Raw genomic sequence first — 115,343 nt, forward strand, 5'->3', positions numbered from 1 at the left:
GTCGCAGAGAGTAGGGTCGTCACGCCTAAACCTATTCTCTGGGCAAAGTTTTGAGGTGATATGAAAAAGGCAAGCAGAGATATTGTAGTTATAACCGCTATGGGTAAAACGCTTTTTATAAATGATGAAACTGCAGGTCGCTTTAATGAGATGCTAAAGACGAATCTAGAATATGTTTCGTCACCGTAAGAGTGTTCGGTTACAAACGTTTCAAAATTTCCAATCTCCCAGCCAGCCACATTTACGGTCTCATCGATGTTTGATGCTGGATCCTTCGAGAAGGATAGTAAGAAGCGTTGAGGTTTTTGTGTTCTAATTCTACGGTGAGTTCATGCGTTTCATATGGATATCGTGTAAAATCGAAAGTTTTTATGAAATCTCCTCTAACTCTATATTCTAAATACCCTTGCTCTTCATCTGCGTAGATTTCATATTTTGTGGGAAAACCGTTGGTGAACTCAAACTCCTTTACCTCATCTAATCCTATTTCAGAAGAATTGAACCTAAACCACAAGTAGAAATCCAGCTTATAGCTACTTGCAGCTAAATCCACCTTTTCTATATTTACAAGCCAAACTCTAATAGTAATTTCAAGGCTTCCATCGTGCCAATGAAACTTATGAATCCCGGCGAGCCGACTTCAAAACGGCTTGCCGTGTCAGAAAGTTTCAAGCTCCAAATGTCCCAGAAATCTATGGTTTCGAAAATTTCTTGCTTCACACTCGCCCAACCGACGAATGTTGGCTCAAATTTTTCGATAAGTTCCTCTTTAACGTAAAGGTAGCCTGTTCCGGGAGGGCTTAGAAGCCACTTGTAACATGCCGTAGCCAAAAAGTCCACATTGTCCCTTTTTACATCTATTGGCATGGTGCCAACTGATTGTATTGCGTCAACGATTAGGTAGGCTCCGTGTTCATGAGCTATTTCGCTTAAAGCCCGCAAGTCATGGCGAAAACCGTTAACGTATTCAACGTGGCTTACTGCAACTGCCACAGTCTTGTCGTCAACAGCTTTCTCCACATCTTCAAGCAAGATTTTGCCATTTACATTTTTCACGTAATCAACTTTCACGTCTAAACCCTTACGCAGCCAAGGATAAACCACTGACGGATATTCCAAGTCGGTCGTGACAATTTTTGAGCCACGTGGATGAGTGAGCACATTTGCGGCTATATTCAATCCCATGGAGGTGTTTTCGACAAGCGCGACTTCTTCTGGTTTGGCGCCGATTAGTTTCGCAAAAAAGGGTTTTCCGCCGTCGTTCCATTTAATCGAAGTGTCTCCGAAATTCGAGAATTCGTCAACGCATTTGCGAAGAGCATCAGCAACTGGTTTTGGAAGAGGCGACTGCGCGGCATGGTTCAAAAACACTTTGTTTTTGGTTATTGGAAATTGTTCGCGAATCTTCTTTATGTCTTCCATATAGAAAGCTCCTTACCGCATTAGTTAGTAACCCAAATTAATAGCGTTGACTATAAACCTCTTTAGGTTATACACATGAACGAAAAAGCTATTGTCGTGGTTACGACACCAGAATTGCCTGGGCATGGAATAGTTAAGGTTTTAGGCGTTGTGCATGGGTTAACAGTGAGAACTAGAGGAGTTGGCGGAAAATTCGTCGCTAGCGTTGAAGGAATTTTCGGTGGAGAAGTGACTTCTTACACTTCTGAATGCGAAAAGGCAAGAAGAGAATCATTGGAGAGACTTATTGAGAACGCTAGAGAAAAAGGTGCAAACGCAGTTATAGGCGTGGATTTTGAAACAAGCGACATACTCCAAGGCACAGCTACAATCTTCGCAGCCTACGGAACAGCAGTAATCGCAAAACCGTTAGAAAAAGGTCCATGATTTCCTTCAGTGATGAATAAGCCCGTTCAAAGCGTTAGGTGTTATCTGAACAAAGCCAAAATTACTGCTCTAATAATCAAAGAGACGCCAATCAATGCTATTATTGTCGCCCAAAACGAAAACCACATAGCATGAGTTGTCGTTGCGTTAAGAAAGTTATTTACTAAAAAGCCACCCACAAGCCAAAACACAATGTCTCCTGCGGTATCTGCTTTTTTATTCAGTGGTGAACGAGCAAAAAGGCGCAGTGCAAGCAAAACTGCAAGGAAGATGCCCCACGAGAAACAGAATAGAGCAGCAGCTGAGTAAACAGCCGAGTGGTTTGCTGGATTTACGGGTGCTGGAAGAGAAATATTAAGTGAAACGTTGGGCACTTGGACAATGTTGAAGTCTTGGAAAAAGGCTACGGTGTTGTCGATTAATCCTGATGTTCCAATAAAGAGCACACCTAAAAGAATAAAGAAGACGCCTGCTGAAAAGATGCTTAGAAATTGTTCCCTTGTCTTCTGTGAAAAATCGGCGCTCATTTTTGTTTTTTCTCCACGCATTACTTTCGCTTAGCATGCATATAACATTTCGCAAAATGTCTTAACATGCCTTAAATACTCAATGCGACAATAAGAAACTGAAATGTGTAAAAGGTGAAGTGGATGCCTGAATGCAAAAAATGCGGTTCCAAAGTTGAAGAAGACATGAGTTTCTGTCCAAAATGTGGAGCACCATTAAAAGTCGAGGCAATTTCTACTGGACAGCCTCCGACGGCTCAGCGTCCTAAAGACGAAAAAGAAGAGAAGCACGAGAAACATGAGAAACATGAAAAAGAGAAGGCGGAAAAGCACGAGAAGAAGGAATACGCCTTTTTAGGACCGCTTATCGGCGGCATAGTCTTGATTATTATAGGCTTAAGTTCTTATCTTGAAGTTACCGGTGCTCTTGATGTGCAAACAAGAAGAATGATGTGGGCTTTGTTCATAATCATAATTGGCGTACTCATAATATTTGGCGCGTTCTACTATACAATGACGGCAAGAAAGAAGTATCCTAAGCCCTAGATTACCCAGCCAAAAAACAGCCTAAACAAGTAATGTTCCAAACGCGTTAGAGTATTGTTTCGTCCGACCACGCGGAAATAATTTTTTCCAACAGCTTCTATCAAATCTCCTATGTCGTATCTTGGAAACATGCATGAAGATATTATCAGTTTACCCCATTCTCCACGTTTAAGTTCATGCAGCATTTTCACTTCATGGTTTGTTTGAACTTCGAAGAAGTATTTGTCATAGTTTGGAGAAATGTATGGCAAATCGTCAAGTTGCTGTCCAAAAACGCCTTCAGTGGCGCTGTAGATTTCGACAACTGGAACTTGTCCAAAATGCTCTCTTAATTTTGGAGCATATTTGAACTGGATTTTTCGCACGCTTGTACAGAAAAGAGCGTGGAACTTCCATAGTTCCTTCGGTTTTTTACCGTGTCTCTGTTTGACGTATCGGGCAAAGGCTAAAATGATAGGTGTTACTCCCATCGTGGCGACTACATTCTCATTCAATGCTTGCTGATAAGCCAGTTCAAACCGTCTTTCCCAGTCCTGCCTAGTGATACCCGCACCCAACGCGTCTATATCTTCTTGCCTGGGCGCAAGGCTAACTCTATCAAACATGGGGTTAAGCCTCGCGTAGGTGCCTGAACTGTAACCGTAAGTAACCTCACGACCATCCACAACCATCGTGTGAACGCTGGATGGAAAGTTCAAGTTGAGAATTTTTCCTGTAAAAATTTCAAAATCCTCTTTTCTCAACGCGTAATTTACGAGAGCCCTTGCTCCGCAAATGAAAATTTGCTCTATGTGCGTTTTTGTTGCGGGAAGCACTTTTGCGGCGCCTGTTGAACCGCGAGTCATGACCCAGCATAAGACGGGTTCAGGAAGAATCGCGTTGTAGTTGCCTTTCACAACTTCGCTGAAGTATGGGTTAAGCCCTTTATAGTTTATTACTGGAAAGTTTTTCCTAAAGTCTGCGGCGTCTTTGACTTCTGTGGCGTTGTGGTTTTGTCCATATCTTGTTTTGGCGTAAGCGCTAACCAAATCGTTGAGAACTTGCTCTTGATGTTTTTCTGGGGTCTTTAACGATTCGTACCATGAGCCGATTATTGGCTGAAGTATTCCAAGATTATCGTTTTCACGGAACATTGCGATACGAACTAAGAATTGTGCAAAATCAACTAATATACACATCGCCACTCAAAACGCGATTTTGATTTTTCGCGACGGAATAAAATAAAGTGTTATAGCCTCGAAGCTAAAATACTCCTTAGCTGAAAATTAGAAGGTTGCTTTATGCTGGTTGCAGGCGTTGACGATGCAGGACGCGGTTCCATAATCGGTCCACTGGTAATTGCTGGAGTGCTAATGCAAGAAGAGGACATACCCAGACTTGTGCAATTAGGCGTTAAAGACTCAAAACTGTTGTCTCCACACCGAAGAGAAATCCTCGCAGCAGAAATCAAACGCATCGCCAAAAATTATGCAGTAATGAAGTTGACACCGAGAGAAATTGACTATGTTGTTGAGACTGGCAGAAAACTTCACAAGCTCAACCGTCTGGAAGCGCAAACCATGGCGAAAGTGATAGAAACGCTAAAGCCGGACATCGCGTATGTGGATGCTTCGGATGTTCTGGAAGAACGATTTAAAGAGCACATTCTAGAGGAGTTATCATTCAAAATACCTATAATATCTGAACATAAAGCTGACAGAAAATATCCCATAGTCTCAGCAGCGTCAATAATAGCTAAAGTAGAACGTGACAAAGAAATTGCAGGGCTTGCACGCAGATATGGCGATTTAGGATGCGGCTATCCCACAGACCAGAAGACACTTGAGTTTCTCCAGCAATGTCTGAAAAAATTTGGCGAATACCCTGAGTTTGTTAGAAAATCTTGGAAGCCCGCCAAAAAAGCCAAGAAGGAAAATGATTCTCGTCAGGCTAAGCTAGTTTAAACCATGCAGATTATATCTTCTGGTTTTCTGATTTTAGAGAGGTCATCACGGTAAATGCATGGTATGTCCTTGTTTGGTGGTTTTTGTTTTTCTGTTATCAGTACTGGATGTGCTTTGATTATTCGGCTGACGCTTAAAATTTCCTCTACCCTACGGTTGAGTGTACGTTCTCGGTCGTTTGCCACTCCACCGATAATTTTCATTTCTTCTTCTGGAACTGTTATGACAAAATCGAAAGGTGCCCTTTTCACCATTGTGACATGGGAACGCGAAAATTTGCTGCAAATTTTGGCAAGAAGTCTATTTTTTGCTATAACATTTCCAGCCGTTCTCAGCAAGGTACATTTACGTTGATTTTTAGGTTTCTCGAAAACATTTACTGGCTTGGCAACGGGCGCTCCAAGAGCATAAATCAAATTATAAGCAGTCGCAACTGAAGCTTTAGCCATGCCACGTTCATAACCATAAAGAGTTCGCCGTGATATACCAATCATTTCCGCCGCTTCGCCTGCAGATAGACCTAGCTCTTGTCTTCTGCGCTTAATTGTTTCACCGTCAATCTCAACGTAATAGCCGCCTGGACCTGCTTGAATTAGTGGATAGATTTTGTGAAGCACGATGTTCTCGAAAGTTTTGGATGTGACTGCAAAAACATCATATCTTTTGTAAACTGTGTCATCTTCTAATGGTTTTTCACGTGTTCTTTCGCTTACAAGAAAATATGCTGCTGAGACGCACTTGGACACGAGTTTAAGCTCTTGTGAATCATCGAAGGAGAAACTGTCAATGTCCACTTGAAACTTTATGAAAACAACATTGTCGCCCTTTCGCGCTGCATAATCAAAACAACTGTGCCTAACACAACATTTCTCAGAAACGCTGAAACCCGCTTCTTTCAGCACAGTCTCTGGAGCTTTTTTCTCCTCCCTCTCCCTATAAACCATCGAGCGTCACAAAAAATATCATCACGCTGTCCGATATAAACTATACTTGTCCTCTAGAAGATAGATTCAGTAGAACTGGGCCACTATCATGGCATGCGCTTTATCGTAGGGTTCCAAATGGACGACTTCTTCGATGTCGAAACCACGGCTTTTCAACACTTTGGTTTCTTGTTTGTAGACTTCTGAGGGTTCTTTTGTTACGTCTATGCTTTGGGATTTTACGGCAAGCATTACCCATCCGTGTTTTTTAAGGAATAAGTCCGCGTTGTCTGCGAGAACTTTTGCTTGTTCCGGCTGGGCGATGTCGCAGTAAATGTCATCAACTTTTCCGCTGATAAACACGGCGTATTTCTCTGGAAACCGCGCGTCTTCAAGAATTGGCAACATGTTAAGTCTATAAGCGCAAACGTTGTTCACAAGTTCTCTTATGGCTCTGGATGCGAATTCCACACAGTAAACGCGTCCTTTTTCGCTGACAATGTCTGAAATGTGACTGGCAGTGGTTCCAGAGGCAGCGCCAAGATAAAGCACTATATGATTTGGCTTTATAGGGACAGTTTTCAAATTTTTGTTTATAGCTGCTGCGAGCTTACTGCGGAAAGCATCCCAGACGCGGTATTCAACGCCTTCACAGCGTATTAACCTCTCGCCATACACGTTTCTTCCAGGCGTAAGATTCCGCGTTGCCAGCCTTTGGGCTCCATCTTCTAATGTTACTTGGTAGATTGCTGGGAATTGCGGATGAGGCTTAACGTTTACGTGCACGTTTGTTCTTTCTCCACTTTTTCTCTTGTTGAGGTTTCTTTTCTGGAATTTGCGGTGGTTCAGTGTATTTTTCGCGGATTTCTTCAAGTCTCTTTTCCAAGTCAGCTTTCAAATCGTCGCCTATGTATCTGCCTCCGAAGGCATCTGACCTCGCGGCTATGGCTAGTTTTCCAGCTAAAGCCCGTGCGATTTTGCCTCTTTGCCATTTTTTGGCTTCATGCAAGTAGGTGTGCTGAAAGATTATTCCGTGTTTTGGCGGTCTTGCTCCAGACTTTAACGAGCGGAATAGGGCTTTTTCTGCTCCTAAAACTTGGATTGTGCTTGCTGGTCGTCTTGCTAGGTTTGTTAATCCGCCTGAGATGGCAATTAGGCGTGCGCCGAGTAATGCGCCGACTATGGCTTTCACGTTTGGCGCGACTTCTTCCATGGCTGTTTCTAAGTATTTTTCCATGTTCTCTCTGAGTTGGTATAGGTTAAGCACGTCTTTGCATAGGGTTTGAATTTGTTTGAGGTCTGCTTCAGCGAGGTCTGCGCCCATAGAAGCTTCGGCTGTTTTGGCTATTTGTCCAGCTTTTGATTTTGACATGTCATGTTTTTCAAGCGCTTCGACTGTGAAATTTTCTCGGTTGCCAAGCTCCAAAATTAAGCGTGCGTAGGTTTCGTGCTTGTCAATTAGGCGGTCAAGTTCTGGAAAGTGAATTCCGTACCATTCTCTCACGCGACTCATGAACAAGTTTATTGTCTTATCTAAATCATCAAGCGTTTGAATGGCTTGAGCAATGATTAGGTCTCTTTTCTCCACTGCGCCTTTGACTCGGAGCTTAGCGATTTCCATTGTGACGTTATGCGTCCACACATTAAATTCTTCTGCGTTCTTTACAAATCCTGTTTCAACCGCAAACCTTTCCATGTTAGAACGAACCAGTTCGCCAGCGCGTGAAGGCTTAGCAATTTCTGTCGTGATTCCCAGTTTTTCCGCTTCTTTGGCGAGACTTGCGTTTTCAAAAACAAACTTGTTATAGCCTTTTTTCTTTAATAACTCAATCAAACTGGCAACTTCGTCCACGATTTTTCCAGATTCAATTTTTGTAATGGTTTTAGCGGCGTTCTGAGGGTTTTTTGAAAATAAAACTTTCTCAACAAGCGCGTTTTCTTCGCTAAAAGCAAGTATCCCAAACGCGCATTCAATTATTGTTGCTTTCATCGTCTTACGCCTCAGTCCGAATACTATTGACAATTTATCTCCTAATAAATGATTACTGAATAAGCTATGCGTCATGCAGTCTTCAGATTATTTAAAGATGCCATTTTGTCATTTTTTGATGCGGCGGATTTCGAAGACCACCGGGTTTTCTGCGTCTGGACACGCATTGCATATCACGTTTTTGTCTTCTGCCCACGGAAACTCTACGCCATAACACATAGCGTAGACCTTCGGAAGAATCACCATTAACGCACTGTAGCAAATGTTGCCCTTCACGGATTTGCCGTCAAAAACTATCTTGTCGCCAACCTTATGCCCGAAAGCACATTTGCCTTTTTGGCTTTTCACGGTAACTTCAACAAGAGACATGCGAATTCCTCAACAAGCGTTTGTAAAGCGAAACATAAAATAAAGCTTATCTCAGGCTCGTCGTGGATGGCTTGTTTAACAGAACTTTTCTACATAAATCTTAAGTGTTCAAAAACCGAAGTATAACGCAATAATGGATGAGCTGACGCTTATGAGCAATTTTAAAAACATAATTGAGAAGATTAAATCCTTAGAAGCTGAACGCAAAAATCTTATGTTGGAAATTGAAGAGCTTAAGAAGATGGCGGATTCCAAAGCTAAAGCCTTAGAAAGCGAAATAAGCATGCTACGGGAAGAAGTGAAATCGTTGCGTGTGCTATTGGGTGCTGAAGAGCCCGAACCTCCCTTGGGACAAAAAAAGAAGAAATAGGCTTAAACATATTTTAGCAGCTCAGTCAAATGCCTTATCGAATCCAAATTTGCATGTCCTTTTCCATCTCTGTCAATCAATATAGGCTTTAATCCAGCTTTCCGCGCGCCTTCATAATCATACTCAACAGAGTCTCCAACAAAAATTACTTCTTCAGGCTTCATGTGAAGTTTTGTAAGTGCGTGGAGAAAAATTTCCTTGCGAGGTTTTGCCTTCTTGCAAGCGTCAACTCCAATAACGATGTCAAAATAGCCTGTTAAGTTAAGTCTTTGAAGGACTTGTTTGAAGTCTTTTTCTGTTCCGTTCGTTACTATGCCCATTTTTATTCCTTTATTTGATAATTCTGTGAGAGTTTCTTGCACGTCTGGATAAACGGTCAATTCGGCGTATTCCCACCATAACTCGTCGATTTTCCGTGCCAAAAATTCCCTGTTTTCCCTTATGCCAAGCCTTTCCAACATCCTCAAGTTCCATTTAATCCAATACTTCTGTCCAAGCCTAGCCATTTCTTCAACATCAAGCTCTCTCTGATTTACGCCATGAGCTTCTGCAATTCTGTCCAGCGGAACAATGATTCCATGAGCTTCCAATATTCTTCGGTGAATTTCATGAGCATGCGCAGTCTTAACCAGCGTCCCTCCAAGGTCAAACAGCACCGCTTTAATCTTCCTAGTTTCGGGCACAGTCCGCACCTAAAGAACTAAGTTTTATCTTGTCAAAGGGTATAATCTAACTTAAAAGTTTGCGGAGAAGGCACGTTTGAAAGATAATCGTTTAACAGTTAATCTGGCTGGTTTGAAACTTGCAAATCCTACAATTTTGGCTTCTGGAATCTTGGGCTATTCTGCGGAAACATTAGAAAGTATTGTTGCTGGCGGGGCTGGCGCGGTTGTCACAAAATCTGTTGGTTTAAAGCCGAGAGTTGGCTACGCAAATCCGACGGTTGTTCAGGTGGACTGCGGCTTGATTAATGCTATGGGTCTTCCAAACCCTGGAATTGGCGAGTTTGTTAAGGAGATTCGCCAAGCAAAAAAAGTTCTGAATGTTCCTCTAATCGTCAGCGTTTACGGCTTTTCTGAAGAAGAGTATGCGGCGGTGTCAAAGAAGGCAGCAGATGCTGGTGCAGATGCTTTAGAGCTTAACGTTTCATGTCCGCACGTGAAAGAGACTGGTTCAGAAATTGGACAAAAACCAGAAATTTTGTCGAAGGTTGTTAAGACGGTTAAGGATGCTGTAGATAAACCAGTTTTTGTTAAGTTGTCTCCAAACGTTACCAGCATAGCTGACATTGCCGAAGCAGCAGCAAAGACAGGCGCGGACGCTTTAACGGCTATAAACACCGTCAAAGCAATGGCAATCGACCCAGAAACAACCATGCCCATTCTAGGCAACAAGTTCGGCGGACTTTCCGGCTCGGCCATAAAGCCCATAGCGGTGCGATGCGTTTACGATATTTATGAACGGGTTAAAGTGCCGATAATTGGATGCGGTGGAATCGCAGACTGGCGTGACGCGGTGGAATTCTTCCTTGCCGGAGCATCAGCAGTTCAGATTGGAACTGCAATAGCGACTAAAGGCTCAAACGTGTTTAGAACGGTCACGCGTGGATTAAATGCATATTTGAAACGTAAAGGCTTCAAAAACGTTGGTGAGATTGTTGGGTTATCACATCGCTACTAACAAACTGAGAACTACGCAAATTCAGAGCATAAAAACTGAAACGCAAACAGTGAAAACCTTCGCCTTCAAAGATAAGCTATGCGCCAAAGCTAAGCCTGGGCAGTTTCTAATGCTTTGGATTCCTGGCGTGGACGAAATCCCGTTCAGCATATTAGATGCACGAGAAGATGGAAGTGTTGCCGTAGCTGTGAGAAAGGTTGGAGAAGCGACAAGCGCCTTGCATAACAAAAGGATTGGTGAAATTATTGGCATACGTGGTCCGTTTGGCAATGGCTTTACGGCGAAAAAAGGAAAAGTGCTTATGGTTGCTGGCGGAACTGGTGTTTTTCCACTTTTGTTTCTCTCCAGAAAAATCAAGCCAAAAGCGACAAGACTTGTCTTCATAATAGGAGCAAAAACAAGAGAAGAGCTCTTTTTCATAGACGAAATTGAAAGATTCTGCGGTAAAGAAAATGTTGTTGCGTCAACCGAGGACGGCAGTTATGGCGTAAAATGCTTAGCTTCAGAATCACTGGAACTGCTTTTGTGCAAAGAAAAGTTTGACATGATTTACACTTGTGGACCGGAGCTGATGATGCGGAAGGTTTTGGATTTGGCTGAAAAGCATGGAATAGCGTTGGAAGCAAGTTTGGAACGTTTAATGCGTTGTGCTATAGGCTTGTGTGGAAGCTGCGTCATAGGCAAATACCGTGTCTGCAGGGATGGTCCAATTTTCAGTGCCCAGCAATTAATTAAAGTTAAGACAGAGTTTGGAAAGTTTAAGCGTGATTTTGACGGAAGAAAAATATCCTTTTAACGCCATTTGTTAATGTGAGAACAGTGTCCGCAGAATGTGTTTGGCATTACTATCTTGTGAATTTCTATGGCGAGTGAAAATTCTTATGTATTTTCTTGTTAATTGCCTAACTTTGTCTTCATCATTAGAGTATTTTACGTGCAGCAATTCATGTATTAATGTTGCCCTTGCTCGAGCTTTGATGTAGCAGTACACGTTTTCTTTTTCAGTCTCTTGCATTAGTTTCTTACAGAATTCCAATCTTTTTGGATAGATTACAATTTTGCCTTTTTTGTTGAATTTTCCAGCGAGTCCATTCCCGTTCTGCTTTCTAAATGGAAATGCTCTTATCTGAATGGTGGTAATCATGTGCTCATTTATGTTTTCTTTTAATATTATCCAGTTTATGAAGCGTTGAAATAAAGGGTTAGTTAAAGTTTTGAAGGCAACAGCAGCGTATTTCCTATAAAACTTGATGTCCTTTTCAGGGCATCCCTCAAATTTTTGAGAAACCATGGTTACCTTTATTTTGTTTGATATTTCTTGCCTTTGCATTACTATTTCAGCCTAAATCCTAATTTATTTCCGAAGAGAAACAGAAAGAAACTGCCTACATCTTCAGATATATACAATAATAATTGCCAATAATGTATATTAACCTTGTCAGAAGCGTTAAAAAACACGTAGAAAAACTAAGAACTTAGAGACAAGGGTTAACTTACCAGCGATTTTTGTGACCCCTGTAATTTTCCTAATTGATGAAGAGAGTAAAAATGGGGGAATAGCGTTCGGGTTTTATAAGTTTGTTGAGCTTTTAGCTTCTTTTGTGCCTTGTGAAAATTACTGCTGCTGCCACTATCGCTATTGCTACAGCTACTGAAATGCAGATAGAAAGCAATTCTATTGACAGATTTGGCAGCATTAGCGGGTTTGATGATGCTTGCCAAATGTTTGTGCTTGTTGCCTTGAAAGTCGCTGATGTTGAGCCTTGGGTTAAAGTTGTTTCCACGAGAATTCCCGTCTGTTTATCCCAACTGCAATTAAACTGCATTTCGCCTTGCGAGAAGCTTGCGTATACTGCTGTTCTGCTTGCTCCTGCGTAGATTCCTGTTTTCTCGCCTGCAATCGTCACACTGCCATATCCAACTATTTGGATTGTGTCTCCAGTCTTTGAGTTTGCTGGTATAAATGCTTGAAAAGTGACGTTTCCATCGCCACTAGCAACATCCAACGTTCCAATTTCGTTTTGCTCTGCTCCACTGCTCATATGCATAGTCATTTTAAGAGTTACCATTGTTCCAGTAACAGACAAGCATTCCAGTTTGACCCATTGTGGTGTGTCCTCTGAAGGAGTGTTGCTTGCTGTAAGTTCACATTTTACCCAGTCACCAGGTTTGATTCCAACTTGTGCGTCTGTATAAGCCAAAGCTGCACTAAGCAAAAACAGCATTATGGCAGTTGTTCCAAGGGCAACAGCTTTCTTCATTTTGCTCCCTCTTCTTATTGTCTGCGTTTCACGATTATTACTGCCATTACGGCCGCTACAGCAACAATGGCGACAGACAGCATCAGCCACCAATAGCTCAATATGCTTGTTAAGTCTACGCCGCCAATGCCGCCACCACCGCCTTGCAAATGTGCCGTTAATTCATGAAAACTGTGGTGGTACTGCACATAGATTTGGGCATTTTTGCCTACTTGGCTTATTTGAAAGTCTATTGGCTGATTGTCCAATGTGACTTTGATATCTGAGAGCGAGTTCACTATTTCTATTGGAACTGTTATGTTAGCTATGCCTGTTGTGCCGTCTGGACCACCTACGGAAATGCTTAAAGCCATGCTTGTGGAGTTAAAGACTACTCCTAAAACAGAAGAGTTTGTTGAAACATACATGGTTTTGTTTGATCATTCAAGCGTCATACGAATCCACCCTTCTGGGAGAACCGTGATGAAAGCATTCAAGCCTGTAGCTGCAGCCTCAAGACCATCACTTACACCGTCGCCATCTGTATCTGCTTTTGTCGGGTCAGTCTTGAAGATTTTGACTTCGACACCGTCGCTGAGTCCATCATGGTCAAAATCTGTGCTTCCCAACCATGTTCCATAATTAATTTCTTCCAAGTTTGTTAATCCATCCTCATCATAATCCATGTCAACATCTGTTGGGTCTAATGGACAGAGGGAATTCTGAATTTCAGAGGAGTCAGATAAGCCATCTCCGTCGCTGTCCGGATTAGGTGTAATAGGCAATGCAAAATCTAGAAGGTATGGATAGCCTTCTGAAGCTCCATAGTATGGAACTTTAATGTATGCGGCAATTGAGTTGTTAACTGGCAACCATACAAGCCCATAGCCTCCGCTGAGAATGTTGTGTCTATTGTTTCCATCCAGATCTACGGCTGTCATATTACCCATCCATGAATCCCAACTTGTGGCGACCCCCCAGTCAGTTATGGTGCCATTAATTTCTGAGTAAGTTAGCATTGTTCCGTTAGATGTCCAGTCGACAAACGCTCCAATTTTCCCACTAGAAGCTGACGTGACATTGGTGGGCGGTTCTGCACCGTTTATGTCTACAATCCAAACTTCGTCGCCCACTGCGTAGGCTATTTTGTCGTTTGATGGAGAAGCCTTCAAACTTGTGATAAGTTTATCTATTCCTTCAAGTTGTAAAATCAGCGATTTTTCATTGGTGGTTAAGTTATATTTCCAGATGTAGCTTGTGTAGTTGTATTGACCGCTTGTAGCATTATACATAGTCTCGCAGGAAGCATAAATTAGAAATCCCTCATTGGTTACATCAATGAGGAAAGGTCTTCTCATCGAGTTCACTAATGTGCTGTTCATGTAGGTTACGAAAGTTGAATCAGTTCCGTCCAAATTTACAGAGAATATTTGTGGAAGCCACTCTGTATTCGGGACTGTCACGTAGAATATTTTTGTTTCGTCTGGCGAAAAGGCAAACTGAATAATGTTTTCCCATTCGAGTTGTCCTATGTTAATGGAGAAGTTATATGCTAATGCACCGCTTTCAACGTCTATAATTAACACTTCCATTCGTCCGTAGGTATGCCATAGAGTTGAGATTCATAAACACGTCCGTAAATCAGCAAGTATCTTCCAGTGGGCGACCAAGCAAGGCTTTTTGCATTAATCCACCCATGTCCAATGTTAATAAAATCTCCTTGACGCCACACTATTGTGGGTGTCCAATAGATAAGCCTTGGATTAGCCTCTGCAGTAGGTGCAAACGCACTTGAAGGAGGAATTTTGTAGAATCCAAGCATTGTTGTGGCAACTAAAATAGCTATTGTGGCGATGCAGGAAACTTTAGTTCTTGACATTTTGTTTTTACTCCATGAATTTATAGCATTTCTTACTAGAGCATACTCTAAAAGGCTTATGAAAAATAATTCCAGATAAAAAATCCTAAAAATTTATCATAATTCTAACTAAATTTTAAACCAAAATCCTAAAAATGCCATAAAACCCAACCAATCACACAACACTTGAAGACATCATGCTGTTCAGATAAATGAAATAGCAATGTTGCAACTAATTCCATACGCTTAACACTGATTCAAAAAGGTTATATGTGGCTGTGGCTATTTTGGTGTATTTGCGGGTGCAATGTGATGAAAGGTGACCGCCAAATTCAAAGTTGATTCTAACAAATGGCTCAGCATGGATTATCGCCCGCTTGAACTTGAAAAAGAAACACGTGAATTCTGGACCCAAAACCGCATAAAAAAGAAGTTAATGGATTTTCGTGAGAAAAACAATAAGGGCGTAACGGGCTGGGTTGAAGGGCCTCCAACGTTGAATGGCATACCACACGTTGGGCACGCAAGAGGACGCGTAATGAAAGATTTACGCTATCGCTGGAAGACAATGCAAGGCTACTTCATGCCTTTCTGGGCTGGCTGGGACACACAAGGCTTGCCGGTGGAGCTTGAGGTTGAGAAACTTTTAGGCGTCAAGAACAAGCGGGAACTTCTCGAACGCGTAGGCGAAGAACGCTTCATAGAAGAATGTAAAAAAGCTATTATGAAATATCACCGTGAATGGGTTAAAGCTGATGAATTGCTCGGAGTGTTCATAGACCAAGAAAAGGCTTACTGGACCTATCTGGATGATTACATAGAACGCGAATGGCAATATCTTAAGCGAGCATGGGAACAAGGCCTGCTGGAAGAAGGCTACTACGTCGTAGCCTACTGCCCAGGCTGTCAAACTAGCTTAAGTAGCGCGGAAGTTGGCTACGAAGATTCTTACAGAGAAGTTGAAGACCCATCATTATATTTCAAATTCAAAGTCGCAAACAGCCAAAACGAGTACTTCCTAGTGTGGACGACAATGCCCTTCACGCTTATAACGGACATGCTGTTGGCTGTGCATCCCGAGGCAGAGTATGTGAAAGTCAAAGTCGGCGACGAAACATGGATACTCGTCAAACAACGCGTCGAACCAGTCATGCAAGAATTAGGCATAAACAAATACACGCTAAAAGAAACAATGCTTGGCAAAGAGCTTGAAGGAACAAAATACGATTACCCATTCAAAGACTTAATACCCAAACAAGCCGAACTGGACAAGCATCCACTAGTGCATAGGGTTGTCTGCGAAGATTTTGTGGACATAAACACAGCCACGGGCGTAGTGCACCAGTCGCCGGGAAACGGTGAAGAAGACTTTTTCGCAGCACAAAAACGTGGCGTTCCAATATTCGCGCCTTTCGATGACGAAGCCAAATTCACAGAAGAAGCAGGAGTCTTCAGCGGCATATTTGCACGTGACACGGACAAAATGGTTGTTGAAGAACTACGCAAAAGAGGCTTACTCGTTGAAGTGAAAACTATAAAACATGAGTATCCAACATGCTGGCGTTCACATCACAAGCTCGTGTGGCTCGCCAGAAAAGAATACTTCCTCCGAACAGACAAAATAAACGACAAAATCGTCGAGGCTGCCGAAAGAGTTGAATACTTCTTTGAAAGCCCCAAAAACCGCTTCCTCTCCTTCTTAAAAGAAGGTAAACCATGGTGCATATCCAGAGAACGCGTCTGGGGCACTCCACTGCCAGTTTGGAAATGCGAAAAATGCGGAGCGAAAACGCTCATAGCAAGCAAGAAGGAATTGCTCGAAAAAGCTTTAGAAAAGTCAAATGGACATTTTGAGCTGCATAAGCCATGGGTTGACCGTATAAAAATAAAATGTGAAAAATGCGGAGGCACAATGCACAGAGAAGACTTTGTTCTAGACACGTGGCACAACAGCGGAGCTTCACCATACGCAAGATTCACCGACCAAGAATTCGCAAAGTACGTGCCAACTGATTTCCTAACAGAAGGAATAGACCAAACCCGAGGATGGGCAAACTCGCTTCTGCTAGAGCATGTCATATTAACCGGAAAGGCGGAAGCCCCATACAAGGCGTTTATGTTTCAAGGCTTAACGCAAGACGCTAAAGGAAGAAAAATGAGCAAAAGCCTAGGAAACGTTGTGGAAGCCAACAAGCTCCTAGAAAAGTATTCTGCAGACCTTTGCAGGTTCTACATGCTGCGGAAATGCGCGCCAGTGGACTTCATGAACTTTGATTTTCAAGAATTGACCAAACGCCCATACCAAGTGCTCTCAACACTATATCACTTGAACAGATTCTTTTTGCAAAACGCAGAATACGACAATTTCAACCCGCAAGAGCACACGCTGGAATGGGCAAAAAAAGAAAAACAACTCAAAAATCCAGACCTATGGCTGCTTTCAAAACTTCAGCAGCTTATAGAAGCTTATACTGCCAAACTCGAAACGTGCGAATTCAACTTCACCCTTGCAGCTTTAGAAGACTATGTAATCGAAACATTAAGCAGACTTTACGTGCCAATGGTTCGAAAAGAACTTTGGACAGACGACCCAGAAACACTCAACAGAAGACTAGCCATATACGCAACCCTGTGGCATGTTCTCAAAACCGTTACGTTGCTGTTCAATCCGGTTACGCCATACTTAAGCGAGGCACTATACCAGAACGTTTACAGAAAACTCAGCCCCACATTACCAGAATCGGTGAACTTTGAAAGCTGGCCAGAACCATCCGAGAAACTGCGAAATAAAACTTTAGAAGAAGAATTTGAAGTGCTGTTCAAGTGCGTCTCGCTTGTTTACTCCGCTAGGCAGTCGGCGAAGCTGAAGAGAAGATGGCCGCTTAACCGAATGATTGTCGTAGCTCCAGAAAAGGTTTGTAAAGCGCTCAAAAATGTTGAAGAACTATTCCTAGAACTTGCAAATGTTAAAACAGCAGAATACGCTCACGAGGCACCGAAGGATATGGCTCAAAAAGAGTGGGCTTCAGCTGCTGAAGAAGGCGTACAAGTCTTCTTAGATGTTCACCGCGACGAAAAACTACTCGGCGAAGGTTTAATGCGTGATTTAGCCCGCAGAATCCAATCTCTAAGGAAGGAGTTAGGCTACGTGCCAACTGACATCCTAGACGCTGCTAATATTGCTGAGCTTGACGACGAAAGCAAAAAATTGCTTAAGCCGCATTTGAAAGAAATGGAGGAACTTGTCCGCGTCAAAAATGTGCGCTTATACAATAAACGCGAAGAATTAGAAACGGAATGGCATGAGTACTCGCTTGACGATAAAAAAGTCTACATAGCCATTTCTTAACCATTTTAAGAAGCTCTAGTGTTGCTAAAGAGGTTTTATGAGAAGCGTGCTATCTTTCGTCTTGTTGGAAGAAATACTCGGTTTTTTCTTCCTCTTCTTCTATGTCCTGCGTTATCATGGAGCTTTCAAATTTTTTTCCTTGTTCCTTCAGTTTCCTTTCTAGCTCTGCAATTCTCGATTCAAGGTTTCCTACAGCTTCATGCTTAGCTTTCAAATGTTCCTCAAGCTCTTGGATTGTTATTTTTTCTTCGATTATTTTCACTTTTTCTTGTAGTGCTTTCTCTTTTTCTTCTAATGAGAGTAACTGGAATTCTAGTTCTGCTTTTTTCTTGTGTAAGTCTTCAAGTTCATGCCAGCTGCTCAAGCATGTTCACCTAGGTTTCTTCCATGGCGATAAAGAGATAATAATGTTATGAAGACAAAATCTATATTGGAAATCAAATTTGGAAATGAACAAATGTAGATTCTAGTACTACAATGCTAATGCTATTCCATAATAATACTTTGCAAATTTTTAGTTATCTTGCGAGCTGAAGGTTGTCTGAAATGAGAAGGTATCTGCGGCGCTATTTTCGATTGCTGTCAGATAAAACTTCAAATGGACTACTTCGCCGGGAGATAGGCGTATCTTGTCTGGGACTGTGGCGTTTTCTGGTTTAAGCCTCGTTTCGCCCGTTTCCACTTTTACCAAGTACAATATCCACGAAGAAGTTTCAAATTGAATTGCTGCTGCATTGTAGGATGTAAAGTTTGAGGCTTTCCATGTAACATTTATTTCAACATTGCCTTCATTTCTGAGGTAAAAATCCAAAATTTCTGTGTCGTCTCCAGAGGACACGTTAAACTCTCCCCAATCGTGACTGTTCAAAGGCTGCGTACATGAAGGGTCAAGTATGTTTGTATTTTACCATCACTTATTATGTTGCTTGGTGGTTGATGGTCTTTGTGAAGTATACTGTGGCTAGGGCTGTGGAAAGCAGTACTATTATGCAGAGCATGGCGAGAAGGCTCAGATGCACTTCTCTGTTGAATACAGTTACGTATTTTCTCATGTTTATTCCTTCAATTGCGATAAGAGTGTTTACCTAACCTAAGTGAGTCTGTGAGGGTGAGAATGTAGTGTTTTAGGTGTAGTTTCGTGAGACGTACACCAGCGAATTATCTTTTAGGAGAAGGAGCAAAGAGTGAAAGTGGTGGTGTGCCATAATTAGACGTGAAAATGCTAAACCCCGTCTGTGTTTTACTATTTTCTAACGTGAATTTTCTTTTATATTCATTCCTGAGCTCCTAATTTTTCATAACATAAAGATAGAAACGTTAACACAACCGTGTCAAATAAAATTTTATTCTAACAATTCAATAATAAAAATGGGGGAGAAAGGAGAAAAATAACGGCAAATAATCCTTTTTCCGCGTAACAAATAAACTAGTATTGAAAAATTGTTCAACAAGATATTTTTGATAAGTGAATCAGTGATGGTTCATCTCCAGTTTTCCAACAACCCTATACATAGTGTTATATGGAAGCTTAAGGTCTTAAGCTAACTCGCGAACGCTAACCTTAGACCGAACCATGAAAGCCATTTAGAACAAAAACTTCAAAGAAAACTTTGAATAGGCAAAAACCGTCTCAGTCCTATCGCTGAACTATGCTTGGCATGCGAAGATTTACATCAGCTGCATTCTAAAAGCAGAGGGTGACGTTGGAAGATATAGTCAACATCATTTAAGGGCTAACTTCGCCCTATAATTTTCCCAGAACATTTGGTTGCTCTTTTTTTGTTGATTGAGAAAATTAAAAAAGGTCTGGAATAATGCAAAAATCATCCCATCCAAAACATGCGTGATTTAGATATCATTACAAAAATAATTAGGATTCTCGGCTTAATTATTTCTAGCGGCTATAAAAATTGGATGAGCCAACATTAAAAAAGATAAGAAACAAAGGTACCTTTCTACGCAAAATTGATGTTAAGCAATATCGCACATTGAAAGGTTGCTTAAAAAAGCAAAATCCCTGGTGTCACAATACCATTGAAGTAAAAGATAAATTTAAGAGAAACCCATTTATTCATTGCTTAAATCAAATGAAAAATTGTGAGAAAGAATAGCAACCACAAGGCAACTATAGAGAGAGTTGGAGCGCATATAAACTCATGGATCTTAATTAATTCGATTAACGAAATAGGGTTTCTAAGATGCAGATTCCCGAGGAAATTGTCAAAGTTACTATCCAACTGATACAGAAAACATATAAAGTTCCTGATGATTTGATTGCACAAGTATTTGTTGCGGAAGCAAATAGAGATTCTGATTTTATAAGTTTTCTTAAAGAAAAGGAGGATTACTCAGAATTCCAAAGAGTTTCAGCTTACAGAAATTTAATCAAGAAAGTGAAGAGGCGGCTTTACTATAGGCTCAGACGTTATGACACGTTAGAAGCGCAGAATAGGGAGGGTATACTCAATAAATTGAGGCTTACTATTGAAGAATATGGACTTTGGTCACCACAATCTTTCGAATTGCATCGGGAGATTTTAAAAACACATGTCTCCACTCGTGAACGCCTAGAAGTAGCTTCTGACCTTTTTCATAGTATTTTCAGAATAACTGGAAAACCACAGAAACTTCTTGATATTTCTTGTGGTCTTAACCCACTTTTTGTACCTTGGATGCAAATCCAAGAATGTATTTACGTCTGCACGGAGCTACATGACAACCTTTGCAACTTTATTAATTCTTATCTCAAAATAGTTTCTCCCATTTTAAATATCCAAGCTCACGTATTAAAACTAGACCTGTTAGAACTATTTGATAGCGAAAACAAAAGAATAGTTTTCGAAACAAATCCTTTGTTAGCAGATTGTTCTGGTGCATTCTTGTTCAAGGTTTTACGGTCTATGGAAAGAAGAAGAAAAGGTATTGCAAAACAAATATTGCAATGGACACCAGCAGAATGGATAGTAGTAAGCGAGGCAACAAGATCATTGGTTAAAAGAGAAGATATAAGAAGACGGGAGAAAATATGGTTGAAAAGATTATTTACACAACTAAACTATTCAGTCAAGGAATTTCTAGACTATCCTGACGAAATCATTTTTATTATTGAAAAATAACCGCTATAATTATAGCTATTTTCATTAATGTTTATCACCTTATTAAAAACTGGTTGAGACGAAATCGTCTTGCACAACAAGTCGGCGATACGTTGCGCCTTTAAGCCCTCTTCGCTTTGTTCTCGGAATTCTCTAACACTCGTAATCCACGAAAAATATTGACACAAGTTCCTGCTAAGAGAAAGGATGAGTCTAGTACATAGGCTTGGGCGAATGGTCTTTCGGTCTTAAAATATAAGGGTGATATTGTCTTGTATTTCTACTCCACCTTGCGTGTCCCTTAAAACCTTTCTTATTAATTAAATGGGTTTTTTCATTCTCAAAAGAAAACCGCCCTTCCAACACCTATAAAGATTAGCAGATACAATATCCCTGCTCAAATCAGTCGCTTTAACAATATCCTTTAGGTTTTTCCATCTGCCAAAATACCTATAAATAAGTCTACGCGAGCCACCATACTTACCCATGAGCGGTCAAATTATATTTGGAAGTGTAAAATTTAAACTCTCTAGAAAATGAACGCGTATGTCAAGACTTAATTTCAATTAAAACAAGTCTAAAGCAAAAAATAAGCAAAAATTTTGCCTAAAACAGGCTTTTTTAGTGGTGGACCGGGGGGGATTTGAACCCCCGGCTTCCGCATTGCGAATGCGGCGTTCATACCAGACTGAACTACCGGCCCAGAGAGGTTTCCTTTGAGAAAAGATGTGTATAGGGTTTTTAGGAATTGTGGTTCGTTTTAATGGCTTATAGCAGAAAATTATCTTTTTTTGTAGTGTTCATTTTTAGATTTGTTCGTTAATGAGTTGGGATGATAGAGAAAAATATTTCCTTTAGCTTTTATAGTTTCTTTGCGTAAATTGTTTTTTCTTGGTTTATTGTTCTGGTTCGAGAGGTATGAGTGGTATTGTTGGTTCTTTTGGTGTGCATGTAGGAGTGTATGCGTAAGGTGGTCCAAAGTTTAGGAAAATTCGTCCGTCTGGCATCGGAAGAGGCGGTTGTTGTTGGGAATTTTCGTTGTTGTCTGTTTCAAAGGAGTTGTCAGTGTATTTAGGAATGTCTTCTTGAGAGTTGTCGACTGTTGGTTGGTTGCTTGTTTCTTGTTTTTGTTCGTCATATGTGTTCATGTGTTTATCGTTGTCTGCAGCTTTATTTATATCCAAATCACTCTTCTCAGTGTTTCTGAGTGTTTCTTTGGTTGGTTGAGCATAGAAGGCTAAGCTTGTAGAAACTGCGGCAGTTAAGATGCACATGATTAATATTGGTGCTATAGTTTTCTTCTTCATTCTCTTTTCTCTCCTAAATTTTCTCTGGCAACTCTGCCATAAATATTTGTTGTCTTCATGAAACACTGAGCGGCATGATGAAGATATGCGAACACGGTTATTTAATGGCGCTTGGTCTTTGTTGTCTTTTATCTTTAAGTTTGCGCTTGGAACGTAAGTTGACTCGGAGGTAAATTATTCCGATAACGAGAATTGCTGCGCCTATGTATGCGAAGTTTGAGTTTATTAATGGTATGCGATCGGGCATTAAAACTGGCACAAGCTTAACCTCCGTCCAATTCTTAGTCACGTTGGCGTACACTTCTACTGGAGAGTTTAAAGAAGCATTTTGGGCGTCGAACACGAGATGATATGTTCTGGGTTGTGTTCTTATTTGGTGTGTCCATGTCATGTTGACTGTGTTTGTGTTGTTTAAGAAGTAATATGTTATGTTTGGTTGTTGTGTTTGGTTAACTATTGAGAAGTTAAAAATTGAGTTGCTTGTTGCTAAAATATTGAGTGTTTGTTCAATGCTTAACTCAACCGTGACGACTTTGTTTTGAGATTGGTATATTTCAAAGTAACCGTCTATTAGAGTTTCAGACATTGGAACTAACTGGGATTCGTCTCGCGTGTAGGTGAAGAGAGGCATCGTGCAAATAATAAGAACAGAACCAAGTAAAATCAGCATAAACGAGATTACAACTGTTTGCGAGATTTTCTTGTTTACCATGCGGACTGCCACTTTGTGTTTGTTCTTTAATGGTTGATTAGATAAAAGTTTAAAATAAACATGTTTGTTTTGAATTGTCAACGTTTTTCTGTAGGTCATGGTAAGACGTTATCGATGAAATGTTTGGAACATAGCCAATAGAACTAAATTCCACAAAATTCAAAAACAACTACGCATTAATTAATTATGTTCTAAATCAACCGAAAGGAGATAGAAAAATGAATAAATCGATTAAATTGTTAACTGTTGCCCTATCAATGCTATTGATTGTAAGCACCTTCGGCGTTGTAATCACAAACAGAGCATATTCTTCACCGAACGTTGTTGAACCCAAAGGAATATATGAAGACGTAAAAACTGCTGCAATCGATTTTAGCGAACAAGTCGAGCCTCAAGGAGAAACGCATCATTCATATTGGAACCTTGGCGATGTTGCCATTTGGACTGGCTACAACGGATATACTGGGAGCATCTTCTTGACATATTACACACTGAGCTATATCGGAAACAAAGTCGAAATCTGGGTTCAAAATAACATCAAATACCCCACAGGTGACCCAAGAAACGGACCGGGAAACGATCCAGGACCAACAAAACCAACCTATGCCATGTTAGAGTATCTTGCAAACCAATTTGAAACCAATATTTATCCGAAAGAGGCAGAGTTCTTTGGCGAACCTCTGTTCCATGATGGCTCAAACGCTCAACTACAATATTTAAGCCCAGCCATTCCAGACGATCCAGAATATTACTACGAGCCAACTGGACGAGCTGTGATATTGGTCTGTAACATCAGAGACAAAAACTATTATGATTACACTTATCCATACTACATAATTGGAGTGCACATAGGTGCCTATGAGAGTTACTATTACGACAGAAACATCGTAACACTCGACGCAGTAAGCTGGTTCCACGGCCTCGGTCCCGCAAGCATGAATTGGGGAGACCACTACTATTGGCCAGACAACATCTTCCACAACCACAATGTCCTTTCACCCTACGCGTACGACAGCGCCTTAGCACACGAGTACCAACACCTCTTGCACTACGAGCTTTGTCCTGGAGACGACACTTTCATGAATGAAGGTTGCAGCATGTACGCAGAATACCTATGCGGATATGGAATAGACCCAGACTATCCGAACAGCTACTTCGCCACACCAGACAACTCACTTACAATTTGGGGTGACCAAGGCGACATAAATATACTGGCAGACTACGGTGCAGCAGCCCTGTGGACAATGTATCTAAGTGACCAGTTCGGCCCAGAATTCCTACAGTACTACTTCACAAGCGGCGGAGGAGGCATTGCCGGCATAAACGCAGCACTCGCTCACTTCCACTACGAAGCCACATTTGATGATGTCTATCGTGACTGGAAGCTTGCGAACCTAATCCGCGCTGATTTTCCAGGCTGCCACAAATACAATTACAAGAGCATCAACCTAAACGACCCCGCCTACATACCTGTCAGAATTTATGAAATTAGCGGATTGCCCGTTCCATGGACCAGAGGCACAGATTTTGGAAACACAATCACAATTTTAGGCTATGACACAGGAATATCAATGGTAGCAACCTACGGAACAGACTACATAGCCTTCGAAAACTGGCCAAGAATAGGATTAGGCTTCATATACTTTGACGGAGACGACACCGCAACACTTCCACCACCACACTTATGGACGCTGACACCTGACGGCTGGTACTCCGGCACAGGTGAAGACCTTGCAAACGAGGCAATCGGAGCCACCGCTTACGTAGACCCGTCAGATCCAACTTTAACAATAGTCACTGCCTACGGCCTTGAAACCTACTGGGACTTCGGCTTTGTGCAGATTTCTACAGACGGCGGCAAGACATGGACATCACTTGAAAACGAATACACGACATACGACCACGATCCAGCTGCCCACCCAGACATCGTTGCCAACCTCCCAGGCTTAACAGACTACAACCCCGACTGGCCAGATTGGACCACCATGAGTTTTGACCTTTCAGCTTATGCTGGAATGACCGTGCTGATTGGCTTCCGCTACATGACAGACTGGGCGACTACCTATAAAGGCTGGTGGATAAACAGTGCAACCGTGAGCGGAACAGAGCTAACCTTAGCTCCATTGCCACCAATACTTCCAGAAGCAGACTTCCAAGTAACAGTTGTCGACGCGCTTGTAATAGACGGCTTGACATTGTACATACCTCATGACATGTGGCTAAAAGATTCCACCGAAACTGGTTTGGCAGTTGGGTACGCGAAAAAACCAAGCTACGTTATACTAGTTGTAACACCAATTATATCAAAGGGCTTAGCTGACTACTGTTTCCAAGCGACAAAATTTCCATTGCCCCACAAGTGGTTTGTTCCATAAATAACCAGTAATCATTAAACTTCCTCCTTTTTTATTTTGTCTCTAATTAAAGCAAGATTCATGAGGGAAAGGGAAGGAGAGAAAGGAGTTTTCTGGAAAAGTATTGTATTTTTCCGCGTTTCCCCCACTCATCTATCAATAATCTAGAAATATGCAACATTTAACTTTGTCTTTCAATTTTCAGCAAAATTGCATGCATTGAACTGCTAAAGTAAACGCATTTTCCTAATCTCTTTTCCTTTCTTTCTACTTGAATAAACTTTTTCTGAAGAAGTTTTTTTTAGGTGATAAGATAGAAGGTTTGGTTTTATCATCAGAGACTTTTTTAATGTATAGATAGTGTTGTTTCCCTTAGCAATCTCTTTTAATATTTTAACTTCTTGTTTGTTAAGCGTGTATTCTTTCATTTGCTTTTTCATAGAATTTCATATGATTGAAATTATATATAAGTATTTCAATTTTGTGAACCGTCTGAAAACTAAAACCATGTTATCCATCAAGCGTAAATATGTTCTTTGGGGCAAGCCATCAAATGTTAAGGTTCATTGTGTCAATATGATATTCTGAATTTCTAAAATTTGCTCTTGTTTAGTCGATTACTTTTTTAACGTTGGGTTGTTTTATGCATAAGCCTTATGTATTACATTGTATTCTCTGTATTCTGGGGATAAGCATGACTGAGAAAAGCGCTGTGGTTACTGTTCGCCTGTCCAAGCGTGATTTGGAAAGGGTTGAAGCCTTAAGGGTTATTGAGGATGTTGACCGTTCCACGCTAATCAAGGAGTTTATTGAAGATGGATTGCGCAGAAGAGTTGTTGACCTTTATAGGAAGGAAAAAGTGACGGCTGGGCGCGCGGCTGAAATTTTGGGGGTTTCCTTGCGGGAGTTTCTTGAGATTTTGGAGCGGGAAGGAGTTCCGGTCAACTGGGATGCGGAAAGTATACGGGAATATTTGAAGGCGAAGTATGGAGATTAAGCCCTTTGCCCACGGTGGTTTCTGACGCTGGTCCACTTATCCATTTAGCCCAAATAAAAAAGCTACATCTTCTCAAAAAACTGTTCAAACAAGTAATAATTACCCCAAACGTGAAGCGGGAAGCCGTTGACGAAGGCATCAAACTCAGTCACCCCGACGCTCAAATCATTGGAAAAGCCATAGAAGAAGGGTGGATTAAGGTTGAGGAATTTCCAGAACGTTTGACTTCGGCTTCTAAAAGGCTGGCTGAAGATGAAAACATATCGCTAACGGATGCGGAGACGCTCATGTTGGCAAGAGAGAGAAAAGCCGAAATTTTAGTTGACGAGAAGACTCTTTCAAATCTTGCACGAATGTTTGGTCTTAAAACATGGAACACTTGGACTGTGCTGTTAGAAAGCCTAAGCATGGGCTACATTGAAATCTCCGATATAAAATCAGCCATAAAAGAGTTAGGTGAAAAAAGACATAAACTAAAGAAAGAACAAGCTGTGGAAATCCTTGATGCTGCAAGAAAAATAATTCGCAAACGAGAAATTCCGAAAGGTTGACATTTTTATTCTGAACCCAAAAGGTGGCGGGCCCGGTGGGATTTGAACCCACGTTCTCCGGCTCCGAAGGCCGACGCCTTTATCCGTGCTGGGCTACGGGCCCTTGTGAAAGAGAATTAGGCGGTGAATAATTAAAAGACTTCTGAAAATCCTTAAAAATGGCTGGTGATAATTAGTTTTGTGCTGTTGGTGTTGCGGGCCGGTAGCTCAGCTTGGCTGGAGCGTTCGGCTGATAAGCGTGCAGAAACCGAAAGGTCGAGAGTTCAAATCTCTCCCGGCCCATTTTTGGTGAAAAGTCTTATATTTATATGAGTGGATAGGGATTGTTTGGTGGTTGTTTTGGTTAAGGATGATGAGATTTTGGAGGAGTTGCGGCAGATTAGGAAGTTGTTGGAGCCTAAGCCTGCGCCGGCTGCGCCGCCGCCGAAGAAGGGTTTGTGGAATGAGTTTGTGGATTTCATTTCTAAGTATAAGGTGTTGGGTCTTGCTGTGGCTTTTATTATGGGTGTTTATGTTGGGCAGGTTATTCAGTCGCTTGTTAAGGACTTGTTGATGCCGCTTATAGGCTTGGCGATACCTGGTCTTGGAAATCTGTCTACTTTTAAGATTGCGGTTCCGCCGACGGCTTTGAATGCTGAAGGAACTCCGATTGATCCGACTTGGACGGGGCAATTGTTTGGGATTGGAAATTTCATTGTGGCAATAATAACTTTCGTTATTGTGGCTTTCGTTATCTTTTTGATTGTGAAGGTTACTAAGAAGTGGGGTATAGAGTAAAGGGCTAAAAGTTCTGTGTTCTTTTTTTATTTTGTTGTTTGGTAGGTGTGTTTCTGTGGGTCTGTGGTGTAGTGTTTTAGTCCTATGCGTATGAGGTGTTCGATGAATGTGCTGCGTTTTTCTCTTCCGCGTAGGGTTTCGATTTGTTTGAGGAGTTGTGAGTCTAATGTTAGTCCTACGTGGTGTTTCATTTTTGTGTTCTCCTTGTATTCTGTATATTTAGTATACCGAAAAGCTTTATTAGTTTTATTGCACAAATCATACTTGTTTGTGTTGTGGGGGCGTTTATGTGTGAAGACTTTGCGGGTTTCGGATGATGCGCATCAGAAGCTTACGGCTTTGTTGGGTGAGTTAACTGCGCAGACTATGCGTATGCAGACTTATACGGATGCGATTGAGAGTTTGTTGTCGCAGTCTGTGATTTTGCCGGCTGAGTTGCTTGGTGAGGTTGAGGGGTTTATTGATGAGAATAGGGGTTTGGGTTTTACTACGCGTGAGGAGTTTATTCGTGATGCTGTGCGTTGGCGGTTGCGGTTTTTGAAGGGTGAGTGTGAGTATTTTGAGGTTTCGAAGGGTGAGTTTGAGCGGTTGCAGCAGGCGATTAGGGATTTGGATTTGCCTTTTTTGAGTGTGAATGATTTTTTGGAGCAGCAGATTAGGGGTTTGTTGGAGAGGCATGGGGAGTGGTTGAGGCAGAGGGAGGCTTTTGAGAAGCGGGGGCGGCGGAGAGGGTAAATGCTGCGTGTAGCGAAAGGCTGAAATGTGGATTGAGCGTATAATTGTGTTTTGGTGAGTGTGTATGCCGTATTATGTTTTGTTGTCGAATTTGACGGATGAGGGTTGGAAGACTGTTAGGGAAAAGCCGGAGAGGATTAAGGAGGTTAATAGGGAGCTTGAGGCGTTTGGTGTTCGTGTGGTTAGTCAGTATGCGGTTTTGGGTCCGTATGATTTTGTGAATGTTGTGGAGGCGCCTGATAATGAGACGGTTGCTAGGGTTTCGCTTGAGTTGGGTTCGCGTGGGACTATTAAGATTGTGAGTATGGCTGCTGTTCCGATTGATGGGTTTATTGCTTCTTTGAAAAAGCGTTAAGGGCTAAAAGGCTTAGTTTTCCCTTTCTTTTTCTTGTTGTTCTTCTTCGTAGTATTGGGCTGTTTCTTGGCTGATTATTAGTTGGTCTTCTACGTGTGTGAAGGCTTTTTTTATTATTATGTAGATTGCTATTGATGCGAGTAGTACCATGCCGGCGATTAGGCTGAAGGTGGCTAGGAGTGTGAATTGTTTTTTGATTTGGTCTTCTGTGGTTTGGAATGAGAGGTATGAGAAGTAGAAGGTTAGGAATAGGCATATGGCTACGGATGCGAGGATGAGCGATTCTACTTTCATGTTTGGAATACTCAAATTTGGAACGCGCCTAACATGTTAAGCTTGGGTTTATGTTATTTTGGCGGGTGTGAGAAAGGCTTTATGAATTCTGAATCGGTAGCGGAGTTAAACTTTTAGGAAGTGTGAAGGACTGTGGTATGGGCGGTGGTGAGTGTTATGGTTGGGTTGAAGGGAGAGAATCGTATTGAAGTTTTTAAGAAAGCCGCTGAACAACTTGTTTCTAAGATATCTTCTTTTGATGGTGTGGTTGGAGTGGTTTTTCTTGGTGGTTTGGTTAGGGGGTTTGTGGACCGGTTTTCTGATTTGGATGTTACTGTGTTTTTGGGTGATGCGGAAGAGGGTTTGGTTAGGCGTGTTCGTGGGGTTGTTTCTGAGGTGGAGCAGCGTTTTGGTGTTGAAACTGACGTTATGGTTCATGTGCTTAGGGATTTTAGGCGTTGGCGGTGGGATGAAGCGGACAGGTGGGAGTTTTCTCGGGCGGAGATTGTTTATGACCCGAAAGGTGAGGTTAAGCGGGTTTTTGAAGATAAATTGCGTTTGCCGAAGGATTTGTGGACTAAGCGCATTGTGGTTTGTGCGGAGTATCTCCGGTGGTATGCTTGTCCGACAGAAGAAGGTGTTGGCACGGTTGCTGAGTCTTGGATTGAAAGAGGCGATTTGGCGAGTGCGCATTATTGTTTAGATTATGCTTTGGAACTGCTGATTAGGCTAGTGTACGCATTGAATAAGGAGTTTCTGGCACCGCCAAAATGGAGAATACATTACGCATACAATCTGAAATGGCTACCAAAAGACTACGAGAAGCTTGTTAAAGAAGCCATGACAGTTAGAAGTCTATCAGTTAAGGAGTTTAATAGAAGACTAGAAGCTATACGGAAACTGTGGAACAACACGTATCCTAAAATAAAAGAAGTTACAGGACTGGAAAAAGAACAACTCTCCAAATACTACGTCGAAAAGATACTATGACAAACAAATATGTCTCCTAATCAGAAAAGATAAGGATTTAGTTTCGCTGCTTACTAGATACGTCAAAGACGAAAGACAATATGAGCTTCACGAATTGCTTTACCGCTTTATAATTGAACTTGAGAAGCGAGGCATGGAAAGTAGTTTCTTCCAGATAATATGGATGCAAACTGCAAACCAAACACCCATAAGAACAAATATAATCGTTGATGCTGATAACAAGCTCCAGTGATCACTTCTGTATGTGCTCGTCACGTCCACTATTGATGAACCCTCAAATGCTAAAGCAAGTATTGGCGGAGCATGCCACTTTTCTTCATAAAATAATGGATAACCAATATTCTCGTTCATTGGTGCCCCGGTAGGAGAAGCATCAACGCGAATCCATTCACCGTCAATTTTGACTTCATTCCATACGTGGTCACCAAAAATATTGACTACAATTCTACACTGATATCCTTGGGAAATGCATAATTCCGCATATAAGATAGCATATCCAGCACAGCGAGCTTGGCCGTAATTGTAGATTTCTATAGGGTCAGTATATGCTATCATACTCGATGAGTTGTTCCAACTAAGCATTAAATTCTCCCATTGAATTAATTCAGTATAATTGTAGCTTCTTCCAAGTACATTCCTGAAATAGTTTATTTTTTCCGACGAGGTAAGAGTTTGCGCTATACTTTGGTATTTTGTAATCTGAGAAACAGCAAAGACTGGTGTCGCTGCCAAAAAGGCAATCAAAACATAGACACGTAATATCTTAAAAACCCGTTTACTCAAAAAGTAATAACTCCACATTAACAGCATAAACGCAAGAAGAAAACTGACTAACCATCCCCAAATAGACATCCATAAACCAGATATGCCTAATCCCCAGATAACAAATAAACCAAAAATAGTGACTAAGGCAATCGTGTAAAGCTGTTTCACTAAGTTCAATTTTAGTTTAGACTTTTGCATATTCTCACAGATATATTAATTATTTATTAGAATATTAGTTTTAGTTGAATCGTAAAAAACTACTACATGGAGATAATGAGTTCAACTAGAGAGAAATCTTATATTGACATAAGAACAAAGGATAAACTAGAGGTTTACACATGAGTGAAAAGAAGGTTGTAGAGAGAAAGTATTACTGTCAAAGTTGTGGTAGACAAATCAAGCCAACAGATACCTTATGTCCTATATGTGGAAAGAATCTAAACAAAGTTGGCAAAAGAATAGAAGTAACCGTTAGAGACACAATAGGACTCTCTGAAAACGTTTCATATCAATTGAAAGCTATAAATCGCAAAGAATTAGCTCGCAATTTTCTTGTTAGTTTTGCTATTTCCCTTTTTGTAGTTATTGCTATTTTCTTAATATTATTTTTTGTTATCAGACTTTTCCCTGATTATGTAACTATATCAAGTGCGAATGATTTGCTAAATAATGTGATTAACGTGGATGGGATTCCTTTGGGTTTTGTGGGAATCGTGTTCGCTCAATTATTCTTGTCGATTATGAACCAGCAAAATGTCCTTTACAAACAGATACTTGAGAAACCTGATGAAGCCGACGAAAACATGAAATCTTTTGAGTTTATGGATGTTAGAAAGCATGCACTATCGTTTATTACGGTCAGCATATTTGTTTTTTTATTAGGGTCTATCTTTATTTCAATGGCGAATATTGCCCAAAATTCTAAATTTTTACCGACGGATACTTATGCTACTTTTGGGCTTTTGTTTGGACCTTTATTATGCACCATCATAGCGGTGATACTTCTGACCCTTGCTTTAACGGTTTTGCCTATGAGACCACCCTTTAAAAGGATAAAAAATAATTAACCAGAACTCTAACTATGCTATAGGAACGGTATAATCAACATGAAAAACTTTCTAAATTAAAGTCTGTTACTTTTGGGTTTTTCGCACGGACATGTTAAACATACCAGAACTAAAGGTCAATCATATTCATAAGGCTAGTCTAGTCACTGCAGAAGGCTGAGGAGTGCGCATCTCGTATAAGAGGATTAGAGAAGTTTATTTGTATTGCTACTGGAAATCTCCTATTCGAGGATAAGCATCTATAGAATTTTGGGTTCTATCTATTTATAAGGGAGGGGTATAGTTTTTGCGAGTGTGCTTTAGTTTGTTTTGATTCGTATTGTGGGTTCAGAATTTTTTAATAGCCGTTTGCTTTCTCACCATAGCCAAAAACCAACCATAAAAGAAGGAAACATTATGAAAATCAAGTACCTATTAGGCTTAATGTTAATCTGCATAACCTTAACCAGCATCCTAACACCAGCATTCCCAACAGACCAACTACTCGCCACAGACTTCACGCAAGAAAGCTTCCAAAAAACAATCGACTTCTTCGAATACGCAAGAGCATTCGCAACCGCACACGGAATCCCAGAAAACATACCCTACTACTGGCACGCAAACCTATACATGACCTACGTAAACACAAGCGGACTACACATGCTATACGCAGGACTAATCAACCTAACCTTCGGCTTAAACGCATACTTCACCATACCCATGCAAAGCTTCATAATGCACTACAAAACAGAAAACAAAACACGCGACGTAATAATGGCATCCACCTTCCTAATGCTCCTCGCATTCAATGAAACCGCAGACTCAATCCACCCCAACTCACCAGACATGAACGACACACTATGGGCATCATTCAGCATGGGCTTCGACCTAATCACACTAGGCGCAACACTCCCAATCCTCAACAGCAAAACAGAAACCATCCCACTAACAAGCACACCAGACAAACTCCAATGGACATGGGGAATGCGATACACAAACCTCACAGCCTACTGGTGGCAAACATGGATAAACCCAAACGACCCACACTACCAACAAAACTGGCCAACAGCCATAACAGTATACGACGAACTAACATTCACATACAACCTAACCATAAACCCAACAACCAAAACAGCAACCCTAACAGAAAACCACATCATAGGCAAAATGAACCACCTACTACTCTTCACAGCACCACTCTGGCTATACCTCAACAACACAGGAACATACCTCCTCGGCAACCTAGTCCCAAACAGCCCAACAATCTACCAATTCCTACAAGAAAACCAAATCAAAATGAGCATCGTAAACTTCCAAACCTCAGTCCTACTTGACCGCAACACATACAGCCAAACCACCACAGGCGAAAACGTAACAGACAACGAAAAAGACATCAGCAGCTCATCAATCACAACATACACAGACGACGGCGAAAAAATCTTCGACGTAGCATTCGGAACAAAACAAACCTACAAACTCTACAACTACACAGCAGACCCAACAGAAACCCAATACGACACATACGACTCCACAACCCGAACCGCCAAAATCAACAGCTTCGCAAACAACACAGGCCTATTCACATACCACATAGGCTTAATGAAATTCCTACCCTTCGTCACATACAACATGAACCCACAACTATTCAACAAAGCCAAAGACACAATCACAAACATGACAAAAGCCAACTACTTCTACGTAACCGCATACCCAACATACAGCGGATACAAAATAGAACACGACCCAACATTCACCATCTACCTAACACCATCCGCAACAACCGCAACACCACCAAACTGGACAACCATCATAATCCTAACCACACTAATAATCGCAACCACAGCAACCGCAATCATAATCATACGCCGAAAAAAACACGCCCAAACCACACAAACAACACAACCACCAACAAAACCAACCTAAAACCTTCCACAACCCCTTTTCTTTTACAATTCACCAAACTTATCCCAAAACAAATAAACCTTCACCTGCAACAAAACCCCACAAACCCTAATCAACTTCACAAGCTTCTCAACACCCGCACATCTCACCCCCTCAACATACACACTCTTATCCCCAAAAACACAACGCCCACCAAAACACCGCATAAACCGAGGATGAACATTCCTAACAAACGCATCCCTAATCTTCTCCAAATCCTCCCCACTCAAACACGCCAACTTACCAAGCAAATAACCCTCACAACCCAACAAATCCCTACAAAACCCCAACCTCTCCAAAACCTCCACAACCCTCAACGCCTGCTTACAAGGCAACTGCACAGCCACCCTCCGCATCCCAGCCCTCTCCGCAAAAGGATTATACCTAGCCATAACCGCAACCAACTCAACAAAACGCGTACCCGCCAAAGGCAAAGTCTCCCGCACAAGCCTAACACCCAAACCAATCGACCGATACTTCGGATGCACAACCACACGACTAATAACACTAAAATCCCTCTGCAAATCACCAAAATCTCCTTTCCAAACCCTACTTCTGCCAAACGCCAAAGGCGACGCAAAACTATAAACAATAACCCCACACAACTCATCACCACGCCTCAAAACAAAAACCTTCCTCGGAGGCGGACAACGACCAGAACGATAATGAAAACCACTCAAACACTTATAATCAGCAAAACACCCCTCCTCAACCCGCATCTCCCTCATCAAACTACACTCCCCTGTAGCCTCATTCACATAATACTCCACGCTGATTTCCCTACCAAACCGCTTATGAACATGCACACTAGGCCTCAAATCCTCAAACAAATCCCCATGAGTCGTCGCCACCACAACCGCCTTACCCATCTGCCTCGCCACCTTTTGCAAATTAAAAGCCACAATTTTCGCCGTGTCACGGTCCAACACGCTGCAAAACTCGTCGCAGATCCACCATTGCTTACGGCTTTCCATTAATTTCGCGATTCGGTAGCGATATTTTTGTCCGTCGCTTAGTTCTCGAAAACGCCTAACGAATAGGAAAGCGTCGTTTAATCCCGCTTTGCTTAACAGTTCAAGTGCTTCGTTGAAGTTTTTGCCGACTGTGTCGATTATTGGCTTGTTTGGGTTTGGCTTTATGTTTTGCATGTCTGCTGCTTCTTTGCTTAAGTCGTGTTTTATGGCTTTTAATAGGACGCTTTTTCCTGAGCCGCTGTCGCCTGTTATGTAGACAATGTCTTTTGGGCTTATTTTTAATTCAACGTTGTCGTAGATTGGGAATTTTTGGGTTTTGTCTATGCCTAAGCCGAAGGTTTCTGCGACGTTAAGTGTGCGTGGTGTTAGTTGTGTGGCTGTTTCGTAGGTGATGTTGAAGGTGAACGTGCCTGTTTTTTTGTCGTAGCGCTTTGCCACTTTTGTTATTTTAAAATATTCCTGTTTTCTTGTCATCTTGTTGTGCCTGTGGTTTGGTGTTTTAGAAGTTTTTTTCTTAGTTGTTTTAGTTTGTGTTTGCCTTTGCTCATTTTTGCGATGACCCAGAATTTGGGTGTTGGTTCTGTTTTTGTGGCGTAGCATGCGAGTGCTAGTGCCCAGAGGAGGTCGTCGTTTGTGTTGGGCGGGTGTGTGAATTGGAGTTTTCCGGTTTTTGTGTATGCGTATTGTTGGTTGTTTATTTGTTGGAGGAGTTTTTTGTTGTATGGGATTGCGAGTTTTTGTTGTTCCATTAGGAGTTTTAGATGCGTTAGGAGTTGGGTTTTGGTTTCGTTTGTGAATTTTATGCCTTGAGTGTTTGGTATGTTTTGGTTTTGGATTTCTTCGAGGATTGGTTCGCCGATGCCTGTTTGGTCTATGAGGGTTTTTTGGATGTTGAGTTTTTGTTGTGCGTGTTTTAGATGTTGGATTATTTGTGTGTAGGGTGTTTCGAGTGGGAATTCGTGTGTGTAGACAAGTTTGATTGTGTCGTTTTCTTGTTTTTGGGTTATTGCTATTGCGGTGTGGCTTTGGAGTTTGCCGAGGTCTATTCCTGCGTAATAGTTGCCTTGTTGTGTTGGTTGTTCGAGGTTTGTGTAGGGTTCTAGGTTGATTTTTTGTGCGTGTTCTACGCATTTGCGGATTAGTTCTTGTGGGAAGTATGTGTTTTGGGTTTCTGTGAATTCGGCTTCGTATTCGCGTTTGTAGGCTTCTTTTGTCATGTTTTGTTGCATTTCTTGGAGGAATTGTTTTGGGATTAGTGGGTTTTGTTCTGATTTGATTTTGTATGTGGTGTAGTTTGGGTTTAGGAAGGCTTGGTGGAAGAAGTGGTTTTTGTCCCATGGTGTGCTTAGGAGGATTGCGGTTCCGTTTGTTGTGCTGAGCATTGGGAGGATTATTTCTGTTATTATGTGTTCGGGTGTGAATGCGGCTTCGTCGCAGATTGTTAGATGTGCGGTGTATCCGCGGAGTTGGTGTTCGCTGCATGGTAGTGCGATTATTTGGCTTTTGTTTGTTAGTTGGATTAGAGTTCGTGTTTTGCGGGTTACGCTTTGGTTGAGTAGTGGGTTGTTTGTGATGAAGTTGAGGATTTTGTCGAACATTATTATGCTTTGGCGGAGTGATGGAGAGATTATGAGTGTTGTTGTGTTTGGGTTTGTGTATGCGTAGTGTATTGCTTTTGTTGCGATGGTTGTGGTTTTGCCTGTTTGTCTTGCCATGCAGGCGATGATGCGTTTGGATGGGTCGTTTAGGAGTTGTTGTTGGTATGGGAAGGGTTTGAAGTTTAGGAGTGTTTGTGCGAAGAGTGTTGGGTTTTGTTTTAGTTTTGTTAGTGTGTCTTGCATTTTTTGAGCCTTTTTGCGAGTGTGTTTGCTTGGGTTTGGATTTGGCTTAGGAGTGTTGCGAGGTCTTGGGTTTGGTTTGGTTGTGTGTGGAGTTTTAGTAGTGTTGAGAGTGTGCGGATGTGGCTTGCGAGGGTTTGGTAGTAGAAGGCTTTTTGTTTGTCGTATTTTGCGTTTTGTGCGAGGTTTTGGAGTTTGTCTATGATTTGCCATTCTGTTTGGATTAGTTCTTTTGCGGTTCGGGTTTTGTTCTCTGTTTGGTCTAGTCCCCCCTTATTTATAGGTTGAAGTGGTGGTTCTGTCATGTGGTTCACGTTTTTTGTGTTATGAATATGCCGGTTAGTGTGCCTGTTAAGCCTGTGATTGCGGAGAAGATTTCGCTGTTCCATTGTTTTAGTGCGATTAGGTGTGTGATTTCTAGTGTGGTTAGGCTTATGGTCATGGCGATTGTGAGTTTTACGCCGAGGACCAAGCGTGGGTCTGGTGGGGTTTCTTGTTGGCGTATTCGTCTTGTTAGGGCTTTTTTAATTGGGTCTTTCATGGTTTACCATCTTTTGTTGTTTTATGCGTTTTGCGCCACTGGTGCGTTTTCCGCCGACCAAGAAGCTGTTTAAGAGTTGCTTAGCATCTTCTGGTGGAACATGCGCTTTGGCTATAGCGGTGACGTTAGAAGCCCAAGCGACTGGAACAGCCGTATAATCAATGTCGTAAACTCCGTCAGCATAGCGAAAACTGTTCTGAGCAAGAATAATATGCCGATTCTTTTCACCTAAAACGCCGAGGAAAATGCCCCAGCTTTGAACGGGAACATCAATACCGCTTAAGCCGCCGCTTAGGCTTTTGCCTATGCTAGCGTCGAACCAGTCAACCTTGACTAGGTCGCCAAGGCTTAAACCTTTAACTTGCTTAACAACCTCCTTCATGGCTTATCATCAAAAGAAAACAGCACGAATAGCAAATATAAGGAAGAGCGAAATTCAGAAATTCACTAATTTGTAAATTGCGAATGTTGGAAGGTGAAAGCTTGCATCTATTTCCAACAATTTTTGTCATTTTAAGTTTAACCAAGATTTCAGCATTTTAGGCATTTCCCTTGTGAATGAAACCAAGATGTTAAGTGTTTCATAGGTTTCATCAAATGTTGGCTTATAGTTATGATGTGCAATGTTATTTCGTATCTTATTCCACAACGTATCCACATCAAATAGCTTATTTACTGCCGAGTATTTATATCCAAGGTTCTCTAATTGGCGTGGATAATTTCGTGGCCGTCCCTCTTCAGTTCTGAATAGCCCTCTTTTTTCAGGGTTCCGCGCAATTATCTCATTTACAATGGCATCAATAACTTTCTCCATGATGTTACAGGACCAAAGAATTGTCAAATTGAATAGCCCCTCATCAAATAAACTTGCAATGAATCTTCCATCATCTAAACATTCAATTATTTTATCTGCATTCTGGAACTCTTTGAGCTCATTTTTCCAAATTTCTTTTTGTCTTATGAAAAAATTGTCAGTCAAACCTGCACTTCCGCGAAGAGACATTCGCTGACTTGAAATTATGACGTGCAAAACAGATATCACAACTGCGATGTTAGAGATAGAAAATAGCAAGCAATATTCAAGAAAATCGATTAAGCCTTTAAAGAAAATCACAAGGGTAAAAGCTTCCGCGACGACGCTCGTTATCAAAAATAGCGGAGATAACCAAAGTTCAATTGTATGGAATTCTCTCCTAACATTCTTTGCAGGTAAAGCTGATAACAAGACAAGTAAGAGAAATAATATCGCGTAGATTATCAATAACTGAAGATTAAACATGAGAAGGATAATCGAATTAATGATAAAGGCTAGCGCCATGATGGGCAAACTAAAAGAAATCATTCTTCGATTATACAATCTTTTATCAAGTATCACATGTACAGATTTCGAAAATCTCAAGTTACTTATCCCTCTTTAACCTTATTTACTCAGACAAATATTTCAAAGTAAAGGGTTATGAAATGTGTTCCGAAGATTGACAAGTCATAATTTAACGGGATTGTTCACAATTTTCTTAATTCCTGTAATTCTTTTCTTTGTTTTTTATTTACCCACTAATATTAAGGAACTGCTAATTCTACATAGGTATTATTCAAATTTCTATGATGTTTTTACAACTCATTTTGTGCATGAAGAGTTTAGTCATTTAATGTCCAATGTTATTATTTATTTATTTGTAACATTTCTGCTCTATTTTTTTCTCTTTGCTTTAAATGAAAAGAGGCTTTTCTACAAAGTGTTCCTTGTCAACTGCTTACTAGTACCTTTCTTAATTTCTTTGATTTGGGTTCCAGTGAACCATTTCCTCTGGTTCGGCTCTGTTAGAGGTTACGGATTTTCTGGGGTAGTTTCATCATTCGTTGGAGCGTTGATTTTTGCTTACGTGTTATTTCTGCATAAAACGCTCAAAGTTAATTCTCTTTACGCTTACGCATCCTCTGTGACTTTTGTCGCTCTCCTATTCATTATCACCTACTTCACATTCGCAGAAATCACAATAGCAATAATGTTCTTCATCATTGTTTATTTCGTGTGGACCACCTACAAAACAATGAAAAGCATAGATTTGAAAGCCAAAAACGAGTTAATCGAGAAAAAAGGACACCCCGTAGTTGTAAACATGCTTCCACTTAACCTATACCTACTAATATTATTCTTCAGCTTGAGTCTATTCCCAGCACAGTTCATTCAAGGAAACATGGCAATCAACTTTCTCATCCACTACGAAGGACTCATAATAGGATTAGGCATGGCTTACTTAATACACGACATTGACTCAATGAGAACGAAAAAAGAAAATTAATCACCGTAGAATCTACAAATCATCTTCTGTTGCTGTCAAGTTTTTGAATATTTCGAGAGTGTTATCTTTTCTAGCTTCTCTTTTTATAGCCTCAACGTCTACTTTTGTGAATTTTAGTATTGCCTTTATGTCTTCCTCGTCCTTCACTGCTCTTTCTCGTGGTTTTGTTGCCTTAATCATCCTCAGCTTCGCCAGAATCAGTTCTTCGGGCGTTTGATAAAAGCATTGCAATCCCGCAACCGTTCCAGCCCTCTTCTCAAGCTTCCCCTCCGAAAAAATCACATCAACACTATACGCCGTTCTACTATCCTTAAACGTGGCAATCCTATAGCCAGACTCCAACGCCCTATCAATCACCCTCTCATCCACAACCAACCCAGCCCTCCCTAAAGCCTCAACAAGCCTAGCCTTCTGCTTAGCTTCAGCAACCGCAACAACAACATCAACATCCACCGTCGTCCGTGGAGCACCATAATAACTCGCAGCCAAAGCCCCAGTAAACACATAATCCACACCAGCCCCCTCAAAACCCTTCAGAAGACGCCTAACCAAATCATAATACGCTTCCAAAATGCATCATCTCCCACGCTTCCGCCATCGCTTCGTCCACTCCAACCTTTCCCTAAGCTTCTCCATCAACTCCTTCTCTGTTATGTCTGGATACTGCGCCCTAATACCTTCAGCACACACACGCACCATTGACTCAGTCATATCCATCGCCATATTCACCTTCACATCAGGCGGCAAACTCCCAACCCGCTCCAAACGCTCCTCACGCGACTCCAAGCCAGACAACCCACTCTAAAACAATAATTATATGCGTAACACCTTAAAAACCAATTCCGCTAAACACACCACAAACTCAAAAAACATTACCTTCAATAGCACATGTCAAAACCGCCTACACACGCACCCTTAAATATCCGCTGTCAACCCAATCCAAACTCGGAGCGAAAACAAAAAATGACAGAAATCCTAGACAACGGCTTAAGAAAAATAGGCATAAGCATAAGCAAACCAGTCCTCGCAGTTCTCTGCATAATCTTCGGCATCCTAGCAATCGCATGGGAACCCCTACTACGCTTCATAGTAGGCACACTCTTCATAATCTTCGGCATACTCCTCCTAATCGAGCACATAGACGCCAAAACGCCGCCGCCCCCACCATCACAATAACCCCTATTATTTCTACTTGCGCATTCAGATTCAAAATCAAGACTACACATTCATAACATTTTATTGAACAAGCAACAATGAAAACGCTGAACTCGCGAGTTCAGAATCTGAAGCCAAAAACAACGCTATTCCACAGACCAACCGCTAATCCACACTTCATAACGCGAAAAAGAGGAAAAACAAAACATGAAAAACAGCAAATCCACAAAAAACAAAAATTCACATAAAACCATACTATGCCTACTCCTGTTTTTGGCTTTTCTGCAAATTCTCAAACCCAAAACGCCAACCATCGTAAACGCTGACGCTACTACGCTGCAAGTTTACGCTGAAGCCGCCAGCTTTGCAAGACTAGACGACATCGACCCGTCAGGATGGTTCTACCAAGCCGTACTATACAACCCAACAACCACGCCCATAACAGTCACAGGCTTAAGATGGCACTATAATGCCACAGCAAAAATCATCGACGCAGCCAGAAACGTACGATGCTACGACACACGCTACTTCACTATGCCACCAACAACATACAATCCAGACGACAAAACAATTTATTGGGAATACACGCCGGGAAGCATAACAGTAAACGTGCCTGCTAAATCTCTCATCATAACATGGATTGAAGTTCCCGTGTGCTCCGTAAACAATGATGGAATAGCAACAACCTACAGTGTGCAAGCCTACGACGGCACACGATGGCTGACCTCGCCACTTTATGCTTCTCACAGCGGGCACGACAACGCCGCCACAACACTATTTCGCGCAGACTTCAACTTGACAACAAATCCAACAGACGAGAACCACACACACCCGAATCCCAAATGGCTTTTCAACGAAGACAGAACAGCAATCGCTGGCTTATCAACACGCATTAGGCTGATACCCATAACAATGTCAAGAAACTCGCAGGGAATAAACTACGCTACAGTAAACATAACATTGCCGCAGGGCTGGACATACATTGCTGGCTCCGCTTACATCCCCTACGGCGATGCAGTAACCTACTATAACGAGAACGGCGTGGACAAGCTCAAATGGGACTTCACGAAAGACATCCTAAAATACGCATCAAACACTTCCATGGCGCAGAACTATATAGAGTTCAATGTTACAGCACCATACATTTCAGGCGTGCACAACTTCACCGTAACCGCGACCATAACGAGTTTGGCAGGAAGAACAACAACAGAAAACCAGCAAATCTACGTAGTGGTTAAGACTCCGCCCGCTACAAACTTCACAATCTCACCAACCACACCATTAACACAAGAAAACATAACATTCAACGCCACAAACAGCTACGATCCAGACGGAACAATAACCGACTACTTCTGGGACTTTGGCGACGGCACAAACGCCACGGGCACAACTGCAAACCACGCCTACGCTGAAAACGGAACATACACCGTAACGCTCACACTAACAGACAACGAAGGACTAAAAAGCACACTTCAAAGCACAATCACAATCCAAAACAGACCGCCAATTGCGCAGTTCACAAAATCCGCCCAAATCGTCTATACTGGTGAAACCATACTATTCAACGCAACCGCCAGCTTCGACCCAGACGGCACAATAGAGAGTTATTATTGGGATTTCGATGACGGAACAAACGCTTTCGGCGCAACCGTGAACCACTCTTACACTCACACGGGAATTTACTCTGTAAAACTTAATGTCTTAGATAATGATGGAGCCTCAAACATTACCACGCAGTTTGTAACTGTGCTTAATCGTCTGCCTTTAGCGTCCATAACAATAATACCTGCGCAACCAAAAAAGGGCGAGGTGGTGGTTTTTGACGCGTCCGGCTGTTATGATCCAGATGGTGTGATAGTGAATTATGTTTGGAATTTTGGTGACGGCAACGTAACAGAAACCAGCAATCTGATGATAACGCATGTTTACACTAGTTCCGGAACTTTTAACGTAACCTTAACATTAATCGACAACAATGGAGGATACAAAGAAGTAGTTCAGACATTAACGATAAGTGAAGGCAATGATGCTTACGCTCCACCAAGCACGAATTGGATTTGGTTTCTGTTGGTTGTTCCGCCTTTAATACTGGTTTTTGGAGGAGTTTTGTGGAAAAAGCGAAACTCTGGCAAAAACGCAAGAGGATTTGACTATTTCAAGGAGATAACTGATGGAGGCATACCTGATTCCTTCTCTGTTTTGGTCACGGGCATGCCTGGTTCTGGAAAGAGCACGTTATGCCAAGAATTGGCGTATGCTTTTTTGAAGGAAGGGAAAACTTGCATTTACGTTAACTATGATTGTTTTCCGAATGAAGTTAGAGAAGACATGAAAAAGTTTCATCTTGACATCTCTGACTATGAAGAGAAAAAGAAGTTTCTGTTCATTGACTGCTTCTCTTCTATAGCGAAAGTTAGCAGTAAGGAGAAGTATTCGTTGGCTCAACCGTTTTCGTTAGCTGATTTAGGAATAATAATGTCGCAAGTGACAGGTGAAGCTGGGGAATCGCCGAAAGTTTTCTTCGATTCGGTTGTTCCACTTTTAACACACGTTAACCCTTCAAAGGTTGTTGAATTTCTACAAGACCGTAGTGCACGCATTAAGGGAGTAAATGGCACTTTTGTTTTTACTGTGGGTAAGGAAACGATTGAGCCGAGTTTGGTGAATCGTCTTGAGGAGTTTGTTGACTGCGTGATTGAGTTGGATGTGGACACTGCTAAAGGAAAGAAGGTTCGTAGGTTGCATGTTAAGAAGATGCGTGGAAGAAAGCCTTCTGATAAATGGATTGATTTCGAAATAGACGAAAAACGTGGAATAGTGTTTCTTGTTTAGGTAGAGCGTTGCGGAACAAAAGCTGTCTTGTCTACGTCAACAAGAGGCTCTTCTTCTGCGAAAACTTCAATGCCTTTGCTGGTTATCTTGTATGGGCGAATTTGGTTGTCATGAGCGATGCCGCGCATCTTCTCTATTTGTATGCCGCCATGAGCGAGAAATTGGCTTCTCCATGAATGAAGCACTATGACTCCATGCGACAAAAACTCTTCCACGAGCACTTCTCTCTGCAAAGTTAACGCTTTAAGCTCGGTGGTAATCAGATTGGTTGTTCCCAGTTTTGCGAGAGCCTCAAGCAAATCTAGCGTCGCATTTCGTCTTTCCGCGGCATCATCATATTGAAGGATTAAACTGGCAATGGGGTCGATGACTATGCGTTTGGCGTTTATTTTTTCAGCGTGAGTTCTGATTATTTCTAGAAGGCTGAAAAGACTGAAGTCTCTCTTGCCAATTTGGTAATCGCCAATTTTGACTTCTCCAGGAATATGCCTTACCGGGGAAGCGTCAATGAGCGCTAACTTGCGGTTTTCTTCCAATTTGTTAATGTTCCAATTGAAACCAGCCAACTCTTCCTTTAGCAGTTTTATGTCCTCGTCAAGTGAAACGTACAAGCCGGGCTCATCATGAGTTGCGCCGTAACATAGGAACTGAAAGCTTAGGATGGTTTTTCCAGAGCCTGGATTACCAATAAGAAGAATGGAGCGTCCAGCAGGTAAACCACCATTTAACATTTTGTCTAAGCCATCAATGCCTGTAGGTATTTGGCGCATGCAATCGCCCATGAATTGCTACGCTTTAACTCTTTAAAATCAATTATGAATTCACACTCTACATTGGAGGAATAGATTGTTGATTGTCACACATTTCGAGACGTGCATTGAAAAGTTGTCTGACCTTAGTATTTTTTTAGCCCCTACCCCTAGGTTTTTTGTTAGATGGCTATTACACAAAAAATGTATTAGCGTTTTTTTGAGGTAGTTGTTTTTGGGTGGTTTTGACTGAAAAGTTTATGGGCTTTTTTGTTGATTTTTGAAAGGTGCGTGTTTGAGGATTTGTTTTATAGAAGATTTGTGCAGTTAGTTTTATTAGCGTTTGTGTGCATAAATTATTTATTTGATGTTTGCTGTTCTGATTCGGATTCAGAGTGGAGAAGGGTATGGAGGAGAGAAGGCGGAGGAGGAGTCGTTCGGAAGTGATTTGTGATATTTTAAGTGAGGCTTTGGGTGGTGTGAATAAGACGCGGTTGATGTATCGTTGTAATTTGAATTTTGCGCGGTTTAATCGTTATTTGCGTGAGTTGGTTGAGTCGGGTTTGATTGAGTGTGCGGAGGGTAATCCGGAGGGTTTGGTTTTGTATAGGACTACTGTTAAGGGGCGTGAGTTGCTTCAGGTTTTGCGTAAGGCTAATGATTTATTGTCTATTTGATTTTGTGTTTCATTTTTAATGTTTTAGTCTGATTTTGAATAAGATTTAAAAGTGGAAATGTTGGAAATAATTAGATTAAGCGGGGGGAACTGTTGCCTCGGGAGTTGTTTAGAGAAATTGAGAAGCGCGTAATCAACAATTTCTTTGATTTCATTGTTTTTTCTGCTTTGACTGGCAATGGTGGGCACATGGGCGGTTATGACTTAATCAAGTATGTGCATAAGCGCTATGGCTTTCTGGTTAGTCCAGGAACTGCGTATTCGTGTCTTTATACAATGGAGCGGAAGGGTTTGTTACAGGGAAGGCAAGAAGGCAACAAAAAAGTTTTCTCTCTAACGGAGAGGGGCTTGAATACTTTTAGCTCTGTTAGTAGGCTTAATGGTAGTCTTATGAGGCTTTGGGCAGAGATTTTCCAAGGCGGCTTTGTGGACCACAGTCAGTTACCCTGACTTTTTCTATTTCTTTCATCCATGGAATTTTTGGGATTCCTTCAGTGAGTGCCGTGTATATTTCTTTTTCTAGTTGTTGGTTTGTTTTTTGTTTGCTTTCTTCTATTAGGGTGATTATTATTGTTGCTTTTTTTGTCATGGTGTTTTCCTTTTTTGTGGAGCATTTGTATTAGTTGAGTTTTTGGATTTAACTTTAATGGAGTTTTTTCCTAGAAAATAATGTGGGTTGTGGTGGTTTGTGTTTCATTTGATTTTGTTTATGGCTATTTCGTTGATTTTTTTGTTTATGCGGATTTCTAGTTCTAGGCTGGTGTCTGTTAGGTTTGTTATTCGTGTGCATTGGATTAGGAGGGTTTGTTGTGGTGGAATGATTATTGTGCCGACTGCCGTGGTTTGTTGTTGTGCTTGAGCGTTTTGCGGGTTTTGTTCTTGTTGGTTTATTATGAGTGTTTTCCAGTTCTGGTTTAGTTTTATTTGGTTTGTTGCGGGGTTATGCTGTATTAGGTCTGCTTCTGTTAGGAAGGCGATTATTTTTTGGGCTTTGTCTTTTGGAATTTCTAGTTTTTGGGTGATTTCGTCTATGTTGTGCCATACGTTGTCTTTGAGTGTGTCTATTATTTTTTCAAGTTTTGTGGACAAGGAGTTTTGGCCCTCTTTTGTTTTTGAGGGAAGGGTGTTATATTTTGTTGTTTTTGCATATAAAGTGTGTAGAACGTTTGGTCTAGTCTTTTGGTCTAGTTTTTAGACCTATTTTTGGCGTGTTTATTCTGGTCCTATGTAGGTGTTTGCGACTTTTATGCAGTCTGTGTAGAATGTTACTTGGTTTGGTGGGTGGTAGGCGCAGCCGTGGTAGTTTGCTATGTAGATTCTGTTGGCTGTGTGGCTTGAGGTGTCTATGTTGGTTAGGCGGAATTCTGTGAGTTCTGTTCCGTCGAGCCATGTGTGGTATTCGCCGTTTGTTGGGTGTTGTGTGCGTTGGATTTCTATGCAGTGCCATGTGTTGGTTGTGAGGTTTTGGTTGCTGTAGATTATGACTGTGTAGCCTGAGTGGTATGCTATGAAGACGAGTTCGGCGTTGGTTTCTGTTAGGCCTATTTGGCAGAGTATGTTTTCGTTTGAGGCTATTGTGCCGAGGTAGGTTTCGTGTGGTTGCCATGGTGCGTAGTATGTGGATAGGTAGACGTAGAAGCGGAGGCTTATTGTTGCTTGTGTTGTGGGTAGGTCTTTGTAGGCGTATGCGGATGTGGATAGGAGTGAGCCGTTTATGATTGCTATGGCTTGGTAGTTGCCGTGGTGTGGCGGTGTGGTTTGGTTTGTTGCTGTGACGCATGTGAAGGATTGTCCTTGGAATACTTGGACGTGGGTCCATGCGGAGAAGTTTCCTTCTTCGAAGCCGTTTTCGAAGATTATGGTTGGGGTGTCGCTTATGATTGTTCCTGTGTTTGTTATTTGGGTTTGGAAGCTGGTTTGTGCTAGGGCAAAAATTAGGAAGATTGTGGTGAGTGTGGCTGTTTTGTGCATTTTATGCCAGCTCGATGAATATGTTGAATGTGAATGCGCCTTGGTGGTTGATTGCGTCTGGTTGGGTTGTGAGTTCGAATTTTACGTGTAGCCATTGTGCTTGGTTGATGGTTGTTTGTTGTCCTTGTTGGAGTTCTTGCCATGTTTGGTTTGGTAGTTGTTGGTACATTTTTAGTGTGAGGTATGCGGGTGCGTTGTGGTGCCATGTGAGGTTTGCTGGGGTTGTTACGGTGCTGTTGTTGTATATCCATCTGTAGTTTGCGAGGGTTTGGTTTACGCGGATTTCGCCCCATGTTATTGTGTAGCTTTCTGTTGTTTTGTCGTCTAGATATACTTTGACTCCGTGGGCGACTATTGTTCCTGTGTTGCTTAGTGGGACGGTTAGGTAGATTGCGGCTAGGGATGTGGCGAGGAGTGCGAGTAATGTGGTTGTGAGTGTTATGGGGATGGTTTTTTGCATTTTGTTTTTCCCCTTTTGTGTATTTTTGTTGGTGTTGTATACAGTTAGCATGGAGAGTAATAAATATTACGTCTTACGATACGCTTGTCCTTTCTCAATCCTACAAAACACACTCTTGAACTAAGTTCGATAACTATTTTCTGAAATTTTCTTCTATAACTTGCTTCTATTGGTTTATTCCGCAAGTGATAAGAATTTGCGTTTGGTTAGGAATGTTGATGATGCCGTGAAAACGATAAAGCGTGTTGTGCTTTTGCTGTTGTTGCTTTTTTCGCTTGTTTGGGTTAGCTTCTGCTTTGAGTGGAAAACGTTTGTTTCTGGCCAAAGCCCTAAAATAATTACTGTGGGTGTCGGTGGCGATTTCGGCTCTATTCAAGAAGCAATTAATGCGGCTGAGAATGGTGATACTGTTCTTGTGTATGCTGGGGTTTATTTTGAGAATGTTGTTGTGAATAAGAGTGTTTCGCTTGTTGGTGAGGGTTGGGAAAGTACGGTTGTTGATGGTGGTGGAAGTGGGCATGTGGTTTTGGTTGAGGCGGATAATGTGACTGTTTGTGGTTTTACTTTGCGGAATAGTGGTGTTGGTCCAGTTACTCCTTATAGTGGGATTAGTTTGAATTTTTCTGATTTTTGTTTGGTTTGTAATAATAGTGTTGTTGGGAACGAGTTCGGTGTTTGGTTTTCGAATTCAGCTAATAACACGTTTTTTGGTAATGTGGTTGCGCATAACAGTGGCATTTACGGCGTTAGGCTTTACGGGTCGAGTGGTAATAATTTGAGTTGTAATCGTGTTTTTGATAATGGTTATGGTGTTTATCTTTATGCGGGTTCTGATGGTAATGTGGTTAAGGGTAATGTTGTGTCTGATAATTCGTTTGGGGTTTATGTGGCGCATTCTACGGGTAACGTGATTGAAGAGAATGTTGTGGCGAATAGTAGCATGTACGGTGTGACTTTGAGGCTTGCGGGTGGGAATGTCCTTTTTCATAATGATTTTGTTGGTAATCATTGGCAGTTTGATGTTTCTGATGCGTCTGCGAATGTGTGGGATGATGGTTTTCCTTCTGGCGGTAATTTTTGGAGTGATTTTTTGGAGCGGTATCCGAATGCTACGGAGATTGATGCTTCTGGAGTTTGGGATACAGCTTATTTTATGAATTCTGGTAATGTGGACCTTTATCCTTTGGTTAGGCGTTTTAATGTTGCGGTTTATGGGTTGACTGTTGGGTCTAGTGCTGGAGGGTCGACTATGCCTGCGCCGGGGGTTTATAATCTTACTGAGGGTTCGGTTGTTTTTGTGCATGCGGTTGCGGATGTTGGGTTTTCTTTTGATTATTGGTTGTTGGATGGTGTGGTTAGGCGTGAGAATCCGGTTAGTGTGGTTATGGATGGTGTGCATGTTTTGTGGGCGTTTTTTGTTGATGATGTTGCGCCTTTGGTTGGGGTTCCGGTGCGGGTGCCTTCGGGTGATGTTGAGGCTTTTGTGAATGTTACTGTTAGCGTTAGCGTTGTGGATTTTGGTAGTGGCGTTTGTAATGTGAGTTTGTGGTTTAGGGTTGAAGGTGCGGAGGATTGGGTTGTTGTAGGTATGAGTCATGTTTACTTGAATGATTATGAGGGGTTTATTCCTGGTTTTGCGGATGGTACGCGTGTGGAGTTTAAGGTTGTGGCTTTTGATAATGCTGGGAATGTGGCGGTGAATGATGATGGTGGTGTTTTTTTCAAGTATAGCGTTGTTTGGGAGTTTTCTTCTTTTGGGTTTGTGTTGCTTTTCATGGGTTTGTCTTTGTTTTTGTTGTGCGTGTGGAAAAGGAAAGTTTTCAAGAGAATCATGTGAATTTGTTGAATGTGATTGAGAGAAGTTTGTGTGTAAGTGTGGTTTTTTGGTCTATTCTTTTGTTCTAGTCCATTGTTCCATAGGGTCTTATATACTGATAGGCGGTAGAAATAGTATGCGGGTAAACTACCGCATCGGATGAAACCTACGTGCTTGGCTCGGCGGCACGTTAAACTAATGCTGAGTCCGGGGGACTAACAGGGAGCCCCCGTTAAAGGGTGAAGTGCCTTTGTCCGCGCGCGGGGCTGCTTTGCCTGATGATAGCCCAAATATGGAGAAAGGAGGAGGTTGACAAATCATGAACAAGAAGTTTATTGCTTTGTTAGTGCCGCTTATGCTGCTTCCTATGGTAGGATTTGCAGCTGCTCACTGGTATGACTATATTTACAAGCAGTACAAGCTGAAGGCTGGATGCGTGTGCGTTGAAGTTACAAAATGGCACGTCTTGGGAACAACAAGCTATGACGTTGACTGTGATGGCATAGTTTTCGGAGACGAATTGCAAATTACCAATTTGTGGGGCACGAACCCATGTGACGATGTAAAGAAAGTGGTTGGTGTACAGATACTTGCTAACCCAATATTCCCATGCTGGGAACTAACGCTCGAAATGTTCGTTTACAACAAAGGAACACTAGCAGTCAAAATGGACATTCCAAAAATCAACTTCAGTGGACCACTTAAAGACGAGCCTGATTGGACACCAATACAAGGTGGATCAATACCGGATTACTTCCAATACTGGACTAAGGCATACATATGGAAAGAAGATATCGGTGAGTGGGTACAAGTTCAGCCGACAACGTTCGTTCTGAAGCCTTGCGAAGAAGTGAAAATTGTTCAGTATATACACTTCATCGGACAGGAGCATCCAGAATTGCAGTGTCACTGGTTCAGACTTGACGTTCTATATCCGTTCTTCCAGTACGTACCTGAAGGACCACTAAGCAGCTACACATGGCCAGTTGTAACGCAAGGACCAAGTTAAGTGGGTAGAAATCGCTAACAAGCAAGCAAAACCATATCTATTTTCCCCTTTTTTGGGATTAAACAACAAAATAAAAATAAAAAAGTTGGGAAACGTGAAAAGTTGAAAAGAACCAACCATAACAGTAACCGAAACATCCAAGTAATAATTTTATTAGTCATCCCCCTAATGCTCATAATCCTAGGCAGCCTAGGCTACGCCGCATGGACAGACCAAATCACCACAACAGCCGAACTACAAGCAGCCGAATACAACATCGAACTCATCAACGTCTGGATACAACACTACAACGGACTCGGCTGCCAACTCCTATGGGAAGAAGGCGGAAAAGACATCTCATTCGCAGACGAAGCCCTATTCCCAGGATGGAACCTCACACTAATCAGCCAAATCCACAACAAAGCCCTAACAGAATCATGGGTAGCCACAGTCAACTACACACTATACTACGAAGACCCACAAACAGGCAACTGGATACAATGCACAGAACAAGATCTCTACAACCTATTCCGCATAAAATACACAGGCGCATTCTACCTAGGCCCAGGACCAGACCAAACATGGGACACACCAGACGACACCCCAATGCCCCCAGACTACCTATGGATACCATGCACAATGGTCTACAACAAACAAAACCTCTACTTCGACGCCCAAGACCGCCCAGACCTAGCAGGCACCAGCTTCACCATCAGAGTCGCAATAATCGCAACCTACCCACAGGAGGACTAAAAAATGCAAACACCAAAAACCAAAATGCTCACACTCCTCATCATACCCTTACTACTCATCCCAATAGTCAGCGTAGGCGCCGCACACTGGTACGACACAATCACCAAACAATACAAACTCAAAGTCGGACGCCTCGACACAAAAATAATAAGTTACAAAATCCTCGCCCCATGCGACGTCCTAATCACAAAATGGCCACCAGACTGCGAAATGCCAACCAAAACAATCTCAATCAGCACCAAAGTCTTCCCAGGCTGGTACTGCTGGATAGGACTAAAAATCCAAAACTTCGCATCAGTCCCAGTATCCATCGACGGACCCACATTCAACGTCTACGACCCCAACGGAGTATGGCAATACTTCATCCACCAAGAATACTACTACGGACAAGTAATAGACGGCAAATCATACGGATGGTCACCAACAGACGTCCCACAAAACGTCTACGCATGGGTCAAACTCAAACCAAACCAACCCTGGCAAGTCGCACCCCCACCACCAGGCAACATCACAGGACCAGTCACCCTCGAAGCCTACGGACCACACACCAAAAACACAATGATAATGTGGATATTCCTAAAACTACCCAAAAACTTCGACTTCAACTGCTACTGCAAATGCTTCAAACTCAAAATCTGCCTAACAATCACATCAACAATGTGCGACGGACCACCAAACACAATATCCAGCTACACATGGGAAAGCCCATCATAAAACTAACAAAACATTTTACCACCAGAATATAATTTATAAACAATAGTTCACCAAAACACCGTGATAAGAATGAAAAGAACAACCAACCCCTCAAAACATGCACTTCTAATTTTAGCATTACCCCTGCTCACAATAACAATAATAACAATCGCCTACGGAACATTCCACGACCAAATAACCACTCAACTAACACTAGCCACCACACCAAAACCAACAATCACCACAGACATTCAACTCATAAACGCTCCAAACAACGACATCACAATAATCGTAAACAGCGAAAACAAAACAATCCTCGACACAGACCCAACAACACTACAAATCCTCACAACAATAACAAACACAGCACAAACCCCAATAAACGCACTAACAATAAACACAACCATACCCAACAACTGGCAATGGACACAACAACTCACAGCAACACTAATTACCACAGAAACAACAATCCCAATCGACGAAACCCAGTACACAATAAACCACGACCCAACCACCCAAACCCTACTCATCACAATACCCAACATCAAAACCGCAACCGGACAAAAACTAAACCAAAACAACCAACTAACTATAACCTACCACATCGAATACACACTAAAAGGAGAACAAATCCCAGAAGAATACCGCTTCAACCCACCCACATACGAAACCACCACAACAACAACCGCTATGACAGAAACGGAAGGCTGGAAAAGTGACCCCACACAAGCAACATTATACTTCACAACGCATATATATTTGCTTTAATACGTGGTTAACAAACCACTAACGAAGGGAAAAAAAATTGTCACGCAAAAAAACCAAGATATTATTAATCTTTTTCACCCTACTCACAATCGCATCACTCATCTTCCTCACATACGCATTCCAAATCCCAACACAAGAAACCCAAACCGAAACCCTATGCACCTACACTCAAGACCTAACATACGACTACACAGCCAAACTCCAACAACCCAACTACATATACGACAACAAATCAACCATAGGACCCAACGACGGACCAATCTACATACTCATAACCGAACACCTCAACATCACATTCACATACACATTCGAAAGCACCCTAACCGCAAACACAACCATAAAATACACAACAACAGGCTACATAGTCACCGCAAGATGGATAAAACAAAACTTCACCATACCACAAAAAACAGTAACCAACAATTCAGACACAACAACCATCACTGCCGAAATCACCAAAATAGACGTAAAATCCATCCAAGCATTCGTCGCCAAAATCAACAGCGAAGAAATAGGCGTATCCACAGGCAACTTCAACATGACAATAACAACAAACATAATCCTAACCGCAGAAACCCCAGCAGGCACAATAAACGAACCATTCACAGCAACCCTCAACATCGCATTCCTAAGCGGAGCACCAGAAGGAAACATAATCCAAATCCAAAACCTCCAAACCACAAAAAACGGCGCAATCACCGAAACCCAAACAATCACCAACGACAACGCAAAAACCCAACAACTCGCCTCCTACGGCATAACCGCAATCGCCATCGGCGGACTAATAATCTCCACATTCCTACACCTCAAAACCAAACCACCAACACCACCATCCATCGCTGAAGAACTAATCAAAGAACTCAGAGAACCCTACGAAGACATAATAATCGAAGCCGCCGAAGAACCACCACCACGCGGACAAACAACAGTCATAATCAAAACACTCGAAGACCTAGTAAAAATCGCCGACATGCTAACAAAACCAATAATCCACTACCAAAAACCACCAACACCACCAACCACAGAACCAACCCACACATTCTACCTACTCGACGCCAACACACGCTACGAATACAACGTCACCCCATCACAACTCAAAACAGCCAAAGAACACGAAACAATTGAAACAGAGGAAGACTAATGACAACCCAACCAAAACCTTCCCGAACCGCAGACATACTAACAGCAATCCTACTCTTCACAGCAGTATTCGCCCTATGGCAAGTCTACTGGCAAATACTAGAAACAACAAAACCCTCCTACCCATTTGACATAATGCTCTTCCTAATCTTTCCATGCATCTTCATAGCCATATACGCAGCAACCGTAATACTAAGAAAATCAACATTCAAAAGAGAAGGCTTCAGAAAACCCACAACCATCAACACAAAGAAAACAATCACAATAAGCATAGCATGCATAATAATCTACATATTCATGCTCCTAGCCCCCGGCATAACCGCAGTCATGTCAACAGGCAACCTCGCCGACGGCTACTCACTAACAGAATACTTCCTAACACCCATACGAATCGCATACAGAATAGTCTACGGCATAGCATACGCAGCAACCTTCAGCCTAGCATACGAAGCCATCTTCAGAGGAAACATCTTCAGAAACCTAACCCGACACTACGGATTCTTCACATCCCTCTACGCATCATCAATAATGTTCTGCATCGCACGAATAGGCGACCAAATATCCATCAAAAACCTCCTCGCCATGTCCACACAAAGCCTAGTAACCTTCATCTTCCTAAACATCCTAACAGTCTTCGCCGCAGGCCTATTCCTAGGCTACTACTTCTACAAAACAGGCTGGAGCCTCCTCGGCCCAATAACATTCCAAATCGGCACACTCTTCTTCCTATGGCCAGACCCACTAGTCGCTTCAACCTCACTATGGTGGATAACCCTCACCTTCCAAATAATCGGCTACGTCGTCCTCATCCTAACAGTCGACTCCCTAATCAAAGAACCAGCCTTCATAAAGAAAAAATACGGACTAGAAAGCTAAACCGGAAGCGCAACCCCCAATGCAAACAAGGCACAAGAAAAAGAGCTATCTTAAAGACGCTCTTTTCCTAACAGCAGTAATTCTTTCTGTCATCCTCATATACGTTGGACTACGCCTATCCCTCGCCACAGACACGCCGCTTGTAGCAATAGACAGCGGAAGCATGACCCCAGCACTCGAAGTAGGCGACCTACTCATAATAAAAGGCGTAAAACCAGAAGAAATCAACATCGGCGACATCATCGTCTTCGACCCACCAACACAAGGCATGGGCAGAACAGTCCACCGCGTAATCACAATCCAACCCTTACCAAACGGAACACTAACCTTCAAAACAAAAGGAGACGCAAACGAAATAGAAGACACATACACCGTATACCCACAAAACATCCACGGACGAGTCCTATACCGAATACCCTACATAGGATACATGGTCATAAACCCAGCAATCCCAATAACAATCATAACTGTAATCATCATAGCAATGATAATCTGGCCAGAAAAGAAAAAAAGAAAATTCCGACACAAACCCAAAACACACATAAAAGGTTAAACAAAATGAAAAACCCAAAAACAAAACTCGCTACACTTCTTTTGACATTAACAATACTCTTACTAACTCAACTCCCACAAAACCCACACCAAACCATGCACGCCTCCGCACAATCCACACCCGTAACAATATCACAGTACACACAAAACGTAACCACACTAGAAGCCTACCAACGCAAAACCTTCTTCGCCAACGGCAGATACTGGGCCTTCTACGCACACGCCGAAATAAAATACAAAACAAGCACAGACGGCATAACCTGGACTGCCGAAACCGCAATATGCCCAGGAGGACCAGACGGAGGCGTCTTCTCCACATGGTTCGACGGAGCCTACGTCCATTACGTAAGAAGCACAGGCATCCCCACAGAATCCCTAAGATACAGAAGAGGAACACCAAACCCAGACGGAACAATAACATGGAGCACACCAGATGAACAAATAGTCCTAGAAGTAGCCGACCCAATAGCCCTCCACGAACCATTCATAACAGTAGACTCAGAAGGCTACCCATGGATAGGCTACAGATGGGGAACAAACGGCGACCGCTGGCCAAACTGCACAAAATCCGCGTTTAACAATGGCACATGGCAAACAGCCTACGGATTTCCATACCAGCTCTCCACATTGTCCGTATCCAACTGGGCAGTCTCCATAGTCCCACTAACACAACAAAAAATGTACGCAGTTTACTTGAGCGTCGGAGCAATCAGAGGAAGACTCTGGAACGGAACAACCTTCGAAAACGAAGAACTAATCGCTCCAGCTTCCGTCTGGCCCCCCAGAACGAGATTCGCCCACTCAGTAGTAGCACGAGAAAACAACGTCTACTTCACATTCCTAAACGTAAGCACTACAACCAAAATCCTATTCTTCAACCGAACCTACCAAACCGGCTGGAACCAACCGGAAACAATAGAAACAGGCATAGGCGAAACAGCCTTTCCAGTGCTTTCAATCGACCAAACAAAAGGAGACTTCTACTGCTTCTGGGCTGACAACGACATCATATACTACAAAAAACACATAGAAGGCGCATGGGACCAAAACGCCACCGCATGGCTAACAGAGCCTAACATGAGGGAAGACTCATTAACCTGCTTCTATCAAACAGGCGGCTCCAGAATTGGAATCATGTGGATTCGCGGGCAACCATACGTCTTCGACATACGATACTGTAGCCTAAAAGCAGGAATCCTACGAAAACTCAACCTAAGAGTTTTCATGAACGACATGCTCACACCACTAAGCTCAGCTACAGTCACAATGAACGATGGGCTCGACAACACAATGACAACCAACTCGGAAGGTTGGGCAAACTTCACAGAAATAACCGCGCCCAACGTCACTGTAAAAGTGAAATGGCAAGACAACTGGGTGAATGGCACATTTGCAGTAACAATGGACAGCGACAAAACATTAAATGTCCAATGCAAAGTCTACCACATCTCTTTCACAAACACTTTCAAAGACGGCGACGGAAATCCATTATATGCACCCCCGCAAACTTTCAATCTAAACTGTCCCAACGGAACAACTCTGCAAGGGCTACTTGTTGGCGCATATTACCTTCAAAACGGTACTTTCCACATTGAAGATGTAATGTGGCAAGGAACTAACGTTACGCCTCCAAACACCAATTTTAATCCAGAAAACGGTGACCCATCTGTGAACCTTAGCATATACTCGCCGGCTCTGCAAGTTCTGCAACCAAATGACGAACCCTTCACAAATTATTATATTGACATGGAATTTCCGAATGGCACGGTAATCAAGAATCAGCATCATTCCTCTGCGCTCATAGAATTTAATCAAATCCAAGCTGGGACGTACCACTTTAACATTACAACTTTTGATGGAGAAAAAGCCCAAGTCAACTACACACTTTTAATCGCTTCTTCGCAAGAGCTTTATAACATTTCAACCACGGCATTAAAACTATCAGAATATGGCATTGACCTTCCAAACGCCAAAATTTACCTCCGACTCACATTCTATAATGGCACTCCTGTTCAAAACGGCATAATAAATTATGCTTCTCAAAACGCAACCACAGACAATGACGGATGGGCAACTTTCAACTTGAAAGATTTCTCAAACATCAATTATCTTTCAATAGCGTATGGCGTTAGAAGCGCTTCCGGAATCACTTACAAAATGCAAAATCAAAGCATTCCCATCGCCAAAGTATCACACGTCATATTGGAAAGCGACTTGGCAAACATAACAACGCTAGAATACAACGCCACAAGCTACACGTTGACAATAGTAGCCACTGACAACGGAACAAAAACCATAAGAATTCTCGGAGAAAAACCATTGAACGTTACAATTGACGATGTCTCCTATGCAGAAGGAACAAAGTGGCATTATGATGTAAACAACAAAATCACAACCATAACGGATGCTTGGTCAACCAAAACAATAAAAATAACATGGGCTCCTCCACCAGAAATCAATCCATTTTTGATGCTGATTTACTATATTGCCGCAATCGTTGGCGCTTTTTCACTAGCAATTATACTTGTGGCTTTTTATTTGAAGAAAAAGAGCAAGAATACGCGTTCTTTAACAAATAAGACTAATATAAATCTATAAAAAACGTCTAGAAGATACCTCCAGAACTGATAAATTAGTGCATACCAATTTCTTCGGTGAAGGGAGAAGGGAATGCTAAAGTTTTCCACTTCAAAAAGATTCACAATCATATGTGTTGTGACACTTATCACCGCCTTAACTTTTGCTGCTTACATTAAACCTGCAAAAGCTTCTGAAGCCACGCTCATAGAAATCTTTAATCACCTAGGCTTCACAAACATAGCAGCAACCACCATCGAAACCTTTCCATCTGGAACATACAGCATAACCTTATATGCTGAATTTGCAGCATACCGCGACGAAAACGAACTCAGCCGCTATGACGTAGAAACAGGCGAACTAACCCTAATTTTTGCTGGGCTGGAAGGCGGATCTGGCTATATTAACCCCCCAATCACCAGAGCTTTTACTGCAAATGCACAATTTGGTCTTTCAATGCTTTCGCCGGGACCGCACAGATATTTCACTGAAACGGGAAAGAATCCTGATGGAGAGCAGCATGCAAAGATCTACATAAACCTCGATGACCCTAGCATGTTTTTGATTGGTTTTGAAAACTTGTATGGTGCTGGAGACAGAGACTACAATGATTTAGTGTTGTCTCTTCAGAAAGTGAACGATCCGGCGGTTGGTGGAACAGAAGTGTTGGTTCCTTTTTTGGTTTCTGAGAGTCATTTAGCGTTGTATATTATGATGATAGCAACCCTAGGCATGTCAATGAGTTTGACTAGAAATAAGAAGAGACGGTTTATTTAATCCGTTTTTTCGCGTATCCTGTAACAATGTATGCGAGGTGGGGTTTTTCAGCAGTGCCGGGGCTGTTGAGAAGCGTATAATTGCTTGATGTTGTGGGGTAAAAAGCCAGCTGACTGTGATAGTTTGGGTCGGAACCCACCACGTTCATTGTGTTGTTAACCGCATCTGCTATTGTCTGGTTTTTTAAGACCAAGTTTCGTATGAGCTCGCTCGTGGCTGTATCTGTGTGTCCGGGAGATACTGGGCCGTTCCAGCTTATATAGGCTTTTGCTCCTTTTTCAACATAGGCACTCGCCATATCAGTTGCTGTTAATCCGTCACATCCCATCATTATTATTATAGAGTTTTTGCAAGCGTCTGAGTTTCTTACGAATTTGGATGTGATTGCAAAGTATATTGGACCGCCTGAGACATATTCCACTGCGACTACTTCGTCGTTCATTTGTTCCCAGTAGTGTGGCCATTGACTGTGGGGTTCTGACGTGTAGAGGCTTGTTAATCCTGAATATTGACCTACGCCAGAATGTACTCGTAGGATTATTAGACTGTATCGTTTTGAGGGCAACTGCTTGTAAAAATCAACAGTCACTTCCGAATAATTATAATAGTCAACACTAAAGCCTGCAGACGTTAACGTTTCGTTGACGCTCGTAACAAATGCGACGTTTGAATGGGTAATGGCTAATTGGTCAACTATCGCGGCTGTTTTTGGTACTGCTTCATAAACAGCAGGTGCTTTCGGAATGAAGAAATAGTAAATTAGCAATCCTGCAAGTATTGAAACGACTGTTAATGCCATCCATTTGCTTCTTAGCACTTTTTTCCATGCATGCTTCTTTTTTCTAGTACTTCTTTTCATGTGTTTTCATCTGTGTTTTGGTTAACCCGTGTCAGTAAAGTGCAAGTGCTTTCCTAAAAATGTTAACATAAACAAAAAAGAAAAAGAGGGAAGTTTAGTATTTCATTTTGCGTCTAGCTACAGCGATTGTTCCGACTGAAATTGCGAATCCTAAGAATATCCACGGCGCAATCAATGTCAGTATGTTTGGTGGTACTTCGTAGCCTCCCACTGGTTGAGGCGGGCCTTCTGGCACAAGCCTAATCGTTATTTCTGTATCTTCAGAAACTTCAACCATCACTGATGCTGGTACATAGCCTGTTTTTGAAGCACCTACCGAATAGCCTCCTGCCAAGAGATCTTCGAACTTCACTTTTCCGTCAAGACCAGTGAAGTCTTCACGATATTCAGGTCCATTTGCTGTTACCATCGCACCAGAAATTGGGTCTAACGTGTTCGCGTCGATTACTTTGACTGTTAGGTCGTATTTTGCCACCGGAGGTGCTGCCTTTTCTAATGTTAGAAGCGCCCAACAAGTAGGCAAGATATAGTCGTAAGCCCAGACATCATAGTTCCAATTGCCTGCTGGGAACTGCTCTGCTAGTAATGCATCGGCCATTTCGTTGAACCAATCGTGTTCTGGCGTATTGTCCCCGTCTAAATCTAATAGGTTTATGTTGAAGGCTTCAAACCCCTTCATTGTTGTGTACATGGCTTGCTTGTGATTGGGCAGTGGATTTCCTTTCCAACCAGTACCATAGTAATCATACCCGAAATCATTCCAGTGTCTTTCGATGTAGTCTATTGCGTCTTGTACTCTTGGAGTAGCTAATGTGTCGCCGACAAATGCCATCTCCTGTAACAACGTGCCGGTCTTGAGTATGTTAACCCACGAGTCAGGGTTATCATAACCTGATCCTCCGTCCATGTCGTCGCCGTTAACGTCGTTCTGGATGTAGTCTATCCAGAAGTTAAGTTCGTCTTTGACAAATTGCGGAATCGGTATTCCAAATCCATGAGGCGGCGATGCCTGTGCATAGATCAAACCTAACACCAAGTATCCCGTGTTAGAGTTGTCACTCCAACCGTAATTTTCAATGTATCCCCAACCGCCTCATGGCCAATTTGCATCGTTCTGTCCGAAGGCCATGTAATCCACGGTGTCATCAACTACTTCTAGATACGTCCACCCGTCCACGGGGCTTCCCGCAACCGAAACTGCCAGGTCTGGATGAGTACATGCTGCAATTGCCATCGTTGCAATTCCAGTACCGTAGGTGTAGTGCCAATTGTCTTGGTTAAACCTTACTCCAATTCCGTCGCCGTCAGAGTCTGGGTTGCCAGCAGGTTGACTAGATATCTGTACAATTTCAGCTCTGGTAAAAATGAAGTTCAGTCCATTTCTGACTTGGTCGTAGTATTCATAAGCTGGATTAAGAGGGTCTAAGCCCAAATCTACTGCTCGTTCTTCAAATTTCAATACAGCCATAGCTGTACTAGAAAGGTCACCAGACCACGAACCATCAGCTTGCTGTTGTGCGGCTAACCATTCAAGCCCCTTAACTATCGACGCTTCTATCTGTTCCGGGGTTGCCGCTTTAGAATAAGGTACACACGCAAATACTGATAAGCAAACAGACACCATAAGCAATGCTAAAGCTACTCTTAGAATTTTCTTCATATTCTCCCTTCTCCATATTTACACTTACCCTTACCCTTTTTTAACTATTTATGCTAGTAAGAACCTTAGGGCTAGAACAAAAGACCATAAACCCTTTACTAGAGTAAGATTCAAATTCTAAAAAAGCATAAAATATGGCCTCTTCAGAGGCAGAGTACATGACTAAAAAAGCAATAATTGTCATTACTCTTGTAAAAGAAAGCGCTCTAACAGGAAACAAGCAAATAGAACAAGACATTCTAAACGAACTTTCAAACGAACCAGCAAAGATTCCATGGCTAAAAACAGTCGAAAAAGTCACGGTAACTGAAGAGTAGAAGAGCGCACGCGTTTAAAACTTTCCGAGCTTTGCGCTTCCTGTAATTTCGCGAAGCTTCTCCATATGCCTTTCATGGTCATAAACCCACGAGCCATCCTTAAAGTACTCGTAAGAAATCGTCTGCGCAGACCGCACATCAAAATCCTCAATCAAATATTCATACTCACGCAAAAATCCCCTCTTAATAAGTTCAGACAAGCAACGCACAAACCGTCTAAACTCGTTTCTTGGAAGATACGCATGCGCAATCAACGAATTCTCGCCATAAACCTTCCCAAGCGAATGCAAAAACGGCTTATCCAACAAAGAAGACGCAAACCGCGCCATCCCAGCACTATCGTCAAACTTGAATATAAAAACGAAAAAGTCAGACTCCGACTTGTCAAAAGGCAGCAAGAAAACCTTAGACTTCTCAAGCAAACCACGCTTCAAAATATGATTCTTAAAATGATACGCCACCGCCTCCGGCGTCAAATTAACAATTTTTGCAAGCTCACGAAAACTAACGCTTGAATCCACCTCTAACTTCGCCAAAATACGAACATCAACATAATCAGCCTTAAGCGGAAAATCTTTAGACTCAACTAAAGTGTAGGGCAAACTGGTTTCCTCGTTCGGTATCTCCTCCATCCACTTGTCCCAACGAAAAACCCACTGTCCAGACTCAAAATCAAACCAGTTCTCCGTTAAATTCGCAGAATACAAACACGTCGACCACACCAGCCGCACGTTTCTCGCAATCTCCGTCGCTTCCAGTTGACTCACAAACTGTTCAAACTCCGGCACGTGCTCTTTTGGAATGGCGTAGATTCCATAGCAGCCCTCAAACCTACCGTAACAACGACCAACATAAAGCCAAAAGTCATTGGCTTTCAAACTCTTAAAAAGTACATCTTCATAACCAGGCACGGCATCAACAAAAACAAAAGCTTTTCTAAGCCCGATATTCGTATGATAAACATTCGCGTGAAAAGATATAGAAAATCGGGAGATTAAGCGTTTCACTCTTTTCCGCGCTGTTTCTATTGGTATGCCAAGTTTTCGAGCTATTTGTGAGATGTTTCTTGGTCCGTATTCGCCGAGGCACTCTAATATTTCAACGTCCAAGAGGTCAAACGTTTTGTTCATCTTTTGTTTTCCCTACATTAGGATATTGTTGTAGTTTTTTTTAAATACTTTAAAGTTAATCTTCAATTTAAGGCCATCCTCCTCCTCTGTCGTCACCTAACAGTTCTACTGCACTGTTAAAGTCTGTAGCACGTAACGTTTCCTTGTTTGCATATGTTGTCGTATTTCTGGGTAAAGCGATTTCTTTGAAGGCTAGTGTTGCTGCGCTGATTATGGCGGTTGCGGCTAAGACGATCAAGAGGAATGAAATGGCGTTCTTTAACATCATCTATTGTTTCACCTCCTTTTTTAGTTTTTGCACTGCAAATAAAATATAATGCGGTGAAAAGTGAAAAAGGTTTATATGAAAAACACTTATAGAAGTAATTTCTGTAGGTGCCTCAGTTGGAATCAGAAATTCTAATGCAACTGCATAGGCGAATCCTAATGGATTTTCTCGATGTTTTAGTCTTATTAAAGCTGAGAAACGGAATGTTAAGTGACTATGAGATTCTCTCTTACATCCAGAGAAGATTTAACATGCCAATGACTCCAGGAATTGTTTATTCTTGCTTGAATCAACTGCAAGAAAATAAGCTAGTCAGAGAGGTGCATCAGAGAAAGAAAAAGTCTACGTGCTAACTCCAGCAGGAAAAAAGAAAACAAAAGCTTTGTTGAGCATGCGAGACAAAATTTTAGGGCTTGTGGCGAATCTCTTTATTTAATTGCCCAACGTTGTCGTGCTACATATTTCCTTTCTCTTGATGTGCAACGCAATAACCGCAGTAGTGGTAAATACAAAGATGAATGTAATTGTGCTGGTAGAAAATTCAAAGACCACCTCATTCACATAGAACATGTGTAAAACGTCAGCGATCAAGTTTACTGCCAAGTTAAGTGATTCTCCACAGCGGTTCCGAAATGTGAGGTTGTTCCAGTTGTAGTTTTGATCCATCCAAACGCATGTTAAATCGCCATTTGCATCGAATGTTGTGTCGTAGGCAAGCGTTAAAGTAGCGTTATAAGCGGAAATATTATCTAAAACGCCGTCAAAACTTAGAAAAGTATCAAATTCATCGTTGTAAGCGTTTGTTCTCTCGTTTACGTAGGTTTCGTAATCGCTGTGGTGAGTTTCTGAGCCCCAATCTGTTTCACTGCCCATCACATGACCGAACACGCCGACATAGGCAATGTAATGGCTCATTATCCCAAGAGTCTTTACAGCCATTGCTATGTTGCCAGTTCGCATGTAATTAGCGGCCTTGTTATATTCAGCTTGTGCTCGGACAGCCGCGGCATCGTCTTGCACACTTCCGTTGGCCCAGTAATAAACGTGGTGTGTTGTTGTGTCGCCGATGCCGTCTGGGGCGTTACCATTGTCGGGTAATTCAGTGCCATACAAGTAAGTTGCTAAATTGTCTAAAATGTGCTGTTTTTCTTCGTTTGGTAGCCAGTCTATAGCGTGTTGCGCAATCCAATCGTGAGTTCCGTAATCAGGATGTTCTGGAGTCGTAGAGTATCCTCCGTTGCTCCAGCAATGGGCAGTTATATTTTTCGGGTGCGCATTTAAAAGAACGCTTAAGGAAGCAGCAATCAACAAGAGTTTCAAATATCGTTCCTGCAAGATATCTCCGCTATGCTATTGTTGTGTTTTAGATTTAAAAATTGTTGGAAACTGTCCTTTTAATTTCCGATTTTTGTCAAACTCATTTTTGTGCTATAACCCGCCATTGAGGTTGCTTCAGTGTAAGTTACTCTTACGGGCAACCAGTCAACATACCACGTTTTTATTGCCAAACCAATCAAAGCGAATTCAGCATTTTTGAAAAAGTTCCAAGTTTTGCCTAGAAGTTTCTCTAATGCTTTTGCGTGCTCGTTTTCAAGGCTTATTATGAAGTAGAAGAAATCCTCGTAGTGTGGTTCTAACTTCACGTTGTAAACTGCGCCGTTATACTTTGATTTTTCAATTTTTATTATAGGCACATTTATCATTTGTCCCAAATGCAAGTCAACCAGTAAGTCTCCTTCTCTTAATTCTCCACATTTCGTTCTGCCATCATGCGTGGGACTGCAAACTTCATGATTTGGAGTAACGTAAATATATTCTTTCCATGGTTTGAAATCTTTCAGTTTACTTATGTCCGCGCCCTTGACAATTGGAGACTTGTCCACGGTTATTTTCAAAAGTTCAAAGTCGCCTTCGTGCTTCTCCACATTTACGACGCGACAGCAATGGTATCCTTGGTCTTTTCTGTAGCCTAAAACCATGTCTCCCAGTTGGATTTCGTTGCATTGTTTAAGAAAATAGTTTCTGTCAACATCAACACACAAAAGAAAAGTTTCTTTGGGATAGCAAGTGTCGCCTCCTCCACTTGCGCCTCTAAAAACGATTCTCGTTCTGACAGCATTTACTTTCTCTGTCGTCCATTGTGTGTTTGCGGTGAAATTGAGCCATTCCAGTTGTTCGTTACTTCTCGTCAAGGCCGTTTTGGCATGCCACGAGGACCCGTCATAAATTTTTACGTCTAATTGTTCTCCAGCACTTGTGTAGCCTTCCACTCCAACCTCTACTTTGTTTATGGTCGCGTTTTCTGGAACTGCAAAGCCATATCCGCCATACTCTTGCTCTGCGTTTTCTGTGCTTGCTGATGCTCTTGCATTATCACTTGCATAAGCATTCTGCGGGTTAGTCCATCCAGCAACAATCATCGTGGTTGAAGTAGGATTTTTCGTAACCACCTGCTGCGACACTTTACCAAGTCATCCCCAAAAAGGCTTCAAAGTTTCCTGCCGCAGCCGCGTAAACTTTAAGGGTTAACTGTGTTGAGCCATCGCCGACAACTTTAATTGGAGTTTTGAACTGCTGACCGACGCTTGCGTCTGCCAAGAAGCGTCCGCGCCACTTAACCGTCGAACCCCAGTAAATTGTAACGTAGCCCTTCATGTTTCCTCCGCCAATAACATCCGTAACATGACGTGTTTCGCCGTTGGAAGGCGTAACCGTCAAAAGCGTCAGTTCTCCAGCAGTGGAAGGCGCCGCGACACCACCATCAAAAACATAGTTGGATTCTCCAGGTGAAGTATTCAAGTTTACGTTTGACAGTTTCGCGAGAATTTCCACTAACCTATCGTGTATGCGCTTATATGCTTGGTCATATTGACTCCATGGAGGTTCAACCATCATGCAACCCAGCTCCAACGATGTTTACGTGCTAAACTAAAAAAGGGGAGGAATAGCGAAAGTGCGGTTTATTGTTGTTTTGCGTCTTCGCTTAGTGTTGCGGCTATTGCTCCTCCGAAGCCTATGATGAAGGCAACGTATGGCGTTAAAGCGGGTAGAATTGTCATCACAGTTGTCGCCACAGAACCTATGAACCACATTATAGAGCCCAAAACGAAGCCGCTGGAACCCGCAACAACTAATTTACGGTTAATGCTCACCATTTTCTCATTTCACCTCCTAACACGCCTTCCAAAAATGTTTGGCGTGACTTTGAAAGCAAGTTTCCCGCCTCTCGAAAGGTGCATGTGGCATTTCAGTTGAGAGGGGAAAGGAGGACAAGAAAAAGGCGTCATTTTGCTGCACCTTCCGGAGAGGTTTCGGGCTGCGTTTTTTCCCAAAGAATCCAGCCAAACTTCACAGCGTTTTTGCGGAACTCTTCTGGACGAATTAGTCCAAGCTCTGCCGCTTTCAAAATGTCCGCCGTTACAATTTCGGGTGTTTTTTCAGCGCCCCAGTTCAGTCGAACCTGTGCCTTCACCGAGTCTAATCCAGATTGAGCTAATACCGCATCAAAAATGTCATGTTCAACTTGCCGCTTAATGTAACGCTGAATAGGCTTAATTAGCATGTTTTGCAAGTCCAAGGCAGCTCGTGCTGAGGCTTCTGTAAAGCCGGGAGTGCTGAAAAGTCTTGGTAATGGCGTTTCGCATCCGAGATAAAACTGGTTTATCAAATGGTCTATGTAATATTCAAAGCGGGCTCGTGGGTCAAGAGCGACTGGTTTTATGTCGCCTTTTCCGCTGTAGAAGAGCCACGCGCCTTCTTCGCTTCGGTTTTTGATGACTCTTTCGAATTTTTGGATTGTTTCTTCGTCTGCCTTTTCTAGTAAAGCAAGAACGTCTGGTCCAGCGTATTTTTCGAAGATTTTTGGCATGATACGTTCGATTTTGGCTTTTATCCAAGCGTATGCAGGTCGTTTATCATTGTTAATCGTCAATGTGTGAAGCAAGACTTGTAAAATGCCGAGTCCAAAGCGGGACGGGTTAAGAGTGTTGATGCGCCAGTGAATGACTGCTTCAGGCTTGAGAGTTTCTCCGCCATAAGTATAGCGAAGTTTGTAGCCTTCTACTTTATCGGGAATTTTTAAACCACTGTTTTGTATGTAGCTTTGCTCGATGCGTTCTACGGCATCCACAGGAAGCCTACTTAATCTGTGGAGATTTTGCGGAGTAATTTTAAGCCAAAACTCGTTTCCGCAAGCGATTAACACACGCGCCATATCGCAGAGCAAAGCATCCAAATTCACATTTTCGTTAAACTGGTCTATGATGCGTTTTGCTTCAGTAGCATTTTCGTAATTTTCGTTTACAGTTGTATAGAAGCCCATGCCAACAGCTGAAGCTGCAAGAAGGTCAACGCTTGCCTTGCATGTCGGGTCTCTTTCATAAAGTTTCATAACATCAGCTAGTGGGATAGTGGGGGTTTCATAGAGTGTAGACGGTTGCGGAGAAGCGTAGCCGCCTCTGTTTTTGGGTGAAAAAGCATCAACAAGTCGTTTCAAAACGCTGCTCACTGCAAACCCTCCAAAAGCTTGAGTCCCTTCTCAGTAATGACGTAAAGCGCGCGGTGTTTCTGTTCACTTTTCTGTACGTAGCCATTCCGTATAAGATACGCGAATATACCTTCAAAAGTGGCGTGGGTGCCAAGCTTTCTTACGGTGCGTTTTTCCAGTTCTGTTCTGCCTAAGGGTTGCCTGCTGAGTTCCTTCAGCACAGTTTTTGCGAGAGTTAATCTTTCATGCAAATTTCTCAAGTGCAAACAACCTCCGTTGGTTTTTGTGTGCTAAAAAATGGGGGATTGTGAAATGTGCAAACCATCAGAATGCGTAAGTCTTGCTTGTTGTCAATGCCGTAAATGTTTGAGGCAGTGTCTGGCATGTATTGTGTCATTTCAGCGCCGCATAATGGACAGTGGCACCGGCAATCACAGACAATTATGTCGCCCTTGCATTTCGAGTAGTAAACTTTTCCGCATGAGGGGCATTTGCCTTCAAAAGTTACCATTTTCATCCTAGCCTGAAAACGCTTACAGGGACGTGCTAATGTTGGTCATTTTGGCTACTGCTTTGCTTCGCAGAATTCCTAAGCCGAACCTTGTTGTTGCTCTCACGCCGAACTCACCTGTTTTCGGGTCTGCCCAATCTTCGACTGTCACGTCTCTCCGCAGAAGCATGACTGCAGCCACGCGGGTGTCTATTGCATAGGCTGTTCCGTTAGGCACTAATGTGCTAGCCATGACTTTCATTCCGAGGACGCTGCCTATGACGCCGCGTTCGAGGTCGACTTGTTCTGAAGGCAAGTATTGCGCGTGGATGAATTTGTCGTCGCTTAAAAGCTGATGTAGCTGAATTTCGTTCACTGCCAAGACTGTGGGGCGCCAGTTTTCGCCTCTCACCGTATTATGCAGCTTGAGCAGTCCAGACCAATTCAGTGCAGCGCCTGCATTGTCGATTGGTGCTCCGCCGGCTAAATCGGCATTCGCTATTGCACCGTAAAGTTCCAGTATCTTGTTGGTTTCATTTTCGCCAAGTGCCCTACCGACTTTTTCCGTCATGCTGTCCATAACGTTCCATGTAGCGTCTTCCAAAAACTCTCGAGTCCACATTTCAGAGACTTCAGCGACAATGTTAGTGTATATGTCTACAGTGCTGATTTTCTTTCCGCTTAATCTTGTGTATGCGCCTTCTGCATAACGATACGCAACTGCCTTCTCGTCAAGCGGAAATCTTTCCATGGTCTCAGTTGTTGGTCTAACCGTGATTATGTCTCTGCCTATCATTTCAGGATTTGCCGCTTGCACGAGTGTGTCATGCATGTGTCCCAACGCGTTTGCGGTGTCGCTGAACAAACGTTCTTTGATGCCGGCTTCGCAGTATCGCTTTAGGAATGGATGCGTGATTGTCTTGTGCTTTAAGTCTTCCATGAGCTGCTTGAATTCAAAGTCTGATTGCATGAGGCTTTCGAAAAGTTTAGGCTTCATTCGTAATCACTTCTCCACCACGATGAAGATTAAGTCGTCAGCTGCTGAAGCAGATTCCAGAGCGGTTCCAAGTTTGCGGTTGTAATAGATGGTGTAGGTGCTCGTGCCTCCTTCGTTTACTGCTTGGTCTGTCAGCTGAAGTATCCTTTTGGATGCATCTCCACCATACACTGCCTTACCACGCGTTATGGCTCCGCCAACCTTAACTTTGATTCTGCCTCGAACAAGAACTGGACACGGCTGTCCTGAAGCAACAGTTTTGACAGCTATGCCTATGCAATCTTGGGCTGAAGACGCTGGGCTAACCTTATCGTCAGCGCTTAAGTAAACAGGATCTCCTTTTGTTATTGCCGTAGCAGCTTCGAAAGTTTCAATTATTGCGTTTGGGTCGTCTGTTTCACCAATGCTCATCCAAGTTTTGCCAGTATTATCTGCCATAAAATTTTCACTCCATACTTTCAATTTTGGTTTCAGCAAGCTCAGCCTTGCTTACTTCCCAAGTCACGTTCAGTGACTGCGAAGATTCCAGTTTACGAAGTCTTTCTTCAATGTCAATCAGCCATTGAGTGAGCAAATCATTTGAGAGAACCGTTTTTTTGGCTAATTCATAGGCATGCTTCGTTTGATTATCCATCACTGTTTAACCTCCTTCGAAGTTTGAAGATAACGCTACGAAGTTCTTGGCACATTCTCTGTGGACCTAAACCCCAGCTTCTCTCAACCATTGGACTAGGCAGAACGTTTTGAACCATCTTTATTGCCTCCTCAACGGAAATCATAGTCTTCTGGTCTTTCAGTAAACTTTCAATGCCGTTTCGTGGAGCGTTTGCTTGAGTCATGTATTGCGGATGCAAAAGAAGCCAATCGCGAATTCTAGTTTCGTCCCACATCTTCTCTTTAGCAAAAAAGATGCTCTGAACTCTTTGTGTTTCAGGCTCCGTTCGCAATTTGCCAGTGATAGCCAAAACGCCGTTTTCCTTGTCAAGCCAAATAGTGCTAAAATGTTCCGGCAGAAAAGCTGAGATGTCTTGGTAAAATCCCAAAACATATTCGCCAGCAATTATCGGCGTAGACGTTTGCTCCTTAACTTGCAGTTTTTCTATGATTTGAATATTTGTTTCTGGAATTCCAGGCACAGCCACAAGGCTCAATTCTGCATTGTGCAAGCCATGCGGGATTTTTCCATCTAGGACGTCTATTGTTTCATAATCTGCACCGACACTCACATGTCTAATTAAGCCCTTGCGAATTTTTTCAGCAGCTTCCTCGTCATAAATTTCAGCTTCGTACCAGAGGTTTTGTCCGTCCCATTCTGTTTTGACTATTTTTCCAACTGCGTTAGGCACAGTAACATGTTCAACATAGACTGGTGCTGAAACAAGTTTCTCAGCGAAAATTTGAAGTTCTTCAGGCTTGTAGATGTTGAAGTTTCGACTCATGCCAGCGGTCATCGCGACTCCGCGAATTCGCAAGGGCTTTTCAACTATTTTTTCTAAAACTTTGAATGGCAAAATAGCGGAAACATGCTCCTTAACTGGCTCGTGCTCTTCAAACCATTTTTTGGCTTTCTCAAGCGTCCATCCCTTAGAAACCTCAAATAGGTAGCTTTGAACTTCCATGGCATGTTTTCCTTTAGGTTTGCCAATAACTGCTTTGATTCCTTCTTCTTTGCTTAACACGATGGTGCGTAGAGTGTCTTGCTGGAATTCTTCCGGGCTGCGATGTCCGCTGCGTATGTAATCGGTGCTTGTTTCCCATGGCAATTTTGTATCAACCTCGCACAACTAACACCAAACTAATATACGAAGAAAATGAAAAGGCGAATTGCACAACGCAGCAGCCCTCCCGTAGACCAATTTACGGTCACAGCGAGTGGACGCATGCCTCAAAAGTGATTGCTAATGCCTAGAAAATGCATTGTCAAAGTGGTTCTCAGCAAAGAACAGAGAGAAATCCTTGAAGAACTGGCAAGGAGGCTTGGAATAAGCGAGAGTGAAACATTAAGGATGGCTTTGATGGATTATGCGAAAGAATTAAGTTTGCTTGGAGAAAAAGTTCACAAAGCGAACAACCCAACCGCTTGATGGAAATTTTTTAGACGCAAACGAGAAAGCGGAAAAATTTTAATCCGATTCAAACTCCGAGTCAAAGAACAGCGTAGTTTAGGATTAAATTTAAAAATCCACAACGAATTTATTTATACGCATCACAAAATAGATTACACGGCTATATCTCTAAAAGGAGTCCAAAAGTTGAGGGAAGCGACTTTCGAAAAAATTATGCTTGAAGCTGTAGATGAGGCTTTAGCATCGCTTGGTGAATCAGTGAGACAAGCAATCTATTTTCACCTTGAAAAAAAATTTAAAATACCAAAAGACGAAATTCCCAACCGTGTTGCCGATTTCGCAAAAGGCTTGGAAAAAATTTTCGGCTTGGGAGCTCGTTTCATAGAAATTTTAATAATGAAAAACCTTTACAGAAAGATAGGCGAACCGCTTAAATGGGAGGAAAACAAAGAATTCTCCTTTATTGGCTACGTTGAGGTAGCCAAGCAAACTTTTTCAGAAAAGGAGAAAATTAAAGCCTAAGTAAGCTCATTTCTTACTTACTTTTTGAATTCAGATTCAGAGTTCACAAATGATTTATCAATGCTTCATGGATTTCTTCTTAAAACTTACGTTAACCTATCGAGGTAATAATTTGCCACAAAACAACTTTAGCAAGATTCTACTGTCAGCGGTGGAAGAAAGCTTATCCTCCCTAGGAGATTCGCCTAAACAAGCAATACTTTTCCATCTGGAAACCTCTTTCAAAATAGAAAAAGAGAATATACCCGCCAATCTGACCGAATTTGCAAAAGCTCTTGAAAAAATTTTTGGACCTGGAGCGTCATATCTTGAGAAGCTCATTTTGTCGCGTCTATATGAGAAACTTGGTTTAGAGTTCAAGAATTCTGAAAGCGCGAATTTTCTGGAATCTGTGGAGAATGTGAAGAAACGGTTAGCGGTTAAGGAGAGGTACGTGGTACGATGTTGAAAAGTTGCAGTTGCAGCGAAGTTGAGGATAGGCTTCGGCACGTTTATGAAATGTTACACGTTCTCACAGACGGCATAGATGAAATAGTATACGTGGTAGACCCCGAAAACTACGAGATATTATTTGTAAACAAAAAAGCAAAAAAAGTATTTGGCGCAAAAATCGCCGGAAAAAAATGCTATGCAATCTTTCACGGAAGAAAAACACCGTGTCCTTTCTGCACTAACAAACAACTCAAAAAAGAAACCAACAGAACCTGCATAAGAGAGCTTCAAAACAAAAAGAACAAACGATGGTACAAGTGCATAGACAAGGCGATTGAGTGGCCAGGGAAAAAGTATGTCAGATTTGGAATAGCCACTGACATCACTAGCCACAAAAAGCTGGAAGAAGCACTGAAGAAAAGCGAAAGGCGCTATCGTAAACTCATCGAAACCGCACCAGTAGTTATCTATACTCTTTCACTTGATGGCACTATTGCTTCGTTAAATCCAAAATTTGAAGAACTTACAGGATGGCGATGTCATAAATGGCTCGGTAAATCATTCGCCCCCCTTATTCACCCGGATGATCTACCTCTTGCTATGGAAACCTTTCAGAAAGCACTTCAAGGAGAAACTGTGGCACCTTACGAATTGCGCATTCGTTCAAGATCTGGCGAGTATCTAGTTGGTGCGTTTACAAGTGTTCCTCTAATTGAGGATGGAAAAATTGTTGGGGAATTTGGAGTTGTTCAAGACATAACCGAAAGAAAACGTGTTGAAAATGCATTGCGCGAAAGTGAAGAGCTTTTCCGTTCAGTAGTAAAAAACTCTCACGATACCATCATAATCATAGATGATAACTTTAAAATAATTTACGCTAATGATGAAGCTGTAAACTTGAGCGGGTACTCCAAGAAAGAAATTATTGGACAAGACTTCCGAAAATATCTCCCAGAAAAAGACAAGATTCTAGTCGAATCCAGATATATACGCCGCCAAAAAGGTGAAAGCATACAATCGCCGTATGAATTCAGAATTATTCGGAAGAATGGAGAAGAAAGAGACGTTGAAGCCAAAGTCAAAATCATAAAAGATTCCCACGGTAAAGTACGTTCAATCGTCCACTTGCGCGATATCACTGAACGTAAGAAAATGGAAAACGAAAGAAAACGCTTTGAAGAACGCCTCTCGGCATTAAACGTCTATGGCCAAAACTTAAACATGGCAAAGAACTTAAAAGAGCTTTACGAATTGACATTAGATGCTACTGAAAAAACACTCGGTTTCGAATACGCTTCACTTCTCATGATAGATGGAAAAATGCTTTGCATGGTAGGCTACAGAGGATACTCCAAAAATTTCTCAATAAAGCTACCATTAGACGGAGAAAAAGGCATAACAGTCAGAGTCGCAAGAACTGGCAGACCTATTTTCGTTCCTGATGTTAGAAAAGACAAAGCCTACGTTGAAGGCGGGGAGGGCATACGCTCTGAACTTGCCGTGCCCATTAAGATAGGAAAAAAGGTATTAGGCGTCTTAAACGTAGAAAGCAAAAAAACCGTTGCTTTCAACGAGCAAGATAAAAAACTTCTCGAAATATTGGCTTCTCACGCTGCAATTGCCATAAGCAACCTTAAGAGGCAAGAAAAACTGTCCGCGCTAAACGATTACGCCAGAAGCCTAAACAAGGCAGAGAACCTAGAAGAAATTTGCACTATCACTTTGAATGCTATGGAGAAAGTTTTAGGTTTCAGGTTTGTCGATGTTTTTGTGATTGAAGGAAAGAAACTGCGATTAGCAGCAACCCGTGGACTCATAAATGGACCAGTATTCAACTTGCCTTTAGATGGACAAAAGGGCATAACCGTGAGAGCCGCAAGAACGGGAAAACCAGTTCTTGTTCCTGATGTTAGAAAAGATAAAGCCTACGTGAAAGCGGGAACAGAAGGCATGCTTTCAGAGCTTGCCGTGCCCATAAAACTGAAAAACAAAGTCTTAGGCGTGTTGAATGTTGAAAGCGAAAGACTCGCGGCTTTTGAAGAAGAAGACGAAGAATTACTTGATCACCTCGCCTCTCACATTGCTATCGCAATAAGCAACTTGCGAAGACGAGAACAGCTCAAATCACTTTCTAAGAAACTGGAGAATCTCATGAAAAACAGCACGAAAATCATGCATATCACGGACATGCACAAAAGACTTGAGGTAATCGCGAAAGCCATTCAAGACTTCGGCTGGCGAAGAGTCGTAATTTCACTAACAGATGAAAATCTTGATAGACGAGAAATCGTCACAGCAGGCCTCACAGCAGAGGATAGAAAACTACTGATGAAAAAAATGGCGCCAGGACATGTATGGCAAGAACGCCTAGGACCAAAGTATGAGAAATATAGAATAGGAGAGTTCTACTACTTATCTTGGAACGATCCATGGATCAGAGAACATGCATTCAACGTTCCGCCTGGAACACCCCAAGACGTAGCTATAACCATTATGAGTGCAGTTCCAAGCAGATTATCAGAAGAGGAAATGGTTGACTGGCATCCACAAGATATGGTTTACGCTCCACTCCGCACGCCTACTGGAAGAATAGTCGGCTTGTTAACAATGGACGACCCGATAGATGGTCGAAAGCCAGCAAGAGAATCGCTTGGTCCCTTGGAACTTTTCTTGCATCAAGCAGCAATAACGATTGAAAACGCTCAACTTATCGAGAGTTTAAAAGAGGCAAGAAAGCAGCTTGAGGCGTATGCTGGACAACTTGAACAGAAGGTAGAAGAGCGAACTCGCGAATTGAAGGAATCTCAGGAGCAATTGCTTAAAGCTCAAAGGTTTGCGGTTATTGGTGAACTCGCTGGAATGGTTGGGCATGACTTACGCAATCCGTTGACAAGCATTGCTGGAGCACAATATTATCTCAAAAAGAGATTGAGTTCGGAGAATGAAAAAATAAAGGAGATGCTAGAACTAATAGAGAAGAATATAACCTACTCGAACAAGATAATAAATGACCTTTTGGACTACTCAAGAGAAATAGAGCTTGAAGCAGTAGAAAGCGACCCACGAACGTTAGTGCAAGAAGTCTTGTCAATTGTGGATGTCCCAGCTAATGTTCAAGTGAAGAACTTTGCGGGGCACAAACCGAAGATGGAGGTTGACACTGAAAAAGTGAAGAGAGTTTTCATGAACTTGATTAAGAACGCTATAGAAGCCATGCACAAAGGCGGGGTGTTAACAATAAAGAGCAGAAAAGTGAAGGATAATGTGGAAATCACCTTTTCAGACACGGGCGTCGGCATGTCAAAAGAAACATTGCGAAAGCTTTGGACACCGCTTTTCACAACGAAAGCTAAGGGAATGGGCTTCGGTTTGCCAATCTGCAAACGTTTCGTGGAAGCGCATGGCGGATGTATATCCGTGGAAAGTGCTCGTGGAAAGGGAACAACCTTTACGGTTACCCTTCCGATTAAGCCGGAAATAAAAGAAGGAGGTGAAAAATTATGGGTGAAACCGCTAGAATCCTCATTGTCGACGATGACGAAAACATAAGAAAAGTACTAGCAACAATACTTGAAGAAGAAGGATACAATGTAGAATCAGTGGACACAGCTAAAAAGGCAATAAAAGCCACTACGAAAAAGTTCTACAATGTCGCGTTAATAGATATCAGACTTCCAGACATGGAGGGCATAGAACTCCTAACACGAATGAGAGAAACAACGCCGAGAATCCGCAAAGTAATCATCACTGGCTATCCAACGTTACAGAATGCGGTTGAAGCCGTGAACAGAGGCGCAGACGCCTACATAATGAAACCCTTCGACATGGACAAAGTCTTAACGACAATCAAAGAACAGTTAAAGAAGCAAGAGGAAGAAAAGCGATACAGTCAAGAAAAAGTTGCAGAGTTCATCGAGACAAGAGTCAGAGAATTAGACATCGAAAAAGAAATGATGCGCAAGTAGATTTTCAAAAGTTTTTTCATAAAATTTTCCCAATTATCCTCTCAAATTTTAACTTTCAATGTTTTAGCCGTTGCGTTTAGACAGGGTTTTCTTCATGAATTTCCAATGGTGCTCTATTTGAAAACCGAGTTTTTGCAAAAGCGTCACAGAAGGCAAGTTCTGTTCTGCAGTGTACAACGCCACAGAATCAAATTCTTTTTCAAAAAGAAAATTCATCGCTTTACGTGTAAGTGCCGAAGCTAAGTTTTTGCCGCGATGCTCGGGGAGCGTGGCTGCGGGTCCAAGGTAGCCGCGTTTTGCTCCAAAGAAATTGTTGTATTCTGTATCTGGTTTGGCAACCACGACAGAAACTATTTGGTTGTTATATTCTGCGATTTGAATCCATTCTTCGTTGAAGACTTTATGTTCTTTTTTCCACCGTTCAATTGTTCCCTGCTGAATTCTTTCCCAGCCAAATCCAGCATTAACGGCTTCGACAAACGCTTTTTCCTCTGCAGGCTTTAAAGTGCGCAAAATGATTCCTTCTGGAACTTCTGGAAGAGGCTTTTTTCCGTCAAGCTTCGCTATCATGTGATATAGCCCTCCTTCAGGTTTGTAGCCTCTCTCAATCCACTCGTTGATTTTTGGGCTTCCAGCGTCAACAGCAGAAAAGACTGTTTCGCCTTTAACGTATTTTTCGATTTCACGGATAAGTGCGTCCTCTACGAGCTTTCTGTTAGGTTTTTGAGAAGCGACAACCCATTGGATTTCTTCGCCCCAGTGCCCGCTTCTGTATGAAACGGAGCCTATGACTTCGCCATTTTCCTCAGCCATTAAAATAGTGAGGTTTCCATCACGAATCCATGATAAAAGGTCTTCTTCAGTGTAAGGTGTGAACTCATGTGTGCCTCTATAGGCGTCGTTAAGTAGTTTGACAAGAACTGGCAAGTCTTTTTCTGTGAAGTTTCGAATTTTGAATGTCATGTTTTAGCCTTTTAAGCACAAGTTTAAAAGGGTATAATAAATGTTTAGTGCACACACTGTGAAATCACTTCTTTTACGTAACAACCTAGGTTCTAAAATCTCAATCCCCTTTTCTAAATTAGGAGTCTGGGTGGTTTTCAGTAAAATATAGGCAATTGTTTGCCTCCAAGCGTATGCTGGCTTTGTTATCTCAACAAGAATTGAATCTGATGTGTAGAAATACATAAGAAAAAGGGGAAAGCAAAATGTTATAATCGCTTTAATAATTCATCTTTTTTGCGCTGAAACTCTTCTTCAGTTATCAATCCTTTTTCCTTTAGTTTGGCAAGTTTTTCGATCTGGTCTGCGATATCGGTTTGTGGAGCACCACCTTAAAATCGGATAGCTACTCTATCATTAAAGTTGTACAGCTTGGACCAACAGGATTATTTTTTATCCAGTATTTTGGTTACTTTGGCGAGTTTATATCTGCCAAGAAAGTCCTTCTTATAAATGTGAAATAAGCCGCAATCCCGACATTGCATGATTTTGTTGACACCTTGAATATCTAATTCAACCAGTTCTAACAATCCACCACAGTCAAAACATTTCCCGGTGTACCTCTTCTGCTGCTCTTCTTCCATAATCGGTCATCTAATTCAATTAAGAAACATGAGAATAAAAAACTTTCCTGGAAGTAAGCGAGATACATAGTCAAACGCAGGTCAGCTATGTGTGTGCATAAATGCTCAGTATGCTACGTGAATATGTGATGGCAGTTTTGGAAATAGCATGTCTATTAAGTGTTTATGGCTTTGTCTTATGTTAAAGTCTGGATAAATCATCTCAAGCTCTTGTCGGCTTCTATATCCAAGCAGCAACTGCACGAAGACAAGCAGATTCAAACCGAGGGTTCTGTCCGCACAGTCTTCCATTCTATGAATTTTTGTAAATAATCCATTTTCTACTATGACTTGGACAGTGTAACGTCTGAAGTTGAAATTCAACTTTTCAGTTAGGTCATAATAAATGGATGAGGCAAGGCGTTGTTCGAAAAGTGATTTTATTTTTTCAAAAATCTTCACATAATCCGCTATGCGAATTTGCCATGCATAAGTGGGTAAACATTGAATGGCGCCAAGAGAAACCAACTGTTGAGTGAGGGGGTCGATGTAACTTGTCTGCGTCATCAAAACGTCTAATCCATGTTGTTTCCCATAATCTTTCAAGAACTTAAGAATCGCCTTATTCGTGTACCAATCAGCATCTGAAACTTCGCGCAGTATCAAAGTCTTGTTCTCTAAATCGCTGCTAATTCTAAAATAGGCGATTAGACTTCCGCCTTTTTCTGCTACGTACCCTTCGAATTTGTCTACTCCAGTTATGCCCGTTTCATGCTGCATCTTCCAAATTTGTTGGTCACGGATGGCGTGAACGTAAAATTTCTTCTGAGACTCCTCAAGCAACTGCATGACTCTGGGGATGCCCTTTTCGGTAAATGGGCGAAAAGTAAGGTTTGATTCGTAGTCTGGGATTTGTTCAAGCCTGATTTTTGTTTCTTCGAGAAGTGGCAGTGCGTATTCGTATCCGAATTGACGGTAAAAGTAGGGAATTCCTTCGATGGCGCAGAGGTCGTATCCCTGCTCTGCCACTTGTCTGTGGAATTCCTCTACAAGCCTTCTCTGAAGTCCTCAATGACGGTATTCGGCGAGCGTGGCAACTTGCCCCATCTCCGCCACTTGAAGCGGTATTCCGCCAATGCTCCATTTAACCGGAATCAGGTTGAGGGTTGCAACGATTTTCTCATGGTATTTAATGACCAAGAAGTTTTTAAGCGTCATTGTCGGGTGATGGTTGATTAGTTTTTGGGTGAATATGTCAACACCGCTGGTTTGTCCGAAAACTGCGCGCATCAGTTCGAGATATTGCGGTACGTCTTCTTCTTGTAAATGCCCTAAGATGAATGTGCTGTTTTCGTTTTTGATGTTAGACATAAAGTTGTTTGATGCTATTGGGTAATTTATTGATTACTGCTTTTGCTATGGATTTGAGCGTTGTTAATGGCGTTTTAGTTACTGATATAGACGTTTTGAATAGGTGAGTCATCCACAAGGCGCTGCACACATTCTTTAATATTACATTGCCTACTTTCATGCTGAAAACTTCTAACAAGGCTATCTCATCTATGGTTTTCTTCTTCTCCATTTGTTTTATTTTCACGTTTAACATGTTTCCTTGTGTTTTGAGTATGGTTATGATGTTTGTTGTGTGCATCATTTTGCTCGCCACTAGACATCTTGTATAGCAAGTTATAAGATACTTATTTCCATAACCAAATATATCCCAAATCGATACATAAACAAACATCCGCTAAAAAGGCTTAGCTGATAAACTTTAACTTAAAGATATTTCACCTTTTAGAAGAGGCAGTTAATTGGAAAGTATCCACCAGTTTCTTAAAGTTGAGAGCGTCAGAAAAACGGAGCATTTATACTTCAATCTGCTCAACTTTCAATTCTTCAAAAATAGCGAACGGGGGCAAGCCCTGTTTTTCGGAAGCCCTAAATTGTTGTCGCATGTAGTGGCGATACCATATATTCTGGCATTAGAAATCGTGTTTTTTGGGAAAAAGCGTCATTTTGTTAAGTCTGGCGAGCGTGTTGTTGGAATGTTTGTTTTGCGCGAAAAATCTGACACTTTGTACATCAGCAGTTTAGCTGTTGCTCCAGAATATAGAAGACTCGGCATAGCCACATACATACTCAAATATGCCAACGCATGGGCTAGACGATTAAACAAAAAATGGCTTGAGCTTGGAGTATCAAAACTGAATGCGCCTGCGCTGCGACTTTACAGAAAATTTGGATTCGCAAAGAAGGAGGAAAGGAAATGGTCTTTGGTCTTAAAAAAAGATATTGAAAACCCTTAAAAACATCATAATTTTTAGGTTTATTATGAAAACTTTTAAGCATGTTGCCTATTGTCTGAAATTGAGTTTCTTTTGCCTAAAAAAGTCTGTTTTGCCATCATTTGTTTTCTGTGATAATGTTTAACATGAACATGTTCTGTTGACGTGCGTTGCCATGCATTTCCATATTGTTGTAGAAACATCTTATATAATTAAACTCTACATTTAGCGTCTACTTTAGCTAACAAAACACTAAAATTGTGACGTATATGAAGTGTCCATATTGCGGGTCTGAAAACCTCAAAACCCTCGAAACAAGAGATTCGCCAGACAACACGGTTAGAAGGCGCAAAGAATGCGTAGACTGTGGAAAGCGCTTCACATCCTACGAGTATGTGGAAATCATAGAGCTCATGGTTCGAAAAAAAGATGATAGAATTGAACGTTTCGACCTTAACAAGATTATCCGCGGGCTTCAGAAAGCATGCGAAAAAAGACCCGTAACTATGGACCAAATTCACAAGTTAGCGGAACGCGTCCGACAAGACCTTATGCTACACGGCAAAGAAGAAGTTACCTCGCAAGAAATCGGCGACCTCGTCATGAAATATTTGAAAGGCTTAGACCGTGTAGCATACATACGTTTCGCATCTGTTTACAGGCAATTTGAAGAACCTGAAGACTTTAGAAAAGTGCTCCTTGAGGTGAAAAAGTGAGGTTTGTAAGAAAACGTGACGGAAGATTAGAACCCTTCGACCAAGAACGCATAACAAACGCCATTTGGAAAGCCGCAAAGGCTGTTGGCGGAAAAGACCGCGAAAAAGCCAAACAGTTAAGCGACAAAGTTGTCGCTGAACTGCAGAAACGTTTTGGAGACGAAGGCGTCCCAACAGTTGAAGAAATTCAAGACATAGTTGAGAAAACCTTAATTGAAGATGGACATGCACGAACGGCTAAAGCTTACATTCTCTATCGGAAACAGCACCAAGACCTTAGAGAATTAGCTGCGCTTTTGAGCTCTGCAGACCTCGTAGACCAATACTTAGACATTGAAGACTGGCGTGTCAAAGAAAACTCAAACATGAGCTATTCACTACAAGGCTTAAACAATTACTTGTCATCCACAATCATAGCAAAATATTGGATAACACGAATTTACCCGCCAAACATTGCAGAAGCACATTTCAACGGAGACATCCACATTCACAACTTAGGCGTCTTGGGACCCTACTGCGTCGGTTGGGACATAAAAGACTTATTACTCTCGGGTTTCGGCGGAGTTCCGGGAAAAATCGAAAGTAAACCTGCAAAGCACTTCAGAACAGCACTCGGGCAGATTGTAAACTTCTTCTACACTCTCCAAGGCGAAGCCGCAGGCGCTCAAGCCTTCAGCAACTTTGACACTTACTTGGTTCCCTTCATACGTTACGACGGGTTAAGCCAGAGAGATGTTGAACAAGCGCTTCAAGAATTCTTTTTCAACATGAATGTGCCTACACGAGTTGGTTTCCAAACACCCTTTACAAACGTGACTTTGGATTTGAAGATTCCAGATTTCATGGAAGACGAGCAAGTAATCGTAGGTGGAAACGTTGCAGATGAGACTTACGGCGACATGCAAAAAGAGATGGACATTTTCAACAGTGCTTACGCGGAAATAATGGGTCAAGGAGACGCCAAAAATAGGGTCTTTACTTTTCCAATACCCACTTATAATGTGACAAAAGATTTTGACTGGGACTCGCCTATAACACAGAAAATTTTCGAAGTAACCGCCAAATACGGAGTGCCATACTTCTCCAACTTCATAAACACCGACATGAAACCCGAAGACGTACGCAGCATGTGCTGCCGCCTAAGAATAGACAACAGAGAACTCTACAAACGCGGAGGAGGACTTTTCGGAGCAAACCCGTTAACAGGCTCAATAGGCGTAGTAACGTTGAACCTTCCAAGAATCGGTTATTTAGCAAAGGATGAAGACGAATTTTTTGAGCGACTAGACGCGCTCATGGAAATCGCCAAAACCAGCTTAGAAATAAAACGCAAAGGTTTGGAGAACTTCACGGAAAACGGTTTATACCCATACTCAAGGCGTTACCTGCGTAATGTTAAAGAAACCTACGGAAAATACTGGAAGAACCATTTCTCAACAATAGGTTTGATTGGCTTAAACGAAGCTGTTCTGAACCTTCTTGGATGCAACATAGTTTCGCATGAGGGCTTAAGCTTTGCAGTTGAAGTGTTAAGTTTTATGCGTGAAAGACTGGTTGAGTATCAAGAGGAGACAGGAAACATTTACAACCTCGAGGCAACACCCGCAGAGGGAACAAGCTACAGGCTTGCACGCCTGGACAAAAAACGATATCCAGACATAATTGTAGCTAACGAGAAATATTTGGCGAAAGACGCAGAACCATTCTATACAAACTCTTCGCAGTTGCCAGTGGACTATGAAGGTGACTTGTTCGAAGCTTTGGAACATCAAGAACAACTTCAGACGCTCTATACTGGCGGAACAGTCTTTCACATCTACTTAGGTGAAAGACTCTACTCATGGAAAGCCGCGGCAGAACTCATTCGCAAAGTGACTTGGAACTCGCGTTTGCCTTACTTCACGTTGACGCCAACATTCAGCATATGCCCCACACACGGCTACGTAAACGGCGAACACCGGCAATGCCCAACATGCGGCGCAAACTGCGAAGTCTATTCACGAGTGGTCGGCTACCTGCGCCCAGTTGACCAATGGAACGACGGAAAACAAGCAGAATTCGCCATACGCAAGACCTTTGACAAATCCGCCGTCGTGCCCGCAGTTGCAACAGTGCCTGCGTGAGAGAAAAACACTATGAAATTCAGTGGCATACAAAAAACAAGCCTCTTAGACTTCCCAAACAGAATATCCTCCGTATTATTCACGCCAGGCTGCAATTTACGTTGCCCGTTCTGTCACAATTGGCGAATAGTTATAGACCCTAAACCGCCATTTTTGCAAGAAGAGGCTGCGCTTAAGATTTTGGAGAGCCGCAAGAGGTTCGTGGATGCTGTTGTTGTGACTGGCGGCGAGCCAACAATGCATAAGGAAATGCCACGTTTTCTGAAGAAACTTAAAGCGAAGGGTTTCTCGGTTAAGCTTGACACGAACGGATTTTATCCGAAAGTGCTGGAAGAATGCTTACCATATGTGGATTATGTGGCGTTGGATGTGAAAACTTCTCTGGAAAAGTATCCACGTCTAGGCGCGAAAGATGTCTCACCGTTGCTGCAAACTATTGAAATTCTGAAAACTGGAAAGGTAGAATACGAATTTAGAACGACGGCAGTTCCAAGCTTCGTTGACGCTGAAGACTTACACAAAATAGCTGAACTCGCAGAAGGTGTAAAAATCTTTGCTTTTCAACAGTTTATTCCAGAAGACACTTTGGACAAAAACTTTCACACTGTTAAGCCTTACTCGCCAGAACACATCAGCAAATTCGCTGATGCCATGAAGGAATATGTTGGAAACGTAATACTGCGAATCTAAGGGCTCAAAGAGGAATTTGAATTTTCTATTATAAACCATCACAGAGAAGGCTTCAAGTATGAAAGACACTGTGCTATTTGACCTTGGCAACACTTTAGCCTATTATTTTGAAAGGCACGAGTTTCCAGAGATTCTCAAACAAGCCATCACTGAAGTGCAGACGTATCTTCGCAAAAAGAATCTTCTTCGGGTGACTTCTGATGTCATGTGGAATAAAGTGAAGGAAGAAAATTATGAAGCTAACGATTACCGCGTTAGACCCTTAGAAGAGCGGCTTATTCGAATTTTTCAAGTAGCTGATTTGGCACGGTATAATGAAGTTGTTAGGGACATGTGTTGCTGTTTCATGAAGCCGATTTTTGCCAGAAGTTATCTTTATGAGGATACATTACCAACCCTCAAGGAGTTGAGGACTGAAGGCTACAAGATTGCTATTGTTTCCAACACGACATGGGGCAGTCCCGCTTTTCTTTGGCGGGAAGAAATAGAACGGTTAGGCTTAAGCAAATATACGGATGCCGCTGTTTTCTGCAGAGATGTGGGATGGCGAAAACCAGCAAAACAAATTTTTGAATACACGCTAGAGAAGTTGCAATCGCTACCGCAAAACTGTGTTTTCGTCGGCGACGACCCACGATGGGACCAGGTGGGACCGCGCAATGTTGGAATAACGCCAATAATCATAGACCGCAAAAGAATAGCACAGCAAGTAGAGGAAGTATATTACATCAGAAGCCTTTACGAACTGCCAAGCAAATTGAAGAGCCTTTAACTGCAAAGCGTAAAGTTTAAAGGTTTAAGGCTTCGTTTAGGTTTCGAATGTTCCACTAATTAGAGGTTTATGATTTGAGCAAAGAAGAGGAAAGCATAGAGGAACGCAAAGCTAAAGTTCTAATAAAACTCCGCGGCTACAAGCTCATAAAAAAAGAGAAACATAAGGAAGCCACAAGCTTCATTGTTGACATTCCAAAAGAAAAAGAAAAAGCCATCATATGGTGTATTCCAGAAGAAGCCACTGTAGGCATAACAGACATCAACCGCCTACAGAAAGCCATGAAAGACGCAGACATTGAAAGAGGCATAATAATCACTGGCGGAAGATACACACACGCCGTAAAACAGAGCGCTAAAAAGAAGAAAATCGAGCTTCTGCCCAAAACCTTCCCAGTTTTCGACCTCTTCGAACATAAGCTTGTTCCAAAACATGAAATCATAACAGAAGAGGAAAAGAAACAGTTGCTTGCACAGTATAAGGTTGAGCCTTACCAGTTGCCCCAGATTAAGGCTTCAGACCCAGCTGTTAAAGCGATAGGTGCTAAACCCGGCGATATACTGCGCATAATTAGGAAAAGTGCAACTGCAGGCGAGCACATAGCTTACCGCTACGTAGTAGAATAGGCTTGTTTGTCTCATAATTTTAGTTGTTTTTCTTCTTCGATAACCTTCTTAAAATGGCGCTCTGCACGTTTATACTCACTTAACAAAGTTTTGCCAAGCTTAGTTAGCCTTGCACCTCCACCTCCAGATTTGCCGCCTCTGTATGTTTGTATTATTGGTTCGCCGAGGATTTTTTCCATTTTTTGCAAGTAACTCCACACGTAACGATAGGACATGCCAAGTTTTCTTGCAGCTTTTGAAATAGACTGTTCCTCTTCTATCTGCTCTAAAATTTCAGCTCCGCCCTTGCCTAGAACGGGTTTTCCTTCATAATCTATCCATATTTTGCATGAAAGCTTGAGCGTTTTTTGGGTGGACATGCGTTTAGTGGTATTTGTTGCGTTATGCTTATAAGTTTACTTCGTTATGACTAACAGAACATATCGAAACTTGGGAGGCAGCAACATCCTTAACAATTCACAAGTATCCGCGGAAAAAATAACATCGGCATTATTTTTTGGCTTTCTCATGGGAGCAGCAGCAGGCTTAATTGGGGTAGGTGGAGGAGAATTCCGCATTCCCATACTACTTTACGTGCTTGGGCTTCCCGTCATAACGGCAATCGCAGTCAATCTACTTATTGGACTATTAACAGTGCTAGTTTCATTTTTGAGAAGAATCCAACTGAAACCTCTAAATGGGCACGCAATCAACGTCGGCTTGGCTATGTCTATAGGCTCAATTGGAGGCGCCTATTTAGGAGCGTTATTAACTGACAAGATTCCTGAAAAACCATTAAAAAAGATATTAGCTGTTTTTTTGGTTATTATCGGATTGAAAATTGGGCTTGAACCTTTCATTCATATTCCCTTGCCGCCACTCACGCTCACGCTGGATATGTGGCAAGAAACAGCGTTTTCTATTCTAATAGGCATCATTATAGGAGTTATTTCTGGAACGTTAGGAGTTGCTGGCGGCGAATTTCGCATTCCAGCATTAATCTACCTTTTCAGTTTTGACATAGTTGTCGCTGGAACAACGAGCCTTCTGGTTTCCATACCCACCGTTGCGATGGGATTCGTTAAACATAATCAGATGGGTCACACAAACCGCGGAGCCACAATAATTGCAATATTAATGGGCTTGGGGTCGGTATTTGGTGCTTTGATAGGCGCGTCTTATGCAAATGTTATAGAACAGGATATTCTAAAAGTGTTGTTGGGCATAATTCTTATCTTGGCGACTGTGCGGATGGTTACAAAGCCTTAAGCTACTCTTTAGCTCCTTCGATAGAAGCTCCTTTTTTCATGTTTTTCTCGTTAATCAACTCGTACAAAATAACCAGTGCTTCGCCTAAAGGTATTCTTAATCTTGCAGCTAATTGGGCGGGGTTGATGTCTGGTTTTTCGTTTAGAACTGCTTCTCTTGTGTAAGCTTTATGATGAGGGTACATAACAAGCGCGTGAACTGTTTCAACGAGTATTGGCCACAATTTTTCTTTTGTGTAATCCTCAATGCTCATACTCCATCAATAAAGCTAATATTATGTGAAGTGGGTTATTCAGTTTACCCTTCTTATGGATTTTGTTAAGGCTGATAGTTGCATAACAAAGTTTATTTCCGTCCAAACGTTTTAGGATTAAACTCCCAAAAAGTGAAGGATACGCTATGATTAAGGCTGTAGTCTTTGACCTTGACGGAACACTTGCAAGTTTCAATGTAGATTATAGAGCCGTAAGAGCAGAAGTTAGGAGTTTCCTCGTAAAGAAAGGCTTGCCAGCTTCAGTTCTATCCATAAACGAAAGCATTTTCGAAATGTTGAAAAAAGCTGAAATTTTCCTCAAAAATAATGGTAAACCAGAAAAGGCGTTTATGGAAATTCGGAAGAAAGCTTTGGAGATAGCTGAAAAATACGAGTTGGAAGCGGCGAAAACTACGAGCTTGCTGTCTGGCGTTTTAGAAACGTTGAAAAGTCTGAAGAAAATGGGTTTGAAGCTGGGATTGTGCACGATAAACAGTGAAAAATCAACCGACTACATTTTGAAAAGGTTTAAAATAGCAGAGTTTTTTGATGCGGTAACTCCACGCGACAGTGTGAAGTATGTTAAGCCAAATGTTGAGCATTTAGAGGCAACTTTAAAGGCTTTGGAGGCTAACCCTGAAGAGACTATGGTTGTTGGAGACGGCGTTGGCGACATGAAGTGCGCAAGGGAAATGAAAGCAATTGCTGTGGGATTGCCAACTGGTGTTTCTTCTCCCAAAGAGCTAGTTGGTTCTGGCGCGAACTATTTTGTTACGTCGATTACGGATTTGCCAACACTTATAGAATACATCAATAAGACACCAGAAGCATAAGGAGTATTAGATAAAAGTCTTTACGGAGTAGCTTTTTGCACTTGATAAGTCACGCACCAGAAGCACTTGCCATAAAACACGCTTTTTCTATCAAATCCACTGTCATATTTACTGAAAATTTCCACAAGTTCTTCACTAGAAAAATAATTTTTAAGAATTAAGTGTTCGCTTCCATTCTTCAGTTTCCTCAGTTTATACGTGTCTTCTTCTCCTTTCCTAAGCACTAATGTTCCTCCAACACCCGGAACGTAAACGTTGTCCGCAATGAACACTTTAGAGCCGCTTTGTAAAATTCGATGAAACCCTTGCATGAAACGGTCAATTTTGCTTTTTGGAATGTGTGAAAACCAGAAATTCGCTAATCCCCCATTAAATGCGCTTTCTTTAAAGGCTAAAGCATACGCGTCTTCCTTACAGAAAGAAACGGGACATTCATAATGTTTCCTTTTTGCAATTTCCAGCATTTCTTGTGCAAAATCTATCGCTACTATGCTATGTGCGGTTTTTGACAGAATCTGCGTCCAATACCCAGTTCCACACGCTATTTCAAGAACCTTTCTGCCCTTCAATGTCTTTCTTAACACGCTTGCTAAAATTTGCAGTTCTTCTCGTCGAACTGGGTCGTCTCGGTGATAAATTTCTTCATATTCCTCTGCGCGCCTTCTGTAATATTTTTCCATGGCAATCGCAAAAAAGGTAAGATTTAAACTGCTTAAATGTTATGTTCTAAGCTGGCTTGAAGAAGTATCTGGGCCATTGTGGCCATTGTTGAGTCGCTGCGCATGTTCCAAAGTCCATCGTGAGCGGCATTCCTATCTTTATGTGTTCTGGAGAAGCCCTTATCATTCCTGGAATTTTTACGCCATTTTCAAGTTGCACTATACCTACAGCGTATGGAGCCATTCCCTGAAATTGTGAAGGTGCCACGTGAATGACTGTGTATGTTAAAAGTTTCCCTTTAGGCGAGAGTTCAATCCATTCAAAATCTTTTGAGAAGCAGCTGTCACATAAGGGTCTCGGCGGAAGGTGCACTTTTCCGCATTTTCTGCATTTTGCGCCCATGAGTTTTCCTTGAAGTAAGTGCTTGTAAAACTGTTCTATAGTGAAGGCTTGAATTTGCTCCGCCATTGTTTTATCCCCTCCTGTAAATATGAACTGTGGCAGTCGCTCCTGAGCCGCCAACATTATGTGTTAAGCCTATTTCCGCGTTTTTCACTTGTCTCTTGTCCGCTTGCCTTGTTAGCTGCAAAAATATCTCATACGCTTGTCCAGTTCCAGTTGCGCCTACTGGATGTCCCTTGGCTTTTAATCCGCCGCTAGTGTTGACTGGTATTCTTCCTCCAAGTTTTGTTTCGCCCTTTTCCGCTAACTGTCCACCTCCACCTGGCTTGCAGAAGCCCAAGTCTTCATAAGCGATTATTTCGGCTATCGTGAAGCAATCATGAACTTCTGCCACATCAATATTTTCTGGTTTAACATCAGCCATTTCATACGCTTTTTTAGCGGCTAACCGCGCTGCCGCAAGTGAAGTGAAACTTTCGCGTTCATACAAGCCAATAGTGTCACTTGCCTGTCCACTGCCTATTATGTGCACTGGCGTGTCGGTGTATTTTTTGGCTAGTTCTGGCTTTGTCAAGATTAAGCAGCTTGCTCCGTCAGTAATAAGCGAACAATCATAAAGCTTGAGAGGCCAAGCGATGACCCGTGAAGACAGGGCATTTTCAGGCGTTATCTCCTTCTGCATGTGTGCTTTAGGGTTTAGGCTACCATGATAATGATTTTTCACTGCAACAGCTGCCAGTTGCTTTTCTGTCGTGCCATACTTGTGCATATGCGCCGTCGCCATAAGCGCATATAATCCTGGAAAGGTTATGCCATGCCACTGTTCGAATGGGTAATCCGAAGCCATGGCTAAATACTCCGTAACTTCAGCCGTGCTTCTATGCGTCATCTTTTCAACGCCGCCAACCATCACAACATCAGCTAAGCCTGAAAGCACAGCGTAAATCGCGGCTCTTAAGGCGGCTCCTGAAGAAGCACACGCGGCTTCTGTTCTTGTAGCTGGAACATGCAGCAAGCCAGCCCACTCAGCCATTGTTGCGCCAGTATGTCCTTGATGCTCGTAGGATTCGCCCATGTGTCCAATAAACAAGGCTTGTATGTCTTTTTTTGGGTTTAGGTTTGGGCAGCGGTCAAAGGCTTCCTTTGCGGCTTCTGCAAAAATTTCCCGTGCGTATAAGCCTTCCAGTTTTCCAAATTTTGATAACCCAGCAGAAACAATTGAGACAAGAGGTTTTCCCTTCAAAGCCTAATTCCTCTTTAGAGCTGATGCTTATTGCGGAAAGTCGAATAATGTTTGAACGAGTATTTAAATTTCTTCAATACGTCGCCAAGTTTTTCATGTAAGAAGATGTTAAAGAAAAAATCTGGAAAAAAGATAAAAGTGGAAAGGATGTTACTTAGGTCCGAATGTTTTCTTAACCCAAGCCCGCGTTTTTTCCATGTCTTCTCTGAAGCGCTTTAGCTCTTCAGGCGTTCGCTTTGGCGGTTTTGGCTCTTCTGTAGGTGTCGCATAAACGTCTAAGAGGTCACCTTTTGGTTGCTTCTCGATGTGTATGTTCACCTTTAAGCCAATGTTCACTTTCTCTGGGTCAATGTCCCTCATAGTCATAGGCAAGCAAGTGTTTGTTCCTTCTATGCGCACCATTGCACCAACCAGCGGTTGAAGATGCGCCATGGAAGGCCACGCAATCGCCATAACAGTGTATGAAAACACTTCGCCTTTCTTTGGAAGCTCAATCCACTCTGTTTCTTGAAGTCTACATTTGGGATTGTAGCAATGTGCACGTGGGGGACAATAAACTAGTCCGCATTTTGGACATTTTGTTCCGTAAAGTTTGCCTTCTAAAAGTCCCATGAAGAATTTTGAAACTTTGCCATAGCTGTGATGAAACACGCTACCGTGTGGTCTATGCACAATTAGGAATCGTTCAGGTTTTAAATCATTCAATGTTGGGCCATCGTTCATTTCGATTATTTTCCATCCTTCGGGTCGCCAGCCGCCTTTGCGTTCCCAATCTGCCCACCATTGCTCGTCAATTTTCTTTTCTTTGATTAACTTTTCAGGACCAGGTTGTTTCATTTGTTACACCTCCAGAACCACGGCGCCAGCTTGACATCCCGTGCCGCCATGTCCATGTATGAAGCCCCTCTTCGGATTGCTCAATTGTCTGCCTGGAGCACCCCACTTCTTGCCTATTTGATTGCTAAGTTGCCAATACACGTCAACCACTTGAGCGATTGATGTTGAACCGACTGCATGCCCTTGCGCTGTCAAAGCACCGCTGAGTTGACATGGAAGCTCACCATGCGGAGCAATCACTCCTTCTCGAAGCAATTTCTTTCCTTCGCCTCTTTTACAGAAGTCAAAATCCTCTAGTCCCGCTAAAACCACGCCTGCGTAGGGGTCAAAGATTTCGACTAAACTTATTTCTTTTCTTGGATTTCTGATTCCAGCATCCTTGTAAGCCATTCTTGCGGCTACGCGAAGCGAACCAAAGTTTGTTAGATCTGGGTAAGGTGACAGAGGACGTGGAATTTCTTTAGGCCATATTTTTTCGTCTTCTGGATACAAACCCTTCCATGCTGGATTGTCTGGACGGTCTCCAGGTCTCATGGTGTCGGTTCCAAAGCCAACACCAGTAATCCAAACTGGATTGTCAGTCAATTTTTTTGTCATTTCTTCATTCGCCAAAAGTAAAGCTGATGCGCCTTCGCTTGTCATTGCACATTCGTAAAGCCTATATGGCCAAGAGATTAAGCGCGATTTGTAGACGTCTTCCACTGTGATTTTGCTGAAGCCATGCTGGGCAGGCCATTGTGCATAGGGGTTGTCAAGGGAATTGTTGTGGCATAGAACCGCGACTTCCGCTAAGTCTTCTTCTGTTTCGCCGTAAACGTGCATTCGGCGGGTTTCAAGTGTGGCGTAGAAAGCGTTATAGGTGAAGCCCGAAACGAAGTCCCAGTCTGTGTCGCCTGCGATGGCTATGGCTTCGTTGACTTTCTGTATTGGTAGTTCATTCATTTTTTCCCATCCTACCACGAGAACTACGGGAAACATGCCTGAACGTATCCATAATGCCGCGTTTACTATCGCATCGATTGGAGTAGCCCCTCCCGATTCAACTCGATAGGCTGGTACGCCGCTTAAGCCTAAGTAATCGTGGATTATCCAGTGCATACATTGCTGTTGTTCTAGGATGTCGCTGAAGTAGGAGTAGCAACATGCATAGCCTTTTCTTATGAAATCTCCAAGTTCTAAGTCTGGCACGTCGTCCAATATCATTTTAACAGCTTCTGCGCACATTTCTTCCTGCAAAGTGTGTCTTGGATTGTCAAACCTTGATATGCTACCTGCAACTATTCCGACTTTTTTCGTCAATTTCTCCACCTCAATTTTAAAAGTGTAGTTAGTTGATTCCAACAACTATAAGATTTTTGTGGAAAAATAATGCCATAGTCAACATGAAACACTTCAAGAATCCTTTTATAACCTCTATTATCAATTTCATTGACATGCAAATACTCAAATTAGGCACAGCCTTGCCAAAAAACGAGTATTCAACAGAAAAGCTCCTGGAAACTTTTCCATGCTCACTTCCAGAAGGCGTCAAACAAAACGTGCTCAACCTCGGAGTTCAGCGACGTTACCTCATCAATCATGCAAACACAAAAGAAGGCATGGACGAAAACGCAATCATCAAACTCTGCTCTGAAGCATGTGAAAAGGCGGTTCAAAACGCTGGTCTCTCTGCGAAGGATATTAACTATTTTATTGCAGCCTATGACGCCACTCCATTCCTCAGTCCCGGGCTCAGCCAACTTCTAGTTCGCAACATCGGCTTCACGCCTTACATTAAGCATGTTAATGCTCAAGGAATAGCCAGCACGGCTTTTCCCAAAGCCCTAGAGCTTGCAGAAAACTATCTAGCAGCACATCCGAAAGACTATGTGCTCATCTGCATTTCTGGAGTAAGCTCCTGCTGGTTTCAAAATCAAGTGCACGGTATGACAGATGTTATGGAAATTAAACATATAAACCAAATTAAAAGTGCGGCTAAAAGACGTGATGAGTTGCAAAAGTGGGTTGCAACTATGGAGTTTTTCCTTTTCGGCGACGGCGCAGCCGCATGCGTTGTTGCCAATAAGGGAGAAGGCTTAACTGTGGAGAAAAATGTGGAAGTAACAAATATCGTAAAAAAAGATTACTTAGCTGGATATGCAAAACTTTCAGCTTCAAACAAGCCTTTCTCGTTTGGTTTCTATTCACATCTTGATAAGAAAATTCCAGAACTCGGCGTTAAATACACAAGTTTGGCTCTTAAGAAATTGTTTGGCAAAACCAACCGAGACGCCATAAAAAAGGTTAAAAAATGGGCAGTTCACACCGGCAGCGAAAAAATACTCGCTACCTTAGCCGAGCGTAACGAGATTCCATACGAAAAAATTAAGGAATCCCATGAAATTCTAAGAGAATATGGCAATTTGGCAGGCGCAAGCTTACCGTTTATTCTTGAAAGAATCATTTCAAACACGAAACTTGTTGAAGAAAACGCTATTACACTGCTTGGATATGGATGGGGATTTTCAGCCGCTGCTTGTCTACTGAAGTTTAAGCACTGACCATGCTATTGATTTGAAGTGCCCTTTCTCTTTTAAAAGCTCGCGATGACGAGTTTTACTCTATCGATTGCCTGTTTAACTTTTTAACGTAAAAACAAGGAATTTCAACCGATAAGAAAATATCTATTTAGGGTTGATACTCATATGTTCCTCAAAATTAACGACTCGTTAGTGGAGGCAGAGCATGACAATATTTGATGAAAAACAGATTAAAGAACTTAAACAAGAACAGGAACGCTGGGAAAAAACGACCCTTCCTAAATGGCTAGAGCAATGCAAAGAATGTAAAAGCGAATTCAGAAATCACTCTGGAATTCTAATAAAACGTTTGTATACGCCCGAAGACGTTAAAGACTTAGATTATATGCGTGACTTGGGTTTTCCAGGTGAATATCCTTTCACTCGTGGTGTCCATGCGACAATGTATCGTGGGCGCTTATGGACTATGCGCATGTTTGCAGGTTTCGGCACCGCTGCAGACACTAACAAGCGGTTTAAATATTTGCTGAAGGAAGGCGAATCCGGCTTAAGCACGGCTTTTGATTATCCTACTATTATGGGTTACGATTCAGACCATCCCATGGCGAAGGGCGAAGTTGGCGTGTGTGGAGTAGCCATATCCTCCTTGCAGGACATGGAAGTCTTATTTGACGGTATACCATTGGACAAGGTTACAACTTCAATGACAATAAACGGACCAGCACCCATACTTCTTGCCATGTACGTTGCGGTTGGCGACAAACAAGGAGTACCGAGAACAAAAATCGGCGGAACCACACAAAACGATAATTTGAAGGAGTTTTTCGCTCAGAAACTCTGCATTTTTCCGCCGAAGCCCTCGGTTAAGCTGACCACAGACGTCATTGAATATTGCGCTAGACACTTACCAAAATGGAATCCAGTCAGCATAAGCGGCTACCACATTCGCGAAGCTGGCGCAACAGCCCTTCAAGAATTAGCTTTCACAATTTATGATGGAATAGCCTATGTAGAATCCACATTGGAAAGAGGCTTGAAAGTTGACGAGTTCGCACATCGCTTGTCCTTCTTCTTCGCATCCCACAACGACTTCTTCGAAGAAATAGCCAAATTCCGCGCAGCACGCAGACTCTGGGCCAGAATAATGAAGGAACGGTTTAAGGCTAAGAACCCGAGGTCTATGTGGATGCGCATGCACGTTCAAACTTCTGGATGTACACTAACAGCGCAGCAGCCATTAAATAACATTGTGCGCACGACGATTCAAGCTTTAGCTGCTGTTTTAGGCGGAACCCAATCGTTACATACTAACTCGTTTGACGAAGCCTTGTGCCTACCAACTGAAGAGTCTGTTAGAGTGGCTTTGAGAACACAGCAGATAATCGCCTACGAAAGCGGAGTAGCTAACACAGTTGACCCGCTTGGCGGCTCATATTACGTTGAAGAATTAACGAACGAGATGGAACAGAAAGCCATGGAATACATCCAAAAAATTGACGATATGGGCGGAGCAATTGCAGCCATAGAGAAGGGCTTTTTCCAGAAAGAGATCGCAGACAGCGCTTACAAATATCAGCGGGAAGTAGACGAAAAAAAACGGATAATCGTCGGCTGCAACGAATACACAATTGAAGAGGAAAAATGTCCAATAGAACTTTTACGTGTCGACCCCAAAGTTGAAAGAGAACAAGTCGCCAGACTGCAAAAACTAAAAAGGGAACGTGACAACAGAAAAGTGAAAGAAACTCTTGAAAAACTGCATTACGCAGCAGAAAAGGATGAAAACCTCATGCCAACAATAATAGAAGCAGTAAAAGCCTACGCGACACTGGGCGAAATTACCGATGTGCTGCGAAAAGTTTACGGAGAATATAAGGAGTTAATCATAATTTAAAGAGGCGAAAAAACATGCAGAGTAAAAAGAAAATTAGAGTGTTAATTGCGAAGCCAGGACTTGACAGCCATGATAGAGGCGCTAAAGTCGTAGCCCGCGCTTTGCGAGACGCTGGAATGGAAGTAATCTACACGGGTTTGAGGCAGACTCCAGAGCAGATTGTTGAGACTGCACTGCAAGAGGATGTGGACGTTATTGGATTGAGCATTCTGTCTGGAGCGCATAAGGCTCTCTTTCCACGAATAATGGAGTTGCTCTCTCAGAAGGGCTTGACTGACGTGATGGTTTTCGCAGGTGGAATAATTCCAGAAGAAGACATTGCAGAACTGAAAAAAATTGGGATAAAAGAAATTTTTGGACCCGGAACGCCAACAGAAACCATAATCAAGTATGTATTAGAGAACGTTCCAAAAAGAGCGTAAAATCAGCAGAAAGTGCATGGGCTTTGTTAACAATTGAAGAGATAGTCAAGGGTGTTCTAGCCGGAAACCGCAGAAGCATAGCAAGAGCCATAACTATGGCTGAAGACAACACACCAGAAGCTCAAAAGCTAATAGCTGCAATTTATCCGCACACTGGAAAAGCTCACATAATAGGGTTAACTGGTCCTGGCGGTTCCGGAAAAAGCACGCTTATCGAGAAAATGGTGCGGGAATATAGGCGCGAGGGCAAAACAGTGGGCGTTGTAGCCGTGGACCCGTCGAGTCCCTTCACAGGAGGCGCGTTTCTCGGCGACAGAATTCGTATGCAAGAGTTGAGCACGGATGAGGGCGTTTTTATACGGAGTATGGCAACACGCAATTATGCTGGTGGAATAGCCAAAGCCACTAAGGATGCAGTTAAAATCTTGGACGCCGCAGGCAAAGACATTGTTTTAGTTGAGACTGTTGGGGCGGGGCAGTCAGAAGTTGAAATAATCAAAGTGGCACAATCGATTGTGGTTATTCATGCGCCGGGTCTTGGAGACGACATACAAGCCATAAAAGCAGGACTGATGGAAATAGCGGATATCTTCGTAGTAAACAAGGCAGATAGAGAAAACGCAGACAAAGCCGTGATGGATATTCAGGCGATGTTACAACTAAACAATAAGGAAACCGCATGGAAACCGCCCATCCTGAAAACGACGGCCTTAACAGGTGAAGGTGTCTCGCAACTCGTCAAAAAACTAGAAGAGCATAGGCATTTCTTGGAGAAGGAAGCAGAACGTAAGAAGAGTCTTTTGCGGGCTGAAGCTGAACTGGTTGAAGCGGTAAAAGAGAAAATAGTCAACGTAGTAATAGACGAACTGAAGAAGGAAGGAAAGTTTGAAGAACTATTGCAGAAGATTCTAGACAAAAAAATAGACCCATCATCCGCTGCTGAAAAACTGTTAAGCGAAAAGTTGAAGAAGGCAGCACATAATGCCTAAACTTGAAAAAGGGCTTGTGCAAGTCTACACTGGAAACGGCAAAGGAAAGAGCACTGCAGCTTTTGGGCTTGCCTTAAGAGCAATAGGCAGAGGATTAAAGGTTTACATTATCCAGTTTATCAAAGGCGGATTTGACTACGGCGAGCTATATATTGTGGATAAGCTTCCAAACTTAACTTTGAAAGCCTTCGGCAGAGGAAAATTCGTAACAGAAAAGCCTCCAGCAGAAGTGGATGTGCAATTTGCTGAGGAAGCCTTAGCCTTGGCTGAAAAGATTGTCAAAAGCGGCGAGTACGACATAGTAATTTTAGACGAAGTTAACGTGGCTTTACACTTGAAACTGATTAAAACTGAAAGAGTTGTCGCGCTGATAAAAGCTAAGCCGAAGCATGTTGAGCTTGTTTTGACTGGACGTTACGCTCCAAACGAGCTAATGGAACTGGCTGATTTAGTGACAGAAATGCGAGAGATCAAGCATCCCTACAACAAGGGCTTCGAAGCAAGAAAAGGAATAGAATACTAAACCTTCGCTTCAACAATGTCGCCATCACACAGTTTAGACAACTTCAAAATTTTCATTTTGTCCACATTAACAACAACTAAGGGCATTGTATTTTAGCTTGTTGACTATTGTGATGGTGTTAGCAAGTTCTTTGGTGCACTAAAACATGAATGGCTAAAGTGTCGAATATGCTTCGAAGTCGCAACTTACGAGAACAATCGAAGCTTCCGCGGTTATTTTCTGATGGTTGGTGGAATAGCTATCAATGTCTGGGTTCCACGCACACCTCTAAGTTGCTGGATTTTCTCGATTATTCTACCCAAATCCTCCATTTTTGGAAACTCCACATAAACTACAGCGTCAAACTGTCCAGTTACCGCGTGCGCCTTTCTAACGCCTTCAATTTTAAGCGTAGCGTCTGCGACTTCCCATATCATGCCAGGTTCCGCATTAAGGAGAATGTAGGCTTCCAAACAATTTTTCCTCAATTACTATAATCTGTCGGTTAGAACATAAAAAACTTAAGAAAATCATCCGTTAAGGCAGTCTATGCTCACTCTATTTCAACGTTAACTTCTTGATTGGCCATTAGTTTTCCAAGAGTTTTTGCTTTTTGAACTACTTCACGTTCTATTTCGCTTTCGGGGTGTTGAAAGAAACGTAGTTTTATTGGTCCTTTTCCTTCTTCCAAGCTTCGGTTCCATGTTCCCACAATTTTGCCGTCTAATAGTATGGTCGGCTGCACTCCTCCGCCTACATACACATACTTTTCATATTTTTTGTCGATTAGTCTATCTCTTATCTTGTAACCTTTTGTGTAAGGGTCTTCGTAAGGAAGTAATTGCGCAGAACATGTTCTAGGCGGTTTGAACTTAATGAATTGTTTATAATCGGTGTGAAGCATTAAATGTTCTCGTTCAAAATTTTCAATGCTCACTCGTAGCAGTTCTTTTTCTATTGCTACCAGAACTTTCTTTAAGTCAGTTTTGTTGAAACCGGTCCACCATGCAATGTCTTCTTCGGTGACTGGACCAAATGTTTTGATATATAGCCTAACCAGCATTGCCTTTGCTTCTTCAATTTCCACTGCTTCAAGGTCCAGCTTAGGATAACCTTCTTTAAAGAGCATGTAGCGGTTGGCTTTCGTGATGCCAAGCGTCTTTGCACCTTTTTCGCTTATCACTATTCCTTGACGAACCAACAAGTTTAGAGCCATGTTTAAGTTAGTCATTCTATAGACGCTTTTTCCTTCCTTAAGCTCAAGAGTCCTAAGCATCGACTTTGGCAAGGCGCGTTTAATTTCGTGGAGAGTTTTTCCGCCGTTCTTCAAAATATTGTAGAGTTTCTCTTTTAATTCGTCAAATTCTTGTTGTGGCATTCCCGACTCTGGCGCGAGTATCTTAGCCGTAGCTTTTAGAACGTTGGGTTTTACTGCTTGGTAGATTATAGGTGCTAGTTCTATGGAAGTGATGAAGAGGGTGCCTCTCATGGCTCTTAAACGTAGTAAATTTCTTTTCTTGTAGAATTCTTCATCTAAATCGCTTCTTTTGAAATTTTTCATTCTGGCGAACAAGGAAAGGTAAGTTGTTCCCACGCTGGTAGCATGCAAGGCGATTATGTCATTGACTACTTGAATGATGCTTTCGCCTTTGGAACCCGGTAACAAATGGTGCTTATGAAGAATGTATTGCGTGGTGGCATGCTCTTCTAGGAACTGCATAAATATTCACTAATGAACAGATGTTATTAGAAGCTTTTCTCGTTTTTCGAAAAAGTCTTAATCATTTACAATCGCTTATACAATATGGGTGATTGTGAAATGGAAAGTGCAAAAGTAAAAGAAGCAAGACGAAATGAAATTGGATATTGTGGAAATTACTGTCGAACGTGCTATTGGTATACTGACGTTTTAAGAACGCCTGCTAAACAGCTATTAAATCTTGTTAAAGCGCATTTTGAAGTTGAAGGATGGATTGACCATGAAGGTGGCAGTTCTAAAGAAACAATTAAAGGGCTTGAAATTCTCTCTAAATGTGCATGTGCATTCAACTGTAAAGGCGGTAGTGGCTGGAGTGGCTGCCCAATTCGCAAATGTTGCATTACAAAGGGGATTGAATTTTGTTTTGAATGCTCTGATTTTCCATGCGATGCAAATTGGGGCGAAAAAAGTGCGCACTCAAACGTTTTCAATAAGGCGAAGATAGAAAGACTTCTGGAAATGAAAGCGATTGGAGTGGAAGAATGGATTAAGAAGCAATGGATATAAAAACTGCACACGCCTATTTCTGTTTTTTTCTTAAGAAAATTTTGAAAGTTTCCTGTAATTTCTTAAATGGTAAGGCTGGGCGTAGAAATTCTGGTTTGAAAGGATGAATTTCGCTCTCTAATAACTCCTTAAGCCGTGCATAATAAGCCTCAAACTCCTCTGCGTTGTTGCTTTTAAATTTGAATATGGGAATGCCGCCTTTTGGCGTCTCCCAACGTTCATCCCAAGCAAAAACCGAGCTTGCATCGCCGAATAAAGCAATGTTTCTTTCAATTATGATTTCTCTTTCGACATTAAACAAAACAACTAATCGATTGACATTCTTAACTTGTGTTGCGAGCAGAAAAGCGCGTGTAACATTATCTGGTGCTGTGGAGTCAATGATGACACTGTATCCTTTTTCAAGAAGCGTGTCTCGTGTTTCAGCAATCAGGGAATACACTAGAAATTCATCGCGGCACGGTGGAACTTCGTTAAAAAGCATTTGTCTCAGTTCGTCAACACCGATTCTCGCGAAATTTTTATGCTCAGCAACCAAGCGTCTTGCAAGCAAAGTCTTTCCAGTTTTCGGATAGCCGCTTAAAACGACATTCCACAGTCCTTTAACCGCGACATTCATTCATGAACCCCTGAATAGAAGTTATCATTTTAGTTATAACTAATCCAGTAAATTATAAATATGTTGTTTACTTAAAACTCTTGACACTTTTAAAGGTGATTAAATGAAAAAGTTAAAGGCGTTAATGCTGGCGCTTGTGGCTTTGCTCCCAATTTTTGCAGCTGCCGCTGCAGCCTACACTTTTGAAAGCTCAATCTACGGCAGAGTTATCGTGACCTACGCGATTCCGCCTACAGATGACTCCATGACCAATCCAGATTACAAGTTGCTAAGTTACCATTGGTACACAACCATTAACTATTACATAAACCCCAGCAACAAGTACGGCTTTTCCACAACAGCCGTAGTTAACACTATAACCGCTTCAGCCTACACGTGGGACAAAGAAACAGCCTTCCAAGTTTTCAGCTATAAAGGCACAACAACCCGAACTGCTGGAAGACGAGACGGCTACAACGTTGTCGCATGGGGCGCGTATCAAGCAGGTGTGATAGCCGTCACGTACATTTGGGCTAGTGGTTCCAGAATAGTTGAAACTGACTGCAGAATGAACACGTATTACCAATGGAGCCTCTCTGGACAGTCTGGCAAATTTGACGTGCAAAACATTATGACGCACGAGTTTGGACACTGGTGCGGTTTAGCCGACCTATACAATGATGTTGACTATTGGCTGACAATGTACGGCTATGCAAACTATGGAGAAACATACAAGCGGACGCTGGGATTAGGTGACATTCTCGGGTTAGAAGCAGTTTACGGAGCATAAAAGGCTTCTATCTCCCGTCACTCTTCCTTTTTTCTTGTATTTCAAACAACGCTTATGCATGATTAAGCCTTTATAAGAAGACTGCAGTTTTTAGCTACTAACAAAAGGGTAAGAGACGTTGCAGCAAAAACTGCCTGAAAAGCGTCATATCTTACTGTTAGGCGTGGCACATTCACTAAATCATTCGTTGTTTGTGATTGCACCGCCTTTGTTGGCTTTGATAATGGCTGACTTGGGCGTGACAAAATCTGTTATAGGCGCGGTTTCGACAGTTGCGTCTTTTCTATATGGCGTTGGCGCTTTGGTTGGTGGACCATTAGGCGACAAAATTGGAGAGACCAAAACGATTACCGTATGCCTTGCTTTCTCTGGATTATCCACCGTCATTATGCTCGCTGCAAACGCATTTGGAAACATTTACCTTTATGGATTAGCGCTGATTTTGATGGCTTCTTGGGCTAGCCTTTACCACCCCACTGCAAACTCGCTCATCTCAAAGGTTTTCAAGGGCAAGGTCGCCGAATCTATGGGACTGCATGGGGTGGGTGGAACGTTAGGCGTCGTATTAACTCCCACAGTAGCATGGATTATCGGCTCAACTTTTGGTTGGTCATGGGCTTTCGTCACTTTCGGCATGTTATGCATTCTACTTGCTTTTCTTTTCTCGAAAAAATTCAAGAAAACTAATAATGGAAACAATTATGGTGGAACAATAATTGATGCATTGAAAATTCGCGAGCTTTGGATATTGCTGATTTTCAACGTGGCAATTGGGCTTTTCATGAAAGGAGTTGAGCTATACTTTCCAACATACATTAATGAGAATCGGCAAGTTGACCAAGCATGGGCGTCGGTGGCGCTCACATTGGTTTTAGCTGCAGGGGTTCCAGGACAGTGGATTGGTGGTAAAGCCGCTGACGTGTTTGGTTCGAAGAAGGTTTTGATTGCTACATCGTTGGGTGTGTGTGCGGGCTTTTTGTGTCTTCTTTTTGTGCCAATTTATGTGGTGGGCGTGGCTGCCTTCATTCTGTTGTATGGCTTGTCATTTTATGCGCACCAACCCGCATTAAACTCGCTCGCTGGCTTTCTTTCTCCACAAAACCAGAGAGGGGCAGTTTACGGCGTATTCTTTTTCACTTCCTTTGGCATAGGTTCTATTTCGCAGTTGATTGCCGGATTCATCGCTGACTTGTATGGTTTGGATGTTGCATTTTTCCTCTTGACAATTTTTGCAGTGGCTGCGCTGTTGCTTTCGTTTAAGCTCCCAAAAAAGACAGAACGCACGTAAAAGGCGATATTTTTCCTTGCTCCTATAGTGATAGAATTCTGTAGGCTATTCCGCCCAGAAAAAGAGCAAGTCCAACGTCAATCAGCGTTATTATTAACGCTTTTTTCCACCCAAATTCGCGCTTTAAAGCGGCAATTGTTGCGAGACATGGAATGTAAATCATTGCAACCAAAGCGAAAACAATCATTTGAACAGCAGTTAAGGATTGCAGCGGAACAAGCTCGGCAAGCAATATAAGCGTTAACTCTTTGCGTAAAATGCCGAAAATTAACGGAATGCCTGCTAATACGGGAAGCCCAAGCCAACCACTTATAAGCGGACTTGCGCCGTTAACGATGTAAGTTGTAAATCCGGTTATGTCTAAAGCCACTATTGCTAGGCTTCCAGCTATTATTATTGGGAATGCTATGAAAACAAAGTCGCGTGTTCTGCTCCAAGTTTTTATTAAAATGTTCTTAATAGTCGGTCTTTTGTAAGGTGGCATCTCCATGATTAAGCCAACTGGTTCGCCTGGCAAAACTTTGAAGGCTATTCTTCCCAAAGCGAAAACGAGAATTAAGTCAAAGATGTATAAGGCTAAAGCTGCATGCAGCCCAACAAACCTTCCCACGAGCCCGAGAATTACGACGGTTCGTGCTGCACAGGGAATTAGAACCACCACAAATGCTGATAGGAGACGTTCGCGTTGTGTTTCCATGATTCTGCAACCTATGCATGCGGGAACGTTGCAGCCGTAGCCGAGCATTAAGGGTATGAAGGCTTTTCCGTGCAAGCCTATTTTGTGCATAAAATTGTCCATGAGAAAAGCTGCACGTGGCAAGTAGCCGCTGTCTTCTAAAAGTGCTAGGAGTATGTAGAAAGGCACAATGTAGGGCAAGGCTACGGAGATTCCAGCCAATACTCCAGACAAAACCCCCTTGTTGATTAGGTCAACAGCAATTTCGGGCAGAAACTGCGACAGTGCATTTGCAGTTTGGCTTGTTAAAATGCCAAAAGCGTAGTCGAAGCCTGCAGACACAAAGTTTCCGCCGACGAAAATTAACGTGAACATAACCGCCAAAATACCAACCAAAATGGGATATCCTAAAATCTTGTGTGTAGTTAACGCGTCGATTTTTTGCTCTAAACTTATTTTTGGAGGGGCTTCAACGGTTGTTACTGCTTTTGCTATTTTTGTTGCCAGACTGTATCTTTCGGATGCTATGATGACTGGAGAGGGTTCACCGTGAATTTTTTCCAGTTCACCCGCTAATTTTTCTGCGTATACGAGAACTTCTTTTCCATCTTCATAGTTTCTTATTTTTCCAGTAACATCTTCGTCTCTCTCTAGAAGCTTAATTGCAATCCACCTTGCCGGGTAAACTGCACAGATTTGCGGAAGCTTTACGCTGACAAGTTTTTCGATGGTTTCTGCGCGTTTCTCGATTTCTTTTCCGTAAGTGACCCTTAATGGTTTGAGCTGTTTTTCTCCGTTTGCAACAGCTATTACTGTCGAAAGAAGCTCGTTTATGCCCATGCCGGTTATTGCGACTGTTTGGATGACAGGCACGCCTAGGGCTGATGAGAGTTTTTCAGCGTCAATTCTTATGCCTTTTTTTGCTGCAAAATCAACCTGATTCAAATCCAATATAGTAGGCGGGTCAAGCTCTAAAAGTTGAAGCGTAAAATACAAATTACGCTCAAGCATCGAAGCATCGACAACATTCACTATACCATCTGGTTTTTCAGTGGCTATGTAATCTCTCGAGACAATTTCTTCCATAGAAAAAGTCGAGAGCGAATAAATGCCTGGCAAATCAATAATACGTATTGTGTAACCTTCAAAATGTAGCGTTCCCTCTGCCCTTTCAACCGTTTTTCCAGGCCAATTTCCAACTATCTGGTTTAAACCCGTGAGCTGGTTGAAGATTACGCTTTTTCCAACGTTCGCGTTTCCAGCCAACGCTATGCGAAGTTGTTTACCCATTAGCTTCAGTCCTTGAGGGTTTGACGAAAACTTTTGAGGCGACGCCATAGCCAAGCGCAAGCGCAGTGCCTCTGACTTCAATTTCCAATGGTCCGCGGAAAGGACATTTTCTGATAAGTTTGACTTCGACTCCAGGCGTCAAACCCATTTCTGCGAGTCTTCTGACGAGTCCGTAGCCTCCATGAGCGTAAACTATTACTCCGCTTTTTCCTTCTTCAAGGCATGTTAGAGAAAATGCTTCTTTATGGGCTGTCACAGCCTGCGGCTCAGTGATTGCCCTTCTATGTCTAAAGCGCATTATTTTTTGCCTCCGCAAGTTTGACCCAAACGCTAGAAGCATCACCGCAGCTTAGGCTGCATTCTTTTCCATCCACGCATAATACGAGTCGGGCGCCTTGTCGCTTGACAATGTGGATTGTTGCGTTGGGTTTTATTCCTTTGCTCGCTAAGAGTTGTAATCTTTCGCGGTTCTCATCGGAGATTTTTACAACTTTGCAGATTTCATTTAACCGTACTTCTGTTAGTGGATAACATTCTTGTTCTTCTATTTCGCCATGTTCGCTGGGAATAGGGTTTCCATGGGGGCAAACCTTTGGGTATTCAAGCTTCTTTTCTAGAAGTGCGATTACTTCTTCTGTTAAGGCATGTTCAAGTTTGCAAGCGTTTTCGTGGACGTCGCTCCAGTCAGCATTTAATATGTCGGTGAGTAGCCTTTCTGCAAGTCTGTGTCTTCTTATAATGTATAGGGCTAATGCTTCGCCTTTTGCTGTTAGTTTGACGCCTTTGTATGGTTCATGTTCCACTAAGTCGTGTCTCTCTAAATGTTCAATCGTGTTTGTTATTGAGCCGGGCACAACGTCCAGTTCTGCAGCTAACTCTTTTGTTTTGGCAACTCCGCTCCGTTTTTGGAGTCTATAGATTGCTTCTACATACTCTTCTGCGTCATAGGAAAGTTCCGTCGTCATTGATTATCACTTGAATTTACGAGCTCTCGTAACTTTTAACGTGGACGCACGGATAAACCTTTCGTTGCAAACGAATATGAACGAAGCTTATAAATACATAGAAAAGCAAAGCAGAACGCTCAATTGCTATTATCACAAACGCATGGAAAAACTTTCAAGCAAACAAGGTCGAAAGGAAACAATACCGCTTCTCCCGTGCTTTCTAGGGTAGATGCGCTTGAGTGATTAGAAATTCTGCAAAGTGTTACGCTGCGAAATATTGACGAATGTATGCAAATTAGCGCATAGATTTAAAAAAATAGTGGACTGTTAACTTAGGAATGTTGAGAATTTAAACAAAAACCTAAATCTAATATACTCCCAAACAAGTGAGAATTCGAAGCATGCTTCTCTGCGATCTGGCAACGGTCCAGCCCAAATAATTAGTTTCTACAAAATATTGTCAAACGGTGTGTAGAAATTGTAGAATAAGCGAATGTTTTCCGTTAGTGGCGTGCCTATTGTTCTCCGATAACTTGAATTATAACCGTCCTTCTTCTTGAATGCACGTCTGTTTCTACGAATAGTAATGATTGCCATGTTCCAAACTCTACTCTGCCGTCAACTACTGGCAAAGTCTTGTCAGGCGGCAAAAGCAGAGATCTTAAGTGCGAATGAGCGTTTGACGGATGATTATATGCGCCATGTTTTGGAACTAATTTCTCAAGTAACGCTTTGATGTCATTTAGTAAGCTGTAATCGTTTTCTGTTAAAACTAATACGCCCGTAGCGTGTGGTGCAAAAACGTGGACTACACCATTTTTTACGCCCGATTTGGCAACAGTTTCCTGCACTTTATCTGTCAAGTCTACAAATTCTATTTCGCCTTTCGTTTGGAAACTAATGCTTGTGTTAAACACTTTGAAGCCAGACATTGCGTTAGTTCACTCCAACAATCTAGTCATTATTATTTCATCTACGTACTTGCCATCTTTAAAACGCTTTTTAGGAATAACCCCAGTCTTGGCAAATCCAACTTTCTCGTAAACATGGATTGCGCGTTTATTGATTGCAAAAGCTGAAAGCGTCAAAACTTTCAACTCCATTTTCTCAGCCTGTTCTATCAGAGTCTTCATCATTTCAGTTCCGATGCCAACATCTCTGAAACATTTCTTGATGGCTATGCCTATCACACCCACATGCTTTTCGTAGCCGTCTCTCTTGTTTGTCTCCGAAACCGCAACAACTTTCCCATCTATCTCGGCAACCAAGTAAAACAACTTGGCTTTTTCTAAGTTGCTGAGCACCCTTGCCAAGAAATCAATTTCCTCTTCTCTCGAAACCTTTTCACTTCTAAGAATGTCTGTGCCTTCTTCTACCAGCGAGTTTATTAGCTCCAAAAAATCTTCCAAATCTTCCCACTTCGGCGTCCTCAAAACCACTTCGCGGCCGTCCTTGGCTTTGAAGCGCCTAATCTCTTCGCCAGATCGCATAGCCTAAACCTAATGGTTTGGACGCTTTAATACTTTTCAGAACATGCAGAAAAGAGTGAGTTTTGTTGATGCTTCTGTATACCGTCGCGTAGGGGAGTTGTTTTCTGGAGGGTGTTAGTGATATGGAAAACAGCAAGGTAATACATGACTCACTAAATTAACCATAAAAGAAAGATTCAACATCAAAAAATCAAAGACATTAACGATTTAGCCTACAGTAACCAAAACACTTTTACACATTCATGGAAGATAACCGCGGAAAAAGCTCCTTTTCCGAATACAAAAACTCAAGCTAATCACTTGGTGAAGACCTCTTCTGCGGTATACAAAAGCATAAACCAAAGCCGCGAGAAAAAGCAATTCTCACACAGAGCAGTTTATTGTCGAATCTCTTGTAAAGCAAAAAACGGAAAGAGCAGACCAATCAATTGTGAAATGCATGAACAGCTCATATGCTCAACCTCAGAGTGAAAAAAAGAGACCACTACAACTTGCAAATTTAATAAGAATACTCTTCAGCCTGGCATACAAGCAGTTTCCTATAGAAAAACTTCCAGCAAAAACTCAACTTAGCACAGTCACAAAGAGCGCAATGAAATAGCTTAAAAAGCCAAACCGCATTCAAAAAAATTCGAAGCAACCGCGAACTAGTTGCTGTTAAACTTCACTTGGAGATTTTCGACAGTTTTTATATGAGGCTTTGGTTAAGTCCATGCTTAGGGTTTGTTGGCAAAATAGAAAACGCTAGAAAAGGCTTAGAATTGCGAAAAAGGCTCAATTTGAGCTTAATCATTTTCGGCTTCCACCGGCGCTTTGTTTGAATTTTTCGAGGTCGCTGTCTTCGAACTGAAACAAGCTTAAAAACTCCAGTTAATCGGCAATGCATGTTTGAAATTGGCGCTAATTTTGAAAATAAGTCCTTCGGATATTTTTCATTTTTAGGCGAGAAAAAACGGTATGTTGTGAGTTTCTTAATATTGCCGATTTAGAAATAACCGCTATAATAATTCGTTGCCATGGTTTGTTGTAGAGAGGAAACAAGTAGAAGGCAGTGTAAAGGTGTTAAAACTTGCCAGCTAGCACTTTTGGAAACGACATGGAAATAATCGAAAAAAACGTCAACGGTAGAACAATGACTGTAAAATGGGACTGGGGCAAATTCAAAAACACAGAAGGCTTCCCAGTTGACGACAACCTCATAAACTGGGTAATCGGACAAGAACAAGCCCTAAAAGAATGCTTCCTATGCCTCGACGAATGGGTACACAAACTCAAATGGTTAGAAAAAACAAAATGGTACGAAAGCTGGAGCGACCCAAATAAGCCTAAACCGTCAGCAAAAGCAAGCATAAGCCCAGGACCATACCTTCTGCTATTAGGCGACCCTGGAACTGGCAAATCATTAATTGGCAGAGCCTTAACAGAAAAACTAACACAGATTTACAAGGAAAACGGCATAAAACTTTTCGATGTCTTATGCTGGAGAAACACTGCTTTACCAAGCCAGCCCAAAGTTTCAATTCACGAAGCTGGCGAGGCAAAAAAAGTACTACAAAAGGAACAACTTAAAGAGCTGAAAAGAAAATTCCTTACAAAAGTGGGATTCAAATCTCTACAAGTTTTCCTAATCGCCATGGGCTTATTTCTCATATTCTTAGGCTTCTATTTTATGCTTCAAGCTTGGATGACTTGGAATGCAAACCCAATGTACCTTGGAGAAACACTTCAACAATATTATAACTACAACTTCATGGATTACCTAGCCAGTAAGTTTGTTGGACTTGTACCTTTAACATTCATTCCAGGCGGCAGCCTAATCTTCTTCGGCGTTTTCATGTGGTGGTTCTCTAAACTGGGCGGATTAGGCAATATGAAAGGCATTGCAGGGGCTCAGCAAACGGAGGTGCCAAAGCTGATAGTTGACAACAGCTCTGGACACGCGCCATTCGTAGACGCAACAGGGCACAGAAGCGCCCAGCTTTTCGGTTCAATAGCTTGGGATCCGTATCAAACTGGCGGCTTAGGCACTCCGGAGCATCAGAGGGTCACTGCTGGCGATGTTCACAGAGCTTCATTAGGCATATTATATATTGATGAGATAAAGAATCTCGACCCAGAAGAAGCCATAACACTGTTAACGGTTCTTGAAGACGGACAGTTACCCATAACTCTGAGAGGCAAATGGCACGGAGGCGACACCGCAGCAATGGCGGTCTCAACTGAACCCGTGCCCGCAATAACCTTTCTCGTCGGCGCTGGAAACTTCGACAGTATAGGTCAAATTCATCCCGCTCTTATGGACCGTATTTACGGTTACGGCAAAGTCGTGAGAATGAACAATGACATGCCGAATACTTTGGAAAATAGACGCAGGTATGTGCAGTTCATAGCTCAAGAAGTTAAACGCTTCAATCTCATACCCTTCAGCAGAGAGGCATGCGAAGAAATCGTGGAGGAAGGCAGGCGCCGAAGCAACAAAAGAGACGCTTTGACAACGAGGTTTAGACCGTTAATTTCCATCATTAAGACTGCTGCTACGCTTGCAATGAACGAAGATTGTAAGATTGTTGAAAAACGTCATGTTAGAGAAGCCATAGAACGCCACTGCAAAACGATTCAGAGGCAAATATTGGAGCATGAAATGAACGAAAGAGGCAAACTGTTGGAAATAAAGCCTAAAGGTGTCAAGCTTGGACAAATCTACGGTTTGGCAGTTGTCAGAGACCCATACAGTGGCGAAATGACAGGAAGCGTCTTGTCAGTAAAAGCCCACATGTCTAAAAAGAGTGAGCTTCCAAGAACTTATCCAATTAAAGGCTATTACAAGGTTACAGGAGTGGCTAAGGGACAAAGCTTCATTTCAGACAGCATAGCAAAAGTCAGAAGCGTCATACTGCAAAAATACGGTATTGACATAGCACAAGACTACTTAACACACATAGATTTCGCTCAATCCTACGGCGTAGACGGCCCATCAGCAGGTGTAACAATGGCTATCCTTTTGTGTTCACTTATTGAAGGAAAACCAATCAGGCAGGATGTGGCGGTTACTGGCGAAATCAACTTAGGCGTTGGAGACACAATTCAGATAACCGCTGTGGGCGGCGTTTACGAGAAGATTAAGGCTGCTGAAGCGTGGGGTTTCAGAAAGGTTGTCATTCCACAGAAAAACTACGAGCATTCCATCGACCCCAGAGACTACAAGATAGAGGTTGTTCCAGCATCCACCTTAGACGACTACTTAAAAGAGTGCCTAATTGAAAAACCCGCGCTCACCGTGTGGGCTCAAACCTACAAACGCAGAAAATCATAGCCGTCCAAACACCTCATTTTTGGCTTATTTTCTTTGAAAAGCCTAAATGTTCCAGTCAACTCTAGGCTAAATAGCAAACATTTTTTGTTCTTTGAACACGGATTTTTACGGTCTTGTAATCTTCGTGAGTTAGGTATTACTTGCGTTTTCTATGTTTCACTATGGCTCACTGGTATACAAAAGCATCAACAAAAAACACTGTTCTAACGCTGAACGTTATTTTTAAGAAGCCACAATAAGCATAATGGATGTGTGGAGAGAACGCTCAGTGGTCAGAGAAATTGACAAGGATGAACTTCGCCGATGGCGCAAGAGGGGCTTCTACAGCGAAAACGTTCTTGTAAAACTCTTACTAAAAAATGGATACCACGCGGCACGTGTTCCCGTGAGCAATCCAAGCCTTAACCCATTGCCCGACATAATCGCAAGAAAAGCCGCGCATATTTACGCTTTTGAAGTAAAAAATGCTGGGTACTACGCTTATTTTCCGAAGCAGCAAATTGAGAAACTCTTCAGATTCCTTGATGAGCTTATCCCGATGGAAAAGGAGTTTAAGCATGCAATTCTCGCTGCGCATCTTGGCAAACGATGGGTCTTCAAGGAGGTTCCATGGAAAGACTGGGAGAAAAACAAACTTCCAGAAAAAGCGCGAATTTTGCGAAGGGACAGAGGAAACTTTGACTTAGTAAAGGGGAGCTCATAATTAATGCTGACTGAAAAGAGAGTGGTTCAAGCATCTAACCTGTGCAAAATTTATGAAATAGGCGATGCGAAGATTGAAGCTTTCAAGGATGTAAGTTTCTCTGTTGAAAAAGGCGAATTCACAGTCATAGGCGGACCTTCAGGCTGTGGGAAAACGACACTTCTAAACATTATCGGCGGCATCGATAAATCCACAAGCGGAAAAATAATTGTTTTTGGAGAAGATTTAAGCGTCAAGGATGAGGATTTTCTTGCGAACTTCCGATGCCACAAGATAGGCTTCGTTTTTCAATCTTACAATTTAGTGTCTACGTTGACTGTGGCAGAAAATGTTGCCTTTCCAATGGAGTGGGCTCGAAAACCAGAAGACCATATTGAGAAGCGAGTAAGCGAATTATTAGCGATGGTTGGATTACAACACAGAGCAGCGCACTTTCCATCCCAACTCAGCGGTGGCGAACAACAACGCGTGGCTTTCGCGCGGGCATTAGCAAATGACCCGCCATTACTTCTCGTTGACGAACCGACAGGAAATCTTGACACAAAAACTAGTCGAAAGATTGTTCAAATACTTGAGAAGTTGAAGAGCGACGGGAAAACCATTATTGTTGCGACGCATGACGAGCATATACTTAGGTTGGCAGATCAGAAACTGCGCTTTGAAAATGGGAAGCTGGTAAGCTGAATTGAGTCAAACCTCTTTTCCAGTTAATGATTTAATTCGCAGAAAACTCCAAACAAGCTTGGTTATTGTCAGCTTAACCTTATGTGTGACGTCAACACTTTTTCTTTTGCTTTTCTGCCAAAAAATAGGCATAGGCATCACGGCTACTGTTGAGAATAAGCTGACCGCGGGGTTTTCAACAATTTTTACGCCATTCTTAATATTTGTTGGCGTGTTGGTTTTTGTTGTTGGCGCGGTTATTGCGTCGTTTATGGTTTTTGTTATGATGTCTCAACGCGTAAGAGACATTGGATTGATGAAGGCAACTGGATGCCCTAACGAGTTGATTTTTGGTTACTTTATGACTGAGATTCTTATAGTCACGGTTGCAAGTTGCGTGTTAGGTATAGCGTTGGGAGTAGTGGCTGATTTGGTTTCAACAAGTCTTCTCGGCACTTTTGGGCTTCATGTGCCGCAAGCACCAATCACTTTCTGGCTTATCTTGCTGGTTTTTGCTATATTCCTCTTTTTTGGTTTAATTTTTGGCGCGAAACCTGTTCTTGACACGACAAAAATTGAATCTGCTAAGGCGATTTCGCCAGCTTACTATTTTGGATTAGGTAAGGAGTCTAGTTTTAAAGCAGTTTCAAAGTCGAATTTAACGTTTAAAATAGCAATGAGAAGCTTGTTTAGACGTAAATCTGCAACAATTCGCATTATTCTGTGCTTATCCACGGTTTTCATATTAGTAACTGTTGCTGTTGCGGGCGGAATTATTGCCAATCAAACCACGAGGAACTGGGTTGAAAAAGCCATAGGCAGAGACGTGATTTTAATAGCTCATCAAGACATGTGCAGCCAATATGCATTGTTATTGTCAAAATTTTATGAAGCTAAAGAAGAACCATCACTCAATTATACGGATGAAAAATATCTAATACCCAAAGAAATCCTCAATAATTTGAATTCAATGCCTGAAATTTCCATTATTGACACCCGTTTAATCCTTAAAGCACACATTCTGGAAATACAAAATTACACATTCAACCCATCCACGGGAGAAACTATACCCGTAGGCGATGACCGCGAAGGAGACGCCATTGTTGTTGGCATCGAACCTGAAAAAACATTAAGCGCGTGGTTTTTGGATGGACGTTTTCTAGGTAATAAGCAAGCGCAAGAAGCAATAGTTGGAGATTCCTTAGCTCAGAAACTGTTCTCTTCTCCTTTAGATCAAGGATTAAAAATGTTTAACGAGACTTCTGCGGTTTTTGATGTTGTAGGTGTTTGTTTAGACCCGATTAACAATGGAAATGTTACTTATGTTCCCCTCGAAACCTTACAAAATATTATGGGCGTTTCTAAGCCTAACCTTGTCATGGTTAAAATTAACCATTCAATTAATTACGCTGACGTTTTGAATCAGATAAGGGCAAATGTTAGCTCTGTGAATGCCGGCTTTGTGGTGTTCGAGCTTAATGGGGTGTTAGATAAAAATCTGGGTTTTCTCGAGTTCATTTGGTCTGTAATAATGTTTTTGCCGTTGTTTTCTTTAGCTTCAGCATCCCTCTGCCTAATAGGCTATGTCATGCTCTCGATTGCTGAGCAACGTCAAGAGTTTGGTGTTTTGAGAGCTTTAGGCGCTAAACCGAGAACAGTTGTAGAGATTGTTGCGGGACAAAGTCTCATTGTGTTACTTGCAAGTTACGCTGTTGGTATCGCGTTGGGCGTCATAATCACGTTGATGATTTTGATGCCAGAACCATTAGTTACTAACTACACTATTATGGAAATTGCAGGGTGGTTGCTGACGGCTTTTTGGCAACTTTTGTTTTCAGCTTGTATCCCACCGTTAAATTTGCAAGGAAATCAATCAGAGAAATAATGTAGCCATAAGCATATAATTATTGCATGTCAAGAGTTGCTCTGCTTCGCATGTCTTTTGTCAAATGCTTCAATGAATCTACTAATGCGGGTAGTTGGGTTAAGAAGTCTTGCAGTTGAAGAACAGGAATTATCGGCACGCCATCATAAAACTTAAACCTGCCCGGAACAAGCAGCAAGACTGCTGGAACAAATTTGATCCTTTCCCATGAGACACATTCAATTTTGACGAAGGGATTTGGCAAAGATTCGGCGAAGATGAATGCTCTTTCTACTTGTTCTTCAACAATTTTCCTCAACACTGAAGGATAAACTCCATGATGCCAATGTTTACAGTCCAAGCACACTGCAATTGGCTTTTTGCATCCCACTACGTCTATTTCCCATCGGCGCCCAGCATATTTAAACCTCACATTTCTATAGACGCCGTAGCCGTTACGTTCAAACGCAAGAGCAGCTATATCTTCAAATTCTTTCCAATGAAGGAAACTGCTTACGTTCTCCACGTCAGCTCCTAATTGTAAGGCATACACAGCCAATTTAACGCGTTGCAGGCTGTCTGCTTCCACAACGCTTTTCTGCAAATAAACGCATCCATCATTTTGCAGTTTTCGAAGCAACTTTTCAACAATCTGCAGAGGCAGTTTTGCATCTTTTTTAACTAGTTCTAATGAAACTGCACCTTCTCTGGTCAATTTCAGAAGGGAAATTATCAGATTTCCTTCAATATTCACTGGAAGAACCACCGAAATTAATGTAAAAATGTAAAGAATAGCACGTTTTTGAGAATTGCTTAAAAGTCTTTCTATACGAGAACACGTTATTTCTCCGCGATAAAGTATCGCATGATTGGACGATTTTCAGAACGCCGCAGAACCTCAACAAATCCTGCCTTTCGAAAAGAGGAAACCAAACCAGTATACGCAAAAGGATCCGGCATTCTTCCCTTTTTAGGCTCAACAGGATATCCTTCCACAATCTTACCGCCTTGCCTACGCACATGCGCAACCGCAGCTTTTAGCAACTGCACAGTAAGTCCTTTACCCCTAAATGGCTTAGCAACAAAAAAGCAAACAACAGACCAAACAGGCTTATCATCAACCCGCTTCAGAACACGAGACCTTTCCAGAGCCGGATAGGCTTCTCTTGGAGCAACCGCACACCACCCAATCGGTTCGCCATTCGCATAAGCAAGAATTCCCGAGGCTTCACCAGAATCCACTATTTCTTTCAAGGCTTTTCTGTTTAATTCTCCCTTTTGACGCATAAAATCAGACCGCTTCAGCTTCCACCACATGCACCAGCAACCGCCACAAGCACCTCGTTCGCCGAACAATTTTTCAAGGTCAACCCATCGTTCAGGCGTTAACGGGTAAAACTCTACGTTTGAAATCTCTGAACGCTTTAATGACATACCATCACCACTTTCCTTAACCTCTTAACCTTTCTAAACCTTTTCGGACACGACTCTTAACAGTCCAACGCAACAGTTACTTACTAAACAAGATTAATGAAAAAGCAACTATTACACTTTCCACTTTAATTAAGGCAGTCAAGCCAAGTTTCAACCTATTTATAAGGGGGACTATAGCTTCTGTACAGCACAAAAAAGAAGATAGTGAACATCGCCCTTTACTTGCGATAATAATTGACCGCCGAAATCACGTATTTTCCGACAAACGGTCTTTATCAACCACAGCCTCAGCCCAATTTCCATACCTTATCCAAAGAATAGAAACAACCCCTCCCACAACATTGCTAACCGCGAAAGCCAACCAAACCCCCAAAGAAGCCATTCCCAAAGTAAAGGCTAAAACATAACCTAAAGCCAACCGTATTCCCCAAAGCCTCGACACGCCAACAACCGTCGGAAATAACGTGTGCCCCGACCCTCTCCCAGTAGACATGGCATTTGCAAACAAACCGAAAAACGGAAGCGTCGGCAGCAACATCTGCATGAACAGTTCAGTCTCATTCACTATGTTCGGGTCATCTGCAAACACGTCAACTACAGCTCTTCTAATCGGATAAACAATGCTAGCTACTAACACCATAAGAGCAAATATCAAAAGAGCCGCTTTAAACGCAACCTCCCTAGCCCTTCTGCGGTCTCCCGCTCCCAAACTTTGCCCTATCATTATAGCTGGCGCACCACTCAACCCCCACAACGCAGCATCCACAATGTCCATTATCACAAACCCTATGGAAAAAGCAGTAGCCGCAAAAATGCCTAACATGTTAACAAGCCTAAGTTGCATAAGGAAAGCAAAGCCATTCGTCAAACCAAGCGTCAGAATCGGCAAACCTATACGCAAAAATAGACGAACCCATTCAGCATCTATCTCTCTAGTAAGCCTTATCTTAAGCTCAGGATAATCCCTCCTAAGCAAATAAGTCAAGGCACTTATCGAAATTATCTTCCCCAAAACATCAGTAAGAGCTGCGCCCATAACTCCCAAACGAGGAAAAGGCCCAATACCCAATACAAAGAACGGATCTAAGATAACGTTGATGCCCACAGATATTAAATTCACTATGGCTGGACGCTTAGTGTCTCCGACGCTTTGAAGTAACGTTGTATATGTTAACGCTATATAATTGAAAAACACGTCGAAAGCTATCACGCCAGAGTAGTTCATGACATCCTCAAATATTTCAGACGGAGTAGACACAATCCATGTGAAAATTAAGCTTCTAAGAGTTAAAAGTGAAAGACTTAACATGGTTCCAGCGAGAAAGGCCACGGTAAAGAAACGTGACGCTTCCAAACTAGCCTTTTTGTAGGCTTTGCCCCCAATATATTGTGATACCATGCTTAAACAAGCAGTTGTTAAAGCCATCACAAGCGCTTGAAAAAGCATTAAAACAGGCCACATTTGTCTAGGAACCGCCACCGTAATTTCGCTGTAACAGCTTAGCCAGTAAGCGTCTGCTACGTTGTAAGTCACGACTACAAGCTGATTTACAAGAGGAGGCAAGCCCAACCAAAGAATTGTGCGAATAACTGGTCCGCTGACAATTTTATCTCTGTATTTGCTTATTTCAGGCGATTCTGCTGGTCCTTCAAAGTCATCGGACATAGACCTTTTTGAATGTGGAACTAATCATAAAAGGTTTTTCTTACAGTCACTCATCAAATATGTTGCCATTTACATGAAAACTATTGGCGATTCCAAAAACAAAGTTGCAACCATTAAGCGAAACCAAAAAATTACAAAATAAAACTCCTCGAAAACAAATTCAACCACTAATTTTCGCCTTAATCTTTGGAATAAACTCCTTCTGCATTTGCACTACACCAAAAGTCGTAATCTTATACTTGTCATCCGCAGTCTTCATAACCATATCGCCTTTAACAAGCTCACCAAGCCTTGTGCTCACAATCTTCCCACTCTTCCCAAGCTTAGCTTGCAACTCTTCCTTAGAAACACAATCACTCTGCAATAAACCTAAACCATAACCCACATTAGCAGCCAAAAGCCACAACAACAAAGTCTCATTATCCGTAAGCCTATCCTTAGTCACAAGCAAACTCGCACCTTCCTTGGAAAAACCAATCAAACCCTCACACGCCTTAACAAGCCCTTGCAAATCCACACTCAAAACAAGCCGCTTCGCAACGTCAAAAGAAGGCAAAAACTCACTAAAAAACCTGTTCAAACTTAACCAAACATCTTCAACGTTGCCTGAAAAAGTCTTCTCTAC

Annotated in this window: 133 protein-coding genes and 3 tRNA genes (1 of these 136 running past the window's edge); 60 read left to right on the forward strand and 76 right to left on the reverse strand. The window is 42.1% G+C overall.

Translation table 11 applies throughout. The features are described 5' to 3' along the window. Positions 1–241 precede the first annotated feature (241 nt). Together HM003_04315 and HM003_04320 are read right to left on the reverse strand one after the other, a co-directional pair. Positions 242–514, reverse strand: coding sequence for a hypothetical protein (locus HM003_04315; GenBank protein ID MBX5328561.1), 273 nt, complete (start codon positions 512–514; stop codon positions 242–244). Between the two features lie 50 nt (positions 515–564). Beyond that, the gene (locus tag HM003_04320; GenBank protein ID MBX5328562.1) at positions 565–1,422 is read right to left on the reverse strand and encodes an aminotransferase class V-fold PLP-dependent enzyme; all 858 of its coding nucleotides are present in this window, start codon (positions 1,420–1,422) and stop codon (positions 565–567) included. 90 nt (positions 1,423–1,512) lie between these two features. On the opposite strand from HM003_04320, the gene HM003_04325 reads away from it, so the two are divergent. Next, complete coding sequence (locus HM003_04325) at positions 1,513–1,848, forward strand: YbjQ family protein (protein ID MBX5328563.1); 336 nt, start codon at positions 1,513–1,515, stop codon at positions 1,846–1,848. Between the two features lie 41 nt (positions 1,849–1,889). On the opposite strand, the gene HM003_04330 is transcribed toward HM003_04325, so the two are convergent. Beyond that, entirely contained in the window at positions 1,890–2,375 is a 486-nt protein-coding gene (locus tag HM003_04330; protein ID MBX5328564.1) for a hypothetical protein, read from the reverse strand. Positions 2,376–2,498: 123 nt separating this feature from the next. Between HM003_04330 and HM003_04335 the strand changes: the two genes are divergently transcribed. After that, the gene (locus tag HM003_04335) at positions 2,499–2,900 is read left to right on the forward strand and encodes a zinc ribbon domain-containing protein (GenBank protein ID MBX5328565.1); all 402 of its coding nucleotides are present in this window, start codon (positions 2,499–2,501) and stop codon (positions 2,898–2,900) included. Here the strand turns inward: HM003_04335 and HM003_04340 are convergent. Then, a complete protein-coding gene (locus HM003_04340; protein MBX5328566.1) occupies positions 2,897–4,033 on the reverse strand; it encodes a hypothetical protein in 1,137 nt (378 codons plus the stop codon). The two genes, HM003_04335 and HM003_04340, sit on opposite strands and share 4 nt — an antisense overlap. A gap of 150 nt (positions 4,034–4,183) precedes the next feature. Between HM003_04340 and HM003_04345 the strand changes: the two genes are divergently transcribed. Beyond that, positions 4,184–4,843: a ribonuclease HII gene (locus HM003_04345; protein MBX5328567.1), complete on the forward strand. Its 660-nt coding sequence runs from the start codon at positions 4,184–4,186 to the stop codon at positions 4,841–4,843. On the opposite strand, the gene HM003_04350 is transcribed toward HM003_04345, so the two are convergent. From HM003_04350 to HM003_04365, 4 genes are all read right to left on the reverse strand, one after another. Further along, positions 4,840–5,787, reverse strand: coding sequence for a helix-turn-helix domain-containing protein (locus HM003_04350; protein MBX5328568.1), 948 nt, complete (start codon positions 5,785–5,787; stop codon positions 4,840–4,842). The genes HM003_04345 and HM003_04350 overlap by 4 nt on opposite strands. 66 nt (positions 5,788–5,853) lie before the next feature. Then, positions 5,854–6,552 (reverse strand): fibrillarin-like rRNA/tRNA 2'-O-methyltransferase, encoded by a 699-nt coding sequence (locus HM003_04355; protein ID MBX5328569.1) that lies wholly within the window; start codon positions 6,550–6,552, stop codon positions 5,854–5,856. Beyond that, positions 6,536–7,756, reverse strand: coding sequence for a C/D box methylation guide ribonucleoprotein complex aNOP56 subunit (locus tag HM003_04360; GenBank protein MBX5328570.1), 1,221 nt, complete (start codon positions 7,754–7,756; stop codon positions 6,536–6,538). The genes HM003_04355 and HM003_04360 overlap by 17 nt, the downstream gene beginning before the upstream one ends. Before the next feature lie 108 nt (positions 7,757–7,864). Further along, positions 7,865–8,125 (reverse strand): TIGR04076 family protein, encoded by a 261-nt coding sequence (locus HM003_04365; protein MBX5328571.1) that lies wholly within the window; start codon positions 8,123–8,125, stop codon positions 7,865–7,867. A gap of 151 nt (positions 8,126–8,276) precedes the next feature. Between HM003_04365 and HM003_04370 the strand changes: the two genes are divergently transcribed. Further along, a complete protein-coding gene (locus HM003_04370) occupies positions 8,277–8,495 on the forward strand; it encodes a hypothetical protein (GenBank protein ID MBX5328572.1) in 219 nt (72 codons plus the stop codon). Positions 8,496–8,497: 2 nt separating this feature from the next. On the opposite strand, the gene HM003_04375 is transcribed toward HM003_04370, so the two are convergent. After that, the gene (locus HM003_04375; GenBank protein MBX5328573.1) at positions 8,498–9,178 is read right to left on the reverse strand and encodes an HAD family hydrolase; all 681 of its coding nucleotides are present in this window, start codon (positions 9,176–9,178) and stop codon (positions 8,498–8,500) included. 76 nt (positions 9,179–9,254) lie between these two features. Here HM003_04375 and HM003_04380 point away from each other — a divergent pair, with 76 nt between their 5' ends. Continuing rightward, a complete protein-coding gene (locus HM003_04380) occupies positions 9,255–10,175 on the forward strand; it encodes a dihydroorotate dehydrogenase (GenBank protein ID MBX5328574.1) in 921 nt (306 codons plus the stop codon). Further along, positions 10,141–10,971 carry a dihydroorotate dehydrogenase electron transfer subunit gene (locus tag HM003_04385; GenBank protein ID MBX5328575.1) on the forward strand — a complete coding sequence of 277 codons (831 nt, stop codon included), beginning with the start codon at positions 10,141–10,143 and terminating at the stop codon, positions 10,969–10,971. The genes HM003_04380 and HM003_04385 overlap by 35 nt, the downstream gene beginning before the upstream one ends. Positions 10,972–10,980: 9 nt before the next feature. On the opposite strand, the gene HM003_04390 is transcribed toward HM003_04385, so the two are convergent. The 5 genes from HM003_04390 to HM003_04410 all read right to left on the reverse strand — a co-directional run bounded on the left by HM003_04390 (position 10,981) and on the right by HM003_04410 (position 14,294). Continuing rightward, positions 10,981–11,505: a hypothetical protein gene (locus HM003_04390; protein MBX5328576.1), complete on the reverse strand. Its 525-nt coding sequence runs from the start codon at positions 11,503–11,505 to the stop codon at positions 10,981–10,983. Positions 11,506–11,764: 259 nt separating this feature from the next. Then, complete coding sequence (locus HM003_04395; protein ID MBX5328577.1) at positions 11,765–12,436, reverse strand: hypothetical protein; 672 nt, start codon at positions 12,434–12,436, stop codon at positions 11,765–11,767. Positions 12,437–12,450: 14 nt separating this feature from the next. Next, positions 12,451–12,843 carry a hypothetical protein gene (locus HM003_04400; protein MBX5328578.1) on the reverse strand — a complete coding sequence of 131 codons (393 nt, stop codon included), beginning with the start codon at positions 12,841–12,843 and terminating at the stop codon, positions 12,451–12,453. A gap of 12 nt (positions 12,844–12,855) precedes the next feature. Continuing rightward, a complete protein-coding gene (locus tag HM003_04405; GenBank protein MBX5328579.1) occupies positions 12,856–14,007 on the reverse strand; it encodes a hypothetical protein in 1,152 nt (383 codons plus the stop codon). Then, complete coding sequence (locus HM003_04410) at positions 13,995–14,294, reverse strand: hypothetical protein (GenBank protein ID MBX5328580.1); 300 nt, start codon at positions 14,292–14,294, stop codon at positions 13,995–13,997. Before HM003_04410 ends, HM003_04405 begins: the two co-directional genes overlap by 13 nt. A gap of 298 nt (positions 14,295–14,592) precedes the next feature. Here HM003_04410 and HM003_04415 point away from each other — a divergent pair, with 298 nt between their 5' ends. Then, on the forward strand, positions 14,593–17,622 hold the full coding sequence (locus HM003_04415; protein ID MBX5328581.1) for an isoleucine--tRNA ligase: 3,030 nt from the start codon (positions 14,593–14,595) through the stop codon (positions 17,620–17,622). 49 nt (positions 17,623–17,671) lie between these two features. On the opposite strand, the gene HM003_04420 is transcribed toward HM003_04415, so the two are convergent. Both HM003_04420 and HM003_04425 read right to left on the reverse strand, forming a co-directional pair. Beyond that, on the reverse strand, positions 17,672–17,986 hold the full coding sequence (locus HM003_04420; protein MBX5328582.1) for a hypothetical protein: 315 nt from the start codon (positions 17,984–17,986) through the stop codon (positions 17,672–17,674). 150 nt (positions 17,987–18,136) lie between these two features. Continuing rightward, positions 18,137–18,460, reverse strand: a complete 324-nt coding sequence (locus tag HM003_04425; protein MBX5328583.1) for a hypothetical protein — start codon at positions 18,458–18,460, stop codon at positions 18,137–18,139. Positions 18,461–19,820: 1,360 nt separating this feature from the next. Here HM003_04425 and HM003_04430 point away from each other — a divergent pair. Then, positions 19,821–20,738 (forward strand): hypothetical protein, encoded by a 918-nt coding sequence (locus HM003_04430; protein MBX5328584.1) that lies wholly within the window; start codon positions 19,821–19,823, stop codon positions 20,736–20,738. 604 nt (positions 20,739–21,342) lie between these two features. On the opposite strand, the gene HM003_04435 is transcribed toward HM003_04430, so the two are convergent. From HM003_04435 to HM003_04445, 3 genes are all read right to left on the reverse strand, one after another. Beyond that, positions 21,343–21,420, reverse strand: a tRNA-Ala gene (locus HM003_04435). 193 nt (positions 21,421–21,613) lie between these two features. After that, complete coding sequence (locus HM003_04440; protein ID MBX5328585.1) at positions 21,614–22,024, reverse strand: hypothetical protein; 411 nt, start codon at positions 22,022–22,024, stop codon at positions 21,614–21,616. A gap of 97 nt (positions 22,025–22,121) precedes the next feature. Further along, a complete protein-coding gene (locus tag HM003_04445) occupies positions 22,122–22,736 on the reverse strand; it encodes a hypothetical protein (protein ID MBX5328586.1) in 615 nt (204 codons plus the stop codon). 218 nt (positions 22,737–22,954) lie between these two features. On the opposite strand from HM003_04445, the gene HM003_04450 reads away from it, so the two are divergent. The 3 genes from HM003_04450 to HM003_04460 all read left to right on the forward strand — a co-directional run bounded on the left by HM003_04450 (position 22,955) and on the right by HM003_04460 (position 26,638). Beyond that, on the forward strand, positions 22,955–25,111 hold the full coding sequence (locus HM003_04450) for a hypothetical protein (protein MBX5328587.1): 2,157 nt from the start codon (positions 22,955–22,957) through the stop codon (positions 25,109–25,111). A 673-nt stretch (positions 25,112–25,784) separates the two neighbouring features. Continuing rightward, positions 25,785–26,087 carry a hypothetical protein gene (locus HM003_04455; GenBank protein ID MBX5328588.1) on the forward strand — a complete coding sequence of 101 codons (303 nt, stop codon included), beginning with the start codon at positions 25,785–25,787 and terminating at the stop codon, positions 26,085–26,087. Between the two features lie 5 nt (positions 26,088–26,092). Continuing rightward, positions 26,093–26,638 carry a hypothetical protein gene (locus tag HM003_04460; GenBank protein MBX5328589.1) on the forward strand — a complete coding sequence of 182 codons (546 nt, stop codon included), beginning with the start codon at positions 26,093–26,095 and terminating at the stop codon, positions 26,636–26,638. Positions 26,639–26,662: 24 nt separating this feature from the next. Here the strand turns inward: HM003_04460 and HM003_04465 are convergent. Next, positions 26,663–26,741: transfer RNA gene (locus HM003_04465), tRNA-Arg, on the reverse strand. A gap of 93 nt (positions 26,742–26,834) precedes the next feature. Here HM003_04465 and HM003_04470 point away from each other — a divergent pair. Together HM003_04470 and HM003_04475 are read left to right on the forward strand one after the other, a co-directional pair. After that, positions 26,835–26,920 (forward strand) — tRNA-Ile (locus HM003_04470). A 108-nt stretch (positions 26,921–27,028) separates the two neighbouring features. Next, positions 27,029–27,415 carry an MscL family protein gene (locus HM003_04475; GenBank protein MBX5328590.1) on the forward strand — a complete coding sequence of 129 codons (387 nt, stop codon included), beginning with the start codon at positions 27,029–27,031 and terminating at the stop codon, positions 27,413–27,415. Between the two features lie 26 nt (positions 27,416–27,441). Here HM003_04475 and HM003_04480 read toward each other — a convergent pair whose 3' ends face one another. Next, positions 27,442–27,606 (reverse strand): hypothetical protein, encoded by a 165-nt coding sequence (locus HM003_04480; GenBank protein MBX5328591.1) that lies wholly within the window; start codon positions 27,604–27,606, stop codon positions 27,442–27,444. Positions 27,607–27,706: 100 nt separating this feature from the next. On the opposite strand from HM003_04480, the gene HM003_04485 reads away from it, so the two are divergent. Both HM003_04485 and HM003_04490 read left to right on the forward strand, forming a co-directional pair. Next, positions 27,707–28,150 carry a hypothetical protein gene (locus tag HM003_04485; protein ID MBX5328592.1) on the forward strand — a complete coding sequence of 148 codons (444 nt, stop codon included), beginning with the start codon at positions 27,707–27,709 and terminating at the stop codon, positions 28,148–28,150. 64 nt (positions 28,151–28,214) lie between these two features. Continuing rightward, entirely contained in the window at positions 28,215–28,505 is a 291-nt protein-coding gene (locus tag HM003_04490) for a GYD domain-containing protein (protein ID MBX5328593.1), read from the forward strand. A gap of 12 nt (positions 28,506–28,517) precedes the next feature. Here HM003_04490 and HM003_04495 read toward each other — a convergent pair whose 3' ends face one another. Then, positions 28,518–28,814 carry a hypothetical protein gene (locus HM003_04495; protein ID MBX5328594.1) on the reverse strand — a complete coding sequence of 99 codons (297 nt, stop codon included), beginning with the start codon at positions 28,812–28,814 and terminating at the stop codon, positions 28,518–28,520. A gap of 141 nt (positions 28,815–28,955) precedes the next feature. On the opposite strand from HM003_04495, the gene HM003_04500 reads away from it, so the two are divergent. Then, positions 28,956–29,768: a DUF4037 domain-containing protein gene (locus HM003_04500; protein MBX5328595.1), complete on the forward strand. Its 813-nt coding sequence runs from the start codon at positions 28,956–28,958 to the stop codon at positions 29,766–29,768. A 99-nt stretch (positions 29,769–29,867) separates the two neighbouring features. On the opposite strand, the gene HM003_04505 is transcribed toward HM003_04500, so the two are convergent. Continuing rightward, the gene (locus HM003_04505) at positions 29,868–30,710 is read right to left on the reverse strand and encodes a transglutaminase domain-containing protein (GenBank protein ID MBX5328596.1); all 843 of its coding nucleotides are present in this window, start codon (positions 30,708–30,710) and stop codon (positions 29,868–29,870) included. 161 nt (positions 30,711–30,871) lie between these two features. Here HM003_04505 and HM003_04510 point away from each other — a divergent pair, with 161 nt between their 5' ends. Further along, the gene (locus tag HM003_04510; protein MBX5328597.1) at positions 30,872–31,600 is read left to right on the forward strand and encodes a zinc ribbon domain-containing protein; all 729 of its coding nucleotides are present in this window, start codon (positions 30,872–30,874) and stop codon (positions 31,598–31,600) included. A 396-nt stretch (positions 31,601–31,996) separates the two neighbouring features. Then, positions 31,997–33,502, forward strand: a complete 1,506-nt coding sequence (locus HM003_04515) for a hypothetical protein (protein ID MBX5328598.1) — start codon at positions 31,997–31,999, stop codon at positions 33,500–33,502. A gap of 23 nt (positions 33,503–33,525) precedes the next feature. Here HM003_04515 and HM003_04520 read toward each other — a convergent pair whose 3' ends face one another. The 6 genes from HM003_04520 to HM003_04545 form a co-directional block, all read right to left on the reverse strand. Continuing rightward, on the reverse strand, positions 33,526–34,968 hold the full coding sequence (locus HM003_04520) for an ATP-binding cassette domain-containing protein (GenBank protein MBX5328599.1): 1,443 nt from the start codon (positions 34,966–34,968) through the stop codon (positions 33,526–33,528). Further along, positions 34,965–36,335, reverse strand: coding sequence for a hypothetical protein (locus HM003_04525; GenBank protein ID MBX5328600.1), 1,371 nt, complete (start codon positions 36,333–36,335; stop codon positions 34,965–34,967). The genes HM003_04520 and HM003_04525 overlap by 4 nt, the downstream gene beginning before the upstream one ends. Further along, positions 36,320–36,637, reverse strand: coding sequence for a hypothetical protein (locus tag HM003_04530; GenBank protein ID MBX5328601.1), 318 nt, complete (start codon positions 36,635–36,637; stop codon positions 36,320–36,322). The genes HM003_04525 and HM003_04530 overlap by 16 nt, the downstream gene beginning before the upstream one ends. Before the next feature lie 5 nt (positions 36,638–36,642). Next, on the reverse strand, positions 36,643–36,873 hold the full coding sequence (locus HM003_04535) for a hypothetical protein (protein MBX5328602.1): 231 nt from the start codon (positions 36,871–36,873) through the stop codon (positions 36,643–36,645). Beyond that, positions 36,857–37,255, reverse strand: coding sequence for a hypothetical protein (locus HM003_04540; protein ID MBX5328603.1), 399 nt, complete (start codon positions 37,253–37,255; stop codon positions 36,857–36,859). Before HM003_04540 ends, HM003_04535 begins: the two co-directional genes overlap by 17 nt. Positions 37,256–37,381: 126 nt before the next feature. After that, complete coding sequence (locus HM003_04545) at positions 37,382–37,852, reverse strand: hypothetical protein (protein ID MBX5328604.1); 471 nt, start codon at positions 37,850–37,852, stop codon at positions 37,382–37,384. 757 nt (positions 37,853–38,609) lie between these two features. Between HM003_04545 and HM003_04550 the strand changes: the two genes are divergently transcribed. Continuing rightward, entirely contained in the window at positions 38,610–39,176 is a 567-nt protein-coding gene (locus HM003_04550; GenBank protein ID MBX5328605.1) for a hypothetical protein, read from the forward strand. 12 nt (positions 39,177–39,188) lie between these two features. Here the strand turns inward: HM003_04550 and HM003_04555 are convergent, their stop codons facing one another. Continuing rightward, positions 39,189–39,746 carry a hypothetical protein gene (locus tag HM003_04555; GenBank protein MBX5328606.1) on the reverse strand — a complete coding sequence of 186 codons (558 nt, stop codon included), beginning with the start codon at positions 39,744–39,746 and terminating at the stop codon, positions 39,189–39,191. A 6-nt stretch (positions 39,747–39,752) separates the two neighbouring features. Next, entirely contained in the window at positions 39,753–39,962 is a 210-nt protein-coding gene (locus HM003_04560) for a hypothetical protein (GenBank protein ID MBX5328607.1), read from the reverse strand. Positions 39,963–40,139: 177 nt separating this feature from the next. Here HM003_04560 and HM003_04565 point away from each other — a divergent pair, with 177 nt between their 5' ends. Further along, positions 40,140–40,352: a hypothetical protein gene (locus HM003_04565; GenBank protein ID MBX5328608.1), complete on the forward strand. Its 213-nt coding sequence runs from the start codon at positions 40,140–40,142 to the stop codon at positions 40,350–40,352. 186 nt (positions 40,353–40,538) lie between these two features. Further along, a complete protein-coding gene (locus HM003_04570; GenBank protein MBX5328609.1) occupies positions 40,539–43,163 on the forward strand; it encodes a PKD domain-containing protein in 2,625 nt (874 codons plus the stop codon). Here the strand turns inward: HM003_04570 and HM003_04575 are convergent. Beyond that, complete coding sequence (locus HM003_04575; protein ID MBX5328610.1) at positions 43,160–43,945, reverse strand: hypothetical protein; 786 nt, start codon at positions 43,943–43,945, stop codon at positions 43,160–43,162. The genes HM003_04570 and HM003_04575 overlap by 4 nt on opposite strands. 374 nt (positions 43,946–44,319) lie before the next feature. On the opposite strand from HM003_04575, the gene HM003_04580 reads away from it, so the two are divergent. Next, complete coding sequence (locus HM003_04580; GenBank protein ID MBX5328611.1) at positions 44,320–44,589, forward strand: DNA-binding protein; 270 nt, start codon at positions 44,320–44,322, stop codon at positions 44,587–44,589. Positions 44,590–44,681: 92 nt separating this feature from the next. Further along, the gene (locus HM003_04585; GenBank protein MBX5328612.1) at positions 44,682–45,038 is read left to right on the forward strand and encodes a PadR family transcriptional regulator; all 357 of its coding nucleotides are present in this window, start codon (positions 44,682–44,684) and stop codon (positions 45,036–45,038) included. Here HM003_04585 and HM003_04590 read toward each other — a convergent pair. The 4 genes from HM003_04590 to HM003_04605 form a co-directional block, all read right to left on the reverse strand. Continuing rightward, positions 44,977–45,177, reverse strand: a complete 201-nt coding sequence (locus HM003_04590) for a hypothetical protein (protein ID MBX5328613.1) — start codon at positions 45,175–45,177, stop codon at positions 44,977–44,979. The two genes, HM003_04585 and HM003_04590, sit on opposite strands and share 62 nt — an antisense overlap. A gap of 104 nt (positions 45,178–45,281) precedes the next feature. Continuing rightward, positions 45,282–45,677, reverse strand: a complete 396-nt coding sequence (locus HM003_04595; protein MBX5328614.1) for a hypothetical protein — start codon at positions 45,675–45,677, stop codon at positions 45,282–45,284. Between the two features lie 123 nt (positions 45,678–45,800). Then, positions 45,801–46,559 (reverse strand): hypothetical protein, encoded by a 759-nt coding sequence (locus HM003_04600; protein MBX5328615.1) that lies wholly within the window; start codon positions 46,557–46,559, stop codon positions 45,801–45,803. A 1-nt stretch (position 46,560) separates the two neighbouring features. Further along, a complete protein-coding gene (locus HM003_04605) occupies positions 46,561–47,019 on the reverse strand; it encodes a hypothetical protein (GenBank protein MBX5328616.1) in 459 nt (152 codons plus the stop codon). A 196-nt stretch (positions 47,020–47,215) separates the two neighbouring features. Between HM003_04605 and HM003_04610 the strand changes: the two genes are divergently transcribed. The 10 genes from HM003_04610 to HM003_04655 all read left to right on the forward strand — a co-directional run bounded on the left by HM003_04610 (position 47,216) and on the right by HM003_04655 (position 57,959). Next, on the forward strand, positions 47,216–48,856 hold the full coding sequence (locus HM003_04610) for a hypothetical protein (protein MBX5328617.1): 1,641 nt from the start codon (positions 47,216–47,218) through the stop codon (positions 48,854–48,856). A gap of 298 nt (positions 48,857–49,154) precedes the next feature. After that, complete coding sequence (locus HM003_04615) at positions 49,155–49,844, forward strand: hypothetical protein (GenBank protein MBX5328618.1); 690 nt, start codon at positions 49,155–49,157, stop codon at positions 49,842–49,844. A 102-nt stretch (positions 49,845–49,946) separates the two neighbouring features. Next, positions 49,947–50,576, forward strand: coding sequence for a hypothetical protein (locus tag HM003_04620; GenBank protein ID MBX5328619.1), 630 nt, complete (start codon positions 49,947–49,949; stop codon positions 50,574–50,576). Positions 50,577–50,579: 3 nt separating this feature from the next. After that, entirely contained in the window at positions 50,580–51,290 is a 711-nt protein-coding gene (locus tag HM003_04625; protein ID MBX5328620.1) for a hypothetical protein, read from the forward strand. 69 nt (positions 51,291–51,359) lie between these two features. Then, a complete protein-coding gene (locus tag HM003_04630; protein ID MBX5328621.1) occupies positions 51,360–52,037 on the forward strand; it encodes a hypothetical protein in 678 nt (225 codons plus the stop codon). 37 nt (positions 52,038–52,074) lie between these two features. Beyond that, entirely contained in the window at positions 52,075–53,178 is a 1,104-nt protein-coding gene (locus HM003_04635) for a hypothetical protein (protein MBX5328622.1), read from the forward strand. Further along, positions 53,178–54,053, forward strand: coding sequence for a CPBP family intramembrane metalloprotease (locus HM003_04640; protein MBX5328623.1), 876 nt, complete (start codon positions 53,178–53,180; stop codon positions 54,051–54,053). The genes HM003_04635 and HM003_04640 overlap by 1 nt, the downstream gene beginning before the upstream one ends. A 19-nt stretch (positions 54,054–54,072) precedes the next feature. Then, the gene (locus HM003_04645) at positions 54,073–54,606 is read left to right on the forward strand and encodes a signal peptidase I (GenBank protein MBX5328624.1); all 534 of its coding nucleotides are present in this window, start codon (positions 54,073–54,075) and stop codon (positions 54,604–54,606) included. 5 nt (positions 54,607–54,611) lie between these two features. Continuing rightward, positions 54,612–57,203, forward strand: a complete 2,592-nt coding sequence (locus HM003_04650) for a hypothetical protein (GenBank protein ID MBX5328625.1) — start codon at positions 54,612–54,614, stop codon at positions 57,201–57,203. Between the two features lie 72 nt (positions 57,204–57,275). Continuing rightward, positions 57,276–57,959, forward strand: a complete 684-nt coding sequence (locus HM003_04655) for a DUF4114 domain-containing protein (GenBank protein ID MBX5328626.1) — start codon at positions 57,276–57,278, stop codon at positions 57,957–57,959. Here HM003_04655 and HM003_04660 read toward each other — a convergent pair. The 3 genes from HM003_04660 to HM003_04670 form a co-directional block, all read right to left on the reverse strand. Then, positions 57,952–58,818 carry a hypothetical protein gene (locus HM003_04660; GenBank protein MBX5328627.1) on the reverse strand — a complete coding sequence of 289 codons (867 nt, stop codon included), beginning with the start codon at positions 58,816–58,818 and terminating at the stop codon, positions 57,952–57,954. The two genes, HM003_04655 and HM003_04660, sit on opposite strands and share 8 nt — an antisense overlap. A gap of 94 nt (positions 58,819–58,912) precedes the next feature. Continuing rightward, positions 58,913–59,842 carry a carboxypeptidase regulatory-like domain-containing protein gene (locus tag HM003_04665; protein ID MBX5328628.1) on the reverse strand — a complete coding sequence of 310 codons (930 nt, stop codon included), beginning with the start codon at positions 59,840–59,842 and terminating at the stop codon, positions 58,913–58,915. 69 nt (positions 59,843–59,911) lie between these two features. Continuing rightward, positions 59,912–60,478 (reverse strand): hypothetical protein, encoded by a 567-nt coding sequence (locus HM003_04670; protein MBX5328629.1) that lies wholly within the window; start codon positions 60,476–60,478, stop codon positions 59,912–59,914. Between the two features lie 158 nt (positions 60,479–60,636). Between HM003_04670 and HM003_04675 the strand changes: the two genes are divergently transcribed. Then, entirely contained in the window at positions 60,637–60,795 is a 159-nt protein-coding gene (locus tag HM003_04675; GenBank protein ID MBX5328630.1) for a hypothetical protein, read from the forward strand. A gap of 14 nt (positions 60,796–60,809) precedes the next feature. Here the strand turns inward: HM003_04675 and HM003_04680 are convergent, their stop codons facing one another. Together HM003_04680 and HM003_04685 are read right to left on the reverse strand one after the other, a co-directional pair. Continuing rightward, a complete protein-coding gene (locus HM003_04680; protein MBX5328631.1) occupies positions 60,810–61,925 on the reverse strand; it encodes an Lrp/AsnC family transcriptional regulator in 1,116 nt (371 codons plus the stop codon). Between the two features lie 67 nt (positions 61,926–61,992). Continuing rightward, entirely contained in the window at positions 61,993–62,193 is a 201-nt protein-coding gene (locus HM003_04685; protein MBX5328632.1) for a hypothetical protein, read from the reverse strand. 116 nt (positions 62,194–62,309) lie between these two features. On the opposite strand from HM003_04685, the gene HM003_04690 reads away from it, so the two are divergent. After that, on the forward strand, positions 62,310–62,546 hold the full coding sequence (locus tag HM003_04690) for a hypothetical protein (GenBank protein MBX5328633.1): 237 nt from the start codon (positions 62,310–62,312) through the stop codon (positions 62,544–62,546). Between the two features lie 79 nt (positions 62,547–62,625). On the opposite strand, the gene HM003_04695 is transcribed toward HM003_04690, so the two are convergent. The 11 genes from HM003_04695 to HM003_04745 all read right to left on the reverse strand — a co-directional run bounded on the left by HM003_04695 (position 62,626) and on the right by HM003_04745 (position 69,929). Next, positions 62,626–63,528: a hypothetical protein gene (locus HM003_04695; protein MBX5328634.1), complete on the reverse strand. Its 903-nt coding sequence runs from the start codon at positions 63,526–63,528 to the stop codon at positions 62,626–62,628. Between the two features lie 59 nt (positions 63,529–63,587). After that, on the reverse strand, positions 63,588–64,643 hold the full coding sequence (locus tag HM003_04700) for a hypothetical protein (protein ID MBX5328635.1): 1,056 nt from the start codon (positions 64,641–64,643) through the stop codon (positions 63,588–63,590). A 13-nt stretch (positions 64,644–64,656) separates the two neighbouring features. Continuing rightward, positions 64,657–65,088 carry a hypothetical protein gene (locus HM003_04705; protein MBX5328636.1) on the reverse strand — a complete coding sequence of 144 codons (432 nt, stop codon included), beginning with the start codon at positions 65,086–65,088 and terminating at the stop codon, positions 64,657–64,659. A 65-nt stretch (positions 65,089–65,153) separates the two neighbouring features. Further along, positions 65,154–65,348 (reverse strand): hypothetical protein, encoded by a 195-nt coding sequence (locus HM003_04710; GenBank protein ID MBX5328637.1) that lies wholly within the window; start codon positions 65,346–65,348, stop codon positions 65,154–65,156. 128 nt (positions 65,349–65,476) lie between these two features. After that, on the reverse strand, positions 65,477–66,700 hold the full coding sequence (locus tag HM003_04715) for a hypothetical protein (protein ID MBX5328638.1): 1,224 nt from the start codon (positions 66,698–66,700) through the stop codon (positions 65,477–65,479). Next, positions 66,697–66,939: a hypothetical protein gene (locus HM003_04720; GenBank protein MBX5328639.1), complete on the reverse strand. Its 243-nt coding sequence runs from the start codon at positions 66,937–66,939 to the stop codon at positions 66,697–66,699. The genes HM003_04715 and HM003_04720 overlap by 4 nt, the downstream gene beginning before the upstream one ends. After that, complete coding sequence (locus HM003_04725) at positions 66,936–67,190, reverse strand: hypothetical protein (protein ID MBX5328640.1); 255 nt, start codon at positions 67,188–67,190, stop codon at positions 66,936–66,938. Before HM003_04725 ends, HM003_04720 begins: the two co-directional genes overlap by 4 nt. Before the next feature lie 22 nt (positions 67,191–67,212). Then, complete coding sequence (locus tag HM003_04730; GenBank protein MBX5328641.1) at positions 67,213–68,166, reverse strand: phage major capsid protein; 954 nt, start codon at positions 68,164–68,166, stop codon at positions 67,213–67,215. 6 nt (positions 68,167–68,172) lie between these two features. Then, complete coding sequence (locus tag HM003_04735; GenBank protein MBX5328642.1) at positions 68,173–68,604, reverse strand: DUF2190 family protein; 432 nt, start codon at positions 68,602–68,604, stop codon at positions 68,173–68,175. A gap of 7 nt (positions 68,605–68,611) precedes the next feature. Next, complete coding sequence (locus HM003_04740; GenBank protein MBX5328643.1) at positions 68,612–68,800, reverse strand: hypothetical protein; 189 nt, start codon at positions 68,798–68,800, stop codon at positions 68,612–68,614. Beyond that, a complete protein-coding gene (locus HM003_04745) occupies positions 68,793–69,929 on the reverse strand; it encodes a hypothetical protein (protein ID MBX5328644.1) in 1,137 nt (378 codons plus the stop codon). The genes HM003_04740 and HM003_04745 overlap by 8 nt, the downstream gene beginning before the upstream one ends. Positions 69,930–70,067: 138 nt before the next feature. Between HM003_04745 and HM003_04750 the strand changes: the two genes are divergently transcribed. From HM003_04750 to HM003_04770, 5 genes are all read left to right on the forward strand, one after another. After that, positions 70,068–70,250, forward strand: a complete 183-nt coding sequence (locus HM003_04750; protein ID MBX5328645.1) for a ribbon-helix-helix protein, CopG family — start codon at positions 70,068–70,070, stop codon at positions 70,248–70,250. 168 nt (positions 70,251–70,418) lie between these two features. Then, positions 70,419–70,754 carry a hypothetical protein gene (locus HM003_04755; protein MBX5328646.1) on the forward strand — a complete coding sequence of 112 codons (336 nt, stop codon included), beginning with the start codon at positions 70,419–70,421 and terminating at the stop codon, positions 70,752–70,754. A 112-nt stretch (positions 70,755–70,866) separates the two neighbouring features. Then, the gene (locus HM003_04760; protein ID MBX5328647.1) at positions 70,867–71,202 is read left to right on the forward strand and encodes a hypothetical protein; all 336 of its coding nucleotides are present in this window, start codon (positions 70,867–70,869) and stop codon (positions 71,200–71,202) included. Next, entirely contained in the window at positions 71,196–74,735 is a 3,540-nt protein-coding gene (locus tag HM003_04765; GenBank protein ID MBX5328648.1) for a PAS domain S-box protein, read from the forward strand. Before HM003_04760 ends, HM003_04765 begins: the two co-directional genes overlap by 7 nt. Next, the gene (locus tag HM003_04770; GenBank protein ID MBX5328649.1) at positions 74,687–75,151 is read left to right on the forward strand and encodes a response regulator; all 465 of its coding nucleotides are present in this window, start codon (positions 74,687–74,689) and stop codon (positions 75,149–75,151) included. The genes HM003_04765 and HM003_04770 overlap by 49 nt, the downstream gene beginning before the upstream one ends. 63 nt (positions 75,152–75,214) lie before the next feature. Here HM003_04770 and HM003_04775 read toward each other — a convergent pair whose 3' ends face one another. The 5 genes from HM003_04775 to HM003_04795 form a co-directional block, all read right to left on the reverse strand. Beyond that, complete coding sequence (locus HM003_04775) at positions 75,215–76,114, reverse strand: GNAT family N-acetyltransferase (GenBank protein MBX5328650.1); 900 nt, start codon at positions 76,112–76,114, stop codon at positions 75,215–75,217. A gap of 248 nt (positions 76,115–76,362) precedes the next feature. Continuing rightward, positions 76,363–76,464 carry a hypothetical protein gene (locus tag HM003_04780; GenBank protein ID MBX5328651.1) on the reverse strand — a complete coding sequence of 34 codons (102 nt, stop codon included), beginning with the start codon at positions 76,462–76,464 and terminating at the stop codon, positions 76,363–76,365. A gap of 378 nt (positions 76,465–76,842) precedes the next feature. Then, complete coding sequence (locus HM003_04785; protein MBX5328652.1) at positions 76,843–77,745, reverse strand: hypothetical protein; 903 nt, start codon at positions 77,743–77,745, stop codon at positions 76,843–76,845. 39 nt (positions 77,746–77,784) lie between these two features. Beyond that, a complete protein-coding gene (locus HM003_04790; GenBank protein ID MBX5328653.1) occupies positions 77,785–78,087 on the reverse strand; it encodes a GNAT family N-acetyltransferase in 303 nt (100 codons plus the stop codon). After that, positions 78,080–78,370: a hypothetical protein gene (locus tag HM003_04795; GenBank protein MBX5328654.1), complete on the reverse strand. Its 291-nt coding sequence runs from the start codon at positions 78,368–78,370 to the stop codon at positions 78,080–78,082. The genes HM003_04790 and HM003_04795 overlap by 8 nt, the downstream gene beginning before the upstream one ends. A 157-nt stretch (positions 78,371–78,527) precedes the next feature. On the opposite strand from HM003_04795, the gene HM003_04800 reads away from it, so the two are divergent. The 6 genes from HM003_04800 (at position 78,528) to HM003_04825 (ending at position 83,928) form a co-directional block, all read left to right on the forward strand. After that, entirely contained in the window at positions 78,528–79,022 is a 495-nt protein-coding gene (locus HM003_04800) for a GNAT family N-acetyltransferase (protein MBX5328655.1), read from the forward strand. 248 nt (positions 79,023–79,270) lie between these two features. Beyond that, positions 79,271–79,717: a transcriptional repressor NrdR gene (gene nrdR, locus HM003_04805; protein MBX5328656.1), complete on the forward strand. Its 447-nt coding sequence runs from the start codon at positions 79,271–79,273 to the stop codon at positions 79,715–79,717. Further along, positions 79,714–81,840: a ribonucleoside triphosphate reductase gene (locus HM003_04810; GenBank protein MBX5328657.1), complete on the forward strand. Its 2,127-nt coding sequence runs from the start codon at positions 79,714–79,716 to the stop codon at positions 81,838–81,840. Before nrdR ends, HM003_04810 begins: the two co-directional genes overlap by 4 nt. Positions 81,841–81,852: 12 nt before the next feature. Then, positions 81,853–82,530 (forward strand): anaerobic ribonucleoside-triphosphate reductase activating protein, encoded by a 678-nt coding sequence (locus HM003_04815; GenBank protein ID MBX5328658.1) that lies wholly within the window; start codon positions 81,853–81,855, stop codon positions 82,528–82,530. Positions 82,531–82,588: 58 nt separating this feature from the next. After that, positions 82,589–83,302, forward strand: coding sequence for an HAD family hydrolase (locus HM003_04820; GenBank protein ID MBX5328659.1), 714 nt, complete (start codon positions 82,589–82,591; stop codon positions 83,300–83,302). 281 nt (positions 83,303–83,583) lie between these two features. Further along, entirely contained in the window at positions 83,584–83,928 is a 345-nt protein-coding gene (locus HM003_04825; GenBank protein MBX5328660.1) for a DNA-directed RNA polymerase subunit H, read from the forward strand. Between the two features lie 11 nt (positions 83,929–83,939). Here the strand turns inward: HM003_04825 and HM003_04830 are convergent, their stop codons facing one another. Continuing rightward, positions 83,940–84,287, reverse strand: coding sequence for a LysR family transcriptional regulator (locus tag HM003_04830; protein MBX5328661.1), 348 nt, complete (start codon positions 84,285–84,287; stop codon positions 83,940–83,942). A gap of 46 nt (positions 84,288–84,333) precedes the next feature. Here HM003_04830 and HM003_04835 point away from each other — a divergent pair, with 46 nt between their 5' ends. Beyond that, positions 84,334–85,176: a sulfite exporter TauE/SafE family protein gene (locus tag HM003_04835; GenBank protein MBX5328662.1), complete on the forward strand. Its 843-nt coding sequence runs from the start codon at positions 84,334–84,336 to the stop codon at positions 85,174–85,176. A 1-nt stretch (position 85,177) separates the two neighbouring features. On the opposite strand, the gene HM003_04840 is transcribed toward HM003_04835, so the two are convergent. Further along, complete coding sequence (locus HM003_04840) at positions 85,178–85,429, reverse strand: hypothetical protein (protein MBX5328663.1); 252 nt, start codon at positions 85,427–85,429, stop codon at positions 85,178–85,180. Positions 85,430–85,575: 146 nt separating this feature from the next. Here HM003_04840 and HM003_04845 point away from each other — a divergent pair, with 146 nt between their 5' ends. Continuing rightward, positions 85,576–86,262 (forward strand): HAD family hydrolase, encoded by a 687-nt coding sequence (locus HM003_04845; GenBank protein ID MBX5328664.1) that lies wholly within the window; start codon positions 85,576–85,578, stop codon positions 86,260–86,262. A gap of 20 nt (positions 86,263–86,282) precedes the next feature. Here HM003_04845 and HM003_04850 read toward each other — a convergent pair whose 3' ends face one another. From HM003_04850 to HM003_04870, 5 genes are all read right to left on the reverse strand, one after another. Next, positions 86,283–86,942 (reverse strand): methyltransferase domain-containing protein, encoded by a 660-nt coding sequence (locus HM003_04850; protein ID MBX5328665.1) that lies wholly within the window; start codon positions 86,940–86,942, stop codon positions 86,283–86,285. Positions 86,943–86,988: 46 nt separating this feature from the next. After that, the gene (locus HM003_04855; protein MBX5328666.1) at positions 86,989–87,390 is read right to left on the reverse strand and encodes a Zn-ribbon domain-containing OB-fold protein; all 402 of its coding nucleotides are present in this window, start codon (positions 87,388–87,390) and stop codon (positions 86,989–86,991) included. 4 nt (positions 87,391–87,394) lie between these two features. Beyond that, the gene (locus tag HM003_04860) at positions 87,395–88,567 is read right to left on the reverse strand and encodes a thiolase domain-containing protein (GenBank protein ID MBX5328667.1); all 1,173 of its coding nucleotides are present in this window, start codon (positions 88,565–88,567) and stop codon (positions 87,395–87,397) included. A 150-nt stretch (positions 88,568–88,717) separates the two neighbouring features. After that, complete coding sequence (locus HM003_04865) at positions 88,718–89,404, reverse strand: Zn-ribbon domain-containing OB-fold protein (GenBank protein MBX5328668.1); 687 nt, start codon at positions 89,402–89,404, stop codon at positions 88,718–88,720. A gap of 3 nt (positions 89,405–89,407) precedes the next feature. Then, entirely contained in the window at positions 89,408–90,703 is a 1,296-nt protein-coding gene (locus tag HM003_04870) for a thiolase domain-containing protein (protein MBX5328669.1), read from the reverse strand. A gap of 32 nt (positions 90,704–90,735) precedes the next feature. Between HM003_04870 and HM003_04875 the strand changes: the two genes are divergently transcribed. From HM003_04875 to cobO, 5 genes are all read left to right on the forward strand, one after another. After that, positions 90,736–91,944, forward strand: coding sequence for a hypothetical protein (locus HM003_04875; GenBank protein ID MBX5328670.1), 1,209 nt, complete (start codon positions 90,736–90,738; stop codon positions 91,942–91,944). 184 nt (positions 91,945–92,128) lie between these two features. Next, positions 92,129–93,817: a methylmalonyl-CoA mutase family protein gene (locus HM003_04880; protein ID MBX5328671.1), complete on the forward strand. Its 1,689-nt coding sequence runs from the start codon at positions 92,129–92,131 to the stop codon at positions 93,815–93,817. 14 nt (positions 93,818–93,831) lie between these two features. Continuing rightward, positions 93,832–94,239, forward strand: a complete 408-nt coding sequence (locus HM003_04885; protein MBX5328672.1) for a cobalamin B12-binding domain-containing protein — start codon at positions 93,832–93,834, stop codon at positions 94,237–94,239. A 32-nt stretch (positions 94,240–94,271) separates the two neighbouring features. Beyond that, positions 94,272–95,228, forward strand: a complete 957-nt coding sequence (gene meaB, locus HM003_04890; protein MBX5328673.1) for a methylmalonyl Co-A mutase-associated GTPase MeaB — start codon at positions 94,272–94,274, stop codon at positions 95,226–95,228. Continuing rightward, entirely contained in the window at positions 95,221–95,751 is a 531-nt protein-coding gene (cobO, locus tag HM003_04895; protein ID MBX5328674.1) for a cob(I)yrinic acid a,c-diamide adenosyltransferase, read from the forward strand. The genes meaB and cobO overlap by 8 nt, the downstream gene beginning before the upstream one ends. 212 nt (positions 95,752–95,963) lie before the next feature. On the opposite strand, the gene HM003_04900 is transcribed toward cobO, so the two are convergent. Beyond that, on the reverse strand, positions 95,964–96,203 hold the full coding sequence (locus HM003_04900; protein MBX5328675.1) for an Lrp/AsnC ligand binding domain-containing protein: 240 nt from the start codon (positions 96,201–96,203) through the stop codon (positions 95,964–95,966). An 80-nt stretch (positions 96,204–96,283) separates the two neighbouring features. Next, positions 96,284–97,450: a winged helix DNA-binding domain-containing protein gene (locus HM003_04905; GenBank protein ID MBX5328676.1), complete on the reverse strand. Its 1,167-nt coding sequence runs from the start codon at positions 97,448–97,450 to the stop codon at positions 96,284–96,286. A gap of 99 nt (positions 97,451–97,549) precedes the next feature. On the opposite strand from HM003_04905, the gene HM003_04910 reads away from it, so the two are divergent. Continuing rightward, complete coding sequence (locus HM003_04910) at positions 97,550–97,996, forward strand: DUF3795 domain-containing protein (protein MBX5328677.1); 447 nt, start codon at positions 97,550–97,552, stop codon at positions 97,994–97,996. A 13-nt stretch (positions 97,997–98,009) separates the two neighbouring features. Here the strand turns inward: HM003_04910 and HM003_04915 are convergent, their stop codons facing one another. Beyond that, the gene (locus HM003_04915) at positions 98,010–98,615 is read right to left on the reverse strand and encodes an ATP-binding protein (protein ID MBX5328678.1); all 606 of its coding nucleotides are present in this window, start codon (positions 98,613–98,615) and stop codon (positions 98,010–98,012) included. Positions 98,616–98,718: 103 nt separating this feature from the next. Here HM003_04915 and HM003_04920 point away from each other — a divergent pair, with 103 nt between their 5' ends. Together HM003_04920 and HM003_04925 are read left to right on the forward strand one after the other, a co-directional pair. Then, positions 98,719–99,384 carry a hypothetical protein gene (locus HM003_04920; GenBank protein ID MBX5328679.1) on the forward strand — a complete coding sequence of 222 codons (666 nt, stop codon included), beginning with the start codon at positions 98,719–98,721 and terminating at the stop codon, positions 99,382–99,384. Between the two features lie 118 nt (positions 99,385–99,502). Next, positions 99,503–100,672 (forward strand): MFS transporter, encoded by a 1,170-nt coding sequence (locus HM003_04925; GenBank protein MBX5328680.1) that lies wholly within the window; start codon positions 99,503–99,505, stop codon positions 100,670–100,672. A 22-nt stretch (positions 100,673–100,694) separates the two neighbouring features. Here the strand turns inward: HM003_04925 and feoB are convergent, their stop codons facing one another. The 5 genes from feoB to HM003_04950 form a co-directional block, all read right to left on the reverse strand. Continuing rightward, entirely contained in the window at positions 100,695–102,638 is a 1,944-nt protein-coding gene (gene feoB / locus HM003_04930) for a ferrous iron transport protein B (protein MBX5328681.1), read from the reverse strand. Further along, positions 102,631–102,936 (reverse strand): ferrous iron transport protein A, encoded by a 306-nt coding sequence (locus tag HM003_04935; protein MBX5328682.1) that lies wholly within the window; start codon positions 102,934–102,936, stop codon positions 102,631–102,633. The genes feoB and HM003_04935 overlap by 8 nt, the downstream gene beginning before the upstream one ends. Beyond that, on the reverse strand, positions 102,926–103,603 hold the full coding sequence (locus HM003_04940; protein MBX5328683.1) for a metal-dependent transcriptional regulator: 678 nt from the start codon (positions 103,601–103,603) through the stop codon (positions 102,926–102,928). Before HM003_04940 ends, HM003_04935 begins: the two co-directional genes overlap by 11 nt. Positions 103,604–104,100: 497 nt before the next feature. Further along, positions 104,101–104,517: a YjbQ family protein gene (locus HM003_04945; protein MBX5328684.1), complete on the reverse strand. Its 417-nt coding sequence runs from the start codon at positions 104,515–104,517 to the stop codon at positions 104,101–104,103. Between the two features lie 9 nt (positions 104,518–104,526). Beyond that, complete coding sequence (locus HM003_04950) at positions 104,527–105,075, reverse strand: GNAT family N-acetyltransferase (protein ID MBX5328685.1); 549 nt, start codon at positions 105,073–105,075, stop codon at positions 104,527–104,529. Positions 105,076–106,144: 1,069 nt separating this feature from the next. On the opposite strand from HM003_04950, the gene HM003_04955 reads away from it, so the two are divergent. The 4 genes from HM003_04955 to HM003_04970 all read left to right on the forward strand — a co-directional run bounded on the left by HM003_04955 (position 106,145) and on the right by HM003_04970 (position 111,639). Then, complete coding sequence (locus HM003_04955; protein ID MBX5328686.1) at positions 106,145–108,388, forward strand: AAA family ATPase; 2,244 nt, start codon at positions 106,145–106,147, stop codon at positions 108,386–108,388. A 268-nt stretch (positions 108,389–108,656) separates the two neighbouring features. Continuing rightward, positions 108,657–109,091 (forward strand): hypothetical protein, encoded by a 435-nt coding sequence (locus HM003_04960; GenBank protein MBX5328687.1) that lies wholly within the window; start codon positions 108,657–108,659, stop codon positions 109,089–109,091. A gap of 3 nt (positions 109,092–109,094) precedes the next feature. Further along, positions 109,095–109,775 (forward strand): ABC transporter ATP-binding protein, encoded by a 681-nt coding sequence (locus tag HM003_04965; GenBank protein MBX5328688.1) that lies wholly within the window; start codon positions 109,095–109,097, stop codon positions 109,773–109,775. Position 109,776: 1 nt separating this feature from the next. Next, on the forward strand, positions 109,777–111,639 hold the full coding sequence (locus HM003_04970) for an FtsX-like permease family protein (protein MBX5328689.1): 1,863 nt from the start codon (positions 109,777–109,779) through the stop codon (positions 111,637–111,639). Positions 111,640–111,658: 19 nt separating this feature from the next. On the opposite strand, the gene HM003_04975 is transcribed toward HM003_04970, so the two are convergent. From HM003_04975 to HM003_04990, 4 genes are all read right to left on the reverse strand, one after another. Next, positions 111,659–112,372: a hypothetical protein gene (locus HM003_04975; protein ID MBX5328690.1), complete on the reverse strand. Its 714-nt coding sequence runs from the start codon at positions 112,370–112,372 to the stop codon at positions 111,659–111,661. 86 nt (positions 112,373–112,458) lie between these two features. Then, positions 112,459–113,052: a GNAT family N-acetyltransferase gene (locus HM003_04980; GenBank protein ID MBX5328691.1), complete on the reverse strand. Its 594-nt coding sequence runs from the start codon at positions 113,050–113,052 to the stop codon at positions 112,459–112,461. 247 nt (positions 113,053–113,299) lie between these two features. Then, positions 113,300–114,718, reverse strand: coding sequence for an MATE family efflux transporter (locus HM003_04985; GenBank protein ID MBX5328692.1), 1,419 nt, complete (start codon positions 114,716–114,718; stop codon positions 113,300–113,302). Between the two features lie 160 nt (positions 114,719–114,878). Then, positions 114,879–115,343, reverse strand: the 3' portion of a protein-coding gene (locus HM003_04990; GenBank protein MBX5328693.1) for a hypothetical protein. Its footprint extends 45 nt past the window's final position; 465 of the gene's 510 nt are visible here — the last part of the coding sequence; its start codon lies beyond the right edge, outside the window — the gene reads right to left on this strand; its stop codon occupies positions 114,879–114,881.

The sequence above is a fragment of the Candidatus Bathyarchaeota archaeon A05DMB-5 genome (genome assembly GCA_019685655.1).
Taxonomy (GTDB): Archaea; Thermoproteota; Bathyarchaeia; order Bathyarchaeales; family Bathycorpusculaceae; genus DSLH01.

Bases quoted from the DNA above. Each gene is read 5' to 3' on its own strand.
- HM003_04940 (MBX5328683.1), bottom strand. From the start codon at position 103,603: ATGACGACGGAACTTTCCTATGACGCAGAAGAGTATGTAGAAGCAATC.
- HM003_04365 (MBX5328571.1), bottom strand. From the start codon at position 8,125: ATGTCTCTTGTTGAAGTTACCGTGAAAAGCCAAAAAGGCAAATGTGCT.
- HM003_04730 (MBX5328641.1), bottom strand. From the start codon at position 68,166: ATGAAGCCTAAACTTTTCGAAAGCCTCATGCAATCAGACTTTGAATTC.
- HM003_04330 (MBX5328564.1), bottom strand. From the start codon at position 2,375: ATGAGCGCCGATTTTTCACAGAAGACAAGGGAACAATTTCTAAGCATC.
- HM003_04770 (MBX5328649.1), top strand. From the start codon at position 74,687: ATGGGTGAAACCGCTAGAATCCTCATTGTCGACGATGACGAAAACATA.
- HM003_04790 (MBX5328653.1), bottom strand. From the start codon at position 78,087: ATGTCTAACATCAAAAACGAAAACAGCACATTCATCTTAGGGCATTTA.
- HM003_04590 (MBX5328613.1), bottom strand. From the start codon at position 45,177: ATGACAAAAAAAGCAACAATAATAATCACCCTAATAGAAGAAAGCAAA.
- HM003_04840 (MBX5328663.1), bottom strand. From the start codon at position 85,429: ATGAGCATTGAGGATTACACAAAAGAAAAATTGTGGCCAATACTCGTT.
- HM003_04850 (MBX5328665.1), bottom strand. From the start codon at position 86,942: ATGGAAAAATATTACAGAAGGCGCGCAGAGGAATATGAAGAAATTTAT.
- nrdR (MBX5328656.1), top strand. From the start codon at position 79,271: ATGAAGTGTCCATATTGCGGGTCTGAAAACCTCAAAACCCTCGAAACA.
- HM003_04985 (MBX5328692.1), bottom strand. From the start codon at position 114,718: ATGTCCGATGACTTTGAAGGACCAGCAGAATCGCCTGAAATAAGCAAA.
- HM003_04615 (MBX5328618.1), top strand. From the start codon at position 49,155: ATGAACAAGAAGTTTATTGCTTTGTTAGTGCCGCTTATGCTGCTTCCT.
- HM003_04570 (MBX5328609.1), top strand. From the start codon at position 40,539: ATGAAAAACAGCAAATCCACAAAAAACAAAAATTCACATAAAACCATA.
- HM003_04735 (MBX5328642.1), bottom strand. From the start codon at position 68,604: ATGGCAGATAATACTGGCAAAACTTGGATGAGCATTGGTGAAACAGAC.
- HM003_04320 (MBX5328562.1), bottom strand. From the start codon at position 1,422: ATGGAAGACATAAAGAAGATTCGCGAACAATTTCCAATAACCAAAAAC.
- HM003_04525 (MBX5328600.1), bottom strand. From the start codon at position 36,335: ATGCAAGACACACTAACAAAACTAAAACAAAACCCAACACTCTTCGCA.
- cobO (MBX5328674.1), top strand. From the start codon at position 95,221: ATGCCTAAACTTGAAAAAGGGCTTGTGCAAGTCTACACTGGAAACGGC.
- HM003_04855 (MBX5328666.1), bottom strand. From the start codon at position 87,390: ATGGCGGAGCAAATTCAAGCCTTCACTATAGAACAGTTTTACAAGCAC.
- HM003_04765 (MBX5328648.1), top strand. From the start codon at position 71,196: ATGTTGAAAAGTTGCAGTTGCAGCGAAGTTGAGGATAGGCTTCGGCAC.
- HM003_04830 (MBX5328661.1), bottom strand. From the start codon at position 84,287: ATGTCCACCCAAAAAACGCTCAAGCTTTCATGCAAAATATGGATAGAT.
- HM003_04405 (MBX5328579.1), bottom strand. From the start codon at position 14,007: ATGGAAGTGTTAATTATAGACGTTGAAAGCGGTGCATTAGCATATAAC.
- HM003_04625 (MBX5328620.1), top strand. From the start codon at position 50,580: ATGCAAACACCAAAAACCAAAATGCTCACACTCCTCATCATACCCTTA.
- HM003_04360 (MBX5328570.1), bottom strand. From the start codon at position 7,756: ATGAAAGCAACAATAATTGAATGCGCGTTTGGGATACTTGCTTTTAGC.
- HM003_04815 (MBX5328658.1), top strand. From the start codon at position 81,853: ATGAAATTCAGTGGCATACAAAAAACAAGCCTCTTAGACTTCCCAAAC.
- HM003_04410 (MBX5328580.1), bottom strand. From the start codon at position 14,294: ATGTCAAGAACTAAAGTTTCCTGCATCGCCACAATAGCTATTTTAGTT.
- HM003_04845 (MBX5328664.1), top strand. From the start codon at position 85,576: ATGATTAAGGCTGTAGTCTTTGACCTTGACGGAACACTTGCAAGTTTC.
- HM003_04575 (MBX5328610.1), bottom strand. From the start codon at position 43,945: ATGGGCGATTGCATGCGCCAAATACCTACAGGCATTGATGGCTTAGAC.
- HM003_04775 (MBX5328650.1), bottom strand. From the start codon at position 76,114: ATGACATTCAAAATTCGAAACTTCACAGAAAAAGACTTGCCAGTTCTT.
- HM003_04670 (MBX5328629.1), bottom strand. From the start codon at position 60,478: ATGAAGAAAATTCTAAGAGTAGCTTTAGCATTGCTTATGGTGTCTGTT.
- HM003_04825 (MBX5328660.1), top strand. From the start codon at position 83,584: ATGAAAGACGCAGACATTGAAAGAGGCATAATAATCACTGGCGGAAGA.
- HM003_04440 (MBX5328585.1), bottom strand. From the start codon at position 22,024: ATGAAGAAGAAAACTATAGCACCAATATTAATCATGTGCATCTTAACT.
- HM003_04980 (MBX5328691.1), bottom strand. From the start codon at position 113,052: ATGTCATTAAAGCGTTCAGAGATTTCAAACGTAGAGTTTTACCCGTTA.
- HM003_04565 (MBX5328608.1), top strand. From the start codon at position 40,140: ATGACAGAAATCCTAGACAACGGCTTAAGAAAAATAGGCATAAGCATA.
- feoB (MBX5328681.1), bottom strand. From the start codon at position 102,638: ATGGGTAAACAACTTCGCATAGCGTTGGCTGGAAACGCGAACGTTGGA.
- HM003_04820 (MBX5328659.1), top strand. From the start codon at position 82,589: ATGAAAGACACTGTGCTATTTGACCTTGGCAACACTTTAGCCTATTAT.
- HM003_04600 (MBX5328615.1), bottom strand. From the start codon at position 46,559: ATGCACAAAACAGCCACACTCACCACAATCTTCCTAATTTTTGCCCTA.
- HM003_04965 (MBX5328688.1), top strand. From the start codon at position 109,095: ATGCTGACTGAAAAGAGAGTGGTTCAAGCATCTAACCTGTGCAAAATT.
- HM003_04630 (MBX5328621.1), top strand. From the start codon at position 51,360: ATGAAAAGAACAACCAACCCCTCAAAACATGCACTTCTAATTTTAGCA.
- HM003_04370 (MBX5328572.1), top strand. From the start codon at position 8,277: ATGAGCAATTTTAAAAACATAATTGAGAAGATTAAATCCTTAGAAGCT.
- HM003_04580 (MBX5328611.1), top strand. From the start codon at position 44,320: ATGGAGGAGAGAAGGCGGAGGAGGAGTCGTTCGGAAGTGATTTGTGAT.
- HM003_04450 (MBX5328587.1), top strand. From the start codon at position 22,955: ATGAATAAATCGATTAAATTGTTAACTGTTGCCCTATCAATGCTATTG.
- HM003_04535 (MBX5328602.1), bottom strand. From the start codon at position 36,873: ATGAAAGACCCAATTAAAAAAGCCCTAACAAGACGAATACGCCAACAA.
- HM003_04920 (MBX5328679.1), top strand. From the start codon at position 98,719: ATGAAAAAGTTAAAGGCGTTAATGCTGGCGCTTGTGGCTTTGCTCCCA.
- HM003_04515 (MBX5328598.1), top strand. From the start codon at position 31,997: ATGAAAATCAAGTACCTATTAGGCTTAATGTTAATCTGCATAACCTTA.
- HM003_04400 (MBX5328578.1), bottom strand. From the start codon at position 12,843: ATGTATGTTTCAACAAACTCTTCTGTTTTAGGAGTAGTCTTTAACTCC.
- HM003_04680 (MBX5328631.1), bottom strand. From the start codon at position 61,925: ATGAACAAAACGTTTGACCTCTTGGACGTTGAAATATTAGAGTGCCTC.
- HM003_04905 (MBX5328676.1), bottom strand. From the start codon at position 97,450: ATGCAGTTCCTAGAAGAGCATGCCACCACGCAATACATTCTTCATAAG.
- HM003_04885 (MBX5328672.1), top strand. From the start codon at position 93,832: ATGCAGAGTAAAAAGAAAATTAGAGTGTTAATTGCGAAGCCAGGACTT.
- HM003_04605 (MBX5328616.1), bottom strand. From the start codon at position 47,019: ATGCAAAAAACCATCCCCATAACACTCACAACCACATTACTCGCACTC.
- HM003_04350 (MBX5328568.1), bottom strand. From the start codon at position 5,787: ATGGTTTATAGGGAGAGGGAGGAGAAAAAAGCTCCAGAGACTGTGCTG.
- HM003_04395 (MBX5328577.1), bottom strand. From the start codon at position 12,436: ATGAAGAAAGCTGTTGCCCTTGGAACAACTGCCATAATGCTGTTTTTG.
- HM003_04480 (MBX5328591.1), bottom strand. From the start codon at position 27,606: ATGAAACACCACGTAGGACTAACATTAGACTCACAACTCCTCAAACAA.
- HM003_04640 (MBX5328623.1), top strand. From the start codon at position 53,178: ATGACAACCCAACCAAAACCTTCCCGAACCGCAGACATACTAACAGCA.
- HM003_04340 (MBX5328566.1), bottom strand. From the start codon at position 4,033: ATGTTCCGTGAAAACGATAATCTTGGAATACTTCAGCCAATAATCGGC.
- HM003_04950 (MBX5328685.1), bottom strand. From the start codon at position 105,075: ATGCGATCTGGCGAAGAGATTAGGCGCTTCAAAGCCAAGGACGGCCGC.
- HM003_04945 (MBX5328684.1), bottom strand. From the start codon at position 104,517: ATGTCTGGCTTCAAAGTGTTTAACACAAGCATTAGTTTCCAAACGAAA.
- HM003_04915 (MBX5328678.1), bottom strand. From the start codon at position 98,615: ATGAATGTCGCGGTTAAAGGACTGTGGAATGTCGTTTTAAGCGGCTAT.
- HM003_04510 (MBX5328597.1), top strand. From the start codon at position 30,872: ATGAGTGAAAAGAAGGTTGTAGAGAGAAAGTATTACTGTCAAAGTTGT.
- HM003_04655 (MBX5328626.1), top strand. From the start codon at position 57,276: ATGCTAAAGTTTTCCACTTCAAAAAGATTCACAATCATATGTGTTGTG.
- HM003_04880 (MBX5328671.1), top strand. From the start codon at position 92,129: ATGACAATATTTGATGAAAAACAGATTAAAGAACTTAAACAAGAACAG.
- HM003_04390 (MBX5328576.1), bottom strand. From the start codon at position 11,505: ATGCAAAGGCAAGAAATATCAAACAAAATAAAGGTAACCATGGTTTCT.
- HM003_04520 (MBX5328599.1), bottom strand. From the start codon at position 34,968: ATGACAAGAAAACAGGAATATTTTAAAATAACAAAAGTGGCAAAGCGC.
- HM003_04430 (MBX5328584.1), top strand. From the start codon at position 19,821: ATGCAGATTCCCGAGGAAATTGTCAAAGTTACTATCCAACTGATACAG.
- HM003_04490 (MBX5328593.1), top strand. From the start codon at position 28,215: ATGCCGTATTATGTTTTGTTGTCGAATTTGACGGATGAGGGTTGGAAG.
- HM003_04725 (MBX5328640.1), bottom strand. From the start codon at position 67,190: ATGGTAACTTTTGAAGGCAAATGCCCCTCATGCGGAAAAGTTTACTAC.
- HM003_04335 (MBX5328565.1), top strand. From the start codon at position 2,499: ATGCCTGAATGCAAAAAATGCGGTTCCAAAGTTGAAGAAGACATGAGT.
- HM003_04645 (MBX5328624.1), top strand. From the start codon at position 54,073: ATGCAAACAAGGCACAAGAAAAAGAGCTATCTTAAAGACGCTCTTTTC.
- HM003_04750 (MBX5328645.1), top strand. From the start codon at position 70,068: ATGCCTAGAAAATGCATTGTCAAAGTGGTTCTCAGCAAAGAACAGAGA.
- HM003_04660 (MBX5328627.1), bottom strand. From the start codon at position 58,818: ATGAAAAGAAGTACTAGAAAAAAGAAGCATGCATGGAAAAAAGTGCTA.
- HM003_04500 (MBX5328595.1), top strand. From the start codon at position 28,956: ATGGTTGGGTTGAAGGGAGAGAATCGTATTGAAGTTTTTAAGAAAGCC.
- HM003_04865 (MBX5328668.1), bottom strand. From the start codon at position 89,404: ATGAAACAACCTGGTCCTGAAAAGTTAATCAAAGAAAAGAAAATTGAC.
- HM003_04910 (MBX5328677.1), top strand. From the start codon at position 97,550: ATGGAAAGTGCAAAAGTAAAAGAAGCAAGACGAAATGAAATTGGATAT.
- HM003_04935 (MBX5328682.1), bottom strand. From the start codon at position 102,936: ATGCGCTTTAGACATAGAAGGGCAATCACTGAGCCGCAGGCTGTGACA.
- HM003_04710 (MBX5328637.1), bottom strand. From the start codon at position 65,348: ATGGTGAGCATTAACCGTAAATTAGTTGTTGCGGGTTCCAGCGGCTTC.
- HM003_04705 (MBX5328636.1), bottom strand. From the start codon at position 65,088: ATGATGGTTGAACCTCCATGGAGTCAATATGACCAAGCATATAAGCGC.
- HM003_04530 (MBX5328601.1), bottom strand. From the start codon at position 36,637: ATGACAGAACCACCACTTCAACCTATAAATAAGGGGGGACTAGACCAA.
- HM003_04740 (MBX5328643.1), bottom strand. From the start codon at position 68,800: ATGGATAATCAAACGAAGCATGCCTATGAATTAGCCAAAAAAACGGTT.
- HM003_04540 (MBX5328603.1), bottom strand. From the start codon at position 37,255: ATGAAGGAGGTTGTTAAGCAAGTTAAAGGTTTAAGCCTTGGCGACCTA.
- HM003_04455 (MBX5328588.1), top strand. From the start codon at position 25,785: ATGACTGAGAAAAGCGCTGTGGTTACTGTTCGCCTGTCCAAGCGTGAT.
- HM003_04835 (MBX5328662.1), top strand. From the start codon at position 84,334: ATGACTAACAGAACATATCGAAACTTGGGAGGCAGCAACATCCTTAAC.
- HM003_04650 (MBX5328625.1), top strand. From the start codon at position 54,612: ATGAAAAACCCAAAAACAAAACTCGCTACACTTCTTTTGACATTAACA.
- HM003_04685 (MBX5328632.1), bottom strand. From the start codon at position 62,193: ATGATGTTAAAGAACGCCATTTCATTCCTCTTGATCGTCTTAGCCGCA.
- HM003_04675 (MBX5328630.1), top strand. From the start codon at position 60,637: ATGACTAAAAAAGCAATAATTGTCATTACTCTTGTAAAAGAAAGCGCT.
- HM003_04445 (MBX5328586.1), bottom strand. From the start codon at position 22,736: ATGGTAAACAAGAAAATCTCGCAAACAGTTGTAATCTCGTTTATGCTG.
- HM003_04795 (MBX5328654.1), bottom strand. From the start codon at position 78,370: ATGATGCACACAACAAACATCATAACCATACTCAAAACACAAGGAAAC.